The sequence below is a fragment of the Desulfatiferula olefinivorans genome (assembly GCF_054657895.1).
Genome location: NZ_BAAHXV010000002.1, coordinates 115,344 through 230,686 on the forward strand (window position 1 = coordinate 115,344; position 115,343 = coordinate 230,686).

A 115,343-nucleotide genomic window follows, 5' to 3' on the forward strand; every position below is an offset into this window, starting at 1 on the left:
ATGATGCCGATCTTGCATTCGCCGGGCGTGATAATGCCCGGACAGTTGGGGCCGATCAGGCGGGAATGCCTGCCTGCCATGAATTTCCGGACACGCATCATGTCGAGGACGGGAATGCCTTCGGTGATGCAGACGATAAGCTCGATCTCCGCATCCACCGCTTCCATGACGGCGTCGGCGGCAAAGGCCGGGGGCACGAAAATCATGCTCGCATTGGCGCCTGTTTTCTTCCGGGCCTCGGACACGGTGTTGAACACCGGAACCCCCTCGTGCATCTGTCCGCCCTTGCCCGGGGTGACCCCGGCCACCACCTGGGTGCCGTATGCCTGGCACTGTTTGGTGTGAAAGGCCCCTTCCCTGCCCGTGATGCCCTGGACCAGCAGCCGTGTGTGTTTGTCGACGAATATGCTCACGATGGGTCTCCTTATGCGATGATGGCGGCGATTTTTCGGGCCGCGTCAGTGAGGTCCGAGGCGGTTTCCAGTTTCAGGCCGGATTCGGAAAGAATTTTCCGGCCCAGATCCACGTTGGTGCCCTCCATGCGGATCACCACCGGAATGTCGATGCCGGTGTTTTTTGCCGCCTGGACCACACCCTTTGCAAAGATATCACAGCGAAGAATTCCCCCGAAAATATTGATCAGAATGCCTTTGACCTTCTCGTCCATCAAAAGGATGCGGAAGGCGTTTTCCACCATGTCCGCCGTGGCTCCCCCGCCCACATCCAGAAAATTGGCGGGCTCTGCCCCGGCCTGTTTGATGATGTCCATGGTGGCCATGGCCAGGCCCGCGCCGTTGACGATATTACCGATGTTGCCGTCCAGGCTGATGTAGTTCAGACGATGCCGGGAGGCTTCCACCTCCAGCGGCGATTCCTCGTCTTCGTCGCGCAGGGCCCTTATTTCAGGGTGACGATAAAGGGCGTTGTCGTCGATATCCACCTTGGCGTCCAGGGCTGCCACGGTGTTTTCGCCGGTCAGGACCAGGGGATTGATTTCGATCAGCGAACAATCGAGTCGGACGAACATATTCACGAGATTTCCGATCATGGTGGACATCGCGGTGACCGCCTGTCCTTCCAGACCAAGGCCAAACGCCACCTGGCGGCCATGATAAGGCTGATAACCCATGACCGGATCAACACTGACGCGCATGATCTTGTCCGGTGTCGCGGCGGCCACGTCCTCGATATCCATGCCGCCTTCCGTGGATGCCATGATGACGATATCGGCCGTGGCCCGGTCCGCCACCAGGCTCAGATACAATTCCCTCCGGATGTCCAGCCCCTCTTCGATCAGCAGTTTTTTCACGATCCGGCCCGAAGGACCGGTCTGGTGGGTGACAAGAGTCATACCCAGGATGGCGGATGCGTGATCCCGGACCTCGTTTCGGGACCGGGCGAGTTTGACGCCGCCGCCCTTGCCCCGCCCCCCGGCATGAATCTGGGCCTTGACCACCACGGGAAAGGCGCCCAGCTCATCGGCCGCGCTAAGGGCATCGTCCACCGAGGCGGCCATCCGGCCCCGGGGAATGGGAATCCCGGCCTCGGAAAAAAGCTGCTTGGCCTGGTACTCGTGGATTTTCATGAAACAACCTCCTTCATCGTTGGAAGGGTTGGGCCGTCACGACAGGGGGCAGCGGATCAGGATTCCCTGCCCTCCAGGGCGGCGCTCAGAATGAATTCCGTCTGAAACGATATGTATTCTTCCAGGGTGTATCGACGCTTCAAAAACCACTGCCGGAAGGTCCACATATGGCCCAGGACGGTGATGTTGTGAGCCAGGAGTTCCACCGAACGGTCATCCATCTTCGGCAGATGGCCTTCGGCGATGGTCCGGGCGATCACATCCACCAGGATATCCGTGATGCGAACCTCGTTCTGGAGCACGTGACTGCGCCATTTTTTCGGAAGGGATTTGGTTTCCTGATAAATCAGGAGCAAATGGTCCCGCATGCGGTCGCAGACCATAATATATTCCATAATCACGTCCCTCAGGGCCTCGATGTCCGAGGCATTGCGGGACAGGGCCGCCGCCACCCCCTGTTCGACCTCTTCATGAATCGCGTCGCAGACCAGGTAAAGCACATCGTCCTTTGACGCCACATACTCGTACAGGGACCCGATGGAAAATCCGGCGGCGCCGGCGATCTGACGGGTGGTGGTTTTATGGAACCCGTTCTGAATGAAAAGCTTGACCGCCGCATCGACAATCTGGCGTCGACGACGCTGGACCAGGTCGGGATTCTTCACCTGGGTTTCCACGTCTCTTGTCCGTTCACGTTTTTTCATGGTCTGGTCCGAATCGTCATTGTCGGGTCACGGGCGAGATGAATGGCGGGGGTGCCATTCTGAACGAGCGCTCAGTCAGGTACGTAGCATGCACCCTTTTTGCTTGTCAAGGGTTTAGGACCGGGGGAAGCCATTTTCCGAGACCCGACGTCGTGCATCGCCCGGCTATAAAAAAAACACCCTCACACAATTATCACAATCATGGGGTACTGAATGCCTTTAGCGTAAGAACATTTTCGCCGTCCGGATGTGGTTAACCAGTTTAGTAAAAAAATCAATGTGTTAAAAAGGTTGACGGATGCATTGTTTTAACATACGGATAAATATCTGTCCGTCTTGAAGGAATGACCGTGACCGGGGGCCCTTCCCCGGACCGACCGGCGTTTCCGCGTGAATCAATTCAGAAATATAGCACGTCAGACTCTCGGCATAACCGGGGCGTTCCGCCGTCCGTCGGAACACCCTCAAGAACCAACATCACGAAAAGGAGGGATCATGATGAAACGATTACGGTACGGAATGATACTGATGATGCTCACGGCGACGGCGGTGTTTGGCCTCGCCGCCTGTGATGAGAAGCCGGAAACCACCGAGGCGGTGGTGACCGACGGCATCACGGACGCCGATGTTGCCGCAAACAGGCCCGAGGTGCTGCCCTATGTGACGGCCTACCGGGTTCTTGACAAGAGCAACGGCTTCTTTGCCAAGCATCTTTTGTCGGAAAACATCGAAGGCCTGGGCGTCGTGTTTTTTGTCCGGCGTTTCGGGGATTCGACGTGGATCAGGCTGGGCGAGGACGTCCTTTATACCGATGAAAACGGCCGGGCCGCCTTGCCTGGCCTGCGCAGCCGCCTGCCCCAATCCCTCCTCGACCAGGCCCCCATCGATCTCCAGCTTCAGGCGAGACTTTACTTCGACAAATCAACCTATGTTTCCGATGACCAGGGGCTCATCCGCATTCTCAGCGCCGACAAAACAAAAAATCCCGGCGTGGTGTACACCGACCACGACAACACCCTGCATGCCACCGGCGGACAGAACGCCGTGCAGGACTGGATCGATTTTCTGAATTTCGCGAAAAACGACTGGCCCCTGGTGGACGGCGACGTGGTGTCGGCCGTGGCACAGCTTCAGTCTGAAAACCGCCAACTCGTGATTGTCACGGGCATGCCCGGCGATTTGAGAGCGGCCTGCCGAACCCAGATGAACCGGCATTTCGAACAGAGCGGCCGTCGGACCATTCCGATTATTACCAAAGACGATTTTTCCTATGAACACAGCAACGTATTCAAGCGGGAAGTTCTTGCCCTGCTCTCGGATCTCTATGGTCCGGACAACTGCCTGGCCATGGTGGGCGACACGGTGCGCCAGGACGGATACGGCGCCATTGCTAACGGCATTCTCTACGTGCCCTACCAGGTGAATTACGCCCTGGCCCCGGACCTGCTCGATACCGAAGGCTTCGGACCCATCGATCCCGACACCGTGGCCGACACCTGGACCCAAGTGATCGATGCCGTCAAAAACGGCCCTGCCATCGAAGACAACGTGTTTCTCAAACGCCATAACGGTTTCATGAACATCGCCCACCGGGGCGGCGGGGAACTGCTGCCGGAAAACACCCTCGAGGCTTACCGTAATGCTTACGCCGTGGGCGCGGAATCCATCGAGGGAGACGTCCACATGACATCGGACGGCGTCATCGTCGTATCCCATGACGAGACGGTGGACCGCTGCACCGACGGCACCGGTAAAATCATGGACAAAACCCTTTCAGAAATCAAAGCCCTGGACGCCGGATACCGGTTCACGCCGGACAACGGGGCCACCTACCCCTGCCGGGGCATGGGGTACACCATCCCCACCCTTGAAGAGGTGTTCGCCGACCCGGAACTGAACCGCCGCCCCATGGTTCTGGAAATCAAGCAAAGCGGAACCCTCGTGGTGGAAAAGGTGCTCGATCTGATCGAGGCCTATGACATGGAAGATCAATTGATCGTCGGCGCCTTCAATCAGGACACCGTCGATCTGATCGGGGATCTCGGCCGCTCCCGGGGCATGAACCTGGTCCGGATCTTCGCCACCGAAGGGGTGCTGGAATTTATTGCCACGCCGTGCTGGATCATGGATGAGCCGGATTACGCGATGCCCGGCGACGTGCTGGCCCTGCCCAAAGAAATCGTGACCCATCTTCTGGTTCAGAAGGCCTGGGTCCTGGGCCTTAAAGCCTATGTGTGGACCGTCAACGATGAAAGCGGCATGGTCCGCTTCAAGGACTCCGCCAGGGTGGACGGCATCATGACCGACAACCCCGAGCGGCTCGAAGCCCTGCTTGTGCCCTAAGCCCCCCCTCCCTTCAGCTTCCGCAGGATTTCAGCACCCGGCTGAGATCGGCGAAGCTGAAGGGTTTTTTCAAAAAGGCGCACAGGCCGTTTTTTTCCAGCTCTTTCACGTCATCCATATCGGTATACCCCGAATAGATGATCACGCGGGTCGACGGAGAAAGGGCCTTGATTTTCCTGAAACAGTCCTTGCCGTTCATTATCGGCATCATCATATCAAGGATGACCAGATCGATGGTCTTCTGTTCGGCAATGAACACATCCAGGCCTTCCTGGCCGTTTTCAGCGGTGATCACCGTGTATCCCAGCGCCTCGAGCATGTCCTGGGTGGCCTCACGCACGATGGCCTCGTCCTCGACCAGAAGAACGCGGCCCGATCCCTTCTCGATCGGCGGGCGTTCCGTCTGCCGATCCTGGGTTGTCCCTTCCGTCATCAGGGGGAGATAAAGGGTGAAGGTTGCGCCCCGATTCGGCTCACTGCTGAAATCGACCAGCCCGTGGTGTTCCGTGATCGTCCCATAGACCGTGGCAAGGCCCAGACCGGCGCCCTGGTCGATATTTTTGGTGGTGAAAAACGGTTCGAAGATTTTGTTCTGATATTCCATGGGGATACCCGTTCCCGTATCCGTCACGTCGATCTTCACATAACGGTCGGCCCGGGGCATGCCGGCCAGATTTTTCAGGTAGGGATCCTCGGTGTCGACCGGCAGGGTCCGGAACGTCAGGGTACCGCCCCGGGGCATGGCGTGCCCGGCGTTGATCCCCAGGTTGATGAAGACGTTCTGGAGCTGTGATTCGCTGCCGCTCACCAGCAGCCGTTCGTCGTGGAAATCACAGACAATGCTGATCGTCTTGTCAATGGAATAATTCAAGATTTCAATGGCGGTCCCGATCACGGCGTGAATATCGATGGGTCTGTAAGCCTGGCTGTCCTTGCGTCCGAAGGTCAACAGTTTACCGGTCAGATCCGCCATGCGCTCCGCCGAATCCGTGATCAGCTTAAGCGAGCGTCTTGCGTCGTCCGAAAGCCCGTGTTGGCCGAGCATGGCGGCTCCGCCGATGATACCCGAAAGCATGTTACTGAAATCGTGGGCGATCCCACCGGTAAGAAGGCCTAAGGCCTCCATTTTTTCGGCGTGCCTCAGTTTCTCGCGCAGCACATACTGCTCAGTGACATCCTCGTGCATCATCACCAGCATTTCCACCCGGCCTTCAAAATTCAGCAGGGGAAACACCACCATACGCATCCATAATGTTTTTAAAGGCTTTCCAGGCCCGTTTGCCGGAAGGGTAAGACAGTAGTCGGGAATATGGATGGTTTCACCGCTCAGGGCCTTTTTCATCTCGTCGGCAATGCCAATGCGGGCGATGACGGGATGCTCGAACACGGGAATCCCAGGCACGGGCCCTGATCCGAACATCTCATGAAAGGCCCGATTGATCCGCAAGGGGCAGCCTTTATCATCGGTAATCAAAATGGAATAGGGATTGAGCTCGAACAGACGGTTCAATCGGTCTTCGCTGGCCCGCAAGGCTTCTTCGGCCTTTTTCAGCGGCGTTACATCGCGCATGGACGAGAACAGGCGTCCGTCCGCCAGTTTTTTCGTTTTCATTTCCACGATCACACGGCTGCCGTCCCTGCAGGTGATCTCCCGTGTGGCAAAAATGATTTTTCCATCGTGAAGGGACTGGTAATCCAGAGGTTTTTCCCTGAGCATGTCCCGGGAAAACAGCTTGGTGATATTGGCGCCGATCAGTTCGTCCTTGGCGTATCCCGTGATGCGGGTCATGTTCTCGTTGGCATCGGTGATGGTCCCTCCGTCGATGCCGATCAGCACACCGTCGGCCGCCTGCTCGAACAGGGCCTGGTAACTGGCCCTGCTCTCGAGCAGGGCTTTTTGGGCCTGGACACGTTCGGTAATATCCTCCACGATGCCCATCCCGCCAAGGACCGCCCCCTGATCCGACACCATGGGGGCGAAAATCAATCGGACCGGGGTTTTTTTCCTGGCGGTATAGGATTGGTATTCAATTTCGAGATGAACGGTCTCGAGCCGGTCGAGACTGGTCCGAAGCGCCTGTTTCACCCGCTCATCGGGAAGGTTGAACATGTTCAGGCCCACCAATTTTTCCCGGGAGGACCCGATACTTTTCACGAAACCGTCGTTGCACTCGGTAATCACGCCGTCCGGATTGTAATGAAACAGGCCCACGGGTGCGTTGATGAAAATCTGCCTGAATCGTTCCTCGCTTTCCTGCAAGAGGCCGTTGGCCGTCAGACGGGGGGTGATATCCTGGGCAACGGCATAAATGGTATTGCCCCGGACGTAAGCCCGCCATTCGAAGGTTTTGTAACGCCCGTCCTCATCTTTGAACCGGCAGGAAAAATCGCTGACCCGTCCGATGTCCTTCAGGCTTTTGAACATGGCGAACACCGCGTCGCGATCATCGGGATGAATGGCGGACTGATAGCCTCTGTCCATCAACTCTTTGGGACCGTAACCCAGGATATTTTTCCATGACCGGTTGTACCGGAGAAGTCGGCCCTCAAAATCGAACAGGCAGAGCAGGTTGTTCGACAGATCAAAAAACATTTGAAAATCCGGATCATGATCCGGCACCGCGTCGTCCCGTCCGGATGATTCCGCTTGCGGCGAATAACTGAGAAAAAAATAACCGTCTCCGTCCGAGGTCACATCCACATGGCGTTTTCGACCGTCATCATCAATGATATCAATCCGTTCCGTGCCGCCGTTCAGAGCCACACGGCCGAACACCCGGATAGGGTCGACACGGTCCGGGCCCGGATCGGGATAACGGTCCCTAAGGGTTTTCCCGCAAAGGTCCGACGCCTTGCACCCAAGCATCCGCTCGCAGGCGGCATTGACGGCAAGGGTTTCATAATCCCGGGGGACCCCGTTTTCATCAAGGATGATCCGATGGCAGGAAAGGGCCTGGGGCGAATGTTCAAAGCAAGGTCTGTAAGAAGGCGTTGTCATGGATCCACAGTCGCATACGGTTCAAAGTTGACGGCTTCGTAAAACGTCCGATATCTGCGTTACGCGTCATCCCTCGTCACTGAGGCGTACCCTAAGTACGCCTCATCCTTGCGGATTCGCAAGCCTTGATCTCGAACATTTTACGAAGCCGTCCAAAAACTTACTTTTTACGAGATCATCAAAGTTGCATCCATCAAATTTAACACGGAATTTTCCTGAGACTAACACGATCCGCGCATTTTTCAAATCAATTTATGGATTTGGCCCACAACCGTCAACCCCCGGAAATCCGGATAATCAATGCACCGGGGGAAAATGTATGCAGATTTTCAATTTGAAAAATCCATACAATCTATATATAAGGTTTTCTTTATGATTACGAACCGTTCACGACAGATGCTGGATACCATGATGATTGATCATATCGGACACTACTGACGGCTTTCGTCCCTTTTCGCCCGTTGGGCGGATACGACGATGTTGAAAAACTGAGCCGACGGTGGCTTCCGGGTATGATGTCACGGTTCCGGACCGAACGGTCCCATCCGCCAGACCCCTCATTCCCCCGCCACAGGGGTTGGTTTCAAACGTGAAACAACCCGCCCTTGGACACATAAAAAACGCGTCACCCTGGTAATACGTCGCCGGGCTGGATTTCCCCTCGGGAAGCTCGCCGGACGTGTCATCATTGATGAACTTGTAAAAAGTCATCAATGGATGGCTATGTAAAAAAGTTCGAGTTCAAGGCGTCGCGAATCCTTAAGGAATGAGGCGTACTTAGGTACGCCGCAGTGACGAGGGATGAAGCGCAACGCAGAAATCGGGCTTTTTTACGACGCCATCATCGTTGATCCCGGGAAAGCCGGGAGAATGATCATTTCTTATGAGTGGAGGAATATCACTATGTCAGAAGCATTGAACGTAACCGGAGGGAAATCCCGCATCAAGGAGAAGGCCCTTGCGATTGTCCCCGACGGCAATCTGTCGGCCTGCCTGACCTGCGGCACCTGTTCCAGCGGCTGCCCGGCAACGGGGCAGATGGACATGGATCCCCGAAAGTTTCTGAGAATGGCCGTCCTCGGCATGGATGACCAGCTCGAGAACCACCCCTGGCTCTGGGTCTGCACCATGTGCAGGCGATGCTACGATGTCTGCCCCATGAGCATCAACATTCCCCAGCTGGTTTACGAACTCCGGGCCGAATGGCCGCGCGAAGAGCGCCCCAAAGGGATTCTGGGTTCCTGTGACCACCACCTCCGCTCCCGGGGCGGTGCCATGGGCGTACCCTTTGAAGATTTCAAATTCACCGTGGAAGATTTGGCCGAAGAATGCCGCGGGCAGGAGGGTTTCGAGGAGCTGACCGCAGACATTGACCGTGAAGGCGCTTTCTTTGCCCTCAACCAGAACTCCCGAGAGCCGGTGACCGAGCCTGATGAACTGCTTCCCCTGTGGAAAATCCTCCATACCGTCGGAGCCGACTGGACCTACTACTCCGAAATGTGGGGCGGTGAAAACTACTGCATGTTCCTGGCCGACGATCCTTCCTGGGAGGAAATCATCCGGTCTCAGTGTGAGCACATCGACAAGCTGGGCTGCAAGGTCTTTTTGAACACCGAGTGCGGGCACTCGTTCTATGCGGTCTGGCAGGGCATCCGGCGTTTCAACATTCCCCACAAATTCGAATTTCGAAGCATTGTCGAATATTACGCCAAATGGATTCGGGAAGGCAAACTCCCCGTCAATTCGGACTGGAACACCACCGGCATCAAGTTCACGGTCCAGGATCCCTGCAACGTGGTCAGAAAATCCTTAGGTGACCGTTTTGCAGACGACCTCCGGTTCGTTGTCAAACAGGTGGTCGGTGAAGAAAACTTCGTGGACATGGTTCCCAACAAATCGAACAACTTCTGCTGCGGCGGCGGCGGCGGGGCCCTCCAGGCCGGGTATACCGACGAACGCCAGGCCTACGGCAAGGTCAAGTTCGACCAGATCATGGCCACCGGGGCAAAATACGTGATCACCCCCTGCCACAACTGCCATGCCCAGGTGGAGGATATCGGCCATCATTTCGGCGGCGAGTACCACACCATTCACCTGTGGACCATCATCTGTCTGTCTTTAGGCATTCTGGGTGAAAACGAGAGAACCTATCTGGGACCGGATCTGGCGGATTTCGGCCTGTAAGCTTTTAACACGAACAAGGAGATAGCGTGATGTCTGACAAAAAAACAATCGGCTCGGTCCTGATTGCCGGAGGCGGCATCGGCGGCATCCAGGCCGCCCTGGACCTGGCCAATTCGGGATACTACGTCTACATGGTCGAGAAATCACCGTCCATCGGCGGCGTGATGGCCCAGCTGGACAAGACCTTCCCCACCAACGACTGCTCCATGTGCATCATGAGCCCCAAGCTGGTGGAGGTGGGACGGCACATGAACATCGAGCTTCTGACCCTGTCCGAAATCAAGGATGTCCGGGGAGAAAAAGGCAATTTCCAGGTGGATGTCTTCCAGAAGGCCCGGTACGTGGACATGACCAAATGTATTGCCTGCGGGGCCTGTACGGAAAAATGCCCGGTCAAGGTCGATGACGTTTACAATGAAAAGCTCATCAAACGCAAGGCCATCTATGCCCTTTACCCCCAGGCCGTACCGCTGAAATACTGCATCGACGCGGACAAATGTCTGAAGTTGACCAAAGGCAAATGCGGGGTCTGTGAGAAAAAATGCCCGGCGGGTGCCATCAACTACGACGACACGGACAAAAACCTGATCCTCGATGTGGGTTCCATCATCCTGGCGCCGGGCTTCAAGGCCTACGATCCCTCGGGCAAGGCCATCTACAGTTACGACAACAACCCCGATGTGGTGACCTCTCTGGAATTCGAGCGGCTCCTGTCCGCCTCGGGCCCCAACCAGGGCCACATCATCCGCATGTCCGATCACGAGGAACCGAAGAAAATTGCCTGGCTCCAATGTGTGGGATCACGGGACATCAACACCTGCGACAACGGCCACTGCTCGTCGGTCTGCTGCATGTACGCCATCAAACAGGCCATCATCGCCAAGGAGCATGATCCGTCCCTGGAATGCACGATCTTCTACATGGATATGCGGACCCACGGCAAAGGCTTCGAAAGCTGCTACAACGAGGCCAAAGAAAAACACGGCATCAAATTCGTGCGCTGCCGCGTCCACTCCATCCACAAGAACGGCACCGGGGAACCCGGCCAGGTCATCGACTACATGGATGACGCGACCGGCAAGGTGGTCCGCGAGATTTTCGACATCGTGGTCCTGTCCGTGGGCATGGAAGTTTCCGATGATGTCAAGCAACTGGCCGGTAAAATCGGCGTGGAGCTGACCGCCGGCGGCTTTGTCAAAACCTCGTCGTTCAATCCCGTCGGCACAACCCGTGACGGCGTGTTTGTCTGCGGCGCCCTCCAGGGACCCAAGGACATTCCCCAGTCCGTGGTCGAGGCCGGTTCGGCAGCCCTTTCCGCCGGAGCGGCCCTCACGGCCGGTCGGAACACCCTGACCAAATCCTTTACCATGCCGCCGGAAATCAACATCACCGGCGAACGCCCCAGGGTGGGTGTTTTTGTCTGCCACTGCGGCATCAACATTTCTTCGGTGGTTGACGTCATCGCCGTCCGGGATTACGCGAAGAACCTCCCCTACGTGGAATACGTGTCCGACAACATGTATTCCTGTTCCCAGGACACCCAGGATTACATCACCAAAAAAATCAAGGAACTGAATTTGAACCGCATCGTCGTGGCGGCCTGCACCCCGAGGACCCACGATCCCCTGTTCCAGGAAACCCTGATGAATGCCGGGCTCAACAAATACCTGTTTGAAATGGTCAACATCAGAAACCACGATTCCTGGGTCCACAAGGACTATCCCGAACAGGCCACGGTCAAGGCCAACGAAATGGTTCGCATGGCCGTGGCCAAAGTGGCCCTGTTCGAACCGCTTACCGAGGCCAAGCTCGAAATCGATCAGAACGCCGTGGTCATCGGCGGCGGCCTGTCGGGCATGAGCGCGGCCCGGTCCCTCTCATCCCAGGGCTACCATGTCAGCCTGATCGAGCGAAACGATTACCTGGGCGGCCAGGCGGTGAACCTTTATTCGACCGCCAAAGGCGAATCCATCCAGGAAGGCCTCGCCGCCATGGTCAAAGGCGTTGAAGAAGACGCGGGCATCACCGTGTACAAGGGCGCAACGATCACGTCCGTGGACGGCTTCGTCGGAAACTTCGACACCGTCCTTGCCGTGGGCGACAAAACGGAAACGCTGCGCCACGGCGTGGCCATCATCGCCACCGGCGCCGATGAGCTGAAACCCGATGAATACCTGTACGGCAAAGACAGCCGGGTCCTGACCGGCCTGGAACTCGATCGTAAATTCATCGCCGACGATCCGTCCCTGAAGACCTTAAAAACCGCCGTGTTCATCCAGTGCGTGGGCTCACGGGAACCCGATCGCCCCTACTGCTCACGGATCTGCTGCACCCACACCATGGTCAGTGCCCTTCACCTGAAAAAACTCAATCCGGACATGAACATCTTCGTGCTGTACCGGGATATCCGGACTTACGGTGAACGGGAAGCCCTCTACAAAGAGGCCCGTGAAAAAGGCGTGATTTTCATTCGCTACAGCCTGGACGACAAGCCTGTGGTCGAAGCCGGGGATCAGGGCCTTTTCGTCACGGTGACCGATCATGTGCTCAAGCGCCCTGTGCGGATCACGGCGGACATGCTGACTCTGGCGTCCGCGGTGGTGCCCTACCGGGATGAAAAACTGGCCCAGTTCTTCAAGGTGCCCATCAACTCCGAAGGATTCTTTGCCGAAGCCCACGTCAAACTGGCCCCCAGCGACTTTGCCGTGGACGGCGTCTTCCTTTGCGGGCTGGCCCACTATCCCAAGCCCGTGGACGAGGCCATTGCCCAGGCCCAGGCCGCCTCATCGAGCGCAACCCGCCTTCTGTCCCAGAAGACCATCAACACCAGCGGCACCATCGCCAAGGTGGACCCGGCCTTCTGTACGGGCTGCGCGGTCTGCGTCACGGTCTGCCCCTACAACGCGCCGTCCATTGTCATGGAAGGCCGCGACAAGGGCAAGGCCCAGATCAACCCGGTCCTCTGCAAAGGCTGCGGCTCCTGCGTCGCCTCCTGCCGCTCGGGGGCCCTTCACCTCAAAGGATTTGAAGACAGCCAGCTTTTGGCCATGATCGAAAACGCGTGAAAAAACATGGCCTCCGGCGGGCCTGCCGGCGGCCAAACTTTTAAAAAGTTTGACAAATATATTTTTTAACTAACACCCGAAAACCGACCTGTTCATCAGGTAGGAGACTTCAAATTTTGGTCTGAGACAAGGCCGCAGGAATGGTTGGACCGGAGGCGTAGCAGCGCTACGTCGAGGATCCAGCCATTCCGAGAACGCCGTATCAGGCCAAAAGATGAAGTCCTTTATACAAGGAGGTCATTCATGACTGTTTTTGAACCAAAGATTGTAACCTTTCTGTGCAACTGGTGCAGTTACGGCGCGGCCGATCTGGCCGGCGTCAGCCGTTTTCAGTATCCACCCAACATGCGGGTGATCCGGGTGCCATGCTCGGGCCGCATTTCTCCGAAGATGATTCTTGCCGCCCTGCGCAAAGGGGCTGACGGGGTCTGGATTTCCGGGTGTCATCCCGGGGACTGCCATTACATCGAGGGCAACTACTATGCCCGGCGCAAATTCACCCTGCTCAAGGAGCTCCTTGAATTCCAGGGGGTCGAGCCGGGGCGGGTCAACTTTTCATGGATCTCGTCCGCCGAAGGCGTCAAATTCGCCCAGGTGGCCAACGAGGTGATCGACGAGGTCCGAAAACTCGGCCCGGCCAGATTCTTTATCAAAGGCGCGCCCAAAGAAATCGCTGCGGCATAATCCAAACGTTTATTGCGGTGCTTCTATCAAAAAGCGACCGCCGGAGGCATAAATAACCATGATCCATTACACACAAACCATCAGAAAGATTTCAGCCGATCTTCTCAAGAGCGGCAAAGTCGATGTGGTGATCGGCTACAAACAGGGCACCCTGCCGGGTGTCAACGAGCCCTTTCTCGCAAAGACGCCCAACGATGCGGAACAACTCGTCTGGGACTCCCAGTGCAGGCTGAACCTGGCCAACTATCTGACCAACCGGAAAGACAGGGTCGGTATCGTCGCCAAAGGCTGTGATTCCAGAAACATCGTGACCCATATCATCGAAAACAGGATCAGCCGCGAGCAGGTCACCGTCATCGGTGTGCCCTGCACCGGCCTGACCGATAAAGCAAGGCTTCGTGAGCTGGCCGAAGGGGAAATCACCGCCCTCACGGAAAAAGACGGAATGATCACCGTGACCTCGGCAAGCGGTGAAAAAACCGTGGCAAAAGAAGAGGCCCTTCAAAGCAACTGCGCCCGCTGCCTTCACCGCAACCCCGTTCTCAACGACATTCCCGTGGCCGATCCGGTCCCGGAGGTGAACACGACAAGGAACGATGCTGAGATCGAGGCCATCGAAGCCATGAGCCCCGAAGAAAAATGGGCGTTTTTCGACGACCTGCTTTCACCCTGCACCCGGTGCTACGCCTGCCGGAACGCCTGCCCCTTATGCTACTGCCCCACCTGTTTCGTGGATGAGTCCCGTCCCCAGTGGGTCGGCAAAGGCGATGACCCCGTCGACATCCGGACCTATCACACCCTGCGGGCGTTCCACTGCGCGGGCCGATGCACGGACTGCGGCGCCTGTGAGGCCGCCTGCCCCATGAACATCAAGGTCCGTCTTCTGACCGGGAAACTGGAAAAATCCTGTCATGAACGCTGGGGATGGGAGTCCGGGTTGTCGCTGGACCAGCGGCCGGCCCTGGATTTCTTCACCCTCAAGGACCCGGAGGAATTCATCAGATAAGGGCCTTGGGTAAAAAACTCAACAACGATCACAGCGAAAGGTACAAAACGATGAACATCTTACATATCGACAGGGCAAGCTGGGACAGGGGCGTGCTGAAATCCGGCGAATCCTATCTCCTGACCGGCCCGGTCAGGGACAAAAACACCCATGTCTTCAAAGACCTGAAAAACGGTGAACTTCCGGACATGGATTATACCGAAACGAAACTGTCTCCCAAGGCACTTCTTTTCCCAAAATCCGAAGTGATGCTCACTTACACGACAAACCCGGATGCCCCCGACTGCAACATCATGAAGGAACCGGCCAAAGCCTATCCCAAACGGGCGGTCATCGGCATCCGTCCCTTCGACGCCAAAGCCGTCGAGATTCTCAAGCTGAATTTCGACACCGACGAATACAAGGACCCCTACTTTCTCAATGCCTACAACGCCTGCACCTTCGTGGGTCTGGCCATCAATACCCCTTCGATCACGGATTTTTCCACCTCCTGCGGCACCGGCCCCTTTGACGAAGCCGGCCTCGACGTTCTGGTGGTCAGCGTGGACGACGGTTTTCTGGCGAAAATCCTGACGGACAAAGGAAAGGCCTGGGCCGACGCAGCCGGATTTTCCACCGCTGCGGGGGCCGATGCCGAATCCCTCATCGAGGAGATGAAACAAAAGGCCGAAGCTCAGATCGCTTCCCGGGTCTCCTTTGACAATATCGCCGGAAAAACCGTGCTCGAGCTGTTCGACGCCGACCACTGGCAGGACTCGGCCTTCGGCTGCATCAACTGCGGTACCTGCACCTACGCCTGTCCCACCTGCTGGTGCTTCGACATCCAGGACGAAACCTACGGTACCGAGGGCGTGCGCATCAAAAACTGGGATTCCTGCATGACCTCTCTGTTCACCCTGCACGGCTCGGGTCACAACCCCCGGGAACACGCCTGGCAGCGGACCCGTCAACGGTTCATGCACAAACTCAAATACTTCCAGGACAAATACAATCAGGGCATCATGTGTGTGGGCTGCGGGCGGTGCATCAAGCAGTGCCCGGCAAACATCGACATCCGCGACGTCTGCGAGACCATGAACAAGTAACGGCCATGGGCCGGTCCTTAAGGCAATCGGCCCGCAACGAAGCATGAAAGCCGTTTGGACCGGTACAACTGGCGACTTTCATATCAATCGAAGGAGAGGAACCGTGAACAATCCTTATATACCCTACCCGGTGCGTATCGATGACATACAGATCGCCACCGAAGACAAAAGTCTCAAAACCTTCCGGTTTGTTTTCCAAAACAAGGCGGATGAAGAAAAATTTGCGTACAAGGCCGGTCAGTTCGCTGAACTGTCCATTCCCGGCCTGGGTGAAATCCCCATTGGTATTGCCTCGTCCCCCACGGAAAAAGGGTTTGTGACCTTCACCGTGTTCAAGACCGGCAAGGTCACCAGCTATCTTCACAACATGAAGGTCGGTGAGACCATGGGCATCCGGGGACCCCTGGGCAACTGGTATCCCTGGGACACCCTCAAAGGAAAAAACATCCTGATCATCGGCGGCGGGTTTGCCTTCACCACCCTGCGCTCATCGATCAAGATGATGCTCGATCCGGCCAACCGGTCATCCTATGGAAACATCGACGTGGTCTACGGCGCCAGAACACCCGGCATGCTGCTGTACAAAGACGAACTGGTGGAATGGGAAAAACGCGACGACATCAACATGCATCTGACCGTGGACACCGAAGCCCCAGGCTGGAACTACCATGTGGGCTTCACCCCGGCCGTCACGGAAAAGGTCGCGCCCCAGGCGTCCGACGACACCTACGCCATCGTCTGCGGGCCGCCCATCATGATCAAGTTCACGCTGCCGGTCCTTGAAAAACTCGGTTACCGGAATAATCACATCATCATGAGCCTTGAAAACCGGATGAAATGCGGCATCGGCATGTGCGGGCGCTGCAACATCGGCCGAGAGCTGGTATGCAAGGACGGACCCGTGTTCACCCTGGATCAGATCAATCTGACGCCGAAGGAATATTAATTTAAGGAAGGAAACGCTCTATGTTCAACGTCACCCCAAAAGCCCAGGAACAGATCAGGGCTTATTTTACCGGCAAGCAGCGGATGCCGATCCGGGTTTTCCTGCACAACACCTGCTGCGGCTCGGAACTGGCCATGGCCCTTGACGAAAAAAAAGCGACCGACACCGTTTTCACCGTCGACGGGGTGGACTATCTGGTGGACCGTGACTTTCTGGCCGACGCCCAGCCCATTGGGGTCGATTACATCGAAACCGGATTCAAGGTCACCTCAAGCCTGAAACTCGGCGGCGGCTGTTCGTCCTGCGGTAGTTCGGGAAGCTGCTGTTCATAACAATGATAACCCGGCAGGTCGTCGTCCCACCGATGGACCCCCTTCGCTTATCCCTTGGGCTTTACGTGGGAGACGAGGGCCTGCCGGGCCCTCAACACCATGGGGAGGAAAAATCGTCATGATCCGCTGCATCCACAGCCATCCGAAATTCGAAAAAATGCTCGACGCCCTGAGAACGTCGGAAAAAATGGCGGTATCCGCCGCGAAAAAGGCCGATGACATCATTGCCGGCATCATTGAAAACGGAGACACTCCCCTGTCACGGCTCGGCAAATTCGCCCGCCACGGCGAAGTCCGCATCAAAAACTGCATCAAATTCGACATCGGCAAAGGCTACCGCATGGTCTGCGTCAAGGAAAACGACGCCCTCTTCCTCCTCTTCGTCGGTACCCACGACGACTGCTCGGCCTGGATCGAAAACAACCGCAATTTCACCCCCGACCCAAGCCGGAAAAACACCATCACCCACACGGTCAACCAGCAGGCATGCCCGGAACGCCCCGATGTCCCCCTGCCCGACGAACCCGACTACGACGCCCTTCTCTTCGAAAAAATCACCGACAAAGACCTGAAAACCGTGTTCCAGGGACTGATCCAGTCCGCGTCGTGCTGAGCTGACGCTCACGAATACGAGCACGATGATAGTACCAGGCAGTGATAAATCTTAGCGGTGATTTTCGTTACTTTCAGACCATCCATATTGACAACGCACCGAATCTATGAAATTTTTGGGCTGAATCCGTTTTTTTGGAAACGATCCGGCCGGTGGTTGTGGTTTTATTTTTGATGTCCTCTAAAGCGCCCGGGCATCATGCGCCGGCCGTATCATGTCCCTTTCCCCTTTCCAGGAGTCAGGCGTTGAATGTTCATCCGACCCAAAGCCCCTTCGATTTCCTGACCCTTGCCTTCAAGGGGGAGTGGAAACACCTCGAGCCGCTTTACATCGACCATCGCTATCACGAATCCCTGACCCGGATCCGAATCGTCATCGTTCTGGCCCTGGTGTTCTACCTGCTCTTTGCCGTGCTTGACGCCATTCTGGTTCCCCAGCAGAAATGGGTCTTCTGGGCCATCCGCTTCATTCTGGTGGGCCCCTTGTTTCTCTGGGCGCTCTGGTTTTCCTACCGCCCGAGCTTCATCCGATACAACCAGCACTGTTTTTTCTTCGTCAGCTTCATGGCCGGGGCCGGCATCGTTCTCATGGTGATTCTCGCCGATCCTCCGGCGACCTATTCGTATTATGCGGGCATCATTCTGGTATTCATCACCATCTACACCTTCATCCAGATGCGGTTTCTCTGGGCGGTGGCCTGTTCCTGGCTGATTTTCCTCGTCTATGAAATCGGAGCGATCTGGTTTGCCCGAACCCCCGCCATCATGCTGATCAACAACAACTTTTTTTTCGTATCGGCCAATATCTTCTGCATGCTCTCGGGCTATTCCATCGAAATCAACAGCCGGACCCGCTTTTTTTCCACCTGGAAACTCGAACAGACGAAAAACGAGCTGGCCGATATCAACCGCGAGCTGGACGAGCGGGTCCAGGAACGGACCCGGGAGCTCGAGGCCGTAAACGCCAGTCTCAACATAGAAATCCAGGAGCGGATCAGGTCCGAGGAAAACCGGATCAGGATGGAAAAGGAATTCAGCCGGAAGCAGAAACTCGAAGCCATCGGCATCCTTGCCGGGGGCATCGCCCATGACTTCAACAACATTCTTTCGGCGGTCATCGGTTTTTCGGAGGTGCTTTTGGATTCCCTTGACGAAACCTCCGATGAGCATCGTTACGCCACGGAGATTTTAAACGGCGGCATCCGGGCCGGCGAGCTGGTTCGTCAGATTCTGACCTTCAGCAGCCAGACCGAAGAGGATGTCCGGCCCGTACCCGTGGGACCGGTTGTCAGCGAGGCACTGAAACTGATCCGGGCCACCATTCCCGCCGAAATCGCCATCATCCCGATAATCGAAAGCAAGGCATGGGTGATGGCCGATGAAAGCCAGCTTCACCGCATCGTGATGAACCTGTGCACCAACGCCTATCACGCCATCGGAGACAAAAGGGGAACCATTACGGTCAGGGTGAAAACAACCGTTATCGACCGCAACATCACCTGGGGAGCCGACTCGCCCGAACCGGGAGAGTATGTGACCCTGACCGTCATCGACACGGGATGCGGCATGCCGACCGAGGTCCTGGAAAAGATTTTCGACCCCTTCTTCACCACCAAGGCGCCGGATCAGGGAACCGGCATGGGCCTTTCGGTGGTCCACGGCGTGGTCAAGTCCTACCGGGGCGGGATCCATGTCTGGAGTGAGCCCGGCCGAGGATCGACCTTTGTGGTCTATCTGCCCGTCACAACCATCAGCCTGGGGGGAAAAAACGCCGATTGTTCGGATCTTCCGCGGGGGACCGAATCCATCATGATCGTCGATGACGAACCCGCTCTGGTGCTGGTGATGCAGCGCAAGCTGGAATCTCTGGGATACAAAACCGAGGGGTTTTCGGACAGCGAGGAGGCCCTTCACTCGTTTACAGAGCGCCCCGAGGCCTTCGATCTGATCATCTCCGATTGCAGCATGCCCCGGCTCTCGGGCATCGAGCTGGCCGAATCCATGCTGGCGATCCGGAAGGATCTGCCGATCATCCTCTGCACCGGCTACACGAAAAACATCACCCAGCGGGAAATAAAGACCCGGGGGATTCGCTCTCTTTTGATGAAACCCGTCTCACGGCTCACCATCGCCTCGGCCGTCCGGGCCGCTCTGGACAGCGACACCAGGGAGCCGAAGCAATAGGGACCATAGAATCCGTTGAATCCGTTCAGACGCCGTCGGACTCCGTCTGCGTCCATCGTCTGAACACCTTAAACACCGCCTCGATGTCGACGGGTTTGGTCAGAAAGTCGTCCATACCGCTTTGCAGACACCTCTCACGGTCACCGGTAAGGGCGTTGGCCGTCATGGCGATGACGGGTGTGCGGGGAAGACGCCGAAGAGCTTCCTCGGCGCGGATGATACGGGTGGCGTCAAAGCCGTCCATCTCCGGCATCTGACAATCCATGAGGATCAGATCGTAGGTTTTTTCCCTAAAGGCCGCCACGGCTTCCCGGCCGTTCCGGGCCACATCCATGTCGATACGCTCGTGTTTCAGCATGCCTTTCATCAATTCCCGGTTGACCCTGTTGTCCTCCACCAGGAGAACGTCAAGGGGATGCAGGCGGCCTTCGGTGAAGCCTTGGCCGAATCGCCGGGATTCCTTCACGGCCTGCGGTACGTTCATGCCCGGGATGGCGGCAAGAGCCTCGATCAGGGATTTCGGCCGAACCGGCCTCATCATCAATGCGTAAATGCCGAACCGCCGACGCAGATCGTCCAGAAAGAAATCACGGCGCGAGGTCACCAGGGCGACGGCCGGAGCGGACAGATCCGGGAGCCTGTTTTTTGCCAGGTCATCGACCGTCATCTCCAGTACCAGCACGGCGGAGGGCCTTCCGTCCGGAAGACCGGCAGGCTCGCCCCCATCGACGGACGGCCATGACACATCGCCGGGGTCTTTCAGCTCTTCACAGATTCCGCCCCAGTGTTCAAGCTGCTGCCTGATCCGGCGTCGCTGTTCAGGGTGACGGATGCACAGACCGAACCGGATCCCCTCTGCGGATCGAAACACAGGCGTCCGGGCTTGGTCGGCACCCACCGACGTGGGAATCGATACGCAAAAAAGACTTCCCTCACCCGCTTTGCTTTCGACACGGATCGTCCCGTTCATCAGATCGACCAGGCGTTTCGAGATACTGAGACCCAGTCCGCTACCGCCGAACTCGCGAGAGGTGGACACATCGGCCTGGGTGAAATGATCGAACAGGGCGTCACGCCGGTCTTCGGGAATGCCGATGCCCGTATCCCGGACCTCGACATGAAGCACCGGAAGGTCGCCGTCGGGATTTTCGACACGACCGGTGACGGCCACCTCACCGTTTGAAGTGAATTTCAGAGCGTTGCCCGCAAGATTCAACAGAATCTGTTTGAGCCGGATGGGGTCACCGGTCAAAACGGTCGGACTGTCCGGATCCATCATGCAGATAAACTCAAGACCCTTTTCGGCGGCGGTAAAGGCCAGGGCCGACGACAGGCTGTCCAGAAGGTCGTTGATATCGTAGGCGATCCGTTCCAGTTCCAGCCTGCCCGCCTCAATTTTCGAAAAATCGAGAATATCATTGATGATGGCCAGGAGGAAGTCGGAACTGCTCTTTACGGCGTCGGCATAAACGCGCTGTTCATCGTTCAGCTGGGAATTCAAAAGCAGGGCGTTCATTCCGATGATGCCGTTCAGCGGCGTTCTGATTTCATGGCTCATGTTGGCCAGAAAATCGCCTTTCGCCCGATTGGCGGCATCGGCGCGTTTGACCGCAGCAAGCAGTTCCTTTTCATTGTCGTCCCTGATTTTCTTGAAGATCACCACCAGGGCGATGCTCATGGCAAGACCCGCAATGATGGTGGGGATACCTAAGTACCGGGTTTCAACCGCATCGAGCGTGCAGGAAAGCTGCCAGGTGCTGATGACGGCGACCAGAACCCCGATGACAACGGTCGTAACGATGTCGATCATCAGACCGGCATAGATGATCATGGGGATATAAAGGGCAGGAAGCATCAGAAGGATATGAAAGGTGTCCATGGGCTCGTCGACCAGGAAACTCTGCAGCGGCCGGACAATGCAGAGCAGAACGAAAACGATGCCCACCATCAGATAAGAGGCCGTGGCCACATGACCCAGCCTCGCGACGCCAAAGGAAACGACGGCCCCGATGGCAACGAACACGGTGACCATGGCGATTTCGCGAAACCCGATATGCACCAGGCTGTACGTAAACAGCGCGGCGATGACCATGGTGGCCACGGCACTGTACGACACGATTTTTTTTCGGTATTCAGGTGTCATAATGCCCCACAGGCGGCACGGCATGATGGGAGGCGACGGCTGGACGCCGGCTTTTCACATTCAGAACTGACTTTTTTTAATCATCGGCGCATGGGTGACACTTCTTTAGTCATCATGTCAACTCTGCATCCGACCATGAACCGGTCACGGCCCGCCGTCCGGTTCCACTTCCATGATGCGAAGGCTCCGGCCGTCGGGGTCCGTTTCAAGGACGACATACACTGTGCGCCCGGCGTCTTCCCATAAAAACACCGTGTAACCCGGCCGATCGGCCAAAAGCGTCGCGCCGATGGTCTTGGCTTCACCTTTTGCCATGTCTCTGACCTGACGCTCGCCGGGTGACGGTCCGGCTTCCCCGGGCCAGGAATAGCGGATCAGAGTGATTTTACCGTGGTGCCGTATATTACGATCGGAGTCGACGGACCCATCGACGCGGATCACGGCCTCGCCATGGCGCGTCACACAATCCTCCATGTCATAGCCGTCAAGGACACTGAACACCGGCTGAGCGTCGCAGGGGGCATCGTTGGTTTCATGGTCCTCGTCAAGGGTGTCGATCGCGGCCGATCGCTTTTTCAGCATCGCCGCTTTTTTGGACGGCTCTTTCACGGACGCGGCCTTTGAACCCTGAATGGTCCGTGCCTGACCCACGGACACGGCGCGGTTTACGGCAGACGGAACCGAGACGGAGCGGTCTGCGTCTCTCGACATGCCGGTCCGGTTCAAGGCCTCGTTCCGCACGATCTCAGGGCCTTTTTCCCATGGCCTCGAAGGTTTGATTTTTGCCGAAGATGCCTCCGAGTCCGCCATGTCCCATTCCACCCGCACCACCGTGCTCGACGCAAGGGGTTGGCCCGTTCCATCCACGATGGCAAACAGACATCGACTCGGGTGGTCAGGCACCTTGAAGGACAGGGTTCCCGTGGGACCGGACAAGGCCTTGACGTTCAGCGCTGAATCAGACCCGACGAGGCCTCCCTTGAAAAGCCCCAGGGAAAGATCGGACCTGAGCCAGGCGCAGCGGTATGAGACGGAGAGCGTCGACCCCGGCCGACAGCTTGCCGGTACTCCGTCGATGGCGTAGTCGCCGCCGCCCGGCCAGAAATTGTAGTCCATTTCAACGCGATTGTTATAAATATTCGTATCATAATTGCATCCCTGGGTCGTAAAGACCGCGACTTTGTATATGCCGTCGGTCAACGGGGCACCCGGACTCCGGGAATCACGAACGTCAAAGGGCCCCATCGAAACGACTTCACCGAAAGCGATGGGCGAAGAAGCCTGGCGGATGGTATCCTCACGAACCATGATCGTGGTCGGTCCCTTGCCCACAAAAATTTTCGCAGCCATGGCAAACACACTGACGGCGGGATCGACTCCGTTATTTTTTACCTGATAGGCAACCTGAAAACGTTCCCCGGATTTGATGATCCGGACATGGTCGACGGCAAGGTCCGGCGCGGGCGGAGTTTCCTCGCGCACGTCAAACTCTACCACGGCCTGATTGTTGGCGCTGTCGGCGTCCTGACCTGCGATGGCGCCCCCCAGGGTGAAACGGACCACGCAGCGGTAATGGCCCGCTTTAGGCCGCGTGATGTTGGCCCTGAATTGAACGGTTCCGTTCAGATCGATGGAAAGCGACGTATTCGGGGCGTTGTTGATGTAGTTGGGCTGAAAATAAAAGGCACCGGTTGTGGGACCAAGGAGGGTGCCCTCATGATAGGTCTCGATGCTGGGGGTGAGCGTGAACCCGTCTATGGCGATGGTGCTGTAGTTCCGGACGGTACAGACCAGGGCGATGGTTTTGATGGTGGTCAGGTCCGTCGATCCCCCGCTTCCTGAAGCGGACACATCTGTCCGCTCGATACCCAGATCGATGGACGTTTCAGCCGGACTGCCCGCGCCCGAAAGGTCGTAGGTGGTTTCCACGCTATTGTTGTAGATATCGGCATCGTAACTGCACCCCTGGGTCGTAAAGATCGCGATGCGATACGACCCGTCGGGCAGGGGCGCGTTGGGATCTCGCGAATCGCGTACGTCAACGGGCCCCATGGAAACGGATTCTCCCGGAAGTATGGGCTGACCGGCCGCACGGATCGTGTCCTCCCGAACCATGATCGTGGTCGGCCCCATACCCACAAACAATCTGGCCTCCATGGCAAACACACTTGAGGCGGGATCGGTCCCCACGTTTTTCACGTCATAGGCGACCTGAAAACGGCCTGTGGTCCGGGTCAGGCGGACATTGACGACGGCAAGATCCGGACTGGGCGGCGTCTCTTCCCGCACATCGAACTCCACCACGGTCTGATTGTTGGCGCCGTCGGCGTCCTGACCTGCGATGGCGCCCCCCAGGGTGAAACGGACCACGCAGCGGTAATGACCCGCCCTGGGCCGCGTGATATCGGCCCTGAATTGAATGGTGCCGTTCAGATCGATGGAAAGCGACGTATACGGGGCGTTGTTGATGTAGTTGGGCTGGAAATAAAACGCTCCGGTTGCGGGACCAAGGAGCGTCCCTTCATAATACGTGTCGATACTCGGGGTAAGCGTGAACCCGTCAAGGGCGATCGCGCTGTGGTTCCGGACGGTACAGACGAGGGAGATGGGCTTGATGGTGGTCAGGTCCGTCGACCCGCCGCTTCCGGAGGTGAACACATCCGTCCGTTCGATGCCCAGATCGATATAATCCTCGGCCTGGGCGGCCAGGGCAAACAGGGATACAACAAGCCACACCATACCGGCGAGAACGAACCGTCTCATCTGAACTCTCCTTTTCGATTGAATAATGCGGGCAGCGAACGCGCACGTCCCGACGCACAGGATTTCTATGACTCAAGTTCAACGGGAAGTCAATAGGCCGGATGCGTCGATCCAAGGCCATCGCATGCCTGTTCATTAAAACAGCCGTTCACGTTTACGGTCACGCGCACGATCACGTTTACGATGTCGGTGCCGGGCTGTGACAAACCTGTTTCCTTCGTACTCTTTGTGTTCTTCAGGGAGCGCAGCGACCGGCTGGTTGAATGGTTTGACCACGAAGCTCACGAAGACACCAGGACACAGAGAAAACAAGACCATGACAGGGGTATAGGCACGGCCTCAGACTGTGTCACGCCACGTGCAGGTCCAGGCGATGGCCCCTTCAGGTAAAAACGCAATCAACCGGGCGCAGACATGAGATGGCCCTGTGCGTCGATCACCGGATCAGATTCACCAGCAGGCGCAGGGCGTATCGGCCGTAGTTCCACAGACACACGGGATTATCCAGGGTGTCCCTCACGCGTGCGGCGATGTAGGCGGGACGGGCGTAATAGGTAAACAGAACACGTTTGCGGAACCGCTTTAACTGGGCCCGGGTCAGCCGGCGGGTGCCGGTTGCGGGGCGTGCGAAATAGTCGCGGCCCAGGGTATCGAAGGGTTTCAGACCGTCACGGGCGCACAGACGGGCCAGGGTGGTTCTTGCATAGGGTATGGGAATGTGGATTTCGATGAAGTCGGCGTCGAGGTCGAAAATCAGGCGGCGGGTCGCTTCAAGATGACGCCTGTCTTCCCAGGGGAAGCCTGCCATGTAGAATCCGAAAATCAGGAGCCCCGCCTCACGGGCAAGCCGAACGGCCCGACGGCTGTCGGCCGTTGTGGCTCCCTTGCCCATGCGCTTGAGGGACGTGTCGCTGCCCGATTCAAAGCCGAAGGCCACCAGCCGGCATCCGGCCTGTTTCATGGCGACAAGGGTTTCAAGGTCAAGGGGCCGGGTCCTGGAATTGGCCACCCAGCCGATGTGCCCGTGGAGTTCGGAGCGGATAAGTTTATCGCAAAGCGCCTTCACCCAGACGGCGTCCAGGGTGAAGGTATCCGATTTCAGAAAAAACTGACGGATGCCGTAACGGTGAAAACACTCCCGCATTTCGGCAAGGACATTGTCCGGACTGCGCTTCCGAAGCTTTTTCCCGGAAATGACGGGGGTCAGGCAGTAGATGCAGCCTGAAGGACAGCCCCGGGCCACGGAGATGGTGGCCTGGGGCTCGCCGGTATCGGGCCTTTTGTAACGGGTGTTGGGCATCAGATGCCGGGCCGGGAAACGGAGCATGTCGAGGTTTTCTTCAAAGCGCGACATATCGGTTTTCACCCACCGGCCGGCCTGTTTGTACAAAATGCCGGACAGGTCGTCGCAGGGCAGGCCCCGGACATGCCGGCGGATCAGCCGGGCGGCCACGAATTCACATTCTCCGCCGATCAGGTAATCGACATGGGACAGGTCCAGCCGGGCGAGCAGATCCGGATCGGCATCGAAAAACAACGCGCCTTTGAGAATCACGGTGCACGTGGGCCGCTTTGTCCGAATCAGAGCCACCGTGTCCAGATCGTCAAAAATCGTGGCATGGGTGATGCTGATGAACACCAGGTCGGGACGAAAAGCATCAAGGTCTTTGAGCAGGTGAGCGAGGCGCCCTTTTTCGGCCGGATAATCCCGGATCATCACCCGGTACGGCAGATGGGAAAGCCCGGCAGCCACATAGCCCAGGTCGTTGCAGGCCCTGATGCTGGTGGCGGCGGAATCCTCGATGTTCCCCTGGCAGCGGTCCTCACCGCGCTGGAAGGCCCGGCCCGGTGGGTACATCAAAAGGATATTTTTTTTCGAATCATTCCTCATCGCCGTACCTCGACAGATAGCGCCAGGCAAACCCAAGGGTCCGGGCAAGGGAAAGCCGATTGATCTGCGCAAGCCCCACCACCATGGTCAGGCCGAACACAAAGCGGTCAAGGGGCCCTGCGGGAATCCGGATCAGGTGCCGGACCAGACGGGTCGGCAGCCGGAGCAAAAGGAAGGCGAACATCCGCTTCTGGAGCCGGACCAGCTCGGGGGCCGGGTCAAGGGGACTTTGGTTGAAATAGGAATAGGGCTCACAGGAGTTGTGGCTTTGGGATTTAAGGCGGCCGGTGTCCAGGCAGTGCCGGTGAATCGCCGTGCCCGGATAGGGATTGAGCAGGCTGCACCAGAGAAAAGCAGGCCGGAGACGGCGGTTCAGCGCATAGGTTTCAAGGGCCTGATCCAGGGTCTCACCGGGAAGGCCCACCATGTTGAAGGTCTGAAGAAGGATGCCGTGTTGCCTGAGACGATCGGCGGCGCGGATCAGGCTTTGATTGGAGACCTTTTTGCTCAGAAGACCGGTCCGAAGCGTTTCGTTTCCGCTTTCAAGACCGATTTTCACTGCATGGCACCCGGCCTGTTTCAGCATCCGGACCCGTTTTTCCGACAGCGCCCCAGCCACGGAATTGATTTTGAACGGCAGGCCGATCTCCCGGCCGTAAGCCCGGCAGAAATTATCGAGCCATGATCGGGGGGCCAGGGTGAAACTGTCGTCGTCAAAGGTAACAAAAAGGGTTTTGCCACAGGCGGTGAGAGCCTTCACCTCGGCGATGATCCGCGCCGCGGACCGCCGCCGGACAACCGTTCCTTTTCCCTGATACAAGGCGTTGTACTGCGGGTTAAAACAGAAGGCGCAGGCCCCCGGACAGCCCCGGCCGGTCATGACCACACGGTGGTAGAGAAGATCATGGTTCTTCTTGCGGTAAAGAGAATAGGCATCCGGGTAGAGGCGCCGGTCCGCATCGGGCAAACGGTCCAGGTCGCCGATCAGGGGGCGCAGGGGCTGCCGGATGAGCCCTTTTTGAGTTTTCACATGGAAATTCAAAACCTCCCGGCCATCCCCGCCCCGGGAAAGGGCGTCCAGATAGGCACACAGGGCCCTGTCCCCTTCCCCGACACAGACGGCATCCAGGCCGCAGGACTCAAGAATCTCCGGATAAAAGGTCGGATGCACGCCCCCGGCGATGATCTTTCCCGAAAACCGGGGCCGGAGGGTTTCGATTAAAGAGGTCATAAACGGCACTTCCCCGGTGGTGACGGAAAAGGCGATCACATCCGGATTACGGCCAAGCACGGCCCCGGCCGGATCAGCCTCCAGATCCGCCACCACCAGCCCGCACCGGTGCCCGGCCCGTTTCGCCGCGGCCGACAGGGCCATGACGCCGGGTTTGGCAAAGACATCCTTCTGAACAAAAACAAGAAAAGCCAAAAAAACTCCCTTTCGTGATCAACCCGAATCTGCTTGACATAAAAAAAGCACTCTGTATATAGATTTTTCCATGTTTTTCCCATTTGGTAAATATGGTTTTCCATCGCCCGTCCCGTCACCCAAATTCCGGAACAATCTGTCGTTTGTGATCCATGCTGCGGCGGACAAACCGTTGATGCTGCTCAGAGCCTTCATTTTTTTCATTAAAAAAATCCTGGGCCGACCCGTGGTCCGGGGCATGGACATCGCCGTCAGCTACACCTGCAACCTGTCCTGCCCCCATTGCAACGTGGCGTCCCAGCATGACCCAAACCGGCCGGAACTGGACGATGAACGGATCATCGACGCCATCGGTCAGCTGAAAAAGGCCGGGGGATTCTACGTGACCTTCACCGGGGGTGAAATCCTTCTGTTCCGGAAACGGCTGGCCCGCATCATCGAACGGGTCGGCAAACGCTCCATGCTCTATCAGGTCCAGACCAACGGCGTCCTTCTTTCCGATGCCGTGTGCCGGGAACTCAAGGCCATGGGTGTGGACAACGTGCAGATCAGCTTCGACACCTTTCACGAAACCGGCAACTGGTCCGAGGTTCTCGCCGTCAAGAAAAAACAGCTTCACATGGTCCGGCGCCACGGCATGGACGTGTTTTTTACCTGGCTGGCCTCCCACGACTCCCTGGCCGGCCATGAAATCCGGGACATCATCCGGTTTTCAAACACCCACACGGTGAAAATCGGCCTGAATTTCGCCGTGCCCCAGGGAAGGTGGGCCGACAACCGGCGCATGCTGCTAAGACCCGACGACAGCCGCAGGCTGAGGGCCATTTCACGGGACAACCCCTATCTTTACATCGACCTTGAAAACAACCTGATGAACTACGGATGCCCGGCCTTTTCCGAGCGCCTGCACATCAACGCCTACGGCGATGTCCAGCCCTGCACCTTTTTCCAGATTTCCTTCGGCAACATCGGCAAGGAACCCCTGTCGATCATTCTGGACAGAGGCCGGCGGCATCCCCTGTTCCACGGATTCCCCGACCACTGCCCCCCGGCGGAAAATCCCGATTATATCGATCGCTGGGTCAAGGGCTCCTTTGACCGCCTCCCCGTCGACCACCAGACCTTTTTCACGGGGGAATACCCGCCCTGCGCGGTCTGCGGCAGCCCGGTAAGCCTGTCGTTTCTGTCGAATTTAAGGGAAGTGGAATACGGCCTGCCCTGGACCGGACGACTGATGCAGTGCCCTGCCTGCGGCCTGGTTCAGCAGTCCCCCATGCCGTCCGTCATCGAGGCCCTTTCCTTTTACCCCGATGAATACATTCATTATAATCCCCAGCCGGAAGGGTTCCGGGGGTTTCTCATGGGCATCTACATGCAGCGGACCGTCCGTCTGCTCAAACGGCTGGGGGTTCGACAGGGCATGACGCTTCTGGACATCGGCTGCGGGGCCGGTGAAAAACTTGCCGTGCTCAGGGACCGCTTAGGGCTTGATGTGCGGGGCGTCGAACCCTCGGCCTCAGCAGCTGAAAAGGCCCGAAGCCTCTTCGGCCTCACCGTTTCGGCCGGCACCTTCGACCCGTCGGATTATCCGGACACCAGCCTCGATGTGGTCCGCATCAACCATGTGATCGAGCATGTGCCCGACCCCGTGGGGCTTCTTGACGGTATTTATCGGATTCTCAAGCCCGGCGGCCTGTTGATCGGTGAAACGGAAAACCTGGACTGCCCCAGCTTCACACTGTTCGGCAGGTACTGGGCTCTTTTGCACCTGCCCTATCACCTGATTCTTTTCACGAAAGACACCCTTCGCACAACCTTCGAGCGAAGCGCCTTCACATCGGCGACCCTCATCGACACCGGCGATCCTCCGGCCTGGTCCCTGTCGCTTCAAAACGTCCTGCGCCGGAAAAAAACCGCCGCCGAACGTTCCTCCTCCCGGATGCCCGGTTACGTGGCCCTGACCCTGGCATCGGCCCCCCTGACCGTTCTTGAAACCCGTTTGGCAAAGGGACCGGTCACCACCTTCCATGCCCGCAAACCCCGACAGGACGTTTTTTAACGGGTTGTAATTTTTTATTGTTTTTACGGTCGGTTCATGATTTAAAGAACAAAACATGCTTACATCAAGAGGTTTTTCATGAAACACGGTTTTTCGGCCTGCCGTCCGGCCGCCCTGCTTTTCCTGGTCGTCATCCTTTCCTTTTCCCCCTGCGCCCAGGCTGCCTGGGAAAAAATCAGCATTCCCGGCAACCGCGAATCTCTGGATACCGTCTGGGGAACCTCAAACGACAACGTCTATGTGATCGGGTTCACGGGGCACATCTATCATAAGGAACAGGCGGAGTTTGAGGAAATCACCGACACGGTGTTCGGGAACTACAGCATCAACACGACCCTGACCGCTCCGGAAACCTACCCCCTGACCCGCCTACCCTACGGCATGGGCGGAACCTCGGCGGACAACGTTTTTATCACCGGCATGACGGTGAAAACCGTTTATCTGAGCACCGGTGCGCCCTGGGCCACGACCTTTTACGAAGCCGAACCTTTTGTGATGCGCTTTGACGGGACATCCTGGACCGACATCCCCCTTGACGGCACGCTGGACGATAAATACGTCCCCCAGGTGATCGTCGGTATCTGCGGCACCGCTCCGGACAGCATGTTTTTCTCCGGATGGAAGGTCATTCGGCAGAGTGTGGGAGAAACCACCGTCGATGTCAACACCGGCGTTGTTCTGAGCCTTGACGCCCTCAGCGGTCAGTGGACCGGCGAGGTGGGCAACGGGGATCTTTCGGGCACCACCTACACCGACCGGATTCCGGAAATCAACGAAATCGCCATGGCCGGCCCCGATGACGTGTATGCCGTGGGCCTTCGGGGTCTGATTCTGCACAAGAACCTGTCCGGCGGGGACTGGAACCTGGTGGCCACCGAGTCCAGCAGCCTTTATTTTCTCCGGGTCTGGGCAAAAGACGCAAACCAGGTGTTTGCCGCGGGATTCAACAACTCCAACTCACGGGGCATCATCTACCGGTACGCCAACGGAAGCTGGACGGCCATGGGAATGCCCGCCCTCAAGCAGGGGCAGATTCCCGCGCTGTGGGGGGTCTGGGGTGATACCGCCTCGTCCATGGTTCATGCGGTGGGCAATACGGGAACGGCCATTTACTTTGACGGCAACTCGGGCAACCAGTGGTACGCCACGGTCAGCGGCACCACCACCAGCCTCAACAGCGTCTGGGCGGCCGATTTCAATCACGCCTACGCCTGCGGCGAAGACGGCAGCGTGTACTATTATACCGAAGGCATCAGGACCAACGGGGTCAGTGCCTACCCCATGATCTCCATTGCCCCCGGCGAAATCGAATTCACGGACATTTCCCCCGGTGAGGTCAACCGCTGGGAATGGGATTTCAACGATGTGACCTCAACGCCCGTGGCTCCCACGGCGGATCTGGATTACGCCATTCTGGTGACGGCTGTTTCGGACAGCACCATCAACGGACACCGCATCAGGGTGCAAAACGACAACGATACCCAATCCGTCTATCTTGAAACCGCCCAGGCCGCTGCGGCCCAGGCCGATGTGGGGGGCAGGCTCCTTGTCACCGCCGTTCCCGGCAGCGCGGCCAACGGAACCAACATCCACGTCCAGGAAACGGCCACCCTGGCCGTGCCTGCGGTCTACCATCACAAGACCGAAATCATCGTCAAGGCCGTGGCCGGCGTCACCACCTGCGCAGAGGTGGCGGCCCTGCTCGAATCCCTTGACCTGATCGATACCGCCGTTCCCGATGATCCCGCTGCCCTCTGGTTCGAAACCTTCGGGGAAGAGGTGGCCGCCGCCGCCCTCACAGGGGGCCGGGCCCCCACCGTCACCGTGTGGATCGACTCGGGTTTTTCCACCCACCGGGAGATCGCCCGGGCCCTTGAAACCCACGAATGGGTGGCCGCGGCCGCGGCCGACAATCCCGACGCCGTCTGGGTAAGAGGGCGCGAGATCTACAGCAACGTGGCGGTCTTTGCCGGGGGCCGGGACGACAGCAACCTCTATGTCAACACGGACACCGCCATCGACGACTATTACACGGCCGTCCACACGTACGAACAGCCGGGGGTCTACACCACGGACCTTTCCATCATCCGCCCCGCCCTGCCCCCCGTCGGCACCCTTACGGTCCGGCAGGAACAGCGGCCGGATGTCCTGACCTACACCCAGAGCCTGTTCGCGGCGGCAACACCGGGATCGGCCCTCAACGGTTATTCGGTCAACATCGAAGACGGCGGCCCCGGATGCCTGCCCCATCTGGTGTGGGACGACACCCGTGTCACCGCCGTCATCGAATCCGGCGTGACCCTCACCTCACAGATCACGGATCTTTTGCTCCGGCATCACCTGATTCTCTTCACCGATGCCCCCTATAAGGACAAACCCTGGTATGTGGCGTCCGTCGGTTCGCCCGATACGGTCAGCCTCTACGGGGGAACCGACGCGGGTGTCGAGCAGTCCTCGGTCACCGTCCGGGTCCTGTCTGAAAACCCGCTGGATTTTGCCGTCACCCCCTCCACCGGGGTGGGCGATCTTCTGGCCGTCTTCACCATCACGGCGGACCCTCTGATCCAAAACAGCATCTACAAGGCCACCTGGTACTTCGATTACCGAAGCACCCTCAACTACGGCTCCGTCGGTGCCGGCACCATCAAGATCACCACCGACCCCGATGAGGTCATCACCCATCACTACACCGGCATCGGCACCTACAACGTGGGTGTTTCGGTACTGCTTGACGACAATTCGACCTTCGATCTGTTCAAGGAGGACGCCGTGATCGTCCGGAGCCCGGACGAAGGGAAAAGCAGCCTGGAGGGCGGCTCGGGTTTGGGGGATATGTCGGGATGTTTTATCGGAAGCGTTTTTCCGAATGATCACGACTAACTGCAGAGGGGCACGCGGATAATGAAGGTGGTGCCTGAGCCCGGTTTGCTTTCACAGTCGATGCTGCCGTTGAGGGCCTGGGTGACCAGATTGTAGACCACAAAAAGGCCAAGGCCGCTGCCGCCCTGCTCGCGCCGGGTGGTGAAAAACGGATCGAAAATCTGCCGGACGGTGTCCTCGTCCATGCCCTTGCCGTTATCCGTGCAGCTGAGCACAAGAACCTCCCCCTCGGTTTTGACATCGAACACGATGGTGCCCTGCTCCATGGACTCGAACGCATGGGTGTTGGCATTCATCACGAAATTGGTGATGATCTGGGCCAGGGCGCCGGGGCGGCTGTCAAAGATCAGATCCGGCGGACAGTTCACCTCGATCCGCCTTCCCGCCTGTTTGTATTCCACGCTGAGGCTTGACAGCACTTCACGGATATACTCGTCCACGATGATCTTCCTGGGCTTTTCACTGGCCTGATCCACGGAAACCTGCTTGAAATTGCCGACCAGATCCCCGGCCCGGCCCAGGTTCTTGCTGATCATGGTCGACCCGTCATACACCGTTTTCAGGAATTTCGAGAGCCTTTCCTGGTCCAGCGTTCCCGCAGCCAGCCGGGCTTCCAGCTTTTTGACCTGATCCATGATGAAGGTCGACGCCGTGATGCCGATGCCGATGGGGGTGTTGATCTCATGAACCACGCCGGACACCAGGCCGCCCAGAGAAGCGAGCTTTTCCTGCTGGATCAGCTTGTCCTGGGCGTATTTCAATTTGGTCAGAGACTCGTTAAGTTCCTGATTGATGGCCTGAAGCCGGCGTTCGGTCTGCTCCCGTTCGGCGATATCCCGGGAGAGCCGGTTGTTCAGCTGTTCGAGTTCCAAGGTTCTCTGGCTGACTTTTTTCCGAAGTTCCTTGTTTTCCAGGCAGCGTTTGACCCGGAAATAGATCTCTTCGCTTTCGGCGGGCTTGAGCATGAAATCATCGGCGCCTAATTTGACGGCGTTCATGGCGCTTTTCATATCGGCGTGACCGGTGATGATGATCACCATGATGTCCGGATGCATGGCCTTGGCGGCGACCAGAACGTCCAGACCGTCGATTTTCAGCATCCGGAGGTCGGTCAGCACCAGATCGAACTCGCTTGCCTGTAGGCGTTCGATGGCCCGTTCCCCGCTCTCCGCCCGATCCACGACATAGCCCTCCTGTTCGAGAAGCCGAGCCGTATTCTGAAGAATCAGGGGCTCGTCGTCGACCAGAAGGATTCTGTAATGCTGTTTCACCATGGCGTCATCCGCGTTTTTAAAAGCCAATGTCGTTAACGTAACGATAAATTTCGTTATATCAGATGATGGGCACGCGTTGCTTTGCCCATCCTACCTTTGTGTCGTACGTAGGATGGGCAAAGCGCAGCGTGCCCATCAGAATTATACGTTTGTCACATTAAGTTTAATCGCTTTTACCATCAATCGGCAAACAGCTCAACCTTCTTTTATTATTGTCAATATTAGGGGATACCCAGGAAGGATAATATCCATTTCCCTGTTGACGGAACAAATCAAACCTGATAGTGACATTTTAAACGGTCGGTTTACAATCCGGCCGGTCGGTTTGCACCGGCCATCACGTTTCACGTCTTATGTCGTTTCGTCACACCAGATATTAAAAAAACACCGTTGTCATTCATTCCGGACCTTTTTTGGGAATCGGAATGGACCACATGCTTACCCCAAATGTGAAGGGAGAGGCCCATGCCCCCCATTCCGGAACTGGAAGCCATTCGGCGTGCCCAGATTCTTTCGGCCGCCATCACCATCATCGGACGATCCGGTTACGCCCAGGTGACCATGGCCGATATCGCCAGGGAGGCCAACCTGTCCAAAGGGGGCCTCGCCCATTATTTCGCCTCCAAGGACGATTTGTTCAAAGAAGCCTTCAAATCCTATTACGGACAGATTCTGACCCTGTTCAAGGACGGCATCGAAAAAAGCCCGGGGCCCATGGACAAAATTCTGGGTTTCGGTCTGCCCCTTTTTATCCGTGAGACCGAAGACGTTCAAAGCGCCCATCGCATCATTTTCGATTTCATGTCCCTGGCCGCCCACAACGAGGATTACCGCCTGTTGTTCAGCACCTGGATCAACGAATGGGTGGCCGTCAAAAAACAGGCCCTTGACGAGGGCGTCAATCAGGGCCTGTTTACCGACCATGATACGGATAAGACCGCCCGGACCATTTCCGCCATTTTTCACGGCATCTACCTGCGCTGGTTCCTGGACCCGGAGCACCATACGGTCACCTGGGCCGAGCAGGCTTTCACCGAAGCCATCACCTCGTATCTGAAACCGTACATGGGGCAGACGCCCTGACGTGAACCATTTTCTTTGAAGGAGATTTATCTCATGCGAGATGTATTCATCATCGGCGCCGGGATGACCCGATTCGGAAAATACCCGGATCGAAACATGAAAAGCCTGGCCGACGAAGCGGTCAAAAACGCTCTGGCCCATGGGGGCATGGACAAAAAGGACATCGCCATGGCCGCGGTGGGCAACGCCTACCAGGGACTGGTCACCGGCCAGGAATCCATAAGGGGCCAGGTGGTGCTCCGGGCCATGGGTATCGGGAACATTCCGGTGATCAATGTGGAAAACGCCTGCTGCTCGTCGGCCACGGCCTTTCAGGTGGCCTGGATGAACGTGGCGTCCGGCATGTACGACACGGCCCTGGTCCTGGGCATGGAGAAAATGTACATGGAGGACCGGGAAAAACGGCTGAAACTCTTTTCCTCGTCGGCGGATGTGGAAGTGATCGAGATGTTCGTCAAGGCCATGAAAGCCGATGCCGAACGCAAACGAAAAGAAGCGGAAGCCCGGGGAGAATCCCCCGACCCCGGCAAATCCAAGGGCAAGGGCGGCAGCGCCTTCATGGACCTCTACGCCGCCGCCACCCGCATGCACATGGACAAATACGGCCTGACCCAGCGCCAGCTGGCCGTGGTCAGCGCCAAAAACCACACCAACAGCGCCGGGAACCCCTATGCCCAGTACCGCCGGCCCTACACCGTCGAAGAGGTGCTGGCCGCCCCGCCCGTGGCCTACCCCCTGACCCAACCGATGTGTTCACCGGTGGGCGACGGGGCGGCGGCTTTGTTGCTCGCCTCCGGCGACGTCATCCGGCGAAAGGGCCTGGCCAAACCGGTCAAAGTTCTGGCCACGGTGGTGGGCGGCGGCATGGACCGTGGCTTCGACGACCCGGACCTGACCGAGCGCCTGGCCCATATCGCCTATGAAAAAGCCGGGGTGGGCCCCGAGGATGTGGACGTGGCCGAAGTTCACGACGCCTCGGCTTTCGGCGAAGTTATCCAGACCGAAGGCCTGGGTTTCTGTGCCAAAGGCGACGGCGGTCTTTTCGCAGAGCGGGGCCATTCGGCCCTCACCGGAAGGCTCCCCGTCAATCCCTCCGGCGGTCTGGAATCCAAGGGCCATCCCGTGGGGGCCACCGGCGCGGCCCAGCTGGTGGAACTGGTCTGGCAGCTGAGGGGCGAAGCCAAAGGACGCCAGGTCGACAACCCCCGCATCGCCCTGGCCGAAAACGGCGGCGGCAACATCGGCATCGAAGAAGCGGCCATGGTGATCACGTTGTTACAGAAGGATTTCTGATTGCCCCCGGCGGCCCTGCCGGGGGCCAAACTTTTGAAAAGTTTGACAAACAGATGGGGGAAAGACGCACCTTGGGACACACCTTCCTACCCATTTGTCCAGATTTTTAAAATCTGGTCCCCCGGAATGGCCGCCGGAGGCCACAAAAAAATCAAACGAACCGGTTTTTCCATATAGCCAAGGAGGCCCGTATGCTCTCACGTTCTGAAACACGTTTCTATTCGGATCTGTCCCCGCGATTCGACGATACCTTCCTGAGTCTGAAGGCCATCGCCCGGCAGCCCGCCGCCATGGTCCGTGAAACCCGGAAAGTCGTGGCCCTGGCCCGCAAGTTCAACGCGGAGGTGGTGCGCCCGGCGGCCCTTCCTTTGGACAGGCGCATGCAGGAAGACCCCGCTCACCTTCCCTGGGAGTTCGTGCGCACGGCCAATGAGTGGGGACTTTACACCCTGTGGTTTCCCAAACTGTTCGGCGGCAAGGGGTACAACCTTCTGTCCATCGCCCCCTTTCTCGAAGAAATCGCCTCCGAATGCCTGGCCATGGCCAACCTGATCGGCGTGCATTACCTGGGATTCGGCGTGGCGGTCTCGTCCTGGAACACGGGCCTGATCAACCGCCTGTGCCGGGATACGATAGAAGGCGAGAAAACGGGCAAGCCCTGCCTGATCTCCCTGGCCCTCACCGAACCCGGAGCCGGAACCGATGTGGAGGAAACCGATCTGATGGACAAAGGCCGGGTCACCTGCCATGCAAAAAAGGTCGAGGGCGGTTATGTGGTGAGCGGCACCAAGGTGTTCATTTCAAACGGACACCTGTCCCACTGGCACATGCTGATCGCCTACGAAAACCTTGACAAACCCTCGGCCGGCACGGTGATGCTGGCCGTTGAAACCGGCACGCCGGGCTTCAGCTTCGGGCGCATGGAGAAAAAAATGGGTCAGAAAGGCTGCCCGGCCAGTGAACTCCGGTTCGACAACTGTTTCATTCCCGATTCCCAGATCATGATCAACACCGATCAGGCCCGCTCTCTGAAACGGACGCCCAGAGAAACGAACATGCAGATCATCGATTACTATTTCTCCGCATCCCGGGCCGCCGTGGGGGCCTTCGGCATCGGCGCGGCCCGGGGCGCCTTCAATGCGGCCCGTGACTACGCCGCCTCAGCCTCCGTGGGAGGCGAACGCCTGATCGACCGCGAATGGGTCCAGTCCATGCTCTCTGAAATGTACAAAAACGTCGTCCTCGGCCGCCTGGCCTACAATGAAGCCAACTACGCCACGGCCATGCACGGCATGTTCAAGATGATCCAGCAGAAACACCTGTTCTATCTGACGAAACTCACGCCGAAAATCATCTTCGATAAAATCATTCAGCCCCTTCTGGACAACCCCCGGCTCCTCCGGTTGGTCCGGAAATTCAATTTCGACATGCAGAGCGACCGGGAAATCGCCGTGACCTCAGGCCTGGCCTCCCTGGCCAAATTCGCCGGCACCGACGCCGGCATCAAAAACTGCCACATGGCCCTGGAACTGATGGGACACGCCGGGCTTCGGCACGACATGCGGGCTGAAAAATGCCTTCGGGACGCCAAGCTGCTGCAGATCTACGAAGGCACCAACCAGCTCAACCGGCTGAACCTGTTCAAATGCCTGATTGCGGACGATGCGTCAACGGTCAGGGTCTTTGAAGAACGTCGGGCGGACGCCTGATCACCCGAAAACCACACGATCAAGGAGATGACCATGCTTGCCGTCAACAGCAAAGAGATGTCCCTTCTGGAAAAAGCGGCCCATGATTTTTCGCGCAAGGTGCTGTTTCCCCAGCGCGAAACCAACGATACCTTCCCCTTCGGACCGCTCTTCATACCGGCCGTCGACCAGGCCTTCGGCCTTGATTTTTTCCACGCGATCCTGCCGGAAGACATCGGCGGACTGGGCCACGGCATGACGGCCCTTTGCGTGCTGCTTGAAAACCTCTGCACCGAAGACAGCAGTCTGGGGGCCATCGTCTTCACCCACTCGGCCGCCCTGTCGCTGATGACGGCCGCCAAGGACACACCGGCCCTTGAATCCGTCGCCTCTGCAAAAACAACCTTCGACGCGCTCACGGCCCTGCCCGTGTTCATCAATCCCCTGGATCAGGACAATCTTCCCCGGGCCGTAAAACGCTCCGGCGATTTTCAACTCACGGGAACGCTGGATTACCTGGTTTTGGGAGGCCTGGCCGGAAAGGCCCTGATCCCGGCCCGGACCGACGATCATCGGGCCTACTCCTGGTTCCTGGTCGATTCTTCCCAGGCCTCCGTCAAAAAGAGTGAGCCGGTCCTGAGCCTTGGCCTGCGGGCCTGTCCCGCGGTGGATGTGACGTTCGACGGGGCCCCGGCCCGGCTGGTCGGCGATGAAAACCAGGGCGACGCCCTGTTCACCGCCATGGCCGACCGCATGCACACGGCCGCCGCCGCCATGAGCCTGGGGATCATGAAAGGGTCGTTCAAGGAGGCGACGGACTACGCGAAAAAACGGGAACAGGGGGGCCGGAAGATCATCGACTGGTCCGAAATGCAGATGATCCTGGGCACCATGGCCGTCCAGGTCAAAGTCGCCGACCTCATCGTCTCTCGCGCCTCGGCCGCCGTGGACGGTGAGGAAAAAGACTGGCCCCTGAGTTCACGGGCCGCCGCCCTCCATGTCCAGAGTCTGGCCTGCGACCTTGCAACCGACGGGGTCCAGGCCATGGGCGGTGTGGGATACATGAAGGATTTCGGACAGGAAAAACGGTTCCGGGACGCCAAGCAGCTTCAGGCCCTTTTGGGTATGGCCCCGCTGAAAAAAATCCGTTTTCTGGAAAACTTCATGTAATACTTAAATAAAAGGAGACTGGGTTTTATGGCCGGACTGAAGGTTCACCTGCCTGTTTTTCAATGTTTCCGATACAAAACCGTCGACCCGGACGAAAAAAAATTCATCTTCGTCAACGCAGACGGGTCCGATGAAACCGTGACCATGGGCGATCTGTTCACCCAGACCAACCGGCTCAGCCGAGCCATGCTCCGGGCGGGCATCGGCCGGGGGGACCGGGTCGTCGTTCTGATGCGCAACCACCCCGAATTCCTCTATGCGATGTTCGCCGCCATGTCCATCGGTGCGGTCACCGTTCCCGTGGACCCCCGGTCAAAGGGCGAGAAGCTCGTGTTCCAGATCAACAACACCCGATCAAAGGGCATCCTTGTGGCCGACGAGTTCCTGGATAGCCTCACGGCCGTCGAACCGGACATTCAAAGCGCCAAAATTCTTGGGGTTCTTTACAAAAACCACCATGGAATTCCCATCCGCTCCGATGTGCCCAGCCTCAACCACATCCTTGCCACCGAATGCCCCGATCCCCCCGACGGCATCCGGCCCTTCGATCCGAAGCAGCCCGTCCAGATCATCCACACCTCGGGCACCACCGGCGACCCCAAAGGCGTGGTGCTCAGCGGCGACCGTCTCCGGGCCTACGGCATCCTGGCCCGCATGGTCTGGAAATACAAAAACGACGAGGTTCCCTTCACCGGCCTGTCGCTGACCCACGGCAACGCCCAGTCGGTCACGGTCTTTCCCGTGCTGTCGCTTCGGAACCGGCACGCGGTGATCGGGGAGAAATTCTCCAAAAGCCGGATCTGGGACATCTGCCGGACCTACGGCTGCACGACCTTCTCCCTTCTGGGCGGCATGATGGCCGGGATCTTCAACGAACCTCCCAGACCCGATGATTGTGACAATCCGGTCCGGACCGTGATCAGCGCCGGAACCCCCCGGGCGATCTGGGCGGATTTCGAAAGAAGGTTCAACGTGAACATTTTCGAGTGGTATGCCGCCGTCGAAGGCGGCCTGGCCTACAAACGTCCGGGCAAGGGCCCCGTCGGCTCCTTCGGCAAACCCAACCCCCTGATGTACCGGATGAAGATCGTCGATGAAAAGGACCGGCCGGTGCCCCCGGGCGAAAAGGGCGAGCTGATCTGCAAAATGACCTTCGGAAAAACCCGGGTCCGCTATTTCGGAAAGGACAAGGCTTCCACAGACAAGACCCGGGGCGGATGGCTACGCACCGGAGACATCTGCCACCGGGACAACGACGGCTACTTTTTTTTCGACTTCCGTGTGGGCGGCGGCCTCCGACGCCAGGGCGATTTCATCCAGCCCGACCTGATCGAAAAAGTGATCGGCGAAGACAAAACGGTGTCGGAGGTCTGCGTGTACGGCATTGCCGCCGCCTCGGGGGCGCCGGGGGAATCGGATATCGTGGCGGCCATTGCGCCCTTTGACGGCAATGCGCCGGATATCGAGGCCATCCGCCTTCGCTGCCGCGAAACGCTCGAAAAGAACAGCGTCCCCACCTATTTGCAGATCGTCGACGAGATTCCCAAAACCGTTTCGGAAAAAGCCCTGTCCCGGGTGCTTCAGGACGCCTTTGACCCGGAGGCCGACAACGTCATCAGATTATAAGGAGAAACCCATGCTCGAAAAGTACACGAAAGCCTATATGCCCGAGATGACCTTCCCGGTCCGCAGCATCGATCCGGTGACCTGTTCCCGCTGCGGCCGCTGCGTAGAAACCTGCCCCTGCGGCGGCTTTTCCTGGACCCGGGGGGAGGTGCCCGTCCCCATCGGCTTCGGCGGTTTCGCCCAGGCCTGCATCAACTGCCGCAGCTGCATCGCCGTCTGCCCCACCGGAGCCGTAAGGGTCAGCGGGTCCTTTGCCGTCAACGAGGGGAGATACCGGAACCGTCTGACCGGAACCATGTCCGCACCCAACCCCTTCGGCGCCGATGACGCGCCGGACTTTGCCGACATCGCGCCGGAGCTGACCGACATCGAACGGATGATCTACACACGGCGGTCCAACCGCATCTTCAAGGACACGCCCGTACCGAAAGATCTTCTCCGCCGCATTCTCGAAGCCGGGCGGTTCGCCCCCTCGGCGGGCAACGGCCAGCCCTATCACCTGGTGGTGATCACCGACCCCGCCGTGATCCGGGAACTCGAAACCCGATCCATGGCCGTGCTCAGACGGCTCAAGAACCTCTACCTGAACGACTCCGGCAAACCGCCCTGGTGGAAAACCCTGCTGTTCACGGCGGGCAGCTTACTGATGGTCAACAAATTCGATCCCAGGCCCATCACGGCCATGGAAAAGGCCGACCGGAACGAGGACCGCCTGTTTTTCCGCGCCCCGGCCCTGATCCTCATTCTGAAAAACACCCGCGGCATCAGCAACCCGGACCTGGACGCGGGCATCCTGACCCAGACCCTGGTGCTCGCGGCCCATGCCCTGAAACTCGGCACCTGTGTGGTCTCCCTGCCCATGGTTCCCCTGTCCTACCCGATCATGGCCGGATTCCGTAAAAAGCTCGGCATCAAAAAACCCTTCGAAGCGGTGACCAGCATCGCCATCGGCTATCCCAAAGGAAAGATCGACGGCATCGTGGAACGGGACACGCCCCCCGTCACCTGGATCGAGCGGGGATGACGGGCATTCGTTAAAATTCACCACGGAGACACGGAGAGCGCGAAGATAAACACGGACGGCTTATCCACTTTACATTGCATTGGATTTCAACTTGACTATAGGTCAAAAGCTATATAGTATTTGACCTATAATGGTATGAGTTAAGGTTAATATGTGGGATATAGTGACGACTGACACATTTGACGAATGGTATGATGACCTCGACAAGAAAGATCGTGAAAACGTTTTGGCATCGCTAATGCTGCTAAAAGCTAAAGGTCCAACTTTACCGAGACCGTATGCTGATAGTGTAAAACAGTCAAAATATGCCAACAAGAAAGAACTGAGAGTCCAAAGCAAAGGCGATCCCATACGTGCTTTTTTCGCATTTGACCCGGACAGAAAAGGGATTGTGCTGTGTGCGGGATCAAAAGCCGGAGACGAAAAAAGGTTTTACTCAAAAATGGTTCCGATTGCCGACAATGAGTTTACGAATCATTTGAAAAGGCTTAAAGACAAAAAATAAAAGGGGTACGGCAATGGCACGAACACTTGAAGAACTCATAAAAAATGAAGACCCTAAAGTTGTTGAAAGGGCCGGTAAAAAAGCAGAGAATATGCTTTTCGATATAAGGCTGGCCGAACTCAGGGAGCGAACTCAGAAAACACAGAATGACATGGCCAAAGCACTGGGAATCAAACAACCCACCGTCGCGAGTCTGGAAAAACCTGGACGTGATCCTAAGCTTTCGACACTTAAACGATATGTGGAAGCAACTGGAAGCAAGCTCCGTATTGATATTGAACTCCCAGACGGATCGCATTTCGGATTCCCTTTATAAGGCTATTTCGCTCAACCCATCATCCTTATGAAATTTAACATCCCCCGCAAAAATATTTCACCACGGAGACACGGAGAACGCGGAGAAACAATTCACACATTCCAAACATGGGCACGGTTTGAGTGTCCGTCTGCCCCCTGATGGAATACCTTTAATTACCGTGATGGTAACACCCCGTTTTTCTCATATAACTTACCGTGTTTTTTACCATTCTTAAAAAAACGGAGGCCTGTGGAACAACACTTGACATGACATTCGAGACATGGTTCTATGGTATAAACATTGTTTCACAGCCACCTCCCCTCCCCTCATTTTCTGACCTTTCCCTTCGGTTTGTGAAACCATTCCTTTCACACCTATATATAAGGAGCGCCCTATGAAACACAGAATCATGTCCGTGGTGTTTGTTGTGTTGTCCGCTTTACTTTTAAGCGTCTCGACCGCGTTTTCATTCAGTTACGTCGTCGCGTTCGGCGACAGCCTGTCCGACAACGGCAATGCCGACGGGCACGGCTTCGGCGTCTACAGTGACGGCGAGGTCTGGGTGGATTATTTAGCGGATCTGATGGGAAGCGACCTGCTCGATATGGCCTACGGCGGGGCACGGACTTATGGTCATCCGGCTGCCCCGCCCCAGGATCCGACGATGTTCGGCCTCGGATGGCAGATCAACCACTACCTGAGCAACTACACCGTGAGCGGTGCCGACACCCTGTACACCGTCTGGGCCGGGGGCAACGATCTTCTGAACATCGATGAGCTTGGGGTTGGCGGAACCGTCCTGCGTGCGGTCAGCAACATCGCCGGATCGGTGGGCGCCCTGGCCCAGGCCGGTGCCCGGAACATCGTGGTGATGAACATGCCGAATCTCGGCGCAACGCCCCTGTTGAACGGTGCGCCCGAAACATCGGTTCCCGGCACCCAACTGGCCATGGGCTTCAACGTCGCCCTGGCCCAGGCCCTGGACATGTTCGCCAACAGCGGCCTCAACCTGATCACCATCGATGTCTTCGGCATGATGAACGATTTCATTGCAAACGGCGTGTTCGACAACAGCACCGACATGCTGTCAACGGCCGACGACGCCCAGGGCACCTATCTTTTCTGGGACGAGATTCATCCCACGACCTACGCCCACAGCCTGATCGCCGATGCCGTCTACGCCCAGACCGCCCCGGTCCCCGAACCGGCCACCCTCTTTCTTCTGGGAACCGGCCTTCTCGGATTCCTGGGCCTCCGGAAAAAATCCCGGGTCATGTCCTGATCCTGGACGGGCGGGCCACCACACCCGCCCGTTTTTTTTATGACATTCACCACAGAGACACGGAGAGCGCGGAGAAAAACCACGGACGCATTATCCAAACCCCCAACACCGCCCCGCCAAAATAGTTCACCACGGAGGCACGGAGAACACAGAGAAAAACACGGACGGATTATCCACAGATTACGCAGATGACGCAGATTACCCCAAGTCCCCTCCGCCGCCCCGCCAAAACGACCGCCCGGCGTAGGGTGGGCTGTGCCCACCAAATGCCACTCATCCCCATAAAATTCAACACACTGCCTCCGGGAAAATCTGTTTTGCCTGTGCTCGATTTCGATACCGATTTCGATCGCCCCTGCAACCGCTCAACCCACCGCGCGTCATGCCCATGGGTATGCCCTGTTTTTCCTCTGTCCCTTTGTGCCTCTGTGAGAAACAACAACCGTTTGCCCGAAGGAGAAAACGGTTTCCTGGGTTTTCTCACGAAGACACGGAGCCACAGAGGGAATGTAAGCACAAACCACAATTCCGGAATGATGGGCCATCGCACTTACACTTGTCAAAAAACAGCCGTTTAATCATTGATAAGGGAACTCAATCATGATAGAGCACCTGGCATGAACGAGGTCTTCAACGACATATTTTGTTCCCATGACAAGCTGTTCAAGGAAATCTGGAGCGATCTTGAAAACGCCAGATCCTTTCTGGAAAATTATCTTCCTCCCGCGTATCTGACGGTTTTTGACCTGAAAACCCTTGAAATCTGCAAAGGCAGCTTTGTCGAAAAAAATCTCAAGGAATATCATTCCGACCTTCTCTATAAAGTCAAAACCCATCAAGGACACGCATTCATCTACTTTCTGTTTGAGCATAAAAGCTATCCCGACGGTTTGATCCATCTTCAATTATTGAAGTACATGATCGGAATCTGGGAACTGTCGATCAAACAGAACAGGAAAAAACGATTTGATGCCATTGTCCCTCTGGTGATGTTCCATGGAAAAAAACAATGGACCACACCCAAACGTTTTGCCGAATTATTCTCCGGCACATCCGGGCCGCTTGTCTGCCATATTCCCGATTTCAAATACATTCTGTTTGATCTGCCAAAATACAGCGATGAACAGATTCGTGGCACCATCATCGAACGTCTGATGATCCTGGTTTTCAAACACATCTTTGATTCCGACTTTGATCAAAACTTCCGGGTATTTTCAAACTGTTAGAAGATCTGGTTCAAAAAGAAACGGGCTTGCAATACGTGGAAAGTTTGTTAAGATATCTTCTGTCTAACATGGAAAACATGACCGGCGACAAATTGAAATCCATTGTCGCCCAGTCACTCTCTGAAAAAGAAGGCGGTGTGATCATGAAGTTCGCCGATAGTGCATTGGGGAAAATATATAATAAGGGAATGAATCTGGGAATTCAGCAGACCATCCATATGGTCGTCCAGGCACGGAAAGACATGGCCGTAACCGTCATTGATTTAAAATTCGGCAACTCGCCGGAATCTGAACGTTTCAAACGTTATATTGACGGCCTGGACGATGCCGATCATCTTGCCCTCATCAACGAAAAACTAAAATCAGCCACAACCCTTGCCGAACTGTCAGGTTTCATCGGGCATTGATAACCGGTATCACTACACCCCCCCAAAAATAATTCACCACGGAGACACGGAGAGCACAGAGAAAAACACGGACGGATTATCCACAGATTACACAGATGACGCAGATTACCCCAAGTCCCCTCCGCCGCCCCGCAAAAACGTCCGCCCGGCGTAGGTTGGGTTGAGGAACGAAACCCAACAAATTGCCCGTCATCCTTATAAAATTCAACACCCTCCGCAAAAATCAATTCACCACGGAGACACGGAGAGCACGGAGAAAAGCAAAGACACCATAACCAACGAATCAAGCGTTCATTCACAGGGCACACGACACGTTCAAAAACCGAAACCCGTGAATGAACCCCTTCTTCATCCTGATGATTTTTTGTTGACACCCTCCCCGCCGTCATATACAGACCTTAAGGTAAGAGAAAAAAGCCTGGGGGGGCGGAATTTCTCTTTTGTATGTCAATTCGGTGCGCATCACATTGAAAACGGCTCGTCCCGACTTCGGATGGCCGGGTTCGATGTATGATTATAAATATCCATGCCTTGTGCATGGAAAGGCATGGCGTGTCCGCTTCGGAATACATCCGAACGGCCTGCCGCTGCCTGCACCGGGGAGGCTTCATGAGAGGAAAGAACCTGATCCAGGTGATCAAAATGCTCGACCTCCTGTCACGGCCCCAGGGCGTGACGGTCAAGGAATTTTCCGACGAGCTCGGCGTCTGTGTTCGCACCGTATCCCGCAGACTGACCGCCCTGCAACGCATGGGCATTCCCCTCTACGACGACAAAATCCCCCTTGAACGGGAAAAACGCTGGTTCATTGACGAGTCCTATGTCGCCCGTCTTCCCAACCTGACCCTGCCCAACATCGCGCTGACCTATCCCGAGATCATCTGCCTGTGCATGCTGGCCGGTGAAGCGGTGGTGTTCAAAGGCACCGAGGTGGATCGCCACCTGACGACGGCCCTTGCCAAACTCATCCACGTCATCCCCGAAGACACCCGGGCCGAACTGTCTGCCCTGAAACGGATTTTCATATGCAAAACCGTCGGCACCAAAGCCTATGCCGACAAAAACCCCGTCATCAAAGACCTGATCGAGTCGATCATCGGCGGCACGGCCTGCCGGATCACCTACCACGTGTTCTACAAAGACGAAATCGAAGAGGAAACCATCGGCCCCCTGCATCTGTTCGAACACAACGGCGGCCTGTACCTGTTTGCCGTCAAAAACACGGACAAGACCGTCCGCAGCTATGCGGTCGAGCGCATCCGCCGCATCACCCGGCTGTCCACCGCCGTGCCCTACCCCGACACCTTCGACCCCGACGCCCGGCTGAACTCCGCCTTCGGCATCACCCACGGCGACCCGATCACCGTCACCATCCGCTTCTCACACGCCGTGGCCCGCTACATCAAAGAACGCCGCTGGGCCGAAACCCAGACCCTGACCGACGACCCCGACGGCTCCGTCACCCTGACCCTGACCACCTCCGGCCGCCGCGACATCAAACGCTGGATCCTCTCCCACGGCCCCGACGCCCACATCCTGAAACCCGACGACCTGAAAAAGGAAATCGAAGACGACATAAAAAAAATGATGGGGGGGTGAAAATAAATGATGAAGTATGACCGAAAATGTCATGGTTGGGTGGTAAAGTTTTTCGTGGTTGATGACAACAAGTATCTTGTGAACCATTTCAGACGATGTAAATAGGATTAATCATGCAAATATTCGTCAATTCACCTGGCTCCATGATCAATCAGAAAGACGGGTGTTTTCGATTTTCGAATAAAGATAAGTCGTTCGATGTCTCGCCTGAAAAAATTGAATCCATTGTAACTACCAACAAGGCCATGATTTCGACACAAGCTATAAACCTGGCCCTGGACAATAATATCGATATCATTTTTCTAGATTCAAAGGGCGATCCAAAGGGAAGAGTCTGGTTTTCCAAAATGGGTAGTACCGCCCTTATACGACGCAAACAGCTTGAAGCTGAATTATCTGAAGTTGGGATCAACCTTGTGATTGATCTTGTCCGGGAAAAAGTAAGTAACCAGATCCGTTTTCTGAAAAAATTAGCCTTGGCTCGTCCAGGAAAGCACGATGTTTTTACCGGCCCCGTTCAGACCCTTACTGGTATTTTTGATAAACTGGTGTTCTCAGAAGAAAACTTAAATAGCATAAGAAATTCGATAATGGGGTACGAAGGGAGTGCCGGCAAAGTTTATTTCCAATGTATCTCATCAATCATGCCAACGGAATATCAATTCAACGGCCGCTCGAGGCGCCCCGCCAAAGACCCGTTCAATGCAATATTAAACTATGGGTTGGGGATGCTATACAGTCGAGTCGAAAAAGCCTGTATTATCGGTGGACTTGACCCATATATCGGATTCCTGCACACCGACAACTACAACAAGAAATCGTTAGTATTTGATTTGATAGAGCCTTTTAGAATTTATGCCGAACAAACAGCCGTTTATCTGTTCACCGGAAAAAAAATAAAGGAAACACATTTTGATCGATTCGACCACAGCGTCGCCCTGAACGAAAAAGGAAAACCTTTGGTTATCGAAACACTAAATTCGCATATGGACGAGAAAATCCGTTACAGAGGCAGAAATATTAAGCGCAAAAATATCATTCACCAAGAAGCACATAATTTAACGAACATCCTACTTGCCGATGAAGGGGGAAAACGCCCAGAATGGCTTAATATCAAGGAATTTTAATCATGGATGTTTTAGTCTGGATCATTTACGATATCGCCAACGACAAATCACGTACCAAAGTCGCCAAGGAGTGCAAAAGAGCTGGCCTGATCCGTGTACAAAAAAGCGTATTTCTCGGCCGACTTGAAGCGACCCGTTTCGATGAACTTCATGTAATGTTCGACGACTTGATTGATCCAAAAAAAGACAAGGTTTATTTGTTCCCTTTTTGCCAAGATGATTTCAAACAGGTCAAGGTGCTTGGACAAGGCTTTGACCGGAGACTGGTGAACGATGAAATCCTTTCCCAATTTTTTTAATCAGTTCTTGAATGGAACAACAAAGGAGAAAAACATTGCAAACGACTAAATTAACCAATCGGCTTGACCGTATTTGTCAAACCGTTATGGCGTCTTGAAAAACCTAATCGGGATTGATCAATGAAAAAGGCCATTTTGAAACTTAGTAACGTTAATCTGAAGCCTCAACAAATTCACAAGTTGCGGGGATATGTCGGAAATCTCTTTAAAAATCATGACCTCATCCACAATCATGATAATGAAACGGGTAAAGTTATCTACCGGTACCCCCTTGTTCAGTTCAAGGTAATCGACCGAGCCCCCTCTATTGTGTGCATCACGGAAAAAGCCGTGGCAGTATTTCATGATCTGTTTATGAATCTGGATGCCATATCTATTGATGGAACAATCATTCCGGTATTCGAAAAAGACCTCAAGATCGAAGACGTGCCTTTTGGTTATTCGAACGAGGCTTTTGTTTATGAGTTTCAAAGCCCCTGGATTGGGTTAAATCAAAAAAACTATTTGTCCTATGAAGACGCCAAAGATGACGGCGAACGAAAAACGTTACTCAAACGGATTCTAACCGGCAATCTTCTTTCCATGAGTAAGTCCCTCGAATACCGACTTGCCCCCGAACAAACTATCCATACAGATCTGACGGTCAAGTCCGGCCCCGTCCAATTGAAAGGGAAAACGCTTTTGGGATTCCGTGGCGTGATCAAAACCAATTTCATGATTCCGGATCATCTGGGCTTGGGGAAATCGGTGTCCAGGGGGTTCGGGGTTGTCAGGAGGATCATATGATAGAAGCCATTGCTGATCTGGGCAAGCATGCCTTGGCGCAGGACCCATCCCTTTCCATGTTTGACATCTGGCTGGAGGATTCTTTCGATCAGGGAAAAAACGAGCACCTGTTTCTTGTTGTATTCGAACGAACGGGGGATACCTGGGCCTATAAGGACATCGATTACCGGCAAAACGGGGAAAAGCTTAAAGCCAAGCTTCTTTATAAACGAGGATCGGCAAGGGGCAGCAACAAAACACCCACGGGTCAGGTATCCGCCGATATCGGGAAAACTTTTGACCAGAGAATCAAAGGATGGTTCGAAGGGGCTTGTGATGCGGATTTTCTTGATAAAGAGGCCCAGGTATTTCTCACGGCAATCCGTGATCTGATCCAAAAGCGTGAGGCTGATATCCGTGAAGACCTGAAAACAAAGCAGCAACAGATTGAAAGTAAAGGGGCTGTGCTTTCCGTTCTGTTTATCGAAAACGGGCAGGAAAAATTCCCTGGTGATTATCCGTTTTTTTCACGGTTTATCACCGAAGAGTGCGCCAAAGAATACAAATATTCGAAAACGTTTAAAAAATACTCTTATGCCAAACAATCCACATGCGCCGTTTGCCGGAAGGTCAAGGACGAGGTTTTCGGATATTTTACAACCCTGAAGTTTTACAATGTGGATAAACCGGGCATGGTTTCGGGAGGATTCAGGCAGGATCAAAGCTGGAAAAACTATCCGGTCTGCCTTGATTGCGCCCTGAATATCGAAATGGGGGTCAAGGTCATGGAGTCGGACCTTGATTATAATCTTTACGGTCTTCGGTACTACATGATTCCCAAATTCATTCATCCGGTTTCGGACTCCTATCTTCTTGAGCGAATCCGGAACCGTAAAAGGGACATAAAAATCAATGACGCGGACCGGCAAACGATCACCGGTCAGGAGGAAGACATCATTGATCTGGTGAAAGAAGAAGAAAACAAGATCAGTTTCAACCTTGTTTTTTACGACAAGCCCCAAAAAGAAGTGTTCCGGATTCTTGCCAATATCGAAGATGTTTTACCCTCCCGGATAGGCTGTTTGTATGATGTCAAAGACCGCGTGGACCAGATCGTGTTTTTTCAGAAGTTGTCCAAAGAGGGCAAGCGGATTTTTCGATTCCATTTCGGTGTGATCAGGCAGTTCTTTCCCAATGACAAGCTGAACGGGAACCACAACAAATCATTTCTTCAGATCGTGGATAACGTGTTTAAAGGCGCCCCCATTGAATATTCTTATGTTCTGACCCACATCATGAAGACCGTGAGAAACGCATTTATCACTGAAGAGAACGATTGGTATTCCACCCTTTTCGGGTGGATACTGCTGATTTATTTAAACGAACTCGGCATATTAACCGTCAACCGCAAAAAGGTGAGGCCCATGGATCAGATATTTTTTCAATCATTCGAAATCAAATCCAAGGACGAATTTGATGACCAGGTGACTCTGTTTTTTGAATCATTTCAGGATTTCTTCAGGACGGACGCCCATAAAGGCGTCTTTCTGCTTGGGGTGTTGACCCGATTTTTATTGAACATTCAAGCAAGTGACCGGAATTCAACACCGTTCCGTTCACGATTAAAAGGGCTCAAAATGGACAGCCGTGATCTGATCGGGCTATTGCCCATGATCATCGAGAAACTCGAACAGTATCAGAAGAATTATTACACCCCTCTGGAAACGTTGATTTCCAAATACATGGTTTCAGCGGGGGATCACCACGCATGGACGATTCCCTTGGATGAACTGAACTATATCTTCGTTCTTGGCATGAACCTGTCGGATTATTTTAATTATTATGAGAAAAACGGCCCGAAAACCAAAACCGTGACGAACCCCTAAATGGAGGATTGACAATGGCTGAAATAAACAAACGCTCTGAACTGCTCTTTCTTTACGACATTGAAAACGCGAATCCCAACGGTGACCCCAATGATGAAAACAAACCAAGAATCGATGAAGAAACCGGCCGAAACATCGTGACCGATGTGCGACTGAAACGCACAATCCGGGATTATCTGCACGAAAACGGAAAGGACATCTTTGTCCAAGAAAAGGTCTACGATCAGGAAGGACATATTCAGGACGCCAAGTTAAGAGCTTTGGACTATCTCAAGGACCAGGAGGATTTGAGTGACAAGAAAGCCGAGGAACAGAAACAAATTATTGCCCGCAATATTCTGAGTGAATGCATCGATGTCCGCCTTTTTGGCGCGACGATTCCGCTGGAACTGAAGGTCAAGGACGGCAAAGATAAAACAAAGAGCGTTTCCAGTTCGCTGACTTACACAGGGCCAGTGCAATTCAAGATGGGAAAATCGGTTCACGGGGTCAAAATCATGCATGTGAAGGGAACCGGAGCCTTTGCTTCAAATAAAGATTCAACAAAAAAAACATTCCGTGAAGAATACGTCCTGCCTTATTCGTTGATCGGATTTTACGGGATTATCAATGAAAATGCAGCGAAACACACCAAACTGACCACCGAGGATGTGGTCGATCTAAAAAAAGCTATGTGGAACGGCACCAAGGGGCTGATTTCCCGGTCGAAGTTCGGTCAGATGCCCCGGTTGCTCTTGTCTATCACCTACAAGGAACCCGATTTTTTCATCGGGGAACTGGACAACCGCATCAGGCTTAAGGCGGAATGCATTGATTCCAAAATCAGAAAGCCCGAAGATTACGCTGTTGACCTGACCGAACTTGTGGAAGCCGTCAAAGCGCACCACGATAAAATCGAGCGTGTGGGTTATGTGAGTGACCGCAAGATGACCTACATTCTTAACGATCAACCCGTAACGCTTGACAGTGAAGAATTAAAGAAGCTGAATTTTATAGACGAATCCGCCGAGGTCCTGTGATGATCAAAGCACTCTCCTTTACGTTAAGGGGGGATTACGGTCATTTCAAAAAATACTACACGACCACGTCCCCCCTGACTTTCGAGTTCCCGCCGCCGCCCACGGTTATCGGCATCGTGTCCGCTATGATCGGCCTTGACAAGGACGATTACCTGGGCCGTTTTCCGGAGGATTCATGGAAGATCGCCGTGTGTCTTAGCAAGCCGGTCAAAAAAGTCCGATGGACCGTGAACCTTGTTGATACGAAACAGCATTTCTGGAGGATCAAAAACCGGACGCAAATCCGAACCGAATACCTGAAAGATCCCGAGTTCAGAATTTACTTTTATCATTCGGATACGGACCTCTACGACCAACTGAAAGAAAAACTCGTCAACCACCACACGGTGTATTCCCTTTCCCTTGGACTGAGCGAACTTCTTGGTGACTTTTCCTATGACGGAGAATGCACACTCACAGAGTGCCATGAGCCCGGCTTTCAGGAGATTCGTTCCGTGGTTCCCGTCTCCTGCCTGCTCGATGAGCCGTCCGTGGATTTTGATACCAGTCTGGAACTGTTCAAGGTCAATTATCCGGTGGTCATGGCCCCGGACCGCACGGTGGTGAGACGGGAGGATGTCCTGTTCGAGCGCCGCGCCAGGGCCATTACCTGCAAGGTCCGTCAATCCTATGATACGGGAAAAGGTGAGCGCATTGTGTTCTTCTGACCTGTCTTCCCACCCCGGAAAGAAGCTGATCGATCATATGGAGAGGGTGGCTGATGCCTGTGTTTCCAAATTCATTGAGGACCAGCCTGACCTTGGATACTTTTTTCACCTTGACCATTGGAAACACCTGGTCTGGATCATGGGGTTTTTTCATGACATCGGCAAGGCCACCCCTTTTTTTCAGGACTATCTGGCGGAGAAGGATGAAGACAAGAAACGGTCCATGAAAAGCGACCCCCTGACCAGCCATGCTCTCCTTTCCGCCGTGATCGCCCATTTCTTGGTATCCCGGTATTCTGAAGCCCACTCGCAAGAAAGCGATTTGTGGCGCATCATGCCCTTGTTTGTGTTTCTCTGTATCAAACGGCATCACGGGAACCCCGGAAACGCTTTCGGTTTAAAAGGATCGGACAATGAGTTAGACGGCACTGATCCCGCGCATCTGGATCACCAGTATCAGGCGTGTTCCAAGGAGGCTATGGATGGCTTCCTCGCACATGCGGCCAAGACGACCGGGTTTAAACTTTCAGTGGATGATTTCCCGGCATCATGGCAGGATTACTGTACAAAATTCGTTGTCAGAACCGAAAACCGGACGCTTTACAAATTGCAAAAAAACACCGCCTACTACTTTATATTCCAGTATCTTTTTTCGCTTCTTCTTCATTCGGACAAGGAAGAGGCGATTTTCAGCGGCTCCGTGGACTTTACGCGCAGGTCCATTCCGGACACGATAGTCAGGGATTACATCACCCGTGAGTTCGGAAAACCTGAAGGCAGGATGAACCGTATCCGGTCCGAGATGTTTGATGACGCGGACCGGTCCGCCATGAATACGGATATCGTGTCAAACCATGTTTTTTCATTGAACGTCCCCACAGGCACAGGAAAAACCTTCACGTCCCTGTCTGTAGCCCTCAGGCTCAGAACGCGAATGGAGAAAGACGGACGGAAACCCCGAATTATTTATGCCTTGCCGTTTACAAGTATCATCGATCAGAACCATGACGTTTTCAAGGAGGTTCTGGCTGATCCCGATTCATCGGTTCTGTTGAAACATCACCACCTGGCGGATATGTGCTACACAGCGGGTGAAGGCGAATTTGAGACCGGCGAATCCAAGTTCCTGATTGAAAGCTGGACATCCGAAGTCATCGTGACCACCATGTTCCAGGTTTTTCACACTCTTTTCACGAACAAAAACAAGATGATCCAGAAATTCAGGATGTTCGCCAATGCCATTGTGCTTCTTGACGAGGTTCAGTCCCTTCCGTACACCTACTGGAACCTTGCGAGAAACGCCATGGAGTGTATGGCCAGGCTTTTCCATACCCGGTTTATCCTGATCACGGCAACCCAGCCCAAAATATACGATGACCATGAAATTGCCGAACTGGTCCCCGACAAACAAAGGTATTTCTCCCAACTGGACCGGGTGACCCTGACCTTTCACGAAACGCCCCTCACCTTATCCGAATACACGGAACGGTGCAGGAAGGAAGTGCAATCAAGCGGGGAATCCTTCCTGTTCGTCATGAACACGGTCAACTCTGCCATGGTGTTATACAATGCGCTATCCGGGGCCGACAAGGATGCGGATTATGTTTTCCTTGCCACCAACATTATCCCGGCCCACCGCCTGCAACGTATCCGGGACATTAAAGACAGTAAAAAAAGAAAAATCATCGTATCAACCCAAATGATCGAAGCAGGTGTGGATATTGATGTTGAAAACGTCTGGCGGGATTCGGGGCCACTGGAATCGATCAACCAGGTGTGCGGGAGGTGCAACCGCCATTTTGCATCAGAGCGGAAAGGCCGCGTCTGTATTTTCCAGATCCTGGATGAGAACAACAGGAATACGCCGTTTGAGAAATACGTCTACGGGAAAAACGCCCTGTCCATGCTGGAAACCAAAACCATCATTTCAAAAAAACCGGATATTTCCGAAACCGAATTCCTGCAAAACATGGATCGGTATTACTCGGAAATTCAATCCAAACAAAACAATGACGGATCAAATAAAGTCCATGAATGCATGGACAACCTCCAATTCCAGGGTGTCTATGATTCCTTTCATTTCATTGACCCGGCCAACTATGACCAGAAAGATGTGTTCATTGAATGGGATGACAAGGCCCGCAATGTCTGGGGGGAATTCCTTTCAATCAGGGCAATGGGTGATCCCATCAAACGGAAGGAGGCATTTCTGAAAATCAGAAAGGATTTTTATGATTATGTCCTGTCCCTCCCGGCCAAATATGTTCCGGATCAGGCGTTTGACGGGACGTTTGTGGTGTACGCCTCTCATGAATCGCTTCCGGCATGTTATGAAGAAGCCACCGGCTGGAAACGGGATACGACCGGGACGCTGGTTTTTTAGGGGAAGCGATGGCGGAAATCATGACAGACGGATTTTCATTAACGGCAACCCATTTTCTGGAATATCTCTATTGCCCCCGCTACACGTATTTTGAACATGTTCTATATATCCCAGAAAACCAAGGCAAACGATTTAAAGTTGAAAAAGGCCGAACCGTTCATGAAAAAGTCAGGGCCATGAACCCCGACTATCTGCGAAAAAAAGTCGGCACCATCGATAAAAGAATTGATGTTTACTTAACCTGCAAGTGCATTCGCGGTGTGGTGGACGAAATTCTTTTTTTGGATGACGGCACGGCGGCTCCACTGGATTACAAATACGCCGAGTACAAAGACAAAGTGTTCAAAACTTACAAACTGCAATTGGCGTTTTACGGACGATTGATCCGGGAAAATTATGATATACCAGTGAATCGGGGGTTCATTGTCTATACGAGAAGTAAAAATAAATTGATCGAAGTTCAGTTGACATCACAGGATTATAAAGAGCTGGAACTGACTCTTTCCGAAATCAGCGACGTAATCAACTATTGCAGATATCCAAAGGCAACCGGTGTTAAAAAAAGATGTCCGGATTGCTGTTACAGGAATATTTGTGGTGGACATGATTGAACCATGGACATTTTTATCCTGTTTTGGTAGCAATGTCAGAAAATCATAGCGTCTGATTAGCTTGAATTTATAGAATATTTCAACAAATTTGAAATATTATCCATGATAATAAGCCATTACGATTATCTGCTAACCTGAAATCGGGTAATTCCATGAATTCATATCATATCAACCGTTCAATTTTGATCTTTGAAAATATGGTTAAATACATTGAATTTAAAATGAATATCTAAAAAATGGGCTTCCTGACCGACATCCAGAACAACAAGGATTGAAACAGCTTGAAAATATATTCGCCGCACGGATATTCCGGCTTCCTGACCGACATCCAGAACAACAAGGATTGAAACTTCTGAACGTCGAATGGAACACTGACTTTTCGGACGCTTCCTGACCGACATCCAGAACAACAAGGATTGAAACCATACGGAGATATGCAAGCTCTACTCCTGTCGCAACTTCCTGACCGACATCCAGAACAACAAGGATTGAAACTGTTACCCAAGCCCCGATAGTCACAGCCGATGCCCTTCCTGACCGACATCCAGAACAACAAGGATTGAAACTTAATCCGACACGGTAAACACCAACCGCAAGGGACTTCCTGACCGACATCCAGAACAACAAGGATTGAAACGTCAAGACATCAGTAGAGCCATGACAGCCAAAATGCTTCCTGACCGACATCCAGAACAACAAGGATTGAAACGGAAGAAAAGATCAGCGTTGACGAACTCAAACACACTTCCTGACCGACATCCAGAACAACAAGGATTGAAACTGGCAGCGAAAACGGGTTCCGTCCCTGCGGCGAAACTTCCTGACCGACATCCAGAACAACAAGGATTGAAACTTGATCCGGCACGGTAAACACCAACCGCAAGGGAACTTCCTGACCGACATCCAGAACAACAAGGATTGAAACATGGTACGATAAATAACCCGCCCCTCTACAGAGGCTTCCTGACCGACATCCAGAACAACAAGGATTGAAACTCACCTGTCCACCTCCGCCCGTAGCACCGGCTATTTCTTCCTGACCGACATCCAGAACAACAAGGATTGAAACGATATTCAAAAAACGTGATGGTTGACAAATGACAACTTCCTGACCGACATCCAGAACAACAAGGATTGAAACATCCCGGCTTGCTTCCGAAGCTTGTAAAACGGCTTCTTCCTGACCGACATCCAGAACAACAAGGATTGAAACATCCAATCCGGGCAATGGCCGACCAAATACAAATCGCCTTCCTGACCGACATCCAGAACAACAAGGATTGAAACCATGAACACCATCGCCTTTTGTGGTCTGTTCGGATCTTCCTGACCGACATCCAGAACAACAAGGATTGAAACTGCATCGGACTGGTTCGACGTTCGAGAAAGTCGCGGCTTCCTGACCGACATCCAGAACAACAAGGATTGAAACATCAATTCCGACTTGAGTTCATCTGCCATATCATCCTTCCTGACCGACATCCAGAACAACAAGGATTGAAACTGTTGTGAGTCTCCCTGATTTTTTCACTCTGTCAATCTTCCTGACCGACATCCAGAACAACAAGGATTGAAACATAACAACCTGATTGAAATAGAGGCCCCGCAAACGGACTTCCTGACCGACATCCAGAACAACAAGGATTGAAACATTTAATTACAAAGATAAAAGAGGTTCAAATTCTCTTCCTGACCGACATCCAGAACAACAAGGATTGAAACATAAGAAAGGATATGATCTTTGACTTCTCCTAAAGTCTTCCTGACCGACATCCAGAACAACAAGGATTGAAACATGGTGTACATGCTGTTGTTGGCAAGATAGTCCCATGCTTCCTGACCGACATCCAGAACAACAAGGATTGAAACTTGAAATCTGGCCAAACGAAATCATGCGGTTGCCTGCTTCCTGACCGACATCCAGAACAACAAGGATTGAAACTCGGGAAAATATCAGGCCGGGAACGAAGATTTCCGCTTCCTGACCGACATCCAGAACAACAAGGATTGAAACATCTGTTTTATAAAGATATGGGGCCTCGACCATCAACTTCCTGACCGACATCCAGAACAACAAGGATTGAAACACTCAAGGCACAACCGACCTGATGATCCCTACTTGGCTTCCTGACCGACATCCAGAACAACAAGGATTGAAACCCCGTGGCACGGAATGGGTACCACGGCCTGATGGTCTTCCTGACCGACATCCAGAACAACAAGGATTGAAACCGTCCGGGGCCATCGTAACACTTGACGGCGATGTGCTTCCTGACCGACATCCAGAACAACAAGGATTGAAACTAGCAATTTCGGCCCTATTCGGAAAATCCTTATCACTTCCTGACCGACATCCAGAACAACAAGGATTGAAACGCTTTTATGCTCTCCGTTGACTATCAGGCCAAAGACTTCCTGACCGACATCCAGAACAACAAGGATTGAAACCTTGAAACTCAAATCGAAGGGCAACAGCTTGATAACTTCCTGACCGACATCCAGAACAACAAGGATTGAAACACATAACGGGTCTAAACCTGCATATCCGGTATGAGCCTTCCTGACCGACATCCAGAACAACAAGGATTGAAACGGAATGCAGTGCCCCCGGGCGTTGCCCCGGAACCGCTTCCTGACCGACTTCCAGAACACCGCATTATGGCATTCGTTTTTTTTTGCGAATGGTGATGTTTTTTATGGGGATGATGGGCAATTTGTTGGGGTACCGCGCGCCGTGCCCGTACAGGTGTATTCCCCGGTTGAATTGATGAATTATTTTTGCGGGGCGGTGGTGGGGTTTTGGAATAATCTGTGTTCATCTGCGAAATCTGTGGATAAATTCGTCCGTGTTTTTCTCCGTGTGCTCCGTGTCTCCGTGGTGAATCATTTTGCGAATGGATGAATTTATAGGGACACCGGGCCGAACGACGATAGACAAAGGATAAACCGAATGAATGATTTGATCGGCTACGAAAAGGTTGATGTAACAGAGTTCAGCTTTAATGACGTCAGGCCCCTTCGTTTTAAAAACAGGGCCGTGTTTGAGGCTGCAACACGGCTGCTTGAAAAGGATACTGTTTCTCTTTTGACGGTAAAAACGCCCAGGGGCACCTTCCTGAATATCATCGGAATGAAGAAAGACGACGAGGTCAGGGTGTTTCATTACAGGTTCACCCAAAAAAGACCCAACCTTATCCCTGTTTTTTGCCGGCTTCTGGGCTTCCATCTTGACGACAATGAGTGGGTCTGGCTTCATGACACTCTCTTTCACGGAAACATCATCATCACGCCGGATGACATCACGGGGGACCGGAACCTGCCGTTGTTTTACAGCGGCCCGGACACGGGAAAGCCTTGAATTGTGACGCCCTGCGTCATTTGTGTAATTCGTCCGTGGCTTTCTCCGTGTGCTCCGTGTCTCCGTGGTGAATTGTTCTTTTGCGGAGGGGGTTGCATTTCATGGGGGTGACAGGCACAGCCCACGATGGGCGGTCGTTTTGGCGGGGTGGTAATCTGTGTTCATCTGTGTCATCTGTGGATAATCCGTCCGTGTTTTTCTCCGTGTTCTCCGTGTCTCCGTGGTGAAATTTCCGGTGATCGTGCGGGCGGGGGCTTTACAATCGGGGCGCGGGCTGATACGCATTTCAATGATCCATGTGAATTATCGCCTGACCCGTTTGTTCCTGTAAAACCTTGATTCCATCTTAAAACCGTTCCATCACGACAGGGAGGATAAAGGTATGAACACCGACACTCAAACAACGAAAAACACCGCAAGTAACGCCGTCATCCTGGTCCTGGCCCTGGTGGGGTTCGGGATTGTGTTCGGGGGATTTGGCCTGTTTCGGTATCAGACCGCAAAGAAAAGCCTGGCCTGGCCGTCGACCACGGGAACGATCACCTCGGCCAGGGCCGAATCCCGCAAGGCGGATAAGGGGTTTCAATACATGCCGTCGGTGCGGTACACCTATTCGGTCAATCAGACCCGGTATACAGGCAGCCGGATCACCGCATCGGACACCTACGAGAAAACCAAAAGCCGGGCCGAAAAAATCCTCCGCGACTACCCCGTGGGCGGTGCGGTGACGGTGTATTACGATCCCGAAAAACCCGGTGAATCGCTGCTTGTGACCGGTATGAAAGCCAATGTCTACGGCCTATTGGCCGCCGGGATTTTTTGTCTGTTTTTTGCTGTGGCCGTTGGCGTTTCCGCCTTGAAAGGCAAACAGCAGACGGAATGACCGAGATAAGGGTGACGGCTTCGAAAAAAAGTCCGATTTAGCGCTAAAGCTTCACTTCGTGTCTGCGTTGCGCTTCATTCCTCGGGATTCGCGGCGCCTTGAACTCGAACGCTTTTCTTTGCCGTCCTTTGATGACTTTTTACGAGTTCATCAAGGGTAATCCGTGGATAATGTGTCTGTGGTTTTCTCCGCGCTCTCCGTGGTGAATTGTTTTTCTGCGGAGGGTGTTGCATTTTATGGGGATAACGGGCAATTTGTTGGGACACGGCACGCCGTGCCCGTACTGGCGTATTACCCGGTTGAATTGGTGAATTATTTTTGCGGGGCGGTGTTGGGGTTTTGGGCAATCTGTGCTCATCCGTGTCATCTGTGGATAATTTATCCATGTTTTTTTCTCTGTGGCTCCGTGTCTCCGTGAGAAAACCCAGGAAACCGTTTTCCCCTTCGGGGCAAACGGTTGTTGTCTCTCACAGAGGCACAAAGGCACAGAGAAAAACAGGTCATGCCCATGGGCCTGACGCGCGGTGGATTGAGCGATCGCATTGCCAATCGAAATCGAAATCGTTATCGAAATCGAAATCGGCCACATTCAGAACAGGTTTTTCCATGAGATAGGGTGTTGAATTTTATAAGGTTGACGGGCAATTTGTTGGGTTTGGTTCCTCAACCCAACCTACGACAGGCGGTCGTTTTTACGGGGCGGTGGTGGGGTTTTGGTCAATCTGTGCTCATCTGCGAAATCTGTGGATAATTTGTCCGTGTTTTTCTCCGTGTTCTCCGTGCCTCGGTGGTGCCGCCCTGCCCTTTCGAAAAGCTCTCTTGACGCAACCATATCGATTGCCGTATAATTTTTTCATCTTTATACGTCATATACGAGGCTCACCATGAACACAAAACTCACTCTGCGGCTTGACGAGCAATTAATCCAGTCGGCTAAACAGCATGCACAATCCCTCGGGAAATCCGTGTCACAGATGGTGGCGGATTATTTCTATACCCTCGACAAAACGTCTCGATCTTCTGGCGGAACCATCACCCCACGGGTGAAATCATTGAGGGGAGCCCTGAAAGACAAGGGTCTGGGCGAGGAGGATTACAAAACCTATCTTGAAGATAAATACCTATGATCATTCTTTTTGATACCAACGTCATCCTCGATGTCCTGCTTGACAGGGAGCCGTTTTCCGAATCCGCCTGCCGCCTTCTTTCGTTTGTGGAACGGGGTGATGTAAAGGGAATGCTTTGCGCCACCACGATCACCACCCTTTATTACCTATCCGCCAAGGTCCTTGACAGAAAAAAGGCCATGGCACATATCGCCACACTCATGACCCTGTTTGACATCGCACCGGTCACCCGTTCCGTCATCGAAAAGGCCCTCATCTCTCCGTTTACGGATTTCGAGGACGCCGTTATCGATCAGGCGGCAAGCCAAGCCGGAGCCCAGGCCCTTGTCACCCGTGATCCCAAAGGCTTCACCGGGTCTGATCGCCCGGTGTATTCCCCGGTTGAATTGGTAAATATCCTTGAGTCAGACGGGTAAGTTTTTCCGTGTCTCCGTGATAAAACCGGAAGAAACCGTTTTCCCCTTCGGGTCAAACGGTTGTTGTCTCTCACAGAGGCACAAAGACACAGCGAAAAAACAGGTCATGCCCATGGGTATGACGCGCGGTGGGATGGACGGCAATGTGTTGGGGCACGGCGCACCCTACGATGGGCGGTCGTTTTGGCGGGGCGGTGGTGGGGGGATTGGGGTAATCTGCGTCATCTGTGGATGAATCCGTCCGTGGTTTTCTCCGTGCTCTCCGTGTCTCCTTGGTGAATTGTTTCTGCGGAGGGTGTTGATACCGGTTATCAATGCCCGATGAAACCTGACAGGTCGGCAAGGGTCGTGGCTGATTTCAGTTTTTCGTTGATAAGGGCAAGATGATCGGCATCGTCTATGCTGTCGATATAGCGTTTGAAACGCTCGGATTCCGGCGAGTGGCCAAATTTTAGATCAATGATGGTTATGGCCATGTCTTTCCGGGCCTGAACGACCATGTGGATGGACTGCTGGATGCCCTGGCTGATTCCTTGGCTGATTCCTTGGTTGATGCCTTGGCTGATACCGTGATGCATACCCTTGTTGTATATTTTCCCCAATGCGCTGTCGGCAAACTTCATGATCACACCGCCTTCTTTTTCAGAGAGTGACTGGGCGACAATGGCTTTCAATTTTTCGCCGGTCATGTTTTCCATGTTGGACAGGAGATATCTTAACAAACTTTCCACGTATTGCAAACCCGTTTCTTTTTGAACCAGGTCTTCTAACAGTTTGAAAATACCGGGAAGCTTTTGATCAAAATCGTTATCGAAGATGTGTTTGAAAACCAGCATCACCAGACGTTCGATGATGGTTCCCCGGATCTGTTCATCGCTGTACTGTGGAAGGTCGAACAAAATGTATTTGAAATCGGGGATATGGCAGCCAAACGGGCCGTAAGCGTCGGAGAACAGTTCGGTAAAACGTTCGGGTGTGGTCCATTGTTTTTTTCCATGGTACATCACCAGAGGGACAATGGCATCGAATCGTTTTTTCCTGTTCTGCTTGACCGACAGTTCCCAGATTCCTGTCATGTATTTCAATAATTGAAGATGAATCAAGCCGTCAGGATAGCTTTTGTGCTCAAACAAAAAGTAGATGAATGCATGCCCATGATCGGTTGCGACCTTATAGAGAAGGTCGGAATGATATTCCTTGAGGTTTTTCTCGACAAAGCTGCCCTTGCAGATTTCAAGGGTTTTCAGGTCAAAGACCGCCAGATACTCCTCAGGAAGATAGTTTGCCAGAAAGGATCGGGCGTTTTCAAGGTCACTCCAGATTTCCTTGAACAGTTTGTCATGGGAACAAAATATGTCGTTTATGGTCTCGTTCATGCCAGGTGCTCTATCATAAAAGGGTTACCTGATCAATGATGACGACTTCGTAAAACATCCGATTTCTGCGTTGCGCTTCATCCCTCGTCACTGCGGCGTACCCTAAGTACGCCTCATTCCTCGGGATTCGCGACGCCTTGAACTCGAACGTTTTTCTTTGCCGTCCTTTGATGATTTTTTACGAGTTCATCAATGATATGCGGGTGCAGGTGCACGATAGATCATCGTTACGGCATTGTGTTTTTTCTCCGTGTTCTCCGTGTCTCCGTGGTGAATTATGATTTTTATGGGGATGAGGGGCAATTTGATGGGGCACGGCGCGCCGTGCCCGTACAGGTGTATTCCCCGGTTGAATTGATGAATTATTTTTGCGGGGCGGCGGAGAAGTTTTGAAACAATCTGTGTCAATCTGTGTAATCTGTGGATAATTTGTCCGTGTTTTTCTCCGTGCTCTCCGTGCCTCCGTGGTGAATGATTCTGCGGGGCGGCGGTGGGGGCTGTTGCATTTTGCCATTGAGTTCCGGGCGTAATTTCATTACAACCGGGGGCATGACGTTCACAAAACAGGGGGAAAAGTCATGAATCATCTTGTCAGACCTGACGGCAGAATTGAGTTTGGGATCATCGATCAGCCCGTGCATTCGGTGAATTACAGGGATTACCATCTTGAAACCCCCATGGGCCGGACGGTCCGGGGAATGTTCAAGACCCTTGGATTCAACCAGTTCAACTTCATCGGCATCATGGGACCTGAGTTTATCGCCGGACTGGCCGTGGTGGATATCCGCTATGTCGGCAACGGCTTTTTTTACGTGTACCACCGTAAAACCGGAGAGATCATCGAATCCAAGGCCCTGGCGCCGTCGTTCTGCGCTTCGGTGGGCCTCAACCCCTCGCGGCCGTCTGCAAAATTTTCCTTTTCGGGCCTGCAGATCGAGATCAACGGCAGCCGGATCAAGGCCATCGGGAAGGATCTGTCCCTTAACGCCGAACTGAATCTCTCACGGACCGCCCCCCTTCGGATCTGCACCCGGGCCGGATACCGGGGCTGGGTCTACACGGAAAAGACCACCCCCATCCCCCTTTCCGGAACCCTCGAATGCCGGGGAGAACGTTTTGACCTGTCCGCCCCCGGCACCATGGCCCTTCTGGACTGGTCCGCCGGATTCATGCGACGGAAGACCTTTTGGAACTGGGCGGCGAGCGCCGCGGTGCTCCCCGACGGACGGCGTTTCGGCCTCAACCTGGCCGCCGGGGTCAACGAAACCGGATTCACGGAAAACGCCTTCTGGCTGGACGGGATCATGACCAAGGTCGATACCGTGAATTTCATCTTCAACCCCGATGACCTGGCGGCCCCCTGGACCATCCGGTCTTCCGACAAAAAAGTCGATCTCACGTTTCACCCTGAAAACAAACGGGAAGAAAAAACCAACGCCTTTGTGCTGGCCTCCCGGTTCACCCAGATGATGGGACGCTTTCAGGGAACCTTCACCACGGATGCCGGGGAGACGCTTGACGTCTGCGACCTGCCCGGCTTTACCGAAGACCACTACGCCAAATGGTAGAAAAAGGACACCATGTATCAGTATCAGTCCACCCATGAATATTACGCCCAGATCGCCGACGGGCTTGAAGAGCTGGGAATCAAGGAACTGTCCTGGCTGGGCGCCGGCCAGATCATCCGGGAACACCGGGGCCTCAGGTTCAAGGCCGACAAAGCCGCCCTTTACCGCATCAACTACAAATCCCGGCTCCTCACGCGGGTTCTGGCCCCGCTGGTGTCCTTTCCCTGCAAGGATCCGAACAGCCTGTACACCACCGCCCGGTCCATCGCCTGGTCGGACTTCATCCCCGAAACCGGGTCCTTCGCCGTGTTCGCCAACGTCTCGGACAGCGAGATCAACAACTCTCACTTCGCGGCCCTGAAACTCAAAGACGCCATCGTCGACCAGTTTAGAGACAAGACCGGCGGGCGGCCCAACGTGGACACCCGCAATCCGGATGTCTGGTTCAACCTGCACATCCGGGAAAATCAGGCCGTGATCAGCGTGGACACTTCCGGCGGCAGCCTGCACCGACGGGGTTACCGCATCAAGACCGTGGAAGCGCCCATGCAGGAAACCCTGGCGGCGGCCATCATCCAGATGAGCGACTGGGACGGAGAGCAGCCCTTCTACGACCCCATGTGCGGCTCCGGCACCTTTTTGTGCGAGGCGCTGATGTATGCCTGCAACATTCCGGCCGGATACCTGAAAACCAATTTCGGATTCACCCGCCTGCCCGATTTCGACCAGCCCCTGTGGTGGGACATCCAGCGCCAGGGACGCAAACAGGTGAGAAAAATACCCGACGACGTCATCGCGGGAAGCGACATGGCCAAGGCGGCCGTCACCGCCGCCAAAACAAACATCAACAAGCTGCCCGGAGGCAAGTATATCCAGATCAGCCAGACGCCCTTTGAAGATATCGGCAACCTGTCCAATTCGCTGATCGTCTGCAATCCGCCCTACGGCATCCGCCTTGACAGAGGCAAGGATCTCGGCCCCCTGTACAAACGGCTCGGGGATTTTCTCAAATGCAACTGCCAGGGCTCCAACGCCTACATCTATTTCGGACAGCGGGAATACATCAAAAAAGTCGGCCTCAAGGCCGGCTTCAAACTCCCACTCAAAAACGGCGGCCTGGACGGACGGCTGGTGAAGTACGAATTGTATTGATGACGAATCAGGGCGGGCGGTAACCATGAATTTCTGAAACCCCTTTGGAGCAGCCATGACACCGTTTTCCATTCCATCTTTTGACAGGGACCATGTCTGGCACCCTTACACATCCATGAAAAACCCCCTGCCCGTCTACGAGGTGGCATCCGCAAGGGGCGTCCGACTGACCCTTTCAGACGGCACCGAACTGATCGACGGCATGTCGTCCTGGTGGGCGGCCATTCACGGCTACAACCACCCGGTTCTCAACGAGGCTATCCGCAATCAGCTTGACACCATGGCCCATGTGATGTTCGGCGGCCTCACCCACGCCCCGGCCGTCACCCTGGCCAAACTTCTGGTGGACCTCACCCCTGCCCCCCTTGAGAAAGTCTTTCTGGCCGATTCGGGATCGGTGTCCGTGGAGGTGGCCCTCAAGATGGCCGTTCAATACTGGCACGCCGTGGGCAAACCCGAAAAGAAACAGTTTCTGACCGTCAAAAACGGCTATCACGGAGACACCTTCGGAGCCATGAGCGTCTGTGACCCGGACACGGGCATGCACAGCCTGTTCACCGGCTTTCTTTCCAGGCAGCTGTTTGCCGACGCACCCCGATGCGGGTTCGACGAGCCCTGGGACGAAAGCGACATCCACAGCCTGAGCCGTCTGCTCGAGGAGCACCACGCGCGGATTGCCGCCGTGATCATCGAACCCGTGGTCCAGGGAGCCGGAGGCATGCGGTTCTATTCACCGGAGTATCTGAAACGGCTGCGGGCTCTGTGCGACCGGTTCGACGTCCTGTTGATCTTCGATGAGATCGCCACCGGTTTCGGCCGATCCGGCCGTTTGTTTGCCTGTGAGTACCCCAACGTCAGCCCGGACATCCTCTGCGTGGGCAAAGCGCTCACCGGGGGCTACATGACCCTTGCCGCAACCCTGACCACCCCCACGGTCAGCGAGGGCATTTCAAGCGGGGTTCCCGGCGCTTTCATGCACGGTCCGACCTTCATGGGCAACCCTCTGGCATGCAGCGCGGCCGTGGCAAGCATCCGCCTTCTTCTGGAATCGGACTGGAAAGCACAGGTCGACCGTATTGAACGGGGCCTGAACGCCGGGCTTGCTCCGGCCCGGGATCTTAAAACGGTCCGGGAGGTCCGCTGCCTGGGAGCCATCGGCGTCATTGAAATGAAAGAGCCGGTGGACATGAAAACCATTCAGCATCGTTTCGTGGAAAAAGGGGTCTGGGTTCGCCCCTTTGGCCGCCTGGTCTATGTGATGCCGCCCTATATCATCAATGATGACGATCTGGGCACCCTGACCCGGGCCATGGTGGAGACGACGGCGGAGTCCGCCTGATACTCCGGCGCCCAGGAGAGTTCCCCCCGTCGGGGCGCCGGGGCAAACTCGGGATCGGGGATCGGAGATCAGATATCAGATGTCGGATATCGGAGATCGGACCTCGGATCTCAGACCTCCGATCTCAGATCTCAGACCTCAGACCTCAGACCAATGGCATAACGCCGGGTTTTACCGCTCAAACTGAAAAGGCCCGATCACAATGATGTGATCGGGCCTTTTAAAATTGGCGTCCCCAAGGGGATTCGAACCCCTGTCGCCGCCGTGAAAGGGCGGTGTCCTGGACCGGGCTAGACGATGGGGACGTAAATATTTTCTACGTCGTATGTGGTGGGTCATGTTGGACTCGAACCAACGACTCTCTCCTTAAAAGGGAGATACTCTACCAACTGAGTTAATGACCCGCGTGCTCAAAAACAAGAAGCTTTTACATGATCCCCGCGCCCCTTGTCAACGATAAAAAATATATTTTTTTGACCCGCACGCATTATTTATTTGACCCTATCTTGAATCATCAATTAAACCAAAGTACTACTACTAAAAACGACCGGTCGTCCTATTTTCTCCAGAACTCGGGAACCAGCAGAATGACCACCGTATAGATCTCCAGACGGCCCAGCAGCATGCACCAGATAAGCAGCCATTTTCCGGCGGTCGGAATCAGTGCGAAGTTCTCTGCAGGCCCGACCATCCCGAAGCCGGGACCGATATTGCCGATGCACGAGGCCACGGCCGTCAGCGCCGTGACAAAATCCACGCCCATACCGGCCAGCAGCGCCGAGCAGACCGCGAACAGGGCAATGTATATGGCCAGAAAGCCCATGACACTGTTCATCACCTCATCTGAGACGGTCTTCCCCGCCAGCTTCACCTGGGAGACCGACCGGGGATGAATCAGGGCGAACAGCTCACGGTAGCAGTATTTGATGCAAAGCATCAGACGGATACATTTCATACCGCCGCCGGTGGACCCGGCCGAGGCGCCGATAAACATGCAGGCGAAAAGAATTACCTGACTGAGCCCCGGCCAGAGTTCATAATCGGCCGTTGCAAAGCCCGTGGTGGTAACGATGGACGCCACCTGAAAGGCGCTGTATCGAAAGGCGTCTCCGATACGGGGATAAACGGTCACCCAGGTATCCACCGTGACAAGGGCGGTAAACACAAGAACCATGCCCAGGAAGAAGCGGCATTCGCCATCCTGCCAGAACGCCAGGGTCTTGCCTTTGAGGAACTGGTAGTGCAGGGAAAAATTGATTCCTGCAAGAATCATGAACACCACGATGACCATATCGAAATACACGCTGTCATAATGGGCCACCGAGGTGTTCCAGGTGGAAAAACCGCCGGTGGGCATGGTGGTGAACGTATGGCAGACGGCGTCGAACATCGTCATGCCCCCCGCCCAGAGCAAAACGAACAGAACCAGCGTAATCAGGATGTAGACTTTCCACAAAATCATGGCCGTTTCGGTCAGTCGGGGTTTCAGCTTGTCCGGAACGGGACTGGGCACCTCGGCCTTGTATAGCTGCATGCCCCCCACGCCCAGAAAAGGAAGGATGGCCAGGGACAAAACGATGATCCCCATGCCCCCCAGCCACTGAATCATGCTGCGCCAGAGAAGGATGGATTTGGGCATGGCCTCGATATCCGTCAGGATCGACGACCCGGTGGTGGTGAACCCCGACACCGATTCGAAAAAGGCGTCGGTGAAACTACCGAAATAACCGCTCAGATAAAAGGGAAGCGCGCCGGCCAGTCCCACGGCGGCCCAGCCGATGGCCACCACGGCCATCCCTTCCCGGTGGCTGATGAAATCGAAGCGATGGTTCCGAAACATCCCGTGAAGCGAAAGGCCCAGACCCACGGTGATCCCGATGGCGATGAGAAAGGCCTTGTAATTGTGATCGAAATAATAAAAGGACGAAAGAAGGGGAACGATCATGGCCAGACCGATCGCGGTGATCAGAATGCCGATGATATTGGCCAGATGACTCAATCGCATTAAAAGAACTCCAGCTTGACGGTCAAAAGCTTCTCAATCTTCGGCACCACCTCCCTTAAAGCAAAGATGATCACCCGGTCATCGGGTTCGATGACGGTTTTCCCCGACGGAATGATGACGGCATCCTGCCTCACAATACCGATCAAAAGGGAGCCTTTGGGAAACGAGACTTTCATCAGGGGTTTGCCCACGATTTCCGACGTGGGCAGGGCCAGAGCCTCGATCACCTCGGCCTGCTCACCGTGCAGGGATATGGCCGACAGGACCTTGCCCTTGCGGATATGCTGCAAGATACTGTCGATGGCCGAAAGCCGGGGACTGACCACCTGTTCGAGCCCGATGGTGCCCATCAGCGGAAAATACCCGAACTTCCCGATCTTGGTGATGGTGTTTCCCGCGCCCAGGCGCTTGGCCAGCAGAGACACCAGGATATTTGTTTCCTCGTCGTTGGTCAGCGTCACCACCACATCGATGTCCTGAATGTTCTCTTCAAGCAGAAGACTCTGGTCCGACCCGTCCCCGTGGAGCACCACGGTCTTGTTCATCTTGTCGGCCAGATAACGGCATTTGGCCTGGTCCCGTTCGATGATCTTGGTATGAACGGACCGGGACTCAAGAAGATGGGCCAGACGGATGCCGATCCGCCCTCCCCCCACGATCAGAGCCCGTTTCAGGGCCCGGGGTTCCTTGCCGAACAGAGACAGAAGCCCCGAAAGTTTGTTCTTCTCACTGATGAAATAAACGATATCCCCGGCCATCATCCGGTCGCTGCCCCGGGGAACGATCATCTGCTCGTTTCGGACCACACCGGCCACCAGGGATGCCTTTTCTCCGAACCGTGAGCCGAAGTCCATCAGCTTGAGGCCGTTCAACATGTTGCCCTTTTCGATGCGCATGCCGATCAACTGAAGCCGTCCATCGGCAAATTCAGCCACATCCAGGGCCCCGGGAACCTCGATCAGGCGTTCGATGGTCTTGACCACCTCGATTTCCGGATTGATGATGGTATCGATATGGGGGGCGAATTCACGGAAATGGTCGTGGTAGCTGTCGTAATCGGCATGTCGGATGCGGGCCAGTTTTTTGGTGGTCGGCGACACGATGTTGGCCACCAGACAGGCCACCAGGTTCGCTTCGTCGCTGTCGGTCACGGCCAGCATGATGCTCGCGGCCTTGATGCCTGCCTCATTGAGGGTCGACGGGCTGCTGCCCGACCCCCGGATCACCTGAACATCGAGGTTTTCCGAGACGCGGCGCAAAGCGGCCTCATCCCTGTCGATAACCACCACATCCTTGTTTTCATGGGACAGACGGCTGGCAATATGAAACCCCACCTCACCGGCTCCCACAATCACGATTTTCAAATATAAACTCCTGAAATAAGTCAGATCCCTGCGGAGGACCAACGGGGAACGGCACGGGCGTCGTTCCGGCGCTTTAAAACAGGATTTTCATATCCGATAAACGCGCCCGCGTCAAATGATTGGGCGCCTGTTTATTATCCCGGACGTCTTTAAAAAACCAGACCGACGGCTGAAAGCGTCTGCGTTAAAGGGATACGGGATACGGCTCCCGTCAGGACGCGCCGGACGTTTCGGGTGAGGCTCCGTTTGTGTCCACCGTTTCTCCGGCGCCCCTGACCTTGACGTCCTCTTCGGTCACCAGGTTGTTCCGGGCGAGAATTTCCCGGATCCGGGCCAGGGAAACCAGCTTTCCCTCACGGGCCGACGGGGTAAGAAAGGATTTCAGCTTGCGTTCGAGAATCGACGGATGGTAATCGCCGCCGATGGCGATGGTGCCCTCCATGATGATTTTCTGGAGCAGCAGTTCCTGATCGGTGCGCTCCCGGATATTGGCCGCAAAGGGAAGAAAGAAAAAATTGGACAGGACAATGCCGTAAAGGGTCGAAATCAGCGCCACGGGCACGGTGGCCAGAATCACCGTGGTATCGCCGATGCCGGTCAGCATGCCGATCAGCCCCACCACCGATCCCACCAGGCCAAAGGACGGGCAGATATCCGCCATGGTGGTCAGCACCCGTTCGCTTTCCTCCCGCCGCTGCCTGAAAAAATACATCTCCGCCGACAGACTTTCCCGGATTTCCCGCAAAGGGTAGCCGTCGACCAGAAACCCCAGGGCCTGACGCAGGAACATCACCGTGGTTTCCTCTTCGTCATCCTGCAGTGACAACAGCCCCTGAAGCTTGCTTTTCACCGACAGATCCACCAGAATCCCCACCACCTCGTCGGGACTTTTCACCGGCGTCCGGTAGGAACTGACCAGAACCTTCCAGACAATGGCAAGACGCTTGAACCTGAAACAGATCAGCGTGGCCCCCAGGGTCCCCCCGAACACGATCAGAAGCGCGGAAACATTGAAATACATGGATATATTGCCATTGATCAGAAACCCCGCGATAAAAATCGAGGCGCAGATCAACACTCCGATGACATTCTTCTGCAAGGCCACCCACAAAAACGGCCGCCCGACCTGCTTCAGGGTTTTCCTGATCGCGGTGCCCTCACTCATCTCGTCCCTATCCATCCGGTCCCCCTTCAAGGCGTTTGGAATAAAAACACTCACTCCGGCCGATCCTTGGTCAGAATGATCTCGACACGGCGGTTCGCCGCACGGTTTTTCGCTGTCGTATTGGGTTGAACAGGCTGATGATAGGCATGGCCGGACACGAAAAACCGTGCACTTTCTATCCCCAGATTTTCACTCAGATACCGGGCCACCACACAGGCCCTTATCACGGACAGCTCCCAGTTGGTGGGAAACTGAGGCGTCCTGATGGGAACGTTGTCGGTATGCCCCACCACGTTGATCACATGGGTGGTCTGACGGAGCACCGACGCCACATCCGCCAGAAGCACCCTGGCACGATCCTTCAGGTCGGCCCTGCCCGTTTCGAACAAAAGATCGTCGGTCAGGGTGATCCGAACGGCCCGATCCGCGATCAGCTCCACCTGGGCCACATCGGGAATATTTTTCCGGGTCAGGTCATAAAGTTCCGGGAACGATTCGGTGATGGCCGAACTGACACTCTCATCCATCACCACCCCGGACCCCTCGTCCGAAAACGTCGTCGTGCCCGGCCCTTTGCCGTAATCCCACTGCCTGTTCGCCATCTGGTAGATGTACATCACGGCAAACAGAATAAACATCGTCATCATCAGATCCGACCAGGCCACGGACCAGTGGGTGTTGCCCCCCCTGTCGAAATGCCTGCTCCGCCGGTCGAACATGGACTCATGAAAGGAATCGGGATTCTGAAACAGGCAAAAGGGATCCGAGGACATGGTGCGGTCGTGATCCATGTCTGCGGGTTGCTCGGCCATGTCCGTCATTTTTCCGACATGCTCTGTTCTGAATTTTGTCGACCGAAAGGAAAACGCATTCATCCGGATCCGGCTCCATAAGCCATTCAATTTGTATAAGAAGAAATCAAGCTCCCACGCTGCCAACACCACTTGCATGATCCATGCCTGACTCATGCAAACAAAAAAAGCCGATATGACCTGCGAAGGGTACCCCTCCGCCGCATACCGGCTTCTTTGTATTGCCTTTTCCATTCTGATCGGCCTGACGTCGGTTTTATGTCACGCCGATTCCTTTTGTGCAATCAGATCACAATCAACACATTCGAGATGCCGACGTTCGAGATCGGGGCGAAAGGCACTGATCTCGGCATAGGTGGCGTCATCGAGATTGGATTGGGTCAACGGCTTCATGACCGCCACGTCCAGCTGTCTTTCGAACAGAGCAAGCCATTCATGGGGAAGCAGCCTGTTCTGATAGAACTTGTGTTTATTGATCGCGTCCCAATCATGGGCAGTGTGACAGAGGTAGCTGAACGGATGATACCCGCTAACGCGGCTGAAGGAGCGATGATCCCGCGTGATGATCCGGTGGAAGCAAAACCCGCCGGGTTTGAGCACTCGTTTTATTTCAGCCGCCACGGCGTCGGGATTCCGGACATGCTCGAGAACCCCAAAAGACACAATGACATCGAGCCCGCTGTCCGGAAACGGGATGGCGCTGAACCGGCAGGGGAAACGATAGGGAAGCGCACGACGATCAAGATGATAAGCCCCGTCCCTTTCATGAAAAAGCGACAGGTACCTTGCCTTGACAAGACCTTTGTCGAACCCGTTGAGGGGAAGCGCAAGCAGGTCGGAAAGCACCTCGCGGTACTGATCCAACTGCCCGGTCACATCGGGATAATGCATGCCAAACGGCAGGGCGTCCATGGACGCGACGTTAAATCCCAGTGCATGCAGGCAGCATTCAAATCCAAGAAATCCCCCCGGCCCCACATGCAGAATGGTGTCGCCGGGCCGGGCTCCGATGTAACGTTCATTGTAATCGAGGAAGGTTGTCAGATGTGCGATCGATGGGACCGGATAACGTCCGATCGCGACAAATTGCTCACCCTCCGTCAATCCCATGGCCGTCAACTGTCCGGCAACGGCCTCTTTGCCGGATATGGTCGTGATGACAACAAGGCAGTCCCGGAACACCGGCAGCTCGTCAGGCGAAAGAATATCGATGCCCAGGAGCTTTTTCCCCCACATGGTGGGGTCATTGTCGAGCACGGCCCTGATGGGCAAGGGGTCGGAAAGGGCGGCGTTTGCGTCGATAAAATCCACACTCCCCTGCCCCGCGCCAAAGAGCACCACCCGGGTTCCCGGATCGATCATGCGGAGAGCGTCGCTGTTTATCCACTGATCGTTTCGCCTGGCATGCAAGGGACCCCGGTTCATCTCACGGCCTTTATGGGAAGGTCGGAACGATACACCGTTTCAGTCCAGATGAACGCCGGAAGACACGGCAACCGACCCGGGAAACGGAACGGGATCACCGTTCTTGACAACACCCAAAAAATCGGTGCCGCAGATCCGTGACGCCTCATAATCGGTAAGAGCATCCCCAACAAACAGACACCGTTTGAGGTCAAAGCCGAAACGCACGGCAATGTCCTGGACAATTTCATGTTTTTTGCGCGGTGACCCATGGACTTCGATGAAATAGTCCTCAAGATTTCTCTCGCGTACAATGTGCCGGACCTCATCTTCGGGCGTTCCGGACACGACAAAGGCCGGCAGCCCCTGGCGCCTGATTTCGGACAGCGTCTCTATCGCCCCGTCGATAAAAGGCGCTTTGAGAACGTTATTCAAGGCAATCCGGCTGAACTCGGCCCCCAGTTCGTCCAGGCGGTCAGGGCTGATGTCCTCATGGAGCAACTGCCGATAATAGTATTCAAATTTTCGAAAGCGTGAAACACCGCCGTTGTCCAGGTGGTATTGAACCACGGCCCGCTCGACGTCCGGCCCGTAAGGCCTGAACATCTGTGCAAAGGCTTCTGTCTTGATGTTGACGGAATCAAGAACCACCCCGTCGAAATCGAAAAAAAAGGCTTGCCACTTAAAGGTCATCACTCACCTCGGCCATGACCGTGCAGGGGGCGGCATCGGTTCCTGACACCCTCAGCGGAGCTACGATCATCTGTCTGATATGAACATTCGCGGATATGCCCTCAAGGGCCATGTCCTCCAGGGGCAGGATGGGCCGGGGATGGTCAAGGAACCGTCGGTGGGCCACGCGCCCCGCCTCACGGAAGGCAAACGATGACAGGGAGATGACATCGAACCCGAGAAGCCTGAGCGACGGAAACCGTTCGCGAAGGGAATCGGCCAGCCCCGCATCAAAACCCGGATTGGCCTGCCGGTATTCCGTCGCGTTTCTCCGGGATGAAAAGCCCGTCTTGACAATCAGCGCCTCGATATCGGCAGGGATCACATGGCGGCCCACATGTTCCCATGAAATCAGCGTCCTCTCCTCGACCGGTCCCAGATCGATCAACCCGACGCGGTTGAAAACGAACCACCCCGCGTCGTAATCATCAGCGGTTCGGCCCCGCCGTGCAAAGTGCCGGGGGAAATCCAGATGGGTTCCGAAATGGTTGGGGAGACGCCAGCGCTCGGCATTGCAGGTATCGCCTTCGTCCATCCGGCGGGCAGGATCGATCGTGAGCCCTTCTCCCCCGCCGTACACCGGCGTGGCCTCTTTCAGGGGATACGATAAAAAAACCCACGTTCCGCCATGGGAATCAGCGTTCACGGCCATAGGTTTCCATGTCCTTGTAAGATCCGCCATGAATTTTTTCATGAAGTTCCGCCATGCACAACAACAGGCCCTGACCCATATCGATATGGGGATTGTTGACAAGCTTGAGCCCGAGTTTGGGGCTGAAATTGTACGGGGTGATCTTGTAATGGGCGTTGCGTGTGGAAGGGACAATGTCGATATCGATCGTGTTCCCGACAATTTCCTTTATCATTTCAAGAAGCTGAGAATAAAGAAGCTTCTCGTTGCCGGTCAGAATGATGTGCTTGTTCTCATAGTCCGCCTCAAGGATCTTCACGCTGCTTTGGGCGGCATCACGGACATGGATGAACTCCCGGACCTCATCGCCCTGACCGTGATAGGTGATCTTTCCCTCGACGATGGCCTGACGGATCAGGCGGTAAATGCTGTTTCGCTCGTCGGCCCTTTCTCCGTAAAGTGATCCGTACCGAAGGCAGGTATAGTTGAGTCCGAACAGCTTATGATAATCCTCGATAAAGGATTCACAGGCCTGCTTGCTGCTTCGATAGCAAAACCCCGCGTTACTGAAGACATAGGCCGAGCTTGCAAAAACGAATCGTTTGACCTTGGCCTCGCGGCATGCGTCAAGAAGATACACGGTTCCGAGGACGTTATACCGGGCCGTGTCCACAGGACGTCTGGCGCATTCATCCACATCGGCGATGCCCGCAAAGTGATAGACGACATCGTGGCCCGGAACGGTTTGGTTTAAAACCGCCTGATCAAGCACATCCCCGACCACCATGCGCTGCCCGCTTTTTAGATACGGCGATTCAAAGCGATCAAAAATGGTGACCTCATGGCCCGCATCACTCAAGGCATCGGCCACATGGCTTCCAAGAAATCCGGAGCCGCCGGTAACAAGAATCTTCATGACGTGCATCCCTCGTGATTCGAGCGGTCATTCACGGAGGTCTTAAGCGTCATCAATCCCTTCACGAGGTTTTCGACGGCCTGCCGCTCCATGATCTCCCGGCCCTCCTTTGCGTATGATCCGATATGGCCGGTCAAAACCACATCGTCACGGTCAGCCAGCGGCCCCTGGTACGGTTCATGTTCAAAGCAATCGATGGCCGCTCCGGCAAGGTGTTCCTGCTTAAGGCAGAAAAAGAGCGCCTCCTCATCGACCAGGCCGCCCCGGGACGCGTTCACCAAAAGGGCCCCTTGTTTCATGGAAAGGAGGCGTTCCCGATTCATAATATGATGAACCGATGGCGAATACGGCAGATGCAGGGAGACGATGTCGGACTCTTTAAGGAGCGCATCGAGAGACACCAGCGTCAGGCCGTCATGCCGGTCAAGGCCCGGATCACTTCCCAGCATCCGGCAGCCGAATCCCGTAAGCAATGCCCCCACGTATGTTCCGATTCGTCCGCACCCGACAATGCCGACGGTTTTGCCCTGGAGCAGACCTCCCATGGGCCGTTCCCACCGGCGGTTCCTGATTCCCCTGTCCGAGAGATGGATCTTTCGAAGAAGTGACAGCATGAGGCCGATCGTCAGTTCGGCCACGGGCACCGTCGGTGCGTCCGGCGTGTTTGTCACCGCGATGCCGAGCTCCCGGGCGGCGTCAAGATCCACCGAATCGAGCCCGATTCCGCATCGGGAAATGATCTTCAGCCCTGCGGCCTTTTCAAGCACCCGGCGATTCAACGGTTCGACGCCGGCAATCATGCCGACCGGAGCATATTGCCCGATGAGGCCTGACACCTCATCCTCCGAAAGCTTTCTCCCGAAAGGATTTTCGACGATTCTGTACGCGCCTGATTCAAGCGTCCCGATGGGAGCGAGCTGTTCTTTGCCAAACGATGACGTGGTTACAAGGATGGTTTTCATGATGATTTATCTCCCGTCACCTTCCGGATGGATGTGACACCGTCTATACATGATTTCAAAAGCATGGTGATGTCCAGGCTGTATGCGATGAATCGATAGCCCTCCGCAAAGCGCATGGCCGCTTCTCCCGCGTCCGGCTGCACCACGTGAATACCGGGGATGACCGTGTGCGTAAGGCAGGCGTTCACGATTTTCCCCGTGGCGGCCTTCATATCGGGATGATCGAATTGTCCGGTGATTCCCATGGAGGCCGAAAGATCATAGGGACCGATCATGGCGGCATCGACCCCGGGAACCGAAAGGATGTCGTCAATCCGATCGAGCGCGTCCACATGTTCGATCTGAACACAAACAAAGGTTTGAAAATTGGCTCTTTCCACGGAGTCGTTCAAACACAGGCCATAGTCGTTGGCGCGGCAGAATCCCACACCCCGCCGGCCTTCGGGCGGAAATTTGACGGCCTGGACGAGTTCCATCGCCTGTTCGGGCGTATTGATAAACGGTGCGATGACCCCTTCGGCTCCGGCGTCCAGGTAACGTTTGGTCTCAGCGTAAACATTCCCGGCCAGTCGAACCAGGGGGGCACAATCGGGATTTCCCGAACGTATCGCCTGGAACAGGGCATGCGCCTGGGGCAGATCGACCGGTGAATGCTCCGCATCCACCGTTAAAAAATCGAATCCCGACCGCGCCATCAGTTCAGCGGCAACGGGACTTGCCGTATTGATCCATGAGCCGAGCACCAACTGCCCGCCCTTTATTTTATCTTTGAATGTCATGGTTTTCCACCCGTTGCCTGTAGAGGATTTCCGCCAGGGAAAAATCGTCTTCCTCGTCAATGTCGATCGATTCCATTTTATCCATGGGAAACATCAGGGGATTCACGCCGATCCGTTTGCCGCCGGCGGCTGAAAACGACTGCCGTGAAAAAATATACATATTTGAATTTTCCTCGAAGACCGGCGTCAAATCCTGTGTCCGAAGCAATTGCCCGGGATCGTGGTTGATGGGGTCTGTCGACTCCCAGTACAGTCGCGTCTGGAGCCTGTTGACCGAAAACAGGGAGTCATGCTGGCCGATGGATGCGAAATACCGGGCGATGGCCGCCTCAAGCGTCGCTTTGGTCAGCAATGGGTTGGTGCTGTGGGTCTGAATGACATGGTCTCCGTCAATCAGGGTCAAATCGTGGGCAATGATGTCATTCATCGAAACCATATCCCCACAGATGGCCTCGGGCCGTTTGTGAATGACGACTTTCGAAAAATGACGGGCCGCAAGGTCGGCGATGTCGTCGCCGTCCGTATTCACGATGATTTTTTCAATAAGCGCAGAGGATTGCAGCACCTCCGCCACACAAAAGAACAGGGGTTTGCCGGCAAAGGGCCGGACATTTTTGTTGGGAACTCTCTCGGAGTTCTTCTTCATGGGCAATAACGCCGTCATCGGTTTCATGCATCAATCCATCGTGGTTGTTGAAGAAAAAAAAGCCCTGGCCCGCCGTGCACAGGCCCTGGATTCATCGATCAGCCGCTGATGATTTCCATCCGTGTGCTGCCCCGTCTTCCGATTGTCCCCATGGTACCTGACGGAATAAAGGATTTCCGGGACATGATGGAAGACGGCCCCGTTCATGGCAAAACGCAGGTAGTGGTCGTAGTCGTTGGCCGACTGATAGGCCTCATCCATGTACCCAGCCAGATGATGCAGCTTTGTTTTGTACAAATGGCTGACACCCAGGTGATACCAGTCGGCGAAACAGGTTTTGAAGTCATAATCCGGAAGCCGTATCTGACGAATGATCCTTTGCCTGTCGTCGACCACGTTCATGTCGGAATAGACGAAATCGGCCTTTGTCGTCACCATGGCATGGACCAGCCGTTCAATCATGTGGGGATGGGGAATGTCGTCACCGACAACATAGGTGCAACAGTCTCCGGTCACCCGTTTCAGACCTTTATTATAGGTGGGGGTTGCCCCGATATCATTATCGAAGGTGATTATTTTAACGATCCGGTTCTGAGGAAACCGCAACTGCCGTTCCCTTACAATCCCGCCGTCCTCACTCATCCGCACAAGCGGCTCGCTTGCGGCGGTCCGTATCTCCTCTTCGAGCCGCGACAGGTAGTGTTTCGTCCCGTCCGTGGAACCTCCGTCCACAATGATGATTTCAAGGTGTTCATAGGTCTGGCAGAGGCAGTGATCAACGCAGGCCGGTAAATAGTCGGCCTGATTGAATGTGGGGATGACGATGGAGACCAATGGCTTCATTCTTCGTTTCGTCCTGATCGGCAGGCGGTATTGTGATGCCGGCCGATGGCGTCATAATCGCATTTTTCAAAAACACCGAGTTTTCCGCCAACGGTGGCGTCGAGTATCCGTCGTCCGTCGTTTTCATAGACCTCTTTGGCGATCAGGTAGGATTTTTCAGAACCCGCAAGATCCGGATAATGCCATTTCACCCCAGGGCCAAAATAATCCGGATGAAAATGATTGACGTCGTCTCGGGCCGCAGTCACCAGCTGATGGGGTTTTCCCGCATCCGGGAAATAATGGTCCACCCCGACCAGAACAACCGTATCAAACCCCAGATAATAGGCCACCTGCAGGGCGCAGTACGTGACCGTACACCCTTCGTTCCATACAAAACTCCCGATATTGTATGAAAACGGGCTGTCATTGGTATGATCCATAAAAAAAACATTCCATCTGTTTTGGATCATTCGACGTGTCTGATACCGTAAAAACTTGATCGATCCGCATCGGTCAAAATCACGATGAAACTGCCCGATGAGGGTCGGATTGGTTGCGCACAGAAATGTGGGCTGGAACCCCATGCGTTCATAATTGAGGTAGATGCGGTTCAGGCCGATCGTATATTCGTCCTTGAGCTTCGTCAGATCCGTCCTGTTGAGAGACGGCCCGTTGCCCATGATGAAACAGCGATTTCCTTTGAAGAGGCCCTGCAGATCCTCAATCTCCCATTTTTCGTTGGGGTCATGAAGCACGCACCCGGACGGGCCGCCCAAGGGAAGCCGAAAGGCTTTGCCGTCACCGGCATCGCAATCGGAGGGGATGGTTTTTTCATACTGCCGGCGCAGATGATACCGGGCAAGGTCATCTGTTTTGTCTTCAACCACAAGGGCCGGCTGATCCGCGTTTTCCAGACAATCCGCGGGAACCCGCCCCTGGCCGGCGATGAAAGGCGCCCCACCCTGCCCTGCCTTTTGGCCGCCGTGCCATGTGCGGGGGTCATCGCTTCCGTCATGGATCGTGTGATACACGGCATAAAGAACATGGTTGAGGGGCATGTCAAACGCGCTCATGCAGGGCTGAGAAAGACAGTGCCCTTTCGTTTCGGCGTTTTGTCGGAGCAGGGGGAACCAGGGGTTTGGCATGCGTGTTTCAAACAGCTGCGTAAGCGGCAGAGATTTCAGTTTGTCCGTCTTGTATACGCCCACCGTTGACCAGGCGCATGGGATCCGCTCTCGTCCGATCTGCACATATTCCGAATAACCGGTCACGGGGTTTGGATCATCTTGGGCGGCGCAAACCAGTTCCTTGAGCCATGACGGCCTGAGAATGACGGCGTCGGGCGTGAGAAACAAAACCCTGTCGAAACCGTCGATCGCGCGGAAGAGCGACTTGTTGCGTTTGAACCATGTATACTTGAGACCGATGCCGATGGCATCCTTCATATCGCAGGCACGTCCTGTTGACCCGCCTTCGATGATTTCATAGGGAAAGGGCGCATCATAAGAGGTGTCGCAATAACCAACCTCCTTTTTGGCGCTCAGGGAGACCAGAAGCTCGAGGATCGACTGGCTGAGACGCCTTTCCCCCGGATCAAAGACATAGTGACAGGGAAAACCTTCATCGATGAGGGCGAGCGTTTCGAGAAACAGGCCGATCCGTTTGAAGCTCCCCGAAGACAGGTCGATGAATACACACATGCTATCGTTCATATGAACGGCCCGCCGAATCCTTTGGATTGTTCTTGATTTTGCATATCCCGACGGGAATGTATTCGGGGTTCCAAATCCCCCAGGGCATGCCGTTGTTTCCCGATCGGTAGTAAAAATCGGCAAGTTCCCGATTCAAAACATTCCCCGGACGTTTGATGTCAGCCATGATTTGATCATACTGATCAGCGTTTGACGGGACATCATCGGCGAGGCCAAACAGGTCCCTCAGGCTTTTTTCAGAAAAACACCATCCCATGGAGGCGTCATGATACCAGTCGTCTTCGTTGGCCGCACTGGTTGTCGCAAGAAACGGCCTGCCGGGTTTCAGCACACGCAGGCATTCCGTGACGGCAGCCAGGACCTCCGTGTGATTCATATGCTCAAACACCGAAAGCGAGACAACGGCATCGACCGCGTTGTCCGGGCACAACCGCATGTCCGATATATCCGATTGGTATAAAACAAGGTCCACGTCCTTGTTTTCCAGTATGCCGACAAATTGACGGCAGGATTCCACGCGAAGGGGTTTATCGTTTTCACTCTCTTTTCGGGCATGTTTGTACGTTTCGGCAAGATGGTCGAGATAGGAATGTTGATACCCGATCTGGTGTGCTATTTTGATGCAGTTGACATCTCGGGGCGAGGGCCTTGGCGCAAAATCCACCGAAAGGACACGATACCCCATGTCGACCAGCACGTATTGAAGCAATCCGCCACCGGCGCCGGCATCGAGAATCGTCGCGTTTTCAGGAAGATGCCGAACCCTCTCGACGATCCAGATAAGATCAAGAAGATAGTGCCACCCAATGCCCATTCTTCTTTTTTTCATCACGCCCCTGATAAAGGACGCGGCCTGAGGAAAGCGATCAACAAGGGAAAGCGGCAGCAAGGTCAGGCAGTCCGTCACGGCATCGGCCCGGGCCGTTTTTTTTTCAGTATGCCAATGCATCCTTCAGATCCCGACGTTCAAAAATCGACAGATTCCCGCCCACCGTGGCGTTTACGATGGTCCGCCCATCGTCCTCATACGCTTTTTTTGCCAGCAGATACATTTTTTCCATTTCATCGACATTGGCGGCCTGCCATTTCTTTCCCTTGAAATAATCCTTGCTGAAATGATTGGAATCATCGTCGTGACTCAGGATCACCTCGCCTTCACTGGCTCCTTTCTGCTCAACATAGTTATGGTCAAAACCGATCAAAACGACACGCCGGTAGCCCAGTCCGTATGCGATATGGAGATTGAAAAAACTGACCGTGTGGCGCCAGGATGCATTTTCAAAGATATTCGTACTGAATTCCGGATACCCGATGGCTTCGAGAAACCAGGTGGTCGGGCCGTCATTGATGCAGTAGGAGAGCCAGTAGGGAATAATTTTGTCAAGATGGTCCAGCCGGTTGATATGCTGACGCGACTGCTCCGCAACAAGGTAGTTGACGACGGTGTAATAACGTGCATTTGCAATCAGTTCATCGGACAGAAACGCGTTGTTGCTTATAATGACATCCTGCCCCTTTAGAAGCGAAAGATCCGTTTTAGCCAGGCTCGGACCATTGCCAACGATAACGCAGACATCGTTTTTACGCTCGGCGATCCGTTTTCTCAAAAAATCATGGGTTCGCTCGAACTGACGTTTCCTCCAGGCCAGATCGAAGGCCCACCGTCTTTCTCCGACGGTTCTTAAGGCCTTGCCGGGCACATACTCCGTATCGATATCAACCGGATCGGCCGGAACCGTGAAGGCGAGGCCCTTTTCCGTCATTTCGTTGAAGGTTTCGGAAACGGCGTCCTTATGCCTGTTGTCCGATATTGTCCTGTGACAGTCATACCCCCCGTTGTACGCCCGGAGCAGTCTTATGTATTCGCGCTCGATTGTTTCCGGGTTTTCGATGGGCGTGTTGTATCGCGTCGCCAGTACGCCGTCCATGTTCTGGACATTGTACTCTGCAAAAAGCCTGAGCCACCTGTTATGGACATATCCGAAATGCCCCAGAAGCATGTCGCAGACTTCACGATAGCTTTTGCCGCGGGAGCCTAAGGTCTTGTTGGAATCATAGAACCGGAAGCAGGCCAGGTCCTCGTCAAGATAGACAAACCGAACCCCCGCCTTCACGCATCTGATCCAGTACTCGTAATCCATGCAGTAATGAAGGCTCTTTGTCAAAAACCCGACGCGTTCGATGACAGACCTGCGCATGAAAAGGGCGGGTTGAAAGATTCCGCATTCCTGCTGGAGTCGCCACGGCAGGGATTCGGGGTTCCTGTTGACATACACGTCCCGTAATTTTTCTCCCCGTTCATTGACATAAATCCCCTTCCCGTAAACGATATCGGGGCAGTCCCCGTCATTGAAACGGCGGAGGACCGTCTCAAACACATGGTCGTCACAGTAATAATCGTCGGAGTTGATCCAGGCGACAATATCCCCGGACGCCCGCTCAAACCCTTTGTTCACGGCATCGCTTTGACCGTCGTCATCTTCGGCGATCAACGTGACATGCCCGAAGGATGCCGCGATCTGACGGCTGCCGTCCACAGATCCCGGGTCAAACACCAGGTGCTCGACCGGCAGAACGGTCTGCTTTGCCACGGAATCAAGGCAAGTCCCAAGAAAAGCGCCCTGATTGTAACTCGGGGTGATAACCGATATCGTGTTAACCGTTTTCATGTACACCTTCTTTTTCTCTAAGCCCCACGTCCATGTCATGGGATTTTTTTAACGTCAGCACGTCCGACGGGTCCAGATTCAGATGATGGAAAAAGGAAAAGGCGCTGTCCCAGTCCCGGTCCTCCCGGCCCACCCCCAGGCGAACGGCCAGCTCGATATTCCGTATGATGAAGGATTTCAAGGCGATGTTCGCAAAAACGAATTCGTGCATCCGGTCCAGCTCATCATGGCTGACGGCACGGCACTCGATCAAATGATTCAGAAAGCGGATCAGCCTGAAGCTGAAATAAATCGCATCCCGCATTTGATAATCGGACATGAACTGTTTTTCCGTCTCTTTATGACCCAGGGCTTTACGTTTTTCTTCGAGGGTCTGGGTCCTGTGGCAGATCAGGGGCCGTGAAATCAGAAGGCAGGGAGAATCTGAGAATGCCTCCATCATCATACCAAGCTGGGGATACATAATGCCGAAATACCTGGACGCGTCAACCGTCACAAAGGGCTCCCTGAGGAAGATATTCACCGAAATAAAGCCGATGATGCTGATGATGCCCCACTCGGAGCAAAACGCCCGCAGGCTCTGCCGGCTGACGTCGTTCGATTCGGAAAGGTTCATCCAGTTTGAGGTTAAAAGCTTAGAAAGATCGAATGACCGCCGTGTCCTGTTCAGAATATAAAACGGATAGTCCCCGCGTTTCAGATGTAAGAGCACCTCAGGCAACGCATCGGGGCATTCAAGAAAATCATCGTCACCGAAAATCCACAGGTATTTCCCCCGGCAGCGCCTGGTGCATTGAATGAGATTCTTTTCAAGCCCGATATTTGACGGGTATCGTTCATAATGGATAAACGGATAATCCCGCACCATGTCCGCCATCATCCCGGGGGTTTCATCCGTGGAGCAATCATCGGCCACATGGATCTCAACCAGGTGACGGGATTCATCGGTCATCTGTGAAACAAACCGCAAAAGGCCGTATCTGAGTTCGTTGACCCTGTTGTATGTCGGAATGGCGATGCTAAGCAGAATATCCAAAACGCGGCCTCGTCCCTGCACGTTGACAGTCTTTGATTAAGGGCCCTAACATGCCCTGCGTTTGAAAATAAACCCGTAGTTCACGAACTTTTTCGATTTGCCGTACTGCAATGTGTCGCCCTGAAGAAAAAGAAGGTCGAAGCCGAGCTGATGCATCTTATCGATCAGGTCATGGTTCGTGATGCCCCACTGCCAGATATAGAAGCAGTCCCGCAGCGGCCTGTTCTGCCTGTGGTCGTTCTGATAGGGATCTTCAAACACCCGCTTGTAGGTCGGATGGTCCTTCGGATGCGGCACATGGCTGAAATAGTCCTCGACGCTCAAATCCAGGAGCCTCACCGTAATCGGGCTGTCAAAGAACTGCGGATTGACGATCAGAAACGCGTCCGTGTAGTTTGAATACATCCGCAGCACCTCATCCCAGTTCGGCGATACCATATGCAAAAGAATATCAAAAAAAATGACGGCATCCACCCGGCCGACCCGTTCAGGCATGGCGGCATCCGAAAAAAGACCGTCGATGACGGTGATATTTTCCCGCTGACCCGACAGCGACAGAGCGTTCTCATTCCAGATGGCATCCACCATGATGACCTCATCCGGGCTATACTTGTCATGAATATACTGACCGTATGCGCCGTCGACGCCCCAGACGCATCCCAGTTCAGCGACTTTCCTGATATTCAGATGCCTGAACGCATAATCGATCACATCTTTCTTGAACACGGTAAATCTGTCGGGATAGGTCCGCTTCAAGTCCTGTTCAATCTCATCCGCTCTGGCTTTCATGCCCCAATGTGTCTGATTCATCACTCCCTCCATACCCTGTATATCTCTCGTTTCATGTCATGATGTTCCAATGCAAAACAGTCAGCCAACGGTGATCACCCGTCCGCTTGATCGGTATACTCGATCAGAAAGCCCCGCCAGGCACCGCCCCAGACTTCCGTTTGCCGTGTGGCTCCAAAATCCCGGCACATGCGTTTGAATCCATCCCGGGTAAAATGGGTGACATGGCAATCGTTGTCTGCAAACAGGGTCCCCGGCAGGGACGGATCGGGATTTTTCAGGAAATGCCAGCTGTCCTCTTCGAAAAACGGCACCGATATATACGCCGCTGAACCGTGTTTGATGCAGTACCGGCTTATCTCTCCGAATAATTCACGCGGATGTTCAAGATGCTCCAGCACCGAAATACACGCCACCAGATCGAACCTATCAGGCAACGATTCGGCTGAAAACGGCTCCGCTCTGAGATCCAGATCATATTCATCACATCCGAACCCGGTGGCCAGATGGTTCAGATCAAACCCCTTCACGGGAGACATGCCCCGCCCGGCAGCCACCTTCAGCAGGGTCCCCGTACCACACCCAATCTCGAGTACGCTGGAAAGACGGGGTATCTCCCTGCAGAGATTGTCAAAAAGAGAGTTCGAATACCCCACATTACGCTCGTGCACACTCTTATGCCATTCCAGCGCAGCCTTCAGAAACCAAGGCTCTTCGATAAAACCCGACGGATTCGCCATGGAACGGCACCGGAGGCAGTAATAAAGCGGAATGATTTTCTTTGTGCGTTTTGTCGGGACATCCCTCAGATGACAGACATATTCACAATCACAAACAGGGCACCGTCGCTCCGCCAGATGGGTGTTGTTTTCGATCTCACAGGTTGTAGGAGCCGTATCCACAGAGCTAACGGTGTGACAATGTGTCTGGCTTTCGTGTGCCTCAGGCTTTTGAGCAATGACCGTGATGGTCAGGCTGTGCCCCGGAACCTTGCGGGGATGGGTCCAGGGGTTCTCTTTCATGCCCATATAATAGGTATAAACGATATCGAGGGGTTCGACCAAATACACCTGTTCCCGGTCCCACTGCCAGGAAAGATTCGGCTTTTCTTCGAAATGAAACCCGGCATCGACCAACGCCTCATAATATGCTTCTCCGATTCGGGTTTTGTTCTCGATACCGAAAATGTCAATCGTGTGAATGATCTTTCCTCCGGGCTTCACGATCCGGTACATATCACGGCAAACCGATTCGATCTGATCGGGCGGAACGTGTTCGAGCGCGGAGATACTGAAGACGGCATCAAACGATGCCTCGTCCAGGCCCATCGAGAACTCGCCCACAAAGACAGGATGGAAGGTTGTATTCGTGCGTGCTTTCAGAGACGCTTCGAATGTCTTACCGTCATAAAAACCCGGCCGGTCGGCCATGTGATACTCCATGCGGTCTCCAATCTCACGATCAAAAATTGGAGATAACCCGGCCCCAAGTTCCAGCACCCGTGCGCCTTTCATGGTCGACACAAGATCATAGACAAACAGATAGCCCATCTGTTTGAGACCCCAGCCGTTTGAACCGTCAAAAATCAAATGCGGATATTTGCATTTCAGCCCGATCAAGTCATCGCACGTCGCAAAACGATACATGCTCCCCCTCCACGCTCACAGATTCGGAAAGATCCGTCATGCCGTTCTCCGCCAAATGGCCTTGATACTGACACTCTGGCAACTGGTTCTGATTCGATTGATCGACCCCGGATAGATTTTATTCCATGAATAGATCGCGTCATCCGAATTTGACGCGTAATGCGTACAGAACACCGCCTGGGCATCCACGACAGGCGGTTCCAGAAACGCCAGCCCCAAGCCCTGTCTCAGGTCAAGGGACCGATACAGGTCAACCTGGGGATTTGTCCTGACGTTCACATGGTCGCCCACATAAAGGTCAATGGCGTGGATGCTCAGACCGCCTTTTTTCAATATCCGTGTTGCATCGCTGAAAAAATCATTCACGACATCCAGCGGGACATGCTCGACCACGGAAATTGAAAACACGTAATCAAAAAAATCCGTGGGTATCTCCCGGCTGAAATCACCCATATTGGCTCTGATCAATTTAATATTGGGTCCGCAGTCAACGTCTCTCGGGCCATGGCCTGAGCCTTCGAGCGGATCGATATTCCAGCATTCGTTGTTCTCGGAAAGCAATTCAAGGATTCTGGACTGCCCTCCTCCAATTTCAGCAATTTTTTTACCTTTTTCCTGTGAAAGAACGGACAGGACAAAGGCGTCCTGAACCTTTTTTATCGAGGTGTTTTTTGTCACGCAGTGTCCGTGATCGATCCAGTCGAAATAGTCGTGTTTTGATATGATATCAAACATAAATCAGTCCTATGCAGCATCAGGGCAAACGTGAACCGGAACCGTGTCAATGGGTCTGGCGGTCCGGAGGGACCGTCATGACCAGTCCGGCTTCGAGAGCCTCCGATCGTTGACGGATAAGGTGAAATCCAGCTTGAAAAGGCGGGCCGCATGTGCCGTCGTTTCCCGGCACCAATGTTCAGACGTGTCATCGTCCGTCGTGATGGAAACGACGCCGTTCTTCGCGCAATGGTGTGCGATCAGAGACATGATTTTAAGGACATTGTCTTCCCTGCCGCGCCCGGGCACGATGAGCGAGATATAATCGGGCTTCCGGTACGTGAAATAATATCCCCACAGCGCTTCATTGTCCGCTTCCATGGGCACATGGATACAGCCCGTCTCGACCCGGGAGGCGTCCTGGGACAGGCAGACGCGAAGCGGCCGGTCTTGCGGCGTGCAGAAGATCTGAGCCTTGGTGTGAAAGGGGTTGAGGCGAAGGGCCCGCTCAAAGCAAGCCTGGGCCTCGGCCCCCTGGCCTTTCTCAAGAAGGAGTTCACCCGTTTTGAAGTGGGCCCACGCCTTTAAATCGACTCCGGTTTTTTCATCACGGGCGATCCGCTCATAGATCGGCAGTGCCTGATCAAACTGTTTTTCCTTATGGAATTCAATCCCCATATGATAGAAGGTCTCATAATCCTGTTTTTCCGAGGAAAGACTCAAGACGAGCGACGCCGTTTCCGCAGCCCCCTTCAGGTTTCCCGAGGCCATCATCAGATCACGGATCAATTGCAAATAAGGGATTTTCGGAAAATCCTCAAACAGATCGATCACAGGGACACCCGGCGCGAGCGTTTCCAAGCATTCCCCGGCGTCTATATTCTGCACAAGCCTCGAGGGAAGTAAAAGGGCGTCCACGCCGAGACCATCGATCTCATCCAGAGAAAAGACAGGAAGCCCCTCATAGGTCTCTTCCTTATATTCCGCCTTATAATCGAGGATACCGCGTATCGTGGGGCCGGGCAGCTCGTGTGTTATCATCGAAAGATGCTTGATCCATCCGCCGACGCCGGCCAGGAGAACCTGTTTTATCCCCTGATGCACAGGCAGATCGGGCCATTTTTTCCGGATATGGGAATCCGCCAGCTGTTGGACAAGCCGGTGCCCGTTCTTAACGGATCGCTGTGAAAGGAAATGCGGTGAATGGATCTGCCGGCGGGCGAGCTTCTCTTGCTGCGCCGCATACGAAACGGCCGCATTCGTAAAGGCTAAGGCGTCGACGCCGTCTGAAAAAGCGATGATATTCCCCCAGCCCCGGTGATCATGCAAACGGCAGGGCCACGTGTGGAAACAGCGCCAGGTGTGTTTTGCGCCGTACTGAACAACCGGATACCATTCGGAAATATAGAGTTCATACCCTTTGGACGCCAGAAGACCGGCCAGATCGTTGAACGTATAGTCGAGACAGGCTGTTTTGGCATCTTCGAACTCACAGACAATGACTGAGGGGTGAATCCGATCCCAATCGATGCCGCGAAGCACAAACAGATCGTACCCTTCGGTATCGATTTTAAGAAAATCAATGTGCTCGATGTTCGACGCGTTGCAGTACTCAGACAGGGTGACGGTTTTTGTTTCGCACCGGAGGGTATGGGTTTCATGGAAGGAACACAGCGATGAAATGCCGGAGGATAACGAACTTGTAAAAAAAGGCGATGATTCGGCAGACGCATCGGAAACCGCGCAGTTTTCCGGATGAAAGGTGTCAAAGATACCCAGGGATTCGGCCAGTATCTTATAATTATCGGGATCAGGTTCAAATGCATGCACTTGCCACCCCGACTCAAGAAACGGCAGGCTCGTCTTGCCGTGATGGGCGCCCACATCAAACATGATTCCCGGCTTGTTTTTTTTCAGATATTCAAAAACGATGGCGACTTCATCCATGAATGCTGTCCTTGATCATTGTGGGGCTCTTGTATGCTTTCACCGACAGGATGCCGTCCGAAACGGCCTCAACCGTTAAACCATACTCTGTTCCGGCACGAACGACGGTTTGGGGCAAACGGTTCTGCGACATGCCCCTGCTCCTTACCATCGCCGCGCCGCCGGGGGCCATGTGTTTTTTCAACAACGCGAACACCTGCGGCCACGAACCGTCGGCCACCGGATCATCCATTGCCAACTCAATGTAATCGGGCTTTCGCCAGGCGAAATAATAGTCCCACATGGGCGGGTCATTGTGTGTCATCGGGATCTCAATACAATCGTTTGCATAAAACGATTTGCCCAGAGCGACCTTGAGCTTACCGGCCTGCGGCACCGTGTAAAGCAAGGCTTTGGTATGGTTGGGGTTACAGGCCAAGGCCTTGCGAAGCCAGATCTGGGCCTCGTCCTGTTTTCCCTGATCCAATGAGAGTTCGCCGCGTTTGAACAGCGCCCATGCGGTCAGCTCAGGGCCGACCCGATCATCGGATGCGACGTTTTCGTAAACCGCCTGTGCCCCGTCCAGATCATGGCGTTTATGCAGTTCGAGCCCGATATGATAGTACCGTTCAAAATCCCCGGCCTCCGGATGGCCCTCCAGAACAGACAGGGCCGACGACAACGCCTGATCGTAATCCCCCCGGTGAAAGGCCCTGTCCCGTCTGAACCGGAAATAATCCGTTGGCGATTGGACCAGTTTTTCAAACAACTCCGTCTGTCTGTTGTTCTTTTCAATCAAAAGGGCCTGGTTGCGCACCCAGATCTCATGGGTTCGTTTGAGCTTCTCATGCGCCTTCATCAACGTCGCATGGCGGAAAATCAAAGGCCGGCCGGTGTTGACGATCTCTATCCCGTGCGTTTCCCGGCACGGCGGTGATTCCTTTAAAACGGCGGATTGGGAAATCGTATTCGCGAGCAGGGCCACATACCGGTCAAGCACATGCTCGTCGGGCACATGAACCATCCGATCGATGAACCGGGCCGATTCGTCGGATGAATGAAATCCGGACGACGGGTTTTCGATCAGTGCTGTCAGTTTCTCATAAAGATCATCCCTGCACCATGCGACACTGTTTGGGAAAAAGGTTGAGCAGACACTCCGGGTCGCATGCAGGTATTCTGGGCAAATGAGGGTCTTTCCCAGCATGACGGCCTCAAAGGCCATGCTGGTGCCGATATCCATGACGGCATCGGCCCATCTCACCACAGAACCCGAATAAACGTCATCGTCTGTGCAGGTCAGGTTGGGAATCCCTCCCTGCAACTCGGGATAGACGTCCAGAAGCTCATTCCAGCCCTCACTCCGCGTATGGGGAATGACGGTCAGGTGGACAGAGGGGAACCGGGTCACAAGCCTGATCGTCCAGTAAATCTCCTCCCAGAAAATCGGGTAGGCCTTATTGCGGAGAAACAGGGCGATTTTATAAGAATCCCGGGCCGGTTTTATGTCAAAAGGCGGAACGATGTCATCAAGAGCCGAAAGCCACTGTCGATTGAACCGGGGAGACCCCAGAACGCAGATGCGATCGTCAGGAAGATGCGGCGTGTAACGCCCCGCACATTTTTCATTGGGAACGACGACAGCATCACACAACGCGCCGGGGCTATAGATATCGGTCTCCTGATATGAAATATCCCCCACCATGATCATGGCGCCCTCATGGGGGCAGTCGCCATGGGGAAGCATCAGGACCGGCCGATTCATTTTTCTGATAAGGGGGACCATGTTGCTGAAAAAATCCAGATGACAACCGGACGTCGTCATGATCCAGTCAAAGATGAACGTTACGTTCTCACAATCTTTGCTTAGATGATCGGCCAGGCCTTCGGCGAATGCGGGTGATGATATGACCGAATGAAGCGGGAGGAGTCCGGAACCTGATCCGTCGGAAACCATGGCCCCGGGCAGATGCGCCATCGTCTCACAGATGACATCCCCGTGCTGTGACAAAAACCGAATGCGGAAATCGTTATCAAGGTCATAACTGAAAAGACCAACGAGTTTCACCACTCCCCGTTTTTGACGCAGCCAGGCCCAGATGACGGGCGTCAGATGGTCAAGATCGTTCACATGTCTTAAAAAAAACACAAGGGTCTTCATGTCGAATCACGCCATATAGCGGACTACCAACGGGTCCACATGCATCAAATCTTCCACCCGCGCATGGTCTTGAGCCGTGTCCACGCTGTATACCTCATACCGTGTCGGAACCATCCTGACCTTGTAGCCGTGCTCAAGGATACGAAGCATATCGATCGATTCAATTATCTCGAGGGGGGTCGGGGCCATGGTTGTATAACGGAGAAGGAAATCCCGCCTGAACGGTATCACGCAAACCTGTTTACCCATGGGGATCACGCCCTGATATTTTTTGCGCGATGGAATGGGTTCGCGTGAAAAATACATGGCATTCATATGGTTGTCCATGACGACCTTCACCTCGTTGGGATCTTCATGCTCCGTTTCATTTTTCAATGATCCGACAAGATTCGCGACAAGAATCGAAGCATCGTCAAGCATGGGCGTCACGGCCTCATCGATCATTTCCGGCCGGATCATCGGTTCATCGCCCTGGATCATCACCACGATGTCCATGGCGTGACCGAGCTCTTTTTCAATGGCCGTCATCGCCTCCGCCGATCGGTCCGTGCACCGTTCATGGTCTGCGGAAGTCATGACGGCCTTGCCTCCGATGCTCACGATATAATCGAAAATGACCTGATCGCAGGTGGCCACGTAAACATCATCGAGCAACCGGCTCAACCGGCTGCGGCAATAGACATGACCGATCATCGGCATGCCGAGGATCGGTTTCATCGGTTTTCCGGGGAAGCGTGTGGAGGCCATGCGGGCCGGAATAATGCCGTAAAGTTTCATTCGCGGTATCCATGTGTTTATATGAAAGACAACGGCGGCACCGTCTCAAAGGTCTTTCATGCTTCGTTGGCGGCCGGGCGCGTCACGGGGCGGCCCATGACGTCAGGCTGACTAAGGGCCGGGATCTGTTTTCATGGCATTCATAGCCTGCCGGGACATGCACCCCAAGGAAACGGCCGAGTTTCCGCCATTTGTCAGGGTCATACAAATCGCCGTCAAACAGGGCCGAAGGGTCATGACGACGGAAAAAATCACGAACCTCCCGGTTATGCAGTTCATAATACCATTTGTAATGATCGGCAAGGCCGTCTAACCGCATCTTCTTTTCGCCCTGAAACTTATCTTCATCCTCCGGCGTGATGACACCCTGATCCCGCAGGGTATAAAATTCTTTTTCCCGATGATAGATTTTGCTGTGGATACGGCATCCGCCTGGAACGTAACCACCGAACTTCACGCACATGGATCTGAACCAGTCATCCGGATCCCTTGAGAAGAGGATAAATTTCGCATGGTCAAAGCGATGGTAAAGGATCTTGTAAAAACCGGGCATCCACCACGGCGAATCCTCAAAACCCTCGGCGTCGATAAACGCCTGGGAGGTAAATATTTTTTCATAGTCCCCGTTATACCAGGCCGCAGACCAACCGTTCTCGAGGTCGGCGAGCCAACCGGCCCAGCGATACCCCGAATCCCTGAGAAATTTCCCCACGGATGTCGTTCCGGAGCGTTGCATCGAGATACAGAAAATCTTCATCGTTTCACCGCCAATCATAAAACCGGGCCTGATTGCCAAACCATGTCGAAGGTTTACAAATGGAGCCTGACCATGTTTTCACATTCACGGGAAGGGTCCGCAGCTCCTATGATAAACAGACGTTTCTTCATGACACAACGCGGACACGCTTCTCGTCAATGGTTTTCACAATGTCGCCATAGGACAGCAGCGACATGATATCGTTTTCGTCGAACTCGATACCAAAGGCTTCTTCCAGAGCCACAATCAGATTCATATGCCTCAGGGAATCCCACTTGTCCATGGTTTCCGTACTCACCGATTCGTCAATGGCATCCGGAGAGCATCCGAATACCGCCGCCATAATCTCTTTCACCTTAATCGTTGTACTCATTGTCCCACCTTGTTTTAACTTCGACATAATCAGGCAAGAAAGACCGGGGGGCCTTTATATCAAGGCTGTAGGTCTTTTTATCATTTTCTTCATGTTTCAAACAAAACCCTGCGGCAGGCAGAAACGCCTTGCACATATCGTTTCGTTTTGTCGGTATGAATGATGCCAGACAGGTTTGTTTCCCCATGTCACCTAACCTTCCAAGCACGCCGGACAAAAAGGCCCGCTCCAGACCTCGGCCAAGAACACGGCAGCTCATCATGAAATTGACCACCCGCGCGGTATTATCACCGGCGGGTGCGGTAACCATACAAAACCCGCAGGTTCCATAGTCACCAAACCGATCCGATGCGGACAACGTGTAATAATAATGATCCGGAGAGCCTGCCCAGGTTTTCAATTCCACATCCGTGAAACGGGCCGTCATCAGGTTGAACTGATTGGTGCGTTGTGTCAGCTGTGCGGCACGGGGAAGTGATGTTGTTTCATTCTCCGAAATAACGCAGGAAAGATTCAGTGATTTAAGATAATCGGTCATATCCGTGAACCGGACCGCTTCTTTTTCACGTCCTTTTTCCGCGTTGTAAAAGGCGGTGCGTATGTCATTGTCCGCGCTGCGGTTTGCCCAGCCAAAGGACCGGTTCACCCAGCGCCAGAGGGATGAGGGATAATCCGACCGTTTTTGAGGGACCTGCCAGACCTCGACCTCGGGCAAGGCGGACCTGATCCGATCGCACTCATAATCCGAATCATCGAGAAATACGACGGAATCCAGCCCAAGCCTCAATTCAAGGGCCATGGATTGAATATTTTCGGCCTTGTCCGTCCAGTTGATCCGCCTTACGGCCACATCATCCTCTGAAAGAACCATGGACGGCTGTTTCCGAAAAACCTCGGCAACAAGATCCTCATCGTTCCGGCTGCACAATCCCAGCACCACACCGCGTTTGACCAGGCTTTTGATGATCCATTGAACATCCGTGTAGATTCGTCCTTCAGCCGATGTACGTGAAAGTCCGATACCGTCCAATCCAAGTTCTCCGACCACCCCGCCCCACAGAGTATTATCACAATCGACAATAAGCATCTTCCTGATCCGCCCGGTGACAGACATCATCAATGAGGCGGCTTTTTCAGCATAGATTCTTAAAAACGTCACTGTGTAAGGCGATTTTGCAGTATAAAAAAACCGCGAATCATATGCTTTTTCCACGCCGCCCGAAGCGCTGATCAATGAGGCCATGGGTATCAGTTGAACGTTACCCGGCTTATGATTTCGCATCCATGCGTTGATCTGATTGCACAGCTGATTGAGATTTGAATCCAAGGGCACGCCACCGGCCTGCATCACAGAGAACATTTCATTTGCAAGCACAACAGGAACATCGCACAGCGCATCGAAAACAAGCTGCAGTTGGGCTTTTACGTGATGAGCCAAACCGTCAACACCCTCTTCATCCATGCACTCCAATGCATAGGGCGACTCTTCCACCAGGAGAGACGAGTCATAAAAGACGCACACGGCATGGGCGTCCCTGGCCAGGCTTCCGGCATCATGCACCAGGGTACTGTAACCGCCGAAATCCAGCCGGGCATTGATCCCGTTCATGCGTAAGGCATATTCCAGCAAGTCCTTGACCTGGGGTTGCATGACATTGCCGATAAACGCGATACGGTATGGGGGCTGCCCGGCCAGTTCTTTACCCAGCCTTCGATTGTGCTCCATCAGATCCGCGTGACTCAATTCAGAACGTGTCAAGGTACAGATCCTCAGAATCAAAGGCGTCCTTGAAATCAATCAGTCCATCTGCTCCGGTTTTTCGAAACATGAACTTTTTGATGAACGTACGGTCTTCGCCGGACAGGCATAAGGGCTTGAAATCGCGAAAATGCTTGACACGCCATCCCCGTTTGAGAACCGTTTCCAGCGGTTCGTCGAGCACATTGCCGATGCGGATATGAATGAATGTACAGGCCAGAAGGTCTCCCTGGGGCGTCACATAGACAAACCCGTTCATGGTTCGGCATCCCCATTCGAAATCAAACATCGGCCAGAGATCTCGCTGAACGAAGGGATAACGCTCACGCAGGGAAACCAGATAGGCCCGGTCCTCTTCAGTCACCAGAATGTCCTCCCGGCCAAACCATGCGCCGCTGGGGGTTGCGATGACAAAATACACGGTGTAATCGTTTTCTTCGGCAAACCGAATGATGTTGAGCAAATCAGGGGATTGGGCATTCTGATGGGATACGGTGATATTGATATTGGCCTGCATGCCGGCCGATCGGACGGCGTCAAGGGCCTTTACCGCATGGTCATGGGCCCCTTTTTTTCCACGGAACGCATCATGGGTTGCGGCATCCATACTGTCCAGGCTGACGCAGATTTTGTCAACGCCAAGCTCTGCAAGTTCCTGCGCCCGTTTTTCGGTCATCAACCAGCCGTTGGTCGTCACAAAGATATAGAACCGCTCCGGACCGACCGCCCGGACCAGGTCATCCAGCTCCGGCCACATCAGGGGCTCACCCCCTTGAAAATGCCATTGCCAGCACCCCATCTCATGGGCCTGATCCGCGAGGTCCTTTACGTTTGCAATGTCGAAGCGCCGCCTATCACCGCCCAATGTTCGTGAAAAGCAGTGTTCACATTTGAAATTGCACCGGTTGTCATAGTTCAGTTCCAGCAACTGCAAGCCGTATTCACCGGCCTTGATGCGTTTGTTGTACTGAAGCATCTTCCGAATCACGTTTTTTTTGTGAAGAAAACTGATGTGCGCCATAGTTATCTGGTCTCATCCATCATTCGAACGGCCACCTGGCATCCGGGCCCCACATACCCCAGGTAGTCGCAGCCCATTGCAGAATCCTGAACAAACTCCATCAAAGCCTTGTACTCGTGACGCTGCCATCCGGGGAAGTTATAGAGTTCATCAAAGACAAGCACCGTACCCGGGACGATAAAACGTTTTAACGAATCCAGCACATCACGGGTTGATGAATAAAGGTCACAGTCGATATGAATGAATGCACAGGCTTTTTTGTGTTTTTCCGTAAAGGCGGGAAGCGTTTCGGCAAACCATCCTTTGACAAAACGAATGTTGCCTTGATCTGTCTCAGGCACTTTGCCAAAGGTGTAAAAGGCGCCTTTGGGCATCAGTTGTTCCCAGTCTTCCGGTAATCCGCGGAACGAATCAAAGCCATAGACAGTCTGTTTTGTCCTCTCTGCGATAAACCTCAGGGTCTCTCCTTTGAAGACGCCGAATTCCAGAAACAACCCATCGGGCACCGACACCTTTGAAAGGGCATAGGCCAGAAGATCGAATCTGTTTTCAAAGCAACGCGCCTTTAAAAGATGTTTTTCCATAAACACCACCGCTTCCTGTGCGGCCTTGAACCAGGCAAAACGCCGGACATCGTATCCCCAGAATTCCCCATGGTGAGGGGCCGAACAAAGAAACTGATGAATCCCCTGCTCAACGCCCTGCGGAGTGTGTTCTGTCTCTGGCTCTTTGTTCTCAAGGATATCGAGGACATCTGCGGCATCAAGCCCTTCAAAAAGGTAAAAAGAGCGCAGAGCGTCATGATGAAAAAACGCGTTTACCGTCAAGCTTATGATGCCTTCCACATCGTTTGGCAGGGTCTCGTGTGATGTGAAGCGCACAAAGCGTCCAGCGCACCCGTCAGACGACCCGGGTGTTTGAACAAGAAGACCGGCAAGCCGGTCATCCGCTATCGTCTCGAACACCCGGACGACGTGATTCAGCAGCGCCCCTTCCCCGTAAAGGACAAATCGGGCTGTCGGGGACAGATGCCTTAGGATCTGCTTCAGCCGAAGAAGGATAAATGTTTTCAGAAATGAATGAGTCATAGGTTATGTATGAGTAAAAAACGGGGAACTGATTAGAAATCAGGTGGAGAACGGATAAAAGACGGTCAGTGAGTTTTGAAAACTCACTGACCGTTTTGGTTTACGGATGCTTCATGTTTTCAGTAAAGGCGGGTATCGGCCCGGAGGTTATTCGCTGAATGCCGGAACGGTCAGCCCGCCTTGGGTTGGCCCGGAATACGCCCATCCCGTATTCTCAACCATCGATATCTTACCGTTGCCGTCGGTATTCATAAACCAGACATACACCTTGCCGGCAGTTGTGGAGTACCAGACAAGATCCCTGATGGAATCCTTGTTGCAGTCCCCGGCGACAACGACCGAATACCCGCTGAGTCCCTGGCCGGAATAGGCCCATCCCGTGTTCTCAACCATCGATATCTTACCGTTGCCGTCGGTATTCATAAACCAGACATACACCTTGCCGCTTGCGGCCGAATACCAGACAAGATCGGTCACGCTGTCGCCATTGTAATCACCGGTGGATACGACCTCATAACCTGCGAGCCCCTGGGCGGTATAGGCCCAGCCGGTGTTTTCGACCAGCGAGATCTTCCCATCCCCGTTGGTATTCATAAACCAGACATACACCTTGCCGCTGGCGGCCGAATACCAGACCAGATCGTATACGCTGTCGCCATTGTAGTCTCCGGTGGCGACGACTTCGTAGCCGGAAAGCCCCTGGCCGGTGTAGGCCCAGCCGGTATTTTCGACCAGCGATAATTTACCGTTGCCGTCGGTGTTCATGAACCAGACATATACCTTGCCGCCGGAGGCCGAATACCAGACCAGATCCGTCAGGCCGTCATCATTGTAATCATGGGTCGCGACGACTTCGTAACCGGAAAGCCCCTGGCCGGTGTAAGCCCAGCCGGTGTCTTCCACCATCGATATCTTCCCGTCTCCGTCGGTGTTCATGAACCAGACATACACCTTGCCGCTTGCGGCCGAATACCAGACGAGATCCGTGACGCTGTCGCCGTTATAATCGCCCGTGGCCACGACCTGGTATCCGGAAAGCCCCTTGCCCGTATAGACATAGCTGCCGTCGGCATTTTCGATGGTTCTCTCACCTTTGGACAGATCGCAATAGCCGTCTTTTCCCATGAACCAGACGTACACCCTTGCGGTAGCGGAGCTGTACCATACCAGGTCTTTCACACCGTCGTCATCATAGTCGTCATTGGCAACCACCACATACCCGTTGGCGCCGTCCATGGTGGGCGTTTCGCCTTTGACGAGCCCTGTTTTTGCAAGGTTCCATGAAAAGACATCGCCATTGGCGGAATTGTACCAGTACATACCGACCGTCGACGCATCGGGCGTGCCGGTCGCATGCACGTCATCGCTGTCGGGCGACAGGGCGTCATAGGGCGATCCGTCATTGCCCCAGATGGTGTAATAGTTGGTCACAGTACCTGTGCCGTCGCGTTCGGTGTGTTCGAATTCCTGAAGGGTGCCGGAGTAAACCAGTGTGCCGTCTTCCGACGTGGCCGGATAATCGCTGGTGCTGTGGCGGATGTAAACCGTATCGCTTGACATGCCGAGGGTGCTGGGTTTGGTCCAGCGCAGGACCACGGAATCACCCAGTGCCGAGGCCGTAAAACTGAAGGCGTTCAACGACAGGTCCGCCCCCCAGTAATTCCCGCATACGGTATACGATGCGGATCGGCCCACGGAAATTCCCGAAATCGAGGCGGTCTTCATCCCGCTTTTGGACGCGGTCACGGTATAGGTGCTCGAGGCCGGCACCCTGATGCCGTAGTAACCGGTTGAATTTGTCGTAGCCGTATATCCGCCGGTGGCGCTGACGGTGGCCCCGCTGACGGGATTGCCTGCCGTGTCGGTAATTCGGCCTGCAATCAATTCCCCCGTACCGCTGGTATACGCATTGTAAATAAAGGCGTTTACCGCCGTAAAGTTGTAAGAGGTCGTATCCACGGTCGGAAGGTTGTACCAGGCGTCAGACGAACCGCCCCACCCCAGGTTCACGTGATAGTAAAGGGTGCCGCTGGTGTATCCGAACCCGTCGGTCACAACGGCATGACCGCCGACCGTGCCGCGTATGCCCATGATGACCGGCAGTCCGGCGGCCAGGTTCGTACAGAGCACCTTGTTTCGATCCGTGGCGCCAATCCCGTCGCTGATGTACATATCCACCGCATTCGTGTATCCGAAGGTGTCTTTCAGCCTGTCGTCGACAATCAACAGGTTTGCCGAGGATTCCGACGGACCGTAGGACATGCTCACGGCCGCACCGGCATCCCTGAGAATCCGGCCGATGGCCATACGCTCGGTCTGGGTCAGGGTCGCATCGGTTTGCGGGTCCAGAGGCATGTTGGCGTAAACATAGGTGTTGCCGGAAGCGGAGGCGGGGTGTTGCCAGAAACGCATAAGCTGTCCCATGGCGGTGGCCACACATCCGCTGGGGTAATTGGACGAGCTCCCGGCGGCTCCGGGCGGGCAGTAATAATTATAACAGGCCATGCCCTGGGCGGTTGTCTGACTCCATTTGCTTTGAATCAGAGGCGCGATTCGCACATCGGAGACGCTTGACGACCGTTCCCAGGAATCATCGGGTTCGCCTTCCGACGCACTCCAGTCATCCGCAGCTCCCCTTGCGCGAAGATCGGCCCATTTCGATCTGGAGTCAACGGCCCTTCCCCATGCCATGAAGCTTTCCCCGCTCATCCACATCTGCCTGTTGTCCTCGAGACGTTCAATCTCGATTTCAAGTTCCTGGGCGGCCATCTTCCGCTCGGGCATATCGATGCTCAGAAGGGTAAAAAGCGGGTTGTTTGCATCCGGGATGAACGAACCGTTCGCCGAGAAAGCGACAATGGGCTCGGCAAGGTCGTCGGCCGAAAGGATGATAAACCCTTCCGGATTCAGGTTGACCACATAGTAGTTGTTGTAATCCTCCACATTTTTAATGTGTGTCGGCAGGCTGTCGCCCATCCTCGCCCGGCTTTGTTTCAGCCAGCCGACGGCTGCGTTTTTCGCATCCTCTTGGGTGACGTCTGCCGAAAAGGCGGGCTGACCGGCAAACAGACAGATTAAAAGCGCAAAAAAAGACAGGACTCTCAATAAAATCATTGTTCCCCCCCATCGAAATGTTGAATCCCCGGAATCATTACAATTTAATTTTTTATCGGTTGAGGCGAATCAAAACTTAAAAAAAAAGGGGGGCAATCTTGTCTGTCAAAAAGGCGCCAGTCATTTTTATCCATTTAATAATAAAGATTCCTGCCCTTCAAGATATTCAGGGAAAAGCTGAAAAAGCATGGCCTCCTTATCCAGGGTGTGCGCAATGGTCTCATCTGAAAAATAATGGTGATACGATCCCGTTCGCCCAGAGCTGACCTGCTTAGATTCCAGCTCAAGCACCATGCGCAAATCAGAGGCGCTGAATCCAAAATCGGTCAGAAAATCAACCAGATCGTTGCGAAGGGATTCCGTGCGAAGAAATCGGACATTTGCCATGTTCTGCCGCCATGACGGCTCAGACAACGCGATACGATCATATCCCGCGATCGCCGATTCGGGATCGTGGAAATAAAAATGGATGAATTGATGAGACTGTGGCCCCAACAAAGGCGGAATATGGGGGGGGCGCACACGATGGATGTCCCAGTCGCAGGCCAGGGCGACAAACTCCCCGAAGGAAATGTCCGGGAAATGCGGGTATTTTTGAAGCAGCCGCTCTTCATGAAAAACCTGAGGTCGGCGTTCCCAGGCCCTGAAAAGATAAAGTGAAACAAGTCGTTCAAACGGATTTCTGATGATGGATACGATCGGCTTGGCCGCATGCTCAATGGGAATCTGTTCCACACGCCCATGGTCTGAAGTGATTTTTTTCTTGAAATCAGGGATGTATTTGCTTTCAAGTGTGGCCGCCGAAACGATGTGATAGGGATAGGACGCCTTTTCAAAAACACGGCGCAACACATCCCGGGCAAACGTCGTTCCGGTTTTGGGAAGAAATATGAATACAAAATCAGGTGTGATGAGCATGGATATCAATGCGTTTTACGAAGCCATCATGTTTTTTTCATGATCGCACGTTGAATGATCTCGCAGATGTAGTTGATTTCACGTTCACCAATGGCGGTCCCGTTGGGCAGACAGATCACGCGACCGGAAAGTTTTTCGGTTTCCGGAAGCATCAAGCCGGCATTGGGAAAATAGGAGCGGTAGGGCATCATGCGATGGCATCCGGGATGAAAATAACGTCGAGCCAGAACCTTGTTCGCATGCAGGCGATCGATCAAGCCGTCCCGGCTGATGCCGGTTTTCGTAGAATCGACTTCAAGGACAATATACTGATAATTGTTCTTTTCCATCGCATCGTATTCAATCATGTGAAGACCGGGCGTCCCGGACAGCATGGAACGGTAGAGCTCGTAATTGCGCCTGTTGATCGCAATGAAGTGCTCCATGCTTTCAAGGTTGGTCAGACCCATTGCCGCAGAAACTTCATTCATTTTCCCGTTGATGCCGATATGCTCGGTGTTGTCGTATTGGGTAAAGCCGAAATTTTTCATCAGCCGAAGTTTGTCCGCGAGCGCGTCATCGTTGGTCAGGACCGCACCGCCTTCAAGGGTGTTGATGAATTTCGTGGCATGAAAGCTGAAAACTTCGGCGTTTCCGAACCCGCCTATCATCTTCTGGTTTACGGTGCAGCCGAATGCATGGCTGGCATCGAACACCAGCTTCAGGTTTCTCCGATCGGCAATCTCCTTTAGAGCCGTAACGTTACAGCCCCTCCCCCAGAGATGGACGCCGATGATTCCCGTCGTCCTCGGCGTGATCATCATCTCGACCCGTGAGGGATCAAGGGTATGGGTCACGGGATCGATGTCGCAAAAAACAGGGGTTATTTCCTGCCATTGAAGGGCGTTGGCCGTTGCGATGAAGGTAAAGGACGGCACGATCACCTCACCGGTCAACCCCAGAGCCCTTATGACGATTTCAAGGGCAATGGTTCCATTGCACATGGCAATACAGTTCCGCACGCCGGTCACTTCCGAAACCCTTTTTTCGAAGGCCTGAACATAGTGTCCGGCGTTGGTCAGCCAGGCACGGTCGAGAATATCGTCCAACCGCTTTGCGAACCGGTTTCGGTCACCAATGTTGGGGCGTCCCACATGCAGGGGAGCGTCCATGCCGGGGGATGCATCATCCCTGGTTGATTTAAGCATAAAAGAAGTTGCCCGTGTCCATGTCATTGCGTTGATGCATCGCACCCGAGAGAAAACAGACCGCCGGGCCCGAGTGTCCTGCCCGACAGGATATCCCGCAGGACATTGATGTTGTCGTCGTGTAACCAGAGGCGAGAGAACAAGATGTCTTCGGAGTGAATGCGGCCGGTCCCGCAGGCTCTTTGCCCAGAGGATTTTCTCTTAACCGTTCGTGCAAAAACGGGGCATTCAACATCCGGATCGAGGAGGTTCATGACATCCTCCCCCCCCTGCTCTTCCCGGATAATCCCGATCAGGATCAGCATCCAGAGATTGTAGGGATAATACGGCCAGGGCCACAACCTCACTTGGTCAATCTGCTCATTGAAGGGAAGATCGGCATCCCTTCCCAGACGATGGTCCAGAAACCGTCTCATCACGGTACATGGATTGAAAATAGTATTGAATCTCGGTGATACATATGAGCACCCTTTTTCCGCGGCACGGAGAGCGTCCGCCGGCCGCCCCAGGGCCGTCAAAGCCATCGCCTTTTCAAAGCAGGCGATCCAGAGCCAGAAAACGGCGCCCATCTCTTTTTCCATGGCCTTTTCGTAACAAACGAGCGCATCTTCCGTTTTCCCCAGGGACCGCAGGGAGTTCCCGCATTCAACAAGGCAGTAGCAGCGTTGAACCGGCCGGCCGGTTGTTGTGTACTCCAACGCCCGTTGAGCCCAGACCAGGGCATCATGATGATGCCCTGCGTAATTGAGCATTTTGGCTTTCCAGCACAGGATCAGCGGGGCGTCGTTTCCGGAGACGGCGAGGCTGTCGAGCAGGGATAACGCGGCATCGTGGTCTCCCCGGCACATGGTGTTCACGGCCTCATACACCGCAAGGGGGGGGTGTTTCTTTTGTCTTTCCCCGGCCATTTTAAAAATTGTGTCGGCCTCGTCAAACCGGGATACCTGGATGAACTGAAGCCCAAGGTCGGCCAGATGGTCGTCGTTTGCAACATGCGCGGGCGAAATACCCCGAAGAATCGTCTCGGCGCACGCCCTCATGCCCTCCATGATCAATCGGCTTGAAACATCCAGCGTGAAACGGATGCGGTGGTCATCATCAAGGCCGTGGGCCTTCGAAAAAAGCCCAAGCAGCATCGGAAAGTCATCCCTTTCGGCCATGCAGGGCACAGCCGCCATGAATGACGTGAGATCAAGGCCTTTGAGTTCACATTCCCGGATTGTGGACCAATCGACCGAAACAAGGAGGGCCATCGCCTGATCGAGTCGGGATGCCTTGATGAGCCGATTGACGCACGATATCCGGAACGACACCGGAAACGCACCTGAAGGCATGATATCAAACAGCTTGAAAACGCTGAACGCACTCTCTGACCGGGTCTGAATCACGTGCACGGCACCCTTCACCAGATCCCTGTCGGTTATCGTCGAGGACAAATAAAGCATCGCTTACCGCTTGTCCGGATCATGGGATGCAACATAATGATAGTCAATCCAGTCAGACACGATGCAGGAGTTCTCAAGTACCATGAAATCACAGGTCGGGTGCGAAGCGGTGTCCGTGAGGCAACTGACGCCGGCCAGGCAGAGCGAGCCGTCGAAAACCAGTGTGGGTTGAAACAATTGCCGACCGGTCAGCGGCCGGCCCGTCAGACTCACGGCAAGATTTCCTGTGGGATTGAATGTCCAATAGGCCGACGACGGTGAAAAATTCTCGATGGCATCGAAGACGCCGTCAAGCGATTGTTGTTTAAGAACCACAATGAGTCCGTCGATTTGATCGGCCCGGACCTCCATAGACTGCTCGTATCCTGCGCCGGCGGCCTGAAATTCGACGGCATGTCGATAATCCGGTCCATCGGCGTCATAGGGGATGGCCTGAACGACCAAAGGATCCATCGGGCCGTCTTTCCCCTCCACGGCAACGAGGCACCGGTTCTCGCGTGAACAAACCGAAATCATGACATGTTTTTCATCATGGAGGCGAAACGCCATGTCGGCCAACACCGTTTCGTTCGTGAGGCCGCCCGATCGACACCCATGGTTTTCGGCGTTGAATTCCAAAACCTCACATCCAACAAACATATGAAAGGATTTGAACTGACAGGCATGATCGGGTGACACGCACAGACCGATCAGACAGGTGCCGGCATTCAGAGACGCCTTTGATATCGCCCGATCGAGGTCATCGGAAGACAGGAGCAGGTTGCGGTGATCGACGAAAAGCAGCGCTCCGTTCAGGTCGGGTTCCTCGTGCGCCACCGCCATAGCAAGCCTGCGGATCTCATCGAAGGTAAAGGGCCGTGACATGTCTCCGGGGATGGGCAGGATCAGATGCCGGAGGCCCTTCTTCTCCGACAGCGCGGCGGCGGCGGGATTGTTTGTGATCACGAGACACCGGTCAACGCCCCCGGTTGTCCGGATTCTGTCAAGGAACAGATCGATGTGCCTCAGCCCGGTTTCGGAGGCCCAAAAGGATCGGTCGTCACACCGTATGGGGATCAGGGCGGTCAACACATCAGAATCCAAAATCAAAAAGATTGTTTTTAATGACGGCTTCAGCCCATCGAAGGTCCTGAACGGTGTCGACATCGATCAGCATGCACTTGTCGGTCAAATCGAAAAAATAATGTTTTTCAGGCTGTTGTGCCATATGACCCAAAAAAAGCGGATAGGACCGGTAATACCGTTTCCAGCCGGGGATGGGGGCTTTTTCATCCGACAGCGGGACCAGCCCCTTTGTTTCTTTATCCTGATAAAACAAAAACCGGGGATCGACATGCACCTGTTTGACGGTGGTTACGCTGCTGTAGCCGCTGAACAGAATGTCCAGCATGTCATCGATGAACGCTGGGGTCCTGAAGGGCGATGTCGGATACAATTGAACACAGGCCTCACGGGTCATGCCGAGCCGTTTTCGTGTGTACGACACGGCATCGCCAATGCTCGCGGTATCGCCGGCCAGTTCCCGCGGGCGTAAAAAAGGGACCTCCGCCCCAAAGGCCCGTGCAACGTCGGCGATGTCCTCGTCTTCGGTCGAAACAACGACCCTCGTTATCTTCCGGGCCGAAAGGGCGGCCTGGATGGTGTAGGCAATCAAGGGTTTGCCGCATAAATCGACAATATTTTTTTTGGGAATGCCCTTTGATCCCCCGCGTGCGGGAATGATTGCGACGGCTTCTTTTTGCCGGGTTCCGTCAAGGCTCATGAGCGGTTGTAAGTGCTTATCAGGTGTTCGACAACGTGCTTTTCGGTCCACGCCTGCTCCATGAAGGTCCTGCTGCGCCTGCCGATCTCAAGCCGTTCTGCCCGGTCATCGATGAGCGATTCCAGACACGGCTTGAGTTGATCCCTGTTTCGGGCGCAAACCCAGGGCAAGGCGTCGGCCCCGGTGAATTCCTTGATACAGGCGATGTTCCAGTCATCGAGTCCCGCGATCACCGGCTTGCCCTGGCTCAGGGATTCCAGCGACGACACGCCGAAATATCCCTGCATGTGATCGAAATGGATGTCACAGGATCGCTTGATGGAAAGGCAGGTGTCGTAGGCCGTGTTTTCGATGATGACCGTTTCCGCCTGGGGATGGGTTTTCGACACCTCATCCATTGTTTCGATCAAATCCAGGGTGTTTTTCAATTCTTTCCGGGTTGGAGACTGGCAGACCCGGACCGTTTTGTCAGCCGGTCTCTCCTGGGGCATGAACCGCTCGTCAAACACGGGTACGATATTGGGAATCCACCGTGCTTCAGGAAGAAGCCTGAGGAGGTCGGGGGTGCTGACCAGCAGGTTCCGGCGGCCGCGTTCCCTGTATTTTTGGCGATATTTCTCCGGGTTCCCCCGAAAATCCGGGTGACCGTGATGATGGTGAACCACCATTTTCCCCGTGATGAAATCAACGGGTCTAAGCGGCCCAAGGTCGGTGTATTCATCCGAAGTCATGTGAAAATGGAAAACGTCGCTCTTTTTAAGGAGTTCCGCCACCTCGTCCCATCCGTCGGAATCCAGATAGGGAAGATGCAAATCCTTTTCGAACATGAAGTTATAGCGGATGTCCCGGGTGATCAGACGGCAGGTATGGCCGGAGTACCGGTTGACGGCATTGCAAAAGGCGATTCCCATTCCGGCCGGATCATTATCCGTGATCATCAGGATTTTCATACAGCTCCGCCCCCTCGATTACACATCGACCACTCTAAACAAGTAAAATGTGGCTGACCGATACGGCAAAGGTCGACGATTAAAAATCAGACCGATGATAAAATGCCATTCGAATGCGCTATAAACCGTAGGTGGAAAGCCGTTTGAGGGCTTCGATGAACCCCCGGCTGTTCGAAAGATGGCCCCGCCAGATTTCGGGCACCCACGTTCCCCGATAATCCTTGAAAAGAGGCATGACGGCATCGAAATCGATGTCGCCCTCACCAATCTGAACGCCCTCACCGTCAAGACCATAGCCGTCGGCAAAATGAATGTGACGGATATACGGATATACGGTTTTGATGAAATCGGTGAGGCGTTTGTTTTTAGCATTGCAATACAAGGCTGCGTGGGAAAGATCGAAACAGATGTTCATTCCCGTTTCATCACAAAACGATGCGATTTCCTCGGCGCTCATGAAATAATTGCCTTTCCAGGCACCGCCGAAATACCAGGGATAGGGGGGAAGATTTTCAAGAAGAATTTCAAAACCCCTTGCGTTCATTTCATTCACGGATTGTTTGAGCCGCCGTTTCAACACATCGCGTTTCAACTTGGTATTCAGGCTCATGGCGCCGGGATGGGCAATGATCTTGGGAGCCGCACCGTTGAAATAAGGGGCAAGACGCCCGGCTATCTCAACGGTTTTTGACACGATGCCAAGGGACTCCTTGCGGATCGACTCGTTTTCCGCGCAAAGGTCGAACAACCTGTGCCCCATGTACTCCGGCGCATGAACGACCAGCGACTGCTCATATTTTTTCGGCGGGAGATAAGCCCGGGTCAGGTCATTCTCCGTGAAATGAAATTCAATGACCTTAGGCCTGAAATCCACCATGGCTTCAAAATCGTCGTATCGGGCAATGAGTCCCCATTCTGATTTGAAATCATTGCATATCAGGTGCGTATCGCTCGCGTTGATATCCTCTTCTGAAAAAAAGGCGCCTTTGGGAATAGCGCGAACGGTCCGGGTCCCGACCAACTGATCGAGCTTGGATGGCGGCAGACCCTTCCCCGGCCCGATCACCGAAACCATGTCCCGGGTGATGATTTCGCCTTTGCCGATATCGCACCGGGCATGAAGGCTTTTTCCGAAAAGCTCACGATTGAGGACCTCTCCCCGGAGAAGAAACCTCTGTTCCTTACCCATGGCCTGGTCCGAAACACTGATATCCCTGACCATTCGCTTCAACTCGAACGGTTCCAGACTGATTTTGTGGTCGGGTCCGTCCATGGTTTTGTCGAGCGTGATGTGTTTTTCAATGATGCAGGCCCCCATCGACGCGGCGATCAGGGGAATGATGATCCCAATATCGTGCCCCGAATAGCCCACGGGAACACCGAAGGTTTTCAGGCGGTCAATCATCCTGAGGTTCACTTCCCTGGGCCAGACCGGATAAGAGCTCCGGCAATGAAGCAGCGCAAAGGGGGAGCCGGAGGCCTTGATCCTCCCGACGGTTTGTTGTATTTCGGGCCAGTAGGACATGCCCGTTGAAACGATCATGGGTTTTCCCAGCCCCGCGACATAATGAACGAGGTCGCAGTTATTGAGATCGGCCGAGGCGATTTTGAACGCCGCCACACCGATGCGGTGGAGGAATTCGGCGCTGGGGAGATCAAACGGGGTGCAGATGAAGGTCAAGCCCTGGGATTCGGCATAATCTTTCAGATCGGCCATTGTTTCTTCAGACAGTTCCACCTCTTTGAGAAGGGGTATCATGTACTGAAAATTCTGTTCGTATTTGTCCGTATTCTGAAGAACATCCGCGCTGTAAAGACTTTCAAGGCAGCGTTTCTGGAATTTAACGGCATGAACCCCTGCCTGTGCGGCCGCATCCACCAATGCCTTTGCGATATCAGGATTACCGTTATGGTTGATGCCGATTTCGGCGATGATATACGTCGGGTGGTCACTGCCGATCAGCCTGCCGTCTATGGAAATCGTCTGGGTCACGCGCCTGCCTGCAATCTGCGAATGGTGGTTTCCGAAAACCCTGCCGAGCCCTTTTTCACGGTCAATCCATGGACGCGGCGAAGTTTTTTCCTCCAGTCGTCGAGCAGGTCCCTAAGGGTCCGCTCAATGGGAATGGTCGGACGCCACCCGGTCGCCGCATGGAATTTGCCGTAGTCGCATCGCAATTCCGGGACGTCCGAGGGCCTCAGGCGTTCAGGGTCCTCCTCGATCCCGATATCCGTATTGCTCATGGACAGGTACATGTCAAGAATCTCATGGATGCCGTATGAAATCCCCGAACCGATGTTGTAGATCTCGCCGGGCACACCATGCCTTACGGCGAGATCGTAAGCCCGGACGATGTCGCGAATATCGGAAAAGTCTCGCCGGGCCGAAAGGTTCCCCACCTTGATCACGGGCGGCTTGAGCCCCAGTTCGATTTCAGCGATCTGTTTTGCGAAACTCGATGTCACGAACATATCGCTTCGTTTGGGACCGGTATGATTGAAGGATCGGGTCCGAATGATCTTGAGCCCGTAATTCTGAAAATATTGAAAACCAAGGGCGGATTGGGTGACCTTGCTCACGGCATAGGGACTCATGGGTCTCAGGGGGTTCAGTTCCGAGACGGGAAGTTCCGATTCATAAACAAGACCATATTCCTCGGAGCTTCCCGGCACCAGAAGGGTCGTATCATACAATTCCAAAAAACGGATGGATTCAAACAGATTCAACTCGGGCGTGATGTTGTTGACGATGGTATCCTGCGGGGAATTCCAGCTCTGCTGGACACTGCTCTGGGCGGCGAAGTGAAAAATCACATCCGGGCGCACAGTCTGAAGCAGACGGTTGACAGCATGGGGATCGCGAAGCTCACAGGAATGAAGCATGATTCTATCTTCAATCCCTGCAATGTTTTCATGGGAGCTCCGCCATCTCAACGTTCCGTGAACGCGGCAGTCTCCTCGATTCAAGAGGTATTCAGCCATATGACTGCCGGCCATTCCCGTTATTCCGGTAATCAGGATATCCATGACGTAACCTTTCACAGGGTGGATAGTTTTTTGATTTTGATCCGGTTGTCAACCAGGTTCATCACCTCGTTAAAAATCTCTTCCTGACGGCCAAAGGATGTAATGATCACCCCATCGGGCTTGATCCGCATGATTTCAGACGGATTCCGAATCGTCAATCCGTTGAATGGTTTCCCCTGCTTCTCCTTGGAGCTGTCGACGATGCCGATCACCACAAGATCCGTGGCCTTGATCGCCGCATGGACGATTTCCGCCGTTTCCGCCGCACCAAAAAGCACCACGGTTCGGATGCCTTCGTCGTAAAATCCGTTCAGGATGAGGCTGATCTCTTTTTTGACCGCTGAATAAAGCTGTACGATTTCAGCGGAATACCCCATCAGCAACCGGGATAGAACCGAACGCCCCTTGTCCGTGAGATAATAGTTCTGGGTTCGGTTTGTCGCCCCGGTCACGGTAATCAAATTGTCCTGTTTGAAGGATTTGATATAGTTGTTGACCATGGAACTGCTTAAATTGGTCTTTTCACCGATGTCGCTCTGACTGTTTTCCGACGATTCGTTGATGGCGAACAGCACGGAAAGACAGCGGTATTCTTTCGTCGGCAACAGATAGGTCGATTTGAAAGGCTCGATCATCATGCATCCTGTCAATCATTCGCCGCCGTGGCACGGCGGCGACAGCGGATTAACCAATAAAGGCCGAATACTATCAAGCAAAATAATGAATCGTGTCAGATGAGAGGTAAGCAGCCCCGAATAGTCCATTCAATGAGTGGACGGTTTCCAATACAATAAAGGGCCGGCACCGATAAATCAAGCTTTTTTTCAATCTTCAGACCGCAGGCAGGATAAGTTAGGGCTTCGGAATAAACTATTCTCCCCATCATGCATCTCTGAGGCCTTTTGGAGCTATTATTATTTACAGCGACCCTGATGCGGATGATCAGTGTTTGTCCCCCCTTGACATTTCCCGGGCAAGAACCGTTTCGTAGGCCATTTTCGCGGCATCGTGCAGCCCCATGCGTTGATAGACGTCTCCGATTTTTTTCAGGACAGTCATACTGTCCGGCATTGCGCTCAGGTATTTTTCATACATGCGAAGAGCCTTTTCACATTGATTTTCCCGGAGCCACACATCCCCCATCTGTTCCCGGAGAACAAGCGCCTGCCCGTTATCGGAAGCCGTCTGATCCAATATGGCCTCAGCCTCGTCCCGCCGGCCATGCTCGAACAGCCGTCGCGCATAACATAAAAAGAGCCCCGGATCATCGGCACGCTCATCCACGGCGTCTTCAAGATAAGCCATGACCCGTTCAGGGCCATGAATCCGCTCGATGACGTTCTCAGCGACAATGTGGTAATCATCGAGGGCGAATCGGGTTGCCCACCACTCTCCAAGGCGTTTTTCAGCGGAAGCAGACAGGCCTTTATCCAGATCATCCGCGATCTGTTCAATTTCCTGCCTCCACCCCGTTTGAACCGCATCCTTCATCCAGGCCCCCTCATCCAATGCGAGTACGCCGGGATCATGATTCACGGCCGCCCTCAAAAACGTCGTCCCCAAATCGGTCAGCCCTCCCGTTATGAAGCTTTTTCCGACCAGGGCAAAATAGGCGGCCAAAAACGGCAGGGCATCGAAGCGGCTAAACGCCCGAAAAAGATCGCTCTCCAGGTGGGCCTCTCTCACGGCCTTGAACCAGGCCGGGCCGTTGTTCGCCTTAACCATATCCGCCATAAGCGCCCGGGCCTTCTCGGCGTGCCTCTTCCTTGCGAGAAGCAGGGCGGCCATCAGTCCAAAGGCCTCGTCCGGGTAACGCCACGCCACATCACAGAGACGTTCCAAAGCCAGGTCGTCGTCCCCACGGTAGAGGGCAACGATTCCCAGCTGGTAGTCCACTGTTCCCTCGCGACCCCTCAGTCGAACGGTGTCCTTCTCCAGGGAAAGGGCCTTTTTCAGGATGAGTTCAGCGTCTTCATATCGGCCCAGGGCCAGCATGATGTGAGATTCGATATAGAACCAGTCAGGGATCAGGTCCCTCACGGCCTTCCATGTTTCAAGAAGAGATTGTGTTTCGTTTCGTTCGGCTGCGGACATTGTTTTTCGAATGATTCGTACGGGACGGTCCATGAAAAAATACCAGAATATCTCCTGCAGGAGCAGTCTCGCCTCGATATGGCTTCCGGCCAGAGACGCCAGCTGGCCAAGCCAGGACATGTCCATCGACACGCCGCCGGCGACAAACGCCTTTCTCAATGTGTTCCGGACAAGGGCGAGGGCCCCGGGTCGTTTTTCATCGTCGATCATGGTCGTCTTTACCAGATCGATCACCTGGGCCGGGGTGCCGTATTCACGAACCAGGTCCGAATACATCTTCTCAAGCGGATTATTGTGAAAGACCGATAGATCCTTTTCAGCAGAAAGTTCACGCAAGGCGTTTTCATGAAGTCCCCGGCTGATCAGAGACCTTGTCCGGTCGATCAGCATCGTTTTTTTCAATTCACGGGCGACAATGTGTCCGGGCTCAAGCTCAAGCACCCGGTCAAGCTGCGCAAGACGCCATGACGGCAGGCGTCGGTCATCTGTGAGCCAGTTGTCGACGGCCTCCTTTTTTATCGAGCTGACGAGAGGGCCAAGGGAAGGATTGATAGCCACGGCGTTCTGAAACAGAGATTCGGCCCGATTGATCTGTGCACGCATAAGGGCGATTGTGCCCCGACAGCAGTCATGTTCCGGCTTGAACGTCATACTTTCAAGCAGCGTTTCCGTAAGAACCAGATAAAACCGTTTGATGAGCGAAACAACAGGTTCCCACCCATCGTGTCCCGGGTCCTCAAACGCGATGATATCAGCCAGCAAAGCCCCTGCCTTCCCGACTTCTTCGGCAAGAATCGACAAAGCGTTTTTCCGAACCGTCTGGACGAAGCACTGTTGCTTCATTACCGCAGCGAAACGCTGGGCCGGCGCGGCGTCGTTTTCCATCACACGGATGTCAAGTTCCTTGTAACGGCTGTGGAATTCAGCCATGATGCTCTTCACAAACAGGACCACCGGTTCGTTTTCAAGGCCGGTGTTGATCGAATCCATGAGCCTGACCGAGCGACGAATGCCTTCAGGAAGGGATGCCGGATCAACAGGGCCTCCCCGCTTTTCCATATGCTCATCGACCCGCATCCGTTCCCTGTCATACTGATCGATCCTCTCCATGCACCGTTCAAGCTCATGGTGCAGGCGCCCGAGTTCCACCTGCAGCCGTCTGTAAGCCGAAACGTCGAAGCAGACGGCTTCGGGCCGGGCCCGATCAACACCAGAGTGCCCCAGACTGTTTAGGGTGATCTCCAAAGGCTGAATGATCGTCCCCTTGATTTTCGCCCCGCCCTCGGTGGCATCGATATAGGTCCGATCCGGAACGGTCCGGATCATCCGCCGGCAGATCTCCAGCATTCCCACAAAGCCGGGCAGCGTGGGCACCATGGCCCCGTCAACACCTTCGACCATCACGACGGACCGCTCCGGAAGCCGATCGTTTCCCCAGTGGAGGAGCGTTCCGTCGGCATGATCCCGGTTTCCCGAGAATGCCAGGTCAAGTCCGGTAAAGATGATGGGATCACACCCCGAAACCTGGGCCGCGGCAAGGGCCAGATGAATGACCGAATGAATGTCTTCGAGGTCGGCGCCCTCACGACCGAAAAGGCGACCAAACAAAGCCTGAAGAACGGCATCCGGGAATGTGTAATACATGGCCTTGAATCGGATGCCGTTGGGGATTTTCGGCGTGACGGTGGACAGATACACCAGATCGACATCCGCCAGTGCGTCGATGAACGGGGCCAGTTTTTCGAAGGTAAAGTCGTTGTTGTCCACCGAAACGACCATGTGGGGTGTGACGCCCCGGGCCATCAGCGGCGCCAGGGCCGAGTCGGCGGCGATGATAAGAGCCTTGTCGCCGACGGATGTCAGATGATGAACGTTTTTCGACAGCGACGGCCCCGCCGCCACCAGAATGGCCGGACATCCACCGAACCTGCCCCGAAGGTCACCTATGGGTCTGGATACAGCCATGGCCGGAAGGTTCCGAAAGCTGTTCTCAAGGAAATGCTTCCCGGAAACGGCCGTTGTGTGAAGTGAGGTTTGCCTCCTGCCGAGAAACCTTTCAAACATGGTTTTCCTGATTTTGTACCATTCCGGCGAGAGGCCGACCACCTTCTTGTCTTCCAAAAACACGGCCGGTTCAAGGGTCAGCATCCTATCCCGTTCCTCGTTAAGCATCACATAAGGATCGGCGGCGTCGCCGATGGCCAGCCGGACATGGGGGTGTGCCAGAACAGAGGAAAGGTCCTTGATGGTCATCGCCGCTCGAAAAACGGCGGGTGAGGCTTCGAAAAAAACGATGAGATTGGTTTTACCCGAAAGGTCCAACAGGGCGGGGGCATCGAGAAACAGCCCGGCACCCAGCACGCAGATGGTCTTGCCCCTGATGGCCCCCGCAGCGCTTGAAAGCGATGATCGCACCACAGCGGGATCACGTTCGGAATATAAAAGACGGGCACGCCCGGTTTCATCGGTCACGCGAATGTTCGGTGAACCCGGTCCGGTCAGAACAAGGTCCAGGGTCTCGGGCAACGATTCATCGAGAAGCGGGAGAATGTGCGGATGATGTTTCCGGAGCGCCTGAAGGTTAATGTCATAAACCGGCGCAAGGACAGGCTCCGTTTCGTCCTGAACCTTATGCCCGTCGATCCGGCGTCGCCACATCGCCCGGAAGGCTCCTTCAAGCTCCGCCGTAAACCCATTGGCGTCCAAGAGCGGCGAATCGATCATCCGTCCCCTCAGGGAGGATCGAAGCGCACCGAGACGTTCCGGATCACGGGCCAGCGCCACGGCTCTCTCGAT

General features: G+C 54.4%; 88 protein-coding genes, 2 tRNA genes and 1 CRISPR repeat array (2 of these 91 cut by a window edge). Of the genes, 40 read left to right on the plus strand and 50 right to left on the minus strand.

Annotated elements, in window-relative coordinates; translation table 11 throughout:
• The 3 genes in view from sucD to ACYQ11_RS02250 are tightly spaced (at most 56 nt apart) and all read right to left on the minus strand, a layout consistent with a single transcriptional unit that may run on beyond the window.
• Window positions 1–413: the beginning of a succinate--CoA ligase subunit alpha gene (gene sucD / locus ACYQ11_RS02240; protein ID WP_459922107.1), read on the minus strand. It extends 460 nt beyond the left edge of the window; only the first 413 of its 873 coding nucleotides appear in the window; its start codon is at window positions 411–413; its stop codon lies off the left edge, out of view.
• A gap of 11 nt (window positions 414–424) precedes the next feature.
• Window positions 425–1,585, minus strand: coding sequence for an ADP-forming succinate--CoA ligase subunit beta (gene sucC / locus ACYQ11_RS02245; protein ID WP_459922108.1), 1,161 nt, complete (start codon window positions 1,583–1,585; stop codon window positions 425–427).
• A gap of 56 nt (window positions 1,586–1,641) precedes the next feature.
• Window positions 1,642–2,289: a TetR/AcrR family transcriptional regulator gene (locus ACYQ11_RS02250; RefSeq protein WP_459922109.1), complete on the minus strand. Its 648-nt coding sequence runs from the start codon at window positions 2,287–2,289 to the stop codon at window positions 1,642–1,644.
• 495 nt (window positions 2,290–2,784) lie between these two features.
• On the opposite strand from ACYQ11_RS02250, the gene ACYQ11_RS02255 reads away from it, so the two are divergent.
• Window positions 2,785–4,632, plus strand: a complete 1,848-nt coding sequence (locus ACYQ11_RS02255; RefSeq protein WP_459922110.1) for a glycerophosphodiester phosphodiesterase family protein — start codon at window positions 2,785–2,787, stop codon at window positions 4,630–4,632.
• 13 nt (window positions 4,633–4,645) lie between these two features.
• Here the strand turns inward: ACYQ11_RS02255 and ACYQ11_RS02260 are convergent, their stop codons facing one another.
• A complete protein-coding gene (locus ACYQ11_RS02260; RefSeq protein ID WP_459922111.1) occupies window positions 4,646–7,630 on the minus strand; it encodes a PAS domain-containing hybrid sensor histidine kinase/response regulator in 2,985 nt (994 codons plus the stop codon).
• Window positions 7,631–8,533: 903 nt separating this feature from the next.
• Between ACYQ11_RS02260 and ACYQ11_RS02265 the strand changes: the two genes are divergently transcribed.
• The 9 genes from ACYQ11_RS02265 (at window position 8,534) to ACYQ11_RS02305 (ending at window position 19,728) form a co-directional block, all read left to right on the plus strand.
• Window positions 8,534–9,814, plus strand: coding sequence for a (Fe-S)-binding protein (locus ACYQ11_RS02265; protein WP_459922112.1), 1,281 nt, complete (start codon window positions 8,534–8,536; stop codon window positions 9,812–9,814).
• A 29-nt stretch (window positions 9,815–9,843) separates the two neighbouring features.
• Window positions 9,844–12,879, plus strand: a complete 3,036-nt coding sequence (locus ACYQ11_RS02270; RefSeq protein ID WP_459922113.1) for an FAD-dependent oxidoreductase — start codon at window positions 9,844–9,846, stop codon at window positions 12,877–12,879.
• Between the two features lie 243 nt (window positions 12,880–13,122).
• On the plus strand, window positions 13,123–13,563 hold the full coding sequence (locus ACYQ11_RS02275; RefSeq protein WP_459922114.1) for a hydrogenase iron-sulfur subunit: 441 nt from the start codon (window positions 13,123–13,125) through the stop codon (window positions 13,561–13,563).
• Between the two features lie 58 nt (window positions 13,564–13,621).
• Window positions 13,622–14,569, plus strand: a complete 948-nt coding sequence (locus ACYQ11_RS02280) for a 4Fe-4S ferredoxin (protein ID WP_459922115.1) — start codon at window positions 13,622–13,624, stop codon at window positions 14,567–14,569.
• Window positions 14,570–14,619: 50 nt separating this feature from the next.
• Window positions 14,620–15,654 (plus strand): 4Fe-4S dicluster domain-containing protein, encoded by a 1,035-nt coding sequence (locus ACYQ11_RS02285; RefSeq protein WP_459922116.1) that lies wholly within the window; start codon window positions 14,620–14,622, stop codon window positions 15,652–15,654.
• A 103-nt stretch (window positions 15,655–15,757) separates the two neighbouring features.
• Window positions 15,758–16,600 (plus strand): FAD/NAD(P)-binding protein, encoded by an 843-nt coding sequence (locus tag ACYQ11_RS02290; RefSeq protein WP_459922117.1) that lies wholly within the window; start codon window positions 15,758–15,760, stop codon window positions 16,598–16,600.
• Between the two features lie 20 nt (window positions 16,601–16,620).
• Window positions 16,621–16,932 carry an IscA/HesB family protein gene (locus tag ACYQ11_RS02295; protein ID WP_459922118.1) on the plus strand — a complete coding sequence of 104 codons (312 nt, stop codon included), beginning with the start codon at window positions 16,621–16,623 and terminating at the stop codon, window positions 16,930–16,932.
• A gap of 118 nt (window positions 16,933–17,050) precedes the next feature.
• Window positions 17,051–17,545: a hypothetical protein gene (locus ACYQ11_RS02300; protein WP_459922119.1), complete on the plus strand. Its 495-nt coding sequence runs from the start codon at window positions 17,051–17,053 to the stop codon at window positions 17,543–17,545.
• 245 nt (window positions 17,546–17,790) lie between these two features.
• Complete coding sequence (locus tag ACYQ11_RS02305) at window positions 17,791–19,728, plus strand: ATP-binding protein (RefSeq protein WP_459922120.1); 1,938 nt, start codon at window positions 17,791–17,793, stop codon at window positions 19,726–19,728.
• 25 nt (window positions 19,729–19,753) lie between these two features.
• Here ACYQ11_RS02305 and ACYQ11_RS02310 read toward each other — a convergent pair whose 3' ends face one another.
• From ACYQ11_RS02310 to ACYQ11_RS02325, 4 genes are all read right to left on the minus strand, one after another.
• A complete protein-coding gene (locus ACYQ11_RS02310; protein WP_459922121.1) occupies window positions 19,754–21,871 on the minus strand; it encodes a response regulator in 2,118 nt (705 codons plus the stop codon).
• Between the two features lie 144 nt (window positions 21,872–22,015).
• A complete protein-coding gene (locus ACYQ11_RS02315; protein ID WP_459922122.1) occupies window positions 22,016–24,634 on the minus strand; it encodes a hypothetical protein in 2,619 nt (872 codons plus the stop codon).
• A gap of 436 nt (window positions 24,635–25,070) precedes the next feature.
• Complete coding sequence (locus tag ACYQ11_RS02320; RefSeq protein ID WP_459922123.1) at window positions 25,071–26,525, minus strand: B12-binding domain-containing radical SAM protein; 1,455 nt, start codon at window positions 26,523–26,525, stop codon at window positions 25,071–25,073.
• On the minus strand, window positions 26,515–27,951 hold the full coding sequence (locus ACYQ11_RS02325; protein ID WP_459922124.1) for a B12-binding domain-containing radical SAM protein: 1,437 nt from the start codon (window positions 27,949–27,951) through the stop codon (window positions 26,515–26,517). Before ACYQ11_RS02325 ends, ACYQ11_RS02320 begins: the two co-directional genes overlap by 11 nt.
• Before the next feature lie 175 nt (window positions 27,952–28,126).
• Between ACYQ11_RS02325 and ACYQ11_RS02330 the strand changes: the two genes are divergently transcribed.
• Window positions 28,127–30,010, plus strand: a complete 1,884-nt coding sequence (locus tag ACYQ11_RS02330) for a methyltransferase domain-containing protein (RefSeq protein ID WP_459922125.1) — start codon at window positions 28,127–28,129, stop codon at window positions 30,008–30,010.
• A gap of 78 nt (window positions 30,011–30,088) precedes the next feature.
• Window positions 30,089–32,890: a WD40/YVTN/BNR-like repeat-containing protein gene (locus ACYQ11_RS02335; protein ID WP_459922126.1), complete on the plus strand. Its 2,802-nt coding sequence runs from the start codon at window positions 30,089–30,091 to the stop codon at window positions 32,888–32,890.
• Here the strand turns inward: ACYQ11_RS02335 and ACYQ11_RS02340 are convergent.
• The gene (locus tag ACYQ11_RS02340; protein WP_459922127.1) at window positions 32,887–34,164 is read right to left on the minus strand and encodes a sensor histidine kinase; all 1,278 of its coding nucleotides are present in this window, start codon (window positions 34,162–34,164) and stop codon (window positions 32,887–32,889) included. The two genes, ACYQ11_RS02335 and ACYQ11_RS02340, sit on opposite strands and share 4 nt — an antisense overlap.
• A gap of 465 nt (window positions 34,165–34,629) precedes the next feature.
• Here ACYQ11_RS02340 and ACYQ11_RS02345 point away from each other — a divergent pair, with 465 nt between their 5' ends.
• The 25 genes from ACYQ11_RS02345 (at window position 34,630) to ACYQ11_RS02465 (ending at window position 61,946) form a co-directional block, all read left to right on the plus strand.
• Window positions 34,630–35,247 (plus strand): TetR/AcrR family transcriptional regulator, encoded by a 618-nt coding sequence (locus tag ACYQ11_RS02345; protein WP_459922128.1) that lies wholly within the window; start codon window positions 34,630–34,632, stop codon window positions 35,245–35,247.
• Window positions 35,248–35,280: 33 nt separating this feature from the next.
• The gene (locus ACYQ11_RS02350; RefSeq protein WP_459922129.1) at window positions 35,281–36,540 is read left to right on the plus strand and encodes a thiolase family protein; all 1,260 of its coding nucleotides are present in this window, start codon (window positions 35,281–35,283) and stop codon (window positions 36,538–36,540) included.
• Window positions 36,541–36,731: 191 nt separating this feature from the next.
• On the plus strand, window positions 36,732–38,249 hold the full coding sequence (locus ACYQ11_RS02355) for an acyl-CoA dehydrogenase family protein (RefSeq protein ID WP_459922130.1): 1,518 nt from the start codon (window positions 36,732–36,734) through the stop codon (window positions 38,247–38,249).
• A gap of 33 nt (window positions 38,250–38,282) precedes the next feature.
• Complete coding sequence (locus tag ACYQ11_RS02360; protein WP_459922131.1) at window positions 38,283–39,398, plus strand: acyl-CoA dehydrogenase family protein; 1,116 nt, start codon at window positions 38,283–38,285, stop codon at window positions 39,396–39,398.
• 27 nt (window positions 39,399–39,425) lie between these two features.
• Complete coding sequence (locus ACYQ11_RS02365) at window positions 39,426–41,024, plus strand: AMP-binding protein (RefSeq protein ID WP_459922132.1); 1,599 nt, start codon at window positions 39,426–39,428, stop codon at window positions 41,022–41,024.
• Window positions 41,025–41,034: 10 nt separating this feature from the next.
• Window positions 41,035–42,048, plus strand: coding sequence for a nitroreductase family protein (locus ACYQ11_RS02370; protein WP_459922133.1), 1,014 nt, complete (start codon window positions 41,035–41,037; stop codon window positions 42,046–42,048).
• A 151-nt stretch (window positions 42,049–42,199) separates the two neighbouring features.
• Window positions 42,200–42,553 (plus strand): type II toxin-antitoxin system RelE/ParE family toxin, encoded by a 354-nt coding sequence (locus tag ACYQ11_RS02375; protein WP_459922134.1) that lies wholly within the window; start codon window positions 42,200–42,202, stop codon window positions 42,551–42,553.
• A 13-nt stretch (window positions 42,554–42,566) separates the two neighbouring features.
• Window positions 42,567–42,869: a helix-turn-helix domain-containing protein gene (locus tag ACYQ11_RS02380; protein WP_459922135.1), complete on the plus strand. Its 303-nt coding sequence runs from the start codon at window positions 42,567–42,569 to the stop codon at window positions 42,867–42,869.
• A gap of 376 nt (window positions 42,870–43,245) precedes the next feature.
• On the plus strand, window positions 43,246–44,133 hold the full coding sequence (locus ACYQ11_RS02385) for an SGNH/GDSL hydrolase family protein (RefSeq protein ID WP_459922136.1): 888 nt from the start codon (window positions 43,246–43,248) through the stop codon (window positions 44,131–44,133).
• Between the two features lie 617 nt (window positions 44,134–44,750).
• Window positions 44,751–45,359 (plus strand): Rpn family recombination-promoting nuclease/putative transposase, encoded by a 609-nt coding sequence (locus tag ACYQ11_RS02390; RefSeq protein ID WP_459922137.1) that lies wholly within the window; start codon window positions 44,751–44,753, stop codon window positions 45,357–45,359.
• Between the two features lie 68 nt (window positions 45,360–45,427).
• On the plus strand, window positions 45,428–45,766 hold the full coding sequence (locus tag ACYQ11_RS02395; protein ID WP_459922138.1) for a hypothetical protein: 339 nt from the start codon (window positions 45,428–45,430) through the stop codon (window positions 45,764–45,766).
• A gap of 609 nt (window positions 45,767–46,375) precedes the next feature.
• The gene (locus tag ACYQ11_RS02400) at window positions 46,376–47,365 is read left to right on the plus strand and encodes a helix-turn-helix transcriptional regulator (protein WP_459922139.1); all 990 of its coding nucleotides are present in this window, start codon (window positions 46,376–46,378) and stop codon (window positions 47,363–47,365) included.
• Between the two features lie 113 nt (window positions 47,366–47,478).
• Entirely contained in the window at window positions 47,479–48,492 is a 1,014-nt protein-coding gene (gene cas1 / locus ACYQ11_RS02405) for a CRISPR-associated endonuclease Cas1 (protein WP_459922140.1), read from the plus strand.
• Between the two features lie 2 nt (window positions 48,493–48,494).
• Entirely contained in the window at window positions 48,495–48,791 is a 297-nt protein-coding gene (gene cas2, locus ACYQ11_RS02410; RefSeq protein WP_459922141.1) for a CRISPR-associated endonuclease Cas2, read from the plus strand.
• A 120-nt stretch (window positions 48,792–48,911) separates the two neighbouring features.
• Window positions 48,912–49,577 (plus strand): CRISPR-associated endonuclease Cas6, encoded by a 666-nt coding sequence (locus ACYQ11_RS02415; RefSeq protein WP_459922142.1) that lies wholly within the window; start codon window positions 48,912–48,914, stop codon window positions 49,575–49,577.
• Entirely contained in the window at window positions 49,574–51,442 is a 1,869-nt protein-coding gene (locus tag ACYQ11_RS02420; protein ID WP_459922143.1) for a TIGR02556 family CRISPR-associated protein, read from the plus strand. Before ACYQ11_RS02415 ends, ACYQ11_RS02420 begins: the two co-directional genes overlap by 4 nt.
• 14 nt (window positions 51,443–51,456) lie before the next feature.
• Window positions 51,457–52,461 (plus strand): type I-B CRISPR-associated protein Cas7/Csh2, encoded by a 1,005-nt coding sequence (gene cas7b, locus ACYQ11_RS02425; RefSeq protein ID WP_459922144.1) that lies wholly within the window; start codon window positions 51,457–51,459, stop codon window positions 52,459–52,461.
• Complete coding sequence (gene cas5b / locus ACYQ11_RS02430) at window positions 52,461–53,168, plus strand: type I-B CRISPR-associated protein Cas5b (protein ID WP_459922145.1); 708 nt, start codon at window positions 52,461–52,463, stop codon at window positions 53,166–53,168. Before cas7b ends, cas5b begins: the two co-directional genes overlap by 1 nt.
• Window positions 53,155–55,551 (plus strand): CRISPR-associated helicase Cas3', encoded by a 2,397-nt coding sequence (gene cas3, locus ACYQ11_RS02435; protein ID WP_459922146.1) that lies wholly within the window; start codon window positions 53,155–53,157, stop codon window positions 55,549–55,551. Before cas5b ends, cas3 begins: the two co-directional genes overlap by 14 nt.
• A gap of 8 nt (window positions 55,552–55,559) precedes the next feature.
• The gene (gene cas4, locus ACYQ11_RS02440; RefSeq protein WP_459922147.1) at window positions 55,560–56,162 is read left to right on the plus strand and encodes a CRISPR-associated protein Cas4; all 603 of its coding nucleotides are present in this window, start codon (window positions 55,560–55,562) and stop codon (window positions 56,160–56,162) included.
• 241 nt (window positions 56,163–56,403) lie between these two features.
• Window positions 56,404–58,755: direct repeats of the CRISPR family, unit length 37 nt; unit sequence CTTCCTGACCGACATCCAGAACAACAAGGATTGAAAC.
• Between the two features lie 3 nt (window positions 58,756–58,758).
• Entirely contained in the window at window positions 58,759–59,064 is a 306-nt protein-coding gene (locus tag ACYQ11_RS02445) for a hypothetical protein (protein ID WP_459922148.1), read from the plus strand.
• A 48-nt stretch (window positions 59,065–59,112) separates the two neighbouring features.
• Window positions 59,113–59,520, plus strand: a complete 408-nt coding sequence (locus ACYQ11_RS02450; RefSeq protein WP_459922149.1) for a hypothetical protein — start codon at window positions 59,113–59,115, stop codon at window positions 59,518–59,520.
• A 382-nt stretch (window positions 59,521–59,902) separates the two neighbouring features.
• Window positions 59,903–60,403 carry a DUF3592 domain-containing protein gene (locus ACYQ11_RS02455; protein WP_459922150.1) on the plus strand — a complete coding sequence of 167 codons (501 nt, stop codon included), beginning with the start codon at window positions 59,903–59,905 and terminating at the stop codon, window positions 60,401–60,403.
• An 884-nt stretch (window positions 60,404–61,287) separates the two neighbouring features.
• Complete coding sequence (locus ACYQ11_RS02460; RefSeq protein WP_459922151.1) at window positions 61,288–61,530, plus strand: DUF6364 family protein; 243 nt, start codon at window positions 61,288–61,290, stop codon at window positions 61,528–61,530.
• Window positions 61,527–61,946 carry a PIN domain-containing protein gene (locus ACYQ11_RS02465; RefSeq protein WP_459922152.1) on the plus strand — a complete coding sequence of 140 codons (420 nt, stop codon included), beginning with the start codon at window positions 61,527–61,529 and terminating at the stop codon, window positions 61,944–61,946. The genes ACYQ11_RS02460 and ACYQ11_RS02465 overlap by 4 nt, the downstream gene beginning before the upstream one ends.
• Window positions 61,947–62,257: 311 nt before the next feature.
• Here ACYQ11_RS02465 and ACYQ11_RS02470 read toward each other — a convergent pair whose 3' ends face one another.
• On the minus strand, window positions 62,258–63,322 hold the full coding sequence (locus ACYQ11_RS02470) for an Rpn family recombination-promoting nuclease/putative transposase (protein WP_459922153.1): 1,065 nt from the start codon (window positions 63,320–63,322) through the stop codon (window positions 62,258–62,260).
• Between the two features lie 578 nt (window positions 63,323–63,900).
• Between ACYQ11_RS02470 and ACYQ11_RS02475 the strand changes: the two genes are divergently transcribed.
• Genes ACYQ11_RS02475 through bioA form a run of 3 tightly spaced genes read left to right on the plus strand, consistent with a single transcriptional unit; the run spans window position 63,901 to window position 67,381 of the window.
• Entirely contained in the window at window positions 63,901–64,890 is a 990-nt protein-coding gene (locus ACYQ11_RS02475) for a DUF2804 domain-containing protein (protein WP_459922154.1), read from the plus strand.
• Window positions 64,891–64,902: 12 nt separating this feature from the next.
• Window positions 64,903–66,042 (plus strand): THUMP domain-containing class I SAM-dependent RNA methyltransferase, encoded by a 1,140-nt coding sequence (locus ACYQ11_RS02480; RefSeq protein WP_459922155.1) that lies wholly within the window; start codon window positions 64,903–64,905, stop codon window positions 66,040–66,042.
• 55 nt (window positions 66,043–66,097) lie between these two features.
• Entirely contained in the window at window positions 66,098–67,381 is a 1,284-nt protein-coding gene (gene bioA / locus ACYQ11_RS02485) for an adenosylmethionine--8-amino-7-oxononanoate transaminase (RefSeq protein ID WP_459922156.1), read from the plus strand.
• Window positions 67,382–67,608: 227 nt separating this feature from the next.
• On the opposite strand, the gene ACYQ11_RS02490 is transcribed toward bioA, so the two are convergent.
• From ACYQ11_RS02490 to ACYQ11_RS02685, 40 genes are all read right to left on the minus strand, one after another.
• Window positions 67,609–67,686 (minus strand) — tRNA-Glu (locus ACYQ11_RS02490).
• 23 nt (window positions 67,687–67,709) lie between these two features.
• A tRNA-Lys gene (locus ACYQ11_RS02495) sits at window positions 67,710–67,785 on the minus strand.
• A 152-nt stretch (window positions 67,786–67,937) separates the two neighbouring features.
• Window positions 67,938–69,386, minus strand: coding sequence for a TrkH family potassium uptake protein (locus tag ACYQ11_RS02500; RefSeq protein ID WP_459922157.1), 1,449 nt, complete (start codon window positions 69,384–69,386; stop codon window positions 67,938–67,940).
• The gene (gene trkA, locus ACYQ11_RS02505; protein ID WP_459922290.1) at window positions 69,386–70,741 is read right to left on the minus strand and encodes a Trk system potassium transporter TrkA; all 1,356 of its coding nucleotides are present in this window, start codon (window positions 70,739–70,741) and stop codon (window positions 69,386–69,388) included. Before trkA ends, ACYQ11_RS02500 begins: the two co-directional genes overlap by 1 nt.
• A 220-nt stretch (window positions 70,742–70,961) precedes the next feature.
• Window positions 70,962–71,930, minus strand: coding sequence for a motility protein A (locus tag ACYQ11_RS02510; protein WP_459922158.1), 969 nt, complete (start codon window positions 71,928–71,930; stop codon window positions 70,962–70,964).
• 35 nt (window positions 71,931–71,965) lie between these two features.
• Window positions 71,966–72,727, minus strand: a complete 762-nt coding sequence (locus tag ACYQ11_RS02515) for an OmpA/MotB family protein (protein WP_459922159.1) — start codon at window positions 72,725–72,727, stop codon at window positions 71,966–71,968.
• A 261-nt stretch (window positions 72,728–72,988) separates the two neighbouring features.
• Window positions 72,989–74,137: a class I SAM-dependent methyltransferase gene (locus ACYQ11_RS02520; RefSeq protein ID WP_459922160.1), complete on the minus strand. Its 1,149-nt coding sequence runs from the start codon at window positions 74,135–74,137 to the stop codon at window positions 72,989–72,991.
• A 54-nt stretch (window positions 74,138–74,191) separates the two neighbouring features.
• Entirely contained in the window at window positions 74,192–74,824 is a 633-nt protein-coding gene (locus tag ACYQ11_RS02525) for an HAD family hydrolase (RefSeq protein WP_459922161.1), read from the minus strand.
• On the minus strand, window positions 74,814–75,515 hold the full coding sequence (locus ACYQ11_RS02530; RefSeq protein WP_459922162.1) for a cyclase family protein: 702 nt from the start codon (window positions 75,513–75,515) through the stop codon (window positions 74,814–74,816). The genes ACYQ11_RS02525 and ACYQ11_RS02530 overlap by 11 nt, the downstream gene beginning before the upstream one ends.
• Window positions 75,499–76,410 (minus strand): NAD-dependent epimerase/dehydratase family protein, encoded by a 912-nt coding sequence (locus tag ACYQ11_RS02535; RefSeq protein WP_459922163.1) that lies wholly within the window; start codon window positions 76,408–76,410, stop codon window positions 75,499–75,501. Before ACYQ11_RS02535 ends, ACYQ11_RS02530 begins: the two co-directional genes overlap by 17 nt.
• Window positions 76,407–77,372 (minus strand): phosphoglycerate dehydrogenase, encoded by a 966-nt coding sequence (locus tag ACYQ11_RS02540; protein WP_459922164.1) that lies wholly within the window; start codon window positions 77,370–77,372, stop codon window positions 76,407–76,409. Before ACYQ11_RS02540 ends, ACYQ11_RS02535 begins: the two co-directional genes overlap by 4 nt.
• Complete coding sequence (locus ACYQ11_RS02545) at window positions 77,369–78,151, minus strand: HpcH/HpaI aldolase family protein (RefSeq protein WP_459922165.1); 783 nt, start codon at window positions 78,149–78,151, stop codon at window positions 77,369–77,371. The genes ACYQ11_RS02540 and ACYQ11_RS02545 overlap by 4 nt, the downstream gene beginning before the upstream one ends.
• Window positions 78,135–78,797 (minus strand): acylneuraminate cytidylyltransferase family protein, encoded by a 663-nt coding sequence (locus tag ACYQ11_RS02550; RefSeq protein ID WP_459922166.1) that lies wholly within the window; start codon window positions 78,795–78,797, stop codon window positions 78,135–78,137. Before ACYQ11_RS02550 ends, ACYQ11_RS02545 begins: the two co-directional genes overlap by 17 nt.
• A gap of 30 nt (window positions 78,798–78,827) precedes the next feature.
• Window positions 78,828–79,640, minus strand: coding sequence for a glycosyltransferase (locus tag ACYQ11_RS02555; RefSeq protein ID WP_459922167.1), 813 nt, complete (start codon window positions 79,638–79,640; stop codon window positions 78,828–78,830).
• A complete protein-coding gene (locus ACYQ11_RS02560; RefSeq protein WP_459922168.1) occupies window positions 79,637–81,334 on the minus strand; it encodes a 6-hydroxymethylpterin diphosphokinase MptE-like protein in 1,698 nt (565 codons plus the stop codon). The genes ACYQ11_RS02555 and ACYQ11_RS02560 overlap by 4 nt, the downstream gene beginning before the upstream one ends.
• Window positions 81,324–82,283: a class I SAM-dependent methyltransferase gene (locus ACYQ11_RS02565; RefSeq protein ID WP_459922169.1), complete on the minus strand. Its 960-nt coding sequence runs from the start codon at window positions 82,281–82,283 to the stop codon at window positions 81,324–81,326. The genes ACYQ11_RS02560 and ACYQ11_RS02565 overlap by 11 nt, the downstream gene beginning before the upstream one ends.
• Window positions 82,267–84,003 (minus strand): glycosyltransferase family 2 protein, encoded by a 1,737-nt coding sequence (locus ACYQ11_RS02570; RefSeq protein ID WP_459922170.1) that lies wholly within the window; start codon window positions 84,001–84,003, stop codon window positions 82,267–82,269. The genes ACYQ11_RS02565 and ACYQ11_RS02570 overlap by 17 nt, the downstream gene beginning before the upstream one ends.
• The gene (locus ACYQ11_RS02575) at window positions 83,990–85,039 is read right to left on the minus strand and encodes a glycosyltransferase family 2 protein (RefSeq protein WP_459922171.1); all 1,050 of its coding nucleotides are present in this window, start codon (window positions 85,037–85,039) and stop codon (window positions 83,990–83,992) included. Before ACYQ11_RS02575 ends, ACYQ11_RS02570 begins: the two co-directional genes overlap by 14 nt.
• A gap of 45 nt (window positions 85,040–85,084) precedes the next feature.
• Window positions 85,085–85,849, minus strand: coding sequence for a class I SAM-dependent methyltransferase (locus ACYQ11_RS02580; protein WP_459922172.1), 765 nt, complete (start codon window positions 85,847–85,849; stop codon window positions 85,085–85,087).
• 74 nt (window positions 85,850–85,923) lie between these two features.
• On the minus strand, window positions 85,924–87,474 hold the full coding sequence (locus ACYQ11_RS02585) for a methyltransferase domain-containing protein (protein ID WP_459922173.1): 1,551 nt from the start codon (window positions 87,472–87,474) through the stop codon (window positions 85,924–85,926).
• Window positions 87,475–87,510: 36 nt separating this feature from the next.
• Window positions 87,511–88,209 (minus strand): class I SAM-dependent methyltransferase, encoded by a 699-nt coding sequence (locus tag ACYQ11_RS02590; RefSeq protein WP_459922174.1) that lies wholly within the window; start codon window positions 88,207–88,209, stop codon window positions 87,511–87,513.
• A 75-nt stretch (window positions 88,210–88,284) separates the two neighbouring features.
• The gene (locus tag ACYQ11_RS02595) at window positions 88,285–90,135 is read right to left on the minus strand and encodes an FkbM family methyltransferase (RefSeq protein ID WP_459922175.1); all 1,851 of its coding nucleotides are present in this window, start codon (window positions 90,133–90,135) and stop codon (window positions 88,285–88,287) included.
• On the minus strand, window positions 90,128–91,939 hold the full coding sequence (locus ACYQ11_RS02600; RefSeq protein ID WP_459922176.1) for a hypothetical protein: 1,812 nt from the start codon (window positions 91,937–91,939) through the stop codon (window positions 90,128–90,130). Before ACYQ11_RS02600 ends, ACYQ11_RS02595 begins: the two co-directional genes overlap by 8 nt.
• A gap of 342 nt (window positions 91,940–92,281) precedes the next feature.
• Window positions 92,282–93,052 carry a 3-deoxy-manno-octulosonate cytidylyltransferase gene (locus tag ACYQ11_RS02605; RefSeq protein WP_459922177.1) on the minus strand — a complete coding sequence of 257 codons (771 nt, stop codon included), beginning with the start codon at window positions 93,050–93,052 and terminating at the stop codon, window positions 92,282–92,284.
• Window positions 93,053–93,134: 82 nt separating this feature from the next.
• On the minus strand, window positions 93,135–93,809 hold the full coding sequence (locus tag ACYQ11_RS02610) for a sulfotransferase (RefSeq protein WP_459922178.1): 675 nt from the start codon (window positions 93,807–93,809) through the stop codon (window positions 93,135–93,137).
• A 127-nt stretch (window positions 93,810–93,936) separates the two neighbouring features.
• Window positions 93,937–94,182, minus strand: coding sequence for an acyl carrier protein (locus tag ACYQ11_RS02615; protein WP_459922179.1), 246 nt, complete (start codon window positions 94,180–94,182; stop codon window positions 93,937–93,939).
• On the minus strand, window positions 94,166–95,941 hold the full coding sequence (locus tag ACYQ11_RS02620) for an HAD-IIIC family phosphatase (protein ID WP_459922180.1): 1,776 nt from the start codon (window positions 95,939–95,941) through the stop codon (window positions 94,166–94,168). Before ACYQ11_RS02620 ends, ACYQ11_RS02615 begins: the two co-directional genes overlap by 17 nt.
• Window positions 95,928–96,962, minus strand: coding sequence for a radical SAM/SPASM domain-containing protein (locus ACYQ11_RS02625; protein WP_459922181.1), 1,035 nt, complete (start codon window positions 96,960–96,962; stop codon window positions 95,928–95,930). The genes ACYQ11_RS02620 and ACYQ11_RS02625 overlap by 14 nt, the downstream gene beginning before the upstream one ends.
• A 2-nt stretch (window positions 96,963–96,964) precedes the next feature.
• Window positions 96,965–97,927: a TylF/MycF/NovP-related O-methyltransferase gene (locus ACYQ11_RS02630; protein WP_459922182.1), complete on the minus strand. Its 963-nt coding sequence runs from the start codon at window positions 97,925–97,927 to the stop codon at window positions 96,965–96,967.
• 270 nt (window positions 97,928–98,197) lie between these two features.
• Window positions 98,198–101,164, minus strand: a complete 2,967-nt coding sequence (locus ACYQ11_RS02635; RefSeq protein ID WP_459922183.1) for a C10 family peptidase — start codon at window positions 101,162–101,164, stop codon at window positions 98,198–98,200.
• Between the two features lie 126 nt (window positions 101,165–101,290).
• Complete coding sequence (locus tag ACYQ11_RS02640; RefSeq protein WP_459922184.1) at window positions 101,291–102,082, minus strand: sulfotransferase family 2 domain-containing protein; 792 nt, start codon at window positions 102,080–102,082, stop codon at window positions 101,291–101,293.
• A gap of 26 nt (window positions 102,083–102,108) precedes the next feature.
• Window positions 102,109–103,269 (minus strand): DegT/DnrJ/EryC1/StrS family aminotransferase, encoded by a 1,161-nt coding sequence (locus tag ACYQ11_RS02645; RefSeq protein ID WP_459922185.1) that lies wholly within the window; start codon window positions 103,267–103,269, stop codon window positions 102,109–102,111.
• 23 nt (window positions 103,270–103,292) lie between these two features.
• Entirely contained in the window at window positions 103,293–104,714 is a 1,422-nt protein-coding gene (locus ACYQ11_RS02650; RefSeq protein WP_459922186.1) for a tetratricopeptide repeat protein, read from the minus strand.
• 3 nt (window positions 104,715–104,717) lie between these two features.
• The gene (locus ACYQ11_RS02655) at window positions 104,718–105,659 is read right to left on the minus strand and encodes a hypothetical protein (protein ID WP_459922187.1); all 942 of its coding nucleotides are present in this window, start codon (window positions 105,657–105,659) and stop codon (window positions 104,718–104,720) included.
• 127 nt (window positions 105,660–105,786) lie between these two features.
• Window positions 105,787–106,476, minus strand: a complete 690-nt coding sequence (locus tag ACYQ11_RS02660; protein WP_459922188.1) for an acylneuraminate cytidylyltransferase family protein — start codon at window positions 106,474–106,476, stop codon at window positions 105,787–105,789.
• Complete coding sequence (locus tag ACYQ11_RS02665) at window positions 106,473–107,426, minus strand: glycosyltransferase family protein (RefSeq protein WP_459922189.1); 954 nt, start codon at window positions 107,424–107,426, stop codon at window positions 106,473–106,475. Before ACYQ11_RS02665 ends, ACYQ11_RS02660 begins: the two co-directional genes overlap by 4 nt.
• Window positions 107,427–107,544: 118 nt before the next feature.
• Window positions 107,545–109,419, minus strand: coding sequence for an N-acetylneuraminate synthase family protein (locus ACYQ11_RS02670; RefSeq protein WP_459922190.1), 1,875 nt, complete (start codon window positions 109,417–109,419; stop codon window positions 107,545–107,547).
• The gene (locus ACYQ11_RS02675; protein ID WP_459922191.1) at window positions 109,416–110,453 is read right to left on the minus strand and encodes a GDP-mannose 4,6-dehydratase; all 1,038 of its coding nucleotides are present in this window, start codon (window positions 110,451–110,453) and stop codon (window positions 109,416–109,418) included. The genes ACYQ11_RS02670 and ACYQ11_RS02675 overlap by 4 nt, the downstream gene beginning before the upstream one ends.
• Window positions 110,454–110,464: 11 nt before the next feature.
• On the minus strand, window positions 110,465–111,091 hold the full coding sequence (locus ACYQ11_RS02680; RefSeq protein WP_459922192.1) for a winged helix-turn-helix domain-containing protein: 627 nt from the start codon (window positions 111,089–111,091) through the stop codon (window positions 110,465–110,467).
• 304 nt (window positions 111,092–111,395) lie between these two features.
• On the minus strand, window positions 111,396–115,343 hold the 3' portion of the coding sequence (locus tag ACYQ11_RS02685) for an O-linked N-acetylglucosamine transferase family protein (protein ID WP_459922193.1). It continues 1,653 nt past the right edge of the window; 3,948 of the gene's 5,601 nt are visible here — the last part of the coding sequence; its start codon lies beyond the right edge, outside the window; it ends in the stop codon at window positions 111,396–111,398.

What these genes read in the sequence shown, in the direction of transcription:
- sucC (WP_459922108.1), bottom strand. Translation starts at nt 1,585, where the DNA reads ATGAAAATCCACGAGTACCAGGCCAAGCAGCTTTTTTCCGAGGCCGGG.
- ACYQ11_RS02250 (WP_459922109.1), bottom strand. Translation starts at nt 2,289, where the DNA reads ATGAAAAAACGTGAACGGACAAGAGACGTGGAAACCCAGGTGAAGAAT.
- ACYQ11_RS02255 (WP_459922110.1), top strand. Translation starts at nt 2,785, where the DNA reads ATGATGAAACGATTACGGTACGGAATGATACTGATGATGCTCACGGCG.
- ACYQ11_RS02260 (WP_459922111.1), bottom strand. Translation starts at nt 7,630, where the DNA reads ATGACAACGCCTTCTTACAGACCTTGCTTTGAACATTCGCCCCAGGCC.
- ACYQ11_RS02265 (WP_459922112.1), top strand. Translation starts at nt 8,534, where the DNA reads ATGTCAGAAGCATTGAACGTAACCGGAGGGAAATCCCGCATCAAGGAG.
- ACYQ11_RS02270 (WP_459922113.1), top strand. Translation starts at nt 9,844, where the DNA reads ATGTCTGACAAAAAAACAATCGGCTCGGTCCTGATTGCCGGAGGCGGC.
- ACYQ11_RS02275 (WP_459922114.1), top strand. Translation starts at nt 13,123, where the DNA reads ATGACTGTTTTTGAACCAAAGATTGTAACCTTTCTGTGCAACTGGTGC.
- ACYQ11_RS02280 (WP_459922115.1), top strand. Translation starts at nt 13,622, where the DNA reads ATGATCCATTACACACAAACCATCAGAAAGATTTCAGCCGATCTTCTC.
- ACYQ11_RS02285 (WP_459922116.1), top strand. Translation starts at nt 14,620, where the DNA reads ATGAACATCTTACATATCGACAGGGCAAGCTGGGACAGGGGCGTGCTG.
- ACYQ11_RS02295 (WP_459922118.1), top strand. Translation starts at nt 16,621, where the DNA reads ATGTTCAACGTCACCCCAAAAGCCCAGGAACAGATCAGGGCTTATTTT.
- ACYQ11_RS02300 (WP_459922119.1), top strand. Translation starts at nt 17,051, where the DNA reads ATGATCCGCTGCATCCACAGCCATCCGAAATTCGAAAAAATGCTCGAC.
- ACYQ11_RS02310 (WP_459922121.1), bottom strand. Translation starts at nt 21,871, where the DNA reads ATGACACCTGAATACCGAAAAAAAATCGTGTCGTACAGTGCCGTGGCC.
- ACYQ11_RS02315 (WP_459922122.1), bottom strand. Translation starts at nt 24,634, where the DNA reads ATGAGACGGTTCGTTCTCGCCGGTATGGTGTGGCTTGTTGTATCCCTG.
- ACYQ11_RS02320 (WP_459922123.1), bottom strand. Translation starts at nt 26,525, where the DNA reads ATGAGGAATGATTCGAAAAAAAATATCCTTTTGATGTACCCACCGGGC.
- ACYQ11_RS02330 (WP_459922125.1), top strand. Translation starts at nt 28,127, where the DNA reads ATGCTGCTCAGAGCCTTCATTTTTTTCATTAAAAAAATCCTGGGCCGA.
- ACYQ11_RS02335 (WP_459922126.1), top strand. Translation starts at nt 30,089, where the DNA reads ATGAAACACGGTTTTTCGGCCTGCCGTCCGGCCGCCCTGCTTTTCCTG.
- ACYQ11_RS02340 (WP_459922127.1), bottom strand. Translation starts at nt 34,164, where the DNA reads ATGGTGAAACAGCATTACAGAATCCTTCTGGTCGACGACGAGCCCCTG.
- ACYQ11_RS02345 (WP_459922128.1), top strand. Translation starts at nt 34,630, where the DNA reads ATGCCCCCCATTCCGGAACTGGAAGCCATTCGGCGTGCCCAGATTCTT.
- ACYQ11_RS02350 (WP_459922129.1), top strand. Translation starts at nt 35,281, where the DNA reads ATGCGAGATGTATTCATCATCGGCGCCGGGATGACCCGATTCGGAAAA.
- ACYQ11_RS02355 (WP_459922130.1), top strand. Translation starts at nt 36,732, where the DNA reads ATGCTCTCACGTTCTGAAACACGTTTCTATTCGGATCTGTCCCCGCGA.
- ACYQ11_RS02360 (WP_459922131.1), top strand. Translation starts at nt 38,283, where the DNA reads ATGCTTGCCGTCAACAGCAAAGAGATGTCCCTTCTGGAAAAAGCGGCC.
- ACYQ11_RS02365 (WP_459922132.1), top strand. Translation starts at nt 39,426, where the DNA reads ATGGCCGGACTGAAGGTTCACCTGCCTGTTTTTCAATGTTTCCGATAC.
- ACYQ11_RS02370 (WP_459922133.1), top strand. Translation starts at nt 41,035, where the DNA reads ATGCTCGAAAAGTACACGAAAGCCTATATGCCCGAGATGACCTTCCCG.
- ACYQ11_RS02375 (WP_459922134.1), top strand. Translation starts at nt 42,200, where the DNA reads ATGTGGGATATAGTGACGACTGACACATTTGACGAATGGTATGATGAC.
- ACYQ11_RS02380 (WP_459922135.1), top strand. Translation starts at nt 42,567, where the DNA reads ATGGCACGAACACTTGAAGAACTCATAAAAAATGAAGACCCTAAAGTT.
- ACYQ11_RS02385 (WP_459922136.1), top strand. Translation starts at nt 43,246, where the DNA reads ATGAAACACAGAATCATGTCCGTGGTGTTTGTTGTGTTGTCCGCTTTA.
- ACYQ11_RS02390 (WP_459922137.1), top strand. Translation starts at nt 44,751, where the DNA reads ATGAACGAGGTCTTCAACGACATATTTTGTTCCCATGACAAGCTGTTC.
- ACYQ11_RS02395 (WP_459922138.1), top strand. Translation starts at nt 45,428, where the DNA reads ATGGAAAACATGACCGGCGACAAATTGAAATCCATTGTCGCCCAGTCA.
- ACYQ11_RS02400 (WP_459922139.1), top strand. Translation starts at nt 46,376, where the DNA reads ATGAGAGGAAAGAACCTGATCCAGGTGATCAAAATGCTCGACCTCCTG.
- cas1 (WP_459922140.1), top strand. Translation starts at nt 47,479, where the DNA reads ATGCAAATATTCGTCAATTCACCTGGCTCCATGATCAATCAGAAAGAC.
- cas2 (WP_459922141.1), top strand. Translation starts at nt 48,495, where the DNA reads ATGGATGTTTTAGTCTGGATCATTTACGATATCGCCAACGACAAATCA.
- ACYQ11_RS02415 (WP_459922142.1), top strand. Translation starts at nt 48,912, where the DNA reads ATGAAAAAGGCCATTTTGAAACTTAGTAACGTTAATCTGAAGCCTCAA.
- ACYQ11_RS02420 (WP_459922143.1), top strand. Translation starts at nt 49,574, where the DNA reads ATGATAGAAGCCATTGCTGATCTGGGCAAGCATGCCTTGGCGCAGGAC.
- cas7b (WP_459922144.1), top strand. Translation starts at nt 51,457, where the DNA reads ATGGCTGAAATAAACAAACGCTCTGAACTGCTCTTTCTTTACGACATT.
- cas5b (WP_459922145.1), top strand. Translation starts at nt 52,461, where the DNA reads ATGATCAAAGCACTCTCCTTTACGTTAAGGGGGGATTACGGTCATTTC.
- cas4 (WP_459922147.1), top strand. Translation starts at nt 55,560, where the DNA reads ATGGCGGAAATCATGACAGACGGATTTTCATTAACGGCAACCCATTTT.
- ACYQ11_RS02445 (WP_459922148.1), top strand. Translation starts at nt 58,759, where the DNA reads ATGCAGTGCCCCCGGGCGTTGCCCCGGAACCGCTTCCTGACCGACTTC.
- ACYQ11_RS02450 (WP_459922149.1), top strand. Translation starts at nt 59,113, where the DNA reads ATGAATGATTTGATCGGCTACGAAAAGGTTGATGTAACAGAGTTCAGC.
- ACYQ11_RS02455 (WP_459922150.1), top strand. Translation starts at nt 59,903, where the DNA reads ATGAACACCGACACTCAAACAACGAAAAACACCGCAAGTAACGCCGTC.
- ACYQ11_RS02460 (WP_459922151.1), top strand. Translation starts at nt 61,288, where the DNA reads ATGAACACAAAACTCACTCTGCGGCTTGACGAGCAATTAATCCAGTCG.
- ACYQ11_RS02465 (WP_459922152.1), top strand. Translation starts at nt 61,527, where the DNA reads ATGATCATTCTTTTTGATACCAACGTCATCCTCGATGTCCTGCTTGAC.
- ACYQ11_RS02470 (WP_459922153.1), bottom strand. Translation starts at nt 63,322, where the DNA reads ATGAACGAGACCATAAACGACATATTTTGTTCCCATGACAAACTGTTC.
- ACYQ11_RS02475 (WP_459922154.1), top strand. Translation starts at nt 63,901, where the DNA reads ATGAATCATCTTGTCAGACCTGACGGCAGAATTGAGTTTGGGATCATC.
- ACYQ11_RS02480 (WP_459922155.1), top strand. Translation starts at nt 64,903, where the DNA reads ATGTATCAGTATCAGTCCACCCATGAATATTACGCCCAGATCGCCGAC.
- bioA (WP_459922156.1), top strand. Translation starts at nt 66,098, where the DNA reads ATGACACCGTTTTCCATTCCATCTTTTGACAGGGACCATGTCTGGCAC.
- ACYQ11_RS02500 (WP_459922157.1), bottom strand. Translation starts at nt 69,386, where the DNA reads ATGCGATTGAGTCATCTGGCCAATATCATCGGCATTCTGATCACCGCG.
- ACYQ11_RS02510 (WP_459922158.1), bottom strand. Translation starts at nt 71,930, where the DNA reads ATGGATAGGGACGAGATGAGTGAGGGCACCGCGATCAGGAAAACCCTG.
- ACYQ11_RS02515 (WP_459922159.1), bottom strand. Translation starts at nt 72,727, where the DNA reads ATGGCCGAGCAACCCGCAGACATGGATCACGACCGCACCATGTCCTCG.
- ACYQ11_RS02525 (WP_459922161.1), bottom strand. Translation starts at nt 74,824, where the DNA reads ATGACCTTTAAGTGGCAAGCCTTTTTTTTCGATTTCGACGGGGTGGTT.
- ACYQ11_RS02530 (WP_459922162.1), bottom strand. Translation starts at nt 75,515, where the DNA reads ATGGCCGTGAACGCTGATTCCCATGGCGGAACGTGGGTTTTTTTATCG.
- ACYQ11_RS02535 (WP_459922163.1), bottom strand. Translation starts at nt 76,410, where the DNA reads ATGAAGATTCTTGTTACCGGCGGCTCCGGATTTCTTGGAAGCCATGTG.
- ACYQ11_RS02540 (WP_459922164.1), bottom strand. Translation starts at nt 77,372, where the DNA reads ATGAAAACCATCCTTGTAACCACGTCATCGTTTGGCAAAGAACAGCTC.
- ACYQ11_RS02545 (WP_459922165.1), bottom strand. Translation starts at nt 78,151, where the DNA reads ATGACATTCAAAGATAAAATAAAGGGCGGGCAGTTGGTGCTCGGCTCA.
- ACYQ11_RS02550 (WP_459922166.1), bottom strand. Translation starts at nt 78,797, where the DNA reads ATGAAGAAGAACTCCGAGAGAGTTCCCAACAAAAATGTCCGGCCCTTT.
- ACYQ11_RS02555 (WP_459922167.1), bottom strand. Translation starts at nt 79,640, where the DNA reads ATGAAGCCATTGGTCTCCATCGTCATCCCCACATTCAATCAGGCCGAC.
- ACYQ11_RS02560 (WP_459922168.1), bottom strand. Translation starts at nt 81,334, where the DNA reads ATGAACGATAGCATGTGTGTATTCATCGACCTGTCTTCGGGGAGCTTC.
- ACYQ11_RS02565 (WP_459922169.1), bottom strand. Translation starts at nt 82,283, where the DNA reads ATGCATTGGCATACTGAAAAAAAAACGGCCCGGGCCGATGCCGTGACG.
- ACYQ11_RS02570 (WP_459922170.1), bottom strand. Translation starts at nt 84,003, where the DNA reads ATGAAAACGGTTAACACGATATCGGTTATCACCCCGAGTTACAATCAG.
- ACYQ11_RS02580 (WP_459922172.1), bottom strand. Translation starts at nt 85,849, where the DNA reads ATGAATCAGACACATTGGGGCATGAAAGCCAGAGCGGATGAGATTGAA.
- ACYQ11_RS02585 (WP_459922173.1), bottom strand. Translation starts at nt 87,474, where the DNA reads ATGTATCGTTTTGCGACGTGCGATGACTTGATCGGGCTGAAATGCAAA.
- ACYQ11_RS02590 (WP_459922174.1), bottom strand. Translation starts at nt 88,209, where the DNA reads ATGTTTGATATCATATCAAAACACGACTATTTCGACTGGATCGATCAC.
- ACYQ11_RS02595 (WP_459922175.1), bottom strand. Translation starts at nt 90,135, where the DNA reads ATGGATGAAGTCGCCATCGTTTTTGAATATCTGAAAAAAAACAAGCCG.
- ACYQ11_RS02600 (WP_459922176.1), bottom strand. Translation starts at nt 91,939, where the DNA reads ATGACGACGTCCGGTTGTCATCTGGATTTTTTCAGCAACATGGTCCCC.
- ACYQ11_RS02605 (WP_459922177.1), bottom strand. Translation starts at nt 93,052, where the DNA reads ATGAAACTTTACGGCATTATTCCGGCCCGCATGGCCTCCACACGCTTC.
- ACYQ11_RS02610 (WP_459922178.1), bottom strand. Translation starts at nt 93,809, where the DNA reads ATGAAGATTTTCTGTATCTCGATGCAACGCTCCGGAACGACATCCGTG.
- ACYQ11_RS02615 (WP_459922179.1), bottom strand. Translation starts at nt 94,182, where the DNA reads ATGAGTACAACGATTAAGGTGAAAGAGATTATGGCGGCGGTATTCGGA.
- ACYQ11_RS02625 (WP_459922181.1), bottom strand. Translation starts at nt 96,962, where the DNA reads ATGGCGCACATCAGTTTTCTTCACAAAAAAAACGTGATTCGGAAGATG.
- ACYQ11_RS02635 (WP_459922183.1), bottom strand. Translation starts at nt 101,164, where the DNA reads ATGATTTTATTGAGAGTCCTGTCTTTTTTTGCGCTTTTAATCTGTCTG.
- ACYQ11_RS02640 (WP_459922184.1), bottom strand. Translation starts at nt 102,082, where the DNA reads ATGCTCATCACACCTGATTTTGTATTCATATTTCTTCCCAAAACCGGA.
- ACYQ11_RS02645 (WP_459922185.1), bottom strand. Translation starts at nt 103,269, where the DNA reads ATGCTTAAATCAACCAGGGATGATGCATCCCCCGGCATGGACGCTCCC.
- ACYQ11_RS02650 (WP_459922186.1), bottom strand. Translation starts at nt 104,714, where the DNA reads ATGCTTTATTTGTCCTCGACGATAACCGACAGGGATCTGGTGAAGGGT.
- ACYQ11_RS02660 (WP_459922188.1), bottom strand. Translation starts at nt 106,476, where the DNA reads ATGAGCCTTGACGGAACCCGGCAAAAAGAAGCCGTCGCAATCATTCCC.
- ACYQ11_RS02665 (WP_459922189.1), bottom strand. Translation starts at nt 107,426, where the DNA reads ATGAAAATCCTGATGATCACGGATAATGATCCGGCCGGAATGGGAATC.
- ACYQ11_RS02675 (WP_459922191.1), bottom strand. Translation starts at nt 110,453, where the DNA reads ATGGATATCCTGATTACCGGAATAACGGGAATGGCCGGCAGTCATATG.
- ACYQ11_RS02680 (WP_459922192.1), bottom strand. Translation starts at nt 111,091, where the DNA reads ATGATGATCGAGCCTTTCAAATCGACCTATCTGTTGCCGACGAAAGAA.